The organism is Burkholderia sp. HI4860, from assembly GCF_002223045.2.
Classification (GTDB): domain Bacteria; phylum Pseudomonadota; class Gammaproteobacteria; order Burkholderiales; family Burkholderiaceae; genus Burkholderia.
Genome location: NZ_NKFO02000003.1, coordinates 3,039,971 through 3,153,594 on the forward strand (window position 1 = coordinate 3,039,971; position 113,624 = coordinate 3,153,594).

At 66.1% G+C, this 113,624-nt stretch carries 106 protein-coding genes and 2 tRNA genes (2 of these 108 running past the window's edge); 69 read left to right on the forward strand and 39 right to left on the reverse strand.

Features of this window, described 5'->3' with window-relative positions:
• Positions 1–420, reverse strand: the beginning of a protein-coding gene (locus tag CFB34_RS29495; protein WP_089440581.1) for a LysR substrate-binding domain-containing protein. Its footprint begins 522 nt before the window's first position; 420 of the gene's 942 nt are visible here — the first part of the coding sequence; its start codon is at positions 418–420; the stop codon falls past the left edge of the window.
• Between the two features lie 186 nt (positions 421–606).
• Between CFB34_RS29495 and CFB34_RS29500 the strand changes: the two genes are divergently transcribed.
• Both CFB34_RS29500 and CFB34_RS29505 read left to right on the forward strand, forming a co-directional pair.
• Positions 607–1,647 carry an alpha/beta fold hydrolase gene (locus CFB34_RS29500; protein ID WP_089440580.1) on the forward strand — a complete coding sequence of 347 codons (1,041 nt, stop codon included), beginning with the start codon at positions 607–609 and terminating at the stop codon, positions 1,645–1,647.
• 140 nt (positions 1,648–1,787) lie between these two features.
• Complete coding sequence (locus CFB34_RS29505; protein WP_089440579.1) at positions 1,788–2,543, forward strand: 4'-phosphopantetheinyl transferase superfamily protein; 756 nt, start codon at positions 1,788–1,790, stop codon at positions 2,541–2,543.
• A 21-nt stretch (positions 2,544–2,564) separates the two neighbouring features.
• Here the strand turns inward: CFB34_RS29505 and CFB34_RS29510 are convergent, their stop codons facing one another.
• A complete protein-coding gene (locus tag CFB34_RS29510) occupies positions 2,565–3,485 on the reverse strand; it encodes a glutamate/aspartate ABC transporter substrate-binding protein (RefSeq protein ID WP_089440578.1) in 921 nt (306 codons plus the stop codon).
• 213 nt (positions 3,486–3,698) lie between these two features.
• Between CFB34_RS29510 and hutH the strand changes: the two genes are divergently transcribed.
• The 10 genes from hutH to CFB34_RS29560 all read left to right on the forward strand — a co-directional run bounded on the left by hutH (position 3,699) and on the right by CFB34_RS29560 (position 16,069).
• Complete coding sequence (hutH, locus tag CFB34_RS29515) at positions 3,699–5,222, forward strand: histidine ammonia-lyase (protein ID WP_089440577.1); 1,524 nt, start codon at positions 3,699–3,701, stop codon at positions 5,220–5,222.
• 4 nt (positions 5,223–5,226) lie between these two features.
• Entirely contained in the window at positions 5,227–5,922 is a 696-nt protein-coding gene (gene hutC, locus CFB34_RS29520; RefSeq protein ID WP_039369341.1) for a histidine utilization repressor, read from the forward strand.
• A 39-nt stretch (positions 5,923–5,961) separates the two neighbouring features.
• Positions 5,962–7,650, forward strand: coding sequence for a urocanate hydratase (gene hutU / locus CFB34_RS29525; protein WP_089425798.1), 1,689 nt, complete (start codon positions 5,962–5,964; stop codon positions 7,648–7,650).
• A 2-nt stretch (positions 7,651–7,652) separates the two neighbouring features.
• Entirely contained in the window at positions 7,653–8,264 is a 612-nt protein-coding gene (locus tag CFB34_RS29530; protein ID WP_089440576.1) for a HutD family protein, read from the forward strand.
• A 4-nt stretch (positions 8,265–8,268) separates the two neighbouring features.
• Positions 8,269–9,492, forward strand: coding sequence for an imidazolonepropionase (gene hutI / locus CFB34_RS29535; RefSeq protein WP_011352606.1), 1,224 nt, complete (start codon positions 8,269–8,271; stop codon positions 9,490–9,492).
• 4 nt (positions 9,493–9,496) lie between these two features.
• Entirely contained in the window at positions 9,497–10,873 is a 1,377-nt protein-coding gene (locus CFB34_RS29540) for a formimidoylglutamate deiminase (protein ID WP_089440575.1), read from the forward strand.
• A gap of 59 nt (positions 10,874–10,932) precedes the next feature.
• Positions 10,933–11,730 carry an N-formylglutamate deformylase gene (gene hutG, locus CFB34_RS29545; RefSeq protein ID WP_089440574.1) on the forward strand — a complete coding sequence of 266 codons (798 nt, stop codon included), beginning with the start codon at positions 10,933–10,935 and terminating at the stop codon, positions 11,728–11,730.
• A 759-nt stretch (positions 11,731–12,489) separates the two neighbouring features.
• Complete coding sequence (locus CFB34_RS29550; RefSeq protein WP_089440573.1) at positions 12,490–13,296, forward strand: gamma-glutamyl-gamma-aminobutyrate hydrolase family protein; 807 nt, start codon at positions 12,490–12,492, stop codon at positions 13,294–13,296.
• 12 nt (positions 13,297–13,308) lie between these two features.
• Positions 13,309–14,646 (forward strand): glutamine synthetase family protein, encoded by a 1,338-nt coding sequence (locus CFB34_RS29555; protein ID WP_089440572.1) that lies wholly within the window; start codon positions 13,309–13,311, stop codon positions 14,644–14,646.
• A gap of 28 nt (positions 14,647–14,674) precedes the next feature.
• Positions 14,675–16,069: an aspartate aminotransferase family protein gene (locus CFB34_RS29560; protein ID WP_089440571.1), complete on the forward strand. Its 1,395-nt coding sequence runs from the start codon at positions 14,675–14,677 to the stop codon at positions 16,067–16,069.
• Positions 16,070–16,091: 22 nt separating this feature from the next.
• On the opposite strand, the gene cysC is transcribed toward CFB34_RS29560, so the two are convergent.
• The 3 genes from cysC to CFB34_RS29575 all read right to left on the reverse strand — a co-directional run bounded on the left by cysC (position 16,092) and on the right by CFB34_RS29575 (position 18,032).
• Positions 16,092–16,661 carry an adenylyl-sulfate kinase gene (gene cysC, locus CFB34_RS29565; protein ID WP_256979860.1) on the reverse strand — a complete coding sequence of 190 codons (570 nt, stop codon included), beginning with the start codon at positions 16,659–16,661 and terminating at the stop codon, positions 16,092–16,094.
• Between the two features lie 295 nt (positions 16,662–16,956).
• Positions 16,957–17,031 (reverse strand) — tRNA-Val (locus CFB34_RS29570).
• Between the two features lie 98 nt (positions 17,032–17,129).
• Positions 17,130–18,032, reverse strand: coding sequence for a LysR family transcriptional regulator (locus CFB34_RS29575; RefSeq protein ID WP_089440569.1), 903 nt, complete (start codon positions 18,030–18,032; stop codon positions 17,130–17,132).
• Between the two features lie 173 nt (positions 18,033–18,205).
• Here CFB34_RS29575 and CFB34_RS29580 point away from each other — a divergent pair, with 173 nt between their 5' ends.
• From CFB34_RS29580 to CFB34_RS29590, 3 genes are all read left to right on the forward strand, one after another.
• A complete protein-coding gene (locus CFB34_RS29580) occupies positions 18,206–19,957 on the forward strand; it encodes an acyl-CoA dehydrogenase family protein (protein WP_089440568.1) in 1,752 nt (583 codons plus the stop codon).
• Positions 19,954–21,156 (forward strand): CaiB/BaiF CoA-transferase family protein, encoded by a 1,203-nt coding sequence (locus CFB34_RS29585; protein WP_089440567.1) that lies wholly within the window; start codon positions 19,954–19,956, stop codon positions 21,154–21,156. The genes CFB34_RS29580 and CFB34_RS29585 overlap by 4 nt, the downstream gene beginning before the upstream one ends.
• Before the next feature lie 156 nt (positions 21,157–21,312).
• The gene (locus tag CFB34_RS29590; protein WP_089440566.1) at positions 21,313–22,728 is read left to right on the forward strand and encodes an MFS transporter; all 1,416 of its coding nucleotides are present in this window, start codon (positions 21,313–21,315) and stop codon (positions 22,726–22,728) included.
• A gap of 165 nt (positions 22,729–22,893) precedes the next feature.
• Here CFB34_RS29590 and CFB34_RS29595 read toward each other — a convergent pair whose 3' ends face one another.
• Both CFB34_RS29595 and argA read right to left on the reverse strand, forming a co-directional pair.
• Complete coding sequence (locus CFB34_RS29595) at positions 22,894–23,169, reverse strand: oxidative damage protection protein (protein ID WP_006478357.1); 276 nt, start codon at positions 23,167–23,169, stop codon at positions 22,894–22,896.
• 49 nt (positions 23,170–23,218) lie between these two features.
• Complete coding sequence (gene argA / locus CFB34_RS29600) at positions 23,219–24,598, reverse strand: amino-acid N-acetyltransferase (RefSeq protein WP_089440565.1); 1,380 nt, start codon at positions 24,596–24,598, stop codon at positions 23,219–23,221.
• Positions 24,599–24,621: 23 nt separating this feature from the next.
• On the opposite strand from argA, the gene hrpA reads away from it, so the two are divergent.
• From hrpA to CFB34_RS29625, 5 genes are all read left to right on the forward strand, one after another.
• On the forward strand, positions 24,622–28,827 hold the full coding sequence (gene hrpA, locus CFB34_RS29605) for an ATP-dependent RNA helicase HrpA (RefSeq protein ID WP_089440564.1): 4,206 nt from the start codon (positions 24,622–24,624) through the stop codon (positions 28,825–28,827).
• 180 nt (positions 28,828–29,007) lie between these two features.
• Entirely contained in the window at positions 29,008–29,997 is a 990-nt protein-coding gene (locus CFB34_RS29610) for a beta-propeller fold lactonase family protein (protein ID WP_089440563.1), read from the forward strand.
• 16 nt (positions 29,998–30,013) lie between these two features.
• Positions 30,014–30,988 (forward strand): sterol desaturase family protein, encoded by a 975-nt coding sequence (locus CFB34_RS29615; RefSeq protein WP_047852133.1) that lies wholly within the window; start codon positions 30,014–30,016, stop codon positions 30,986–30,988.
• Between the two features lie 111 nt (positions 30,989–31,099).
• Positions 31,100–31,927: an EI24 domain-containing protein gene (locus CFB34_RS29620; RefSeq protein WP_089440562.1), complete on the forward strand. Its 828-nt coding sequence runs from the start codon at positions 31,100–31,102 to the stop codon at positions 31,925–31,927.
• Positions 31,924–32,739, forward strand: a complete 816-nt coding sequence (locus tag CFB34_RS29625; protein ID WP_089440561.1) for a molybdopterin-binding protein — start codon at positions 31,924–31,926, stop codon at positions 32,737–32,739. The genes CFB34_RS29620 and CFB34_RS29625 overlap by 4 nt, the downstream gene beginning before the upstream one ends.
• A 115-nt stretch (positions 32,740–32,854) precedes the next feature.
• On the opposite strand, the gene CFB34_RS29630 is transcribed toward CFB34_RS29625, so the two are convergent.
• Entirely contained in the window at positions 32,855–33,319 is a 465-nt protein-coding gene (locus CFB34_RS29630; RefSeq protein ID WP_089440560.1) for a rhodanese-like domain-containing protein, read from the reverse strand.
• 404 nt (positions 33,320–33,723) lie between these two features.
• Between CFB34_RS29630 and glnA the strand changes: the two genes are divergently transcribed.
• The 4 genes from glnA (at position 33,724) to CFB34_RS29650 (ending at position 40,211) form a co-directional block, all read left to right on the forward strand.
• On the forward strand, positions 33,724–35,139 hold the full coding sequence (glnA, locus tag CFB34_RS29635; protein ID WP_039364811.1) for a type I glutamate--ammonia ligase: 1,416 nt from the start codon (positions 33,724–33,726) through the stop codon (positions 35,137–35,139).
• A gap of 161 nt (positions 35,140–35,300) precedes the next feature.
• Positions 35,301–36,443 carry a nitrogen regulation protein NR(II) gene (glnL, locus tag CFB34_RS29640; RefSeq protein ID WP_039364809.1) on the forward strand — a complete coding sequence of 381 codons (1,143 nt, stop codon included), beginning with the start codon at positions 35,301–35,303 and terminating at the stop codon, positions 36,441–36,443.
• Positions 36,444–36,489: 46 nt separating this feature from the next.
• Positions 36,490–38,007, forward strand: coding sequence for a nitrogen regulation protein NR(I) (gene ntrC / locus CFB34_RS29645; protein ID WP_089440559.1), 1,518 nt, complete (start codon positions 36,490–36,492; stop codon positions 38,005–38,007).
• An 89-nt stretch (positions 38,008–38,096) separates the two neighbouring features.
• Entirely contained in the window at positions 38,097–40,211 is a 2,115-nt protein-coding gene (locus CFB34_RS29650; RefSeq protein WP_089440558.1) for a prolyl oligopeptidase family serine peptidase, read from the forward strand.
• A 23-nt stretch (positions 40,212–40,234) separates the two neighbouring features.
• On the opposite strand, the gene xth is transcribed toward CFB34_RS29650, so the two are convergent.
• From xth to CFB34_RS29745, 19 genes are all read right to left on the reverse strand, one after another.
• The gene (xth, locus tag CFB34_RS29655; protein WP_089440557.1) at positions 40,235–41,011 is read right to left on the reverse strand and encodes an exodeoxyribonuclease III; all 777 of its coding nucleotides are present in this window, start codon (positions 41,009–41,011) and stop codon (positions 40,235–40,237) included.
• Between the two features lie 85 nt (positions 41,012–41,096).
• Positions 41,097–41,312 (reverse strand): helix-turn-helix domain-containing protein, encoded by a 216-nt coding sequence (locus CFB34_RS29660; RefSeq protein WP_089440556.1) that lies wholly within the window; start codon positions 41,310–41,312, stop codon positions 41,097–41,099.
• Between the two features lie 24 nt (positions 41,313–41,336).
• A complete protein-coding gene (locus CFB34_RS29665; RefSeq protein ID WP_089440555.1) occupies positions 41,337–42,797 on the reverse strand; it encodes a DEAD/DEAH box helicase in 1,461 nt (486 codons plus the stop codon).
• The gene (locus tag CFB34_RS29670; protein WP_218829647.1) at positions 42,794–42,952 is read right to left on the reverse strand and encodes a hypothetical protein; all 159 of its coding nucleotides are present in this window, start codon (positions 42,950–42,952) and stop codon (positions 42,794–42,796) included. Before CFB34_RS29670 ends, CFB34_RS29665 begins: the two co-directional genes overlap by 4 nt.
• Positions 42,949–43,092: a hypothetical protein gene (locus CFB34_RS29675; protein ID WP_179243644.1), complete on the reverse strand. Its 144-nt coding sequence runs from the start codon at positions 43,090–43,092 to the stop codon at positions 42,949–42,951. The genes CFB34_RS29670 and CFB34_RS29675 overlap by 4 nt, the downstream gene beginning before the upstream one ends.
• On the reverse strand, positions 43,089–43,880 hold the full coding sequence (locus tag CFB34_RS29680) for a VRR-NUC domain-containing protein (protein WP_218828633.1): 792 nt from the start codon (positions 43,878–43,880) through the stop codon (positions 43,089–43,091). The genes CFB34_RS29675 and CFB34_RS29680 overlap by 4 nt, the downstream gene beginning before the upstream one ends.
• 8 nt (positions 43,881–43,888) lie before the next feature.
• Positions 43,889–44,203, reverse strand: a complete 315-nt coding sequence (locus tag CFB34_RS29685) for a hypothetical protein (protein WP_089440553.1) — start codon at positions 44,201–44,203, stop codon at positions 43,889–43,891.
• Between the two features lie 63 nt (positions 44,204–44,266).
• Positions 44,267–44,545 (reverse strand): hypothetical protein, encoded by a 279-nt coding sequence (locus CFB34_RS29690; RefSeq protein ID WP_089440552.1) that lies wholly within the window; start codon positions 44,543–44,545, stop codon positions 44,267–44,269.
• Positions 44,546–44,547: 2 nt separating this feature from the next.
• Positions 44,548–46,677, reverse strand: a complete 2,130-nt coding sequence (locus tag CFB34_RS29695) for a DNA polymerase I (protein ID WP_179243643.1) — start codon at positions 46,675–46,677, stop codon at positions 44,548–44,550.
• Positions 46,674–47,540 carry a phosphoadenosine phosphosulfate reductase family protein gene (locus tag CFB34_RS29700; protein ID WP_089440551.1) on the reverse strand — a complete coding sequence of 289 codons (867 nt, stop codon included), beginning with the start codon at positions 47,538–47,540 and terminating at the stop codon, positions 46,674–46,676. Before CFB34_RS29700 ends, CFB34_RS29695 begins: the two co-directional genes overlap by 4 nt.
• Before the next feature lie 43 nt (positions 47,541–47,583).
• A complete protein-coding gene (locus CFB34_RS29705) occupies positions 47,584–47,964 on the reverse strand; it encodes a hypothetical protein (RefSeq protein WP_089440550.1) in 381 nt (126 codons plus the stop codon).
• Positions 47,961–48,137 carry a hypothetical protein gene (locus tag CFB34_RS29710; RefSeq protein ID WP_179243642.1) on the reverse strand — a complete coding sequence of 59 codons (177 nt, stop codon included), beginning with the start codon at positions 48,135–48,137 and terminating at the stop codon, positions 47,961–47,963. The genes CFB34_RS29705 and CFB34_RS29710 overlap by 4 nt, the downstream gene beginning before the upstream one ends.
• Positions 48,134–48,481, reverse strand: coding sequence for a hypothetical protein (locus tag CFB34_RS29715; RefSeq protein WP_089440549.1), 348 nt, complete (start codon positions 48,479–48,481; stop codon positions 48,134–48,136). Before CFB34_RS29715 ends, CFB34_RS29710 begins: the two co-directional genes overlap by 4 nt.
• Positions 48,478–49,035 carry an ead/Ea22-like family protein gene (locus tag CFB34_RS29720; protein ID WP_179243641.1) on the reverse strand — a complete coding sequence of 186 codons (558 nt, stop codon included), beginning with the start codon at positions 49,033–49,035 and terminating at the stop codon, positions 48,478–48,480. Before CFB34_RS29720 ends, CFB34_RS29715 begins: the two co-directional genes overlap by 4 nt.
• Before the next feature lie 213 nt (positions 49,036–49,248).
• The gene (locus CFB34_RS29725) at positions 49,249–49,854 is read right to left on the reverse strand and encodes an ssDNA-binding protein (protein WP_089440548.1); all 606 of its coding nucleotides are present in this window, start codon (positions 49,852–49,854) and stop codon (positions 49,249–49,251) included.
• A 27-nt stretch (positions 49,855–49,881) separates the two neighbouring features.
• Positions 49,882–51,261, reverse strand: a complete 1,380-nt coding sequence (locus CFB34_RS29730; protein WP_089440547.1) for a DUF2800 domain-containing protein — start codon at positions 51,259–51,261, stop codon at positions 49,882–49,884.
• On the reverse strand, positions 51,258–51,872 hold the full coding sequence (locus tag CFB34_RS29735; RefSeq protein WP_089440546.1) for a hypothetical protein: 615 nt from the start codon (positions 51,870–51,872) through the stop codon (positions 51,258–51,260). The genes CFB34_RS29730 and CFB34_RS29735 overlap by 4 nt, the downstream gene beginning before the upstream one ends.
• A gap of 162 nt (positions 51,873–52,034) precedes the next feature.
• Positions 52,035–52,226 carry a hypothetical protein gene (locus tag CFB34_RS29740; RefSeq protein WP_089440545.1) on the reverse strand — a complete coding sequence of 64 codons (192 nt, stop codon included), beginning with the start codon at positions 52,224–52,226 and terminating at the stop codon, positions 52,035–52,037.
• A gap of 148 nt (positions 52,227–52,374) precedes the next feature.
• A complete protein-coding gene (locus CFB34_RS29745; RefSeq protein ID WP_218828632.1) occupies positions 52,375–53,232 on the reverse strand; it encodes an XRE family transcriptional regulator in 858 nt (285 codons plus the stop codon).
• Positions 53,233–53,317: 85 nt separating this feature from the next.
• Between CFB34_RS29745 and CFB34_RS29750 the strand changes: the two genes are divergently transcribed.
• The 26 genes from CFB34_RS29750 (at position 53,318) to CFB34_RS29875 (ending at position 79,351) form a co-directional block, all read left to right on the forward strand.
• The gene (locus CFB34_RS29750; protein ID WP_089440544.1) at positions 53,318–53,536 is read left to right on the forward strand and encodes a YdaS family helix-turn-helix protein; all 219 of its coding nucleotides are present in this window, start codon (positions 53,318–53,320) and stop codon (positions 53,534–53,536) included.
• 178 nt (positions 53,537–53,714) lie between these two features.
• A complete protein-coding gene (locus CFB34_RS29755) occupies positions 53,715–56,270 on the forward strand; it encodes a phage/plasmid primase, P4 family (protein ID WP_218828631.1) in 2,556 nt (851 codons plus the stop codon).
• 260 nt (positions 56,271–56,530) lie between these two features.
• Positions 56,531–56,800, forward strand: a complete 270-nt coding sequence (locus CFB34_RS29760) for a hypothetical protein (RefSeq protein ID WP_107313991.1) — start codon at positions 56,531–56,533, stop codon at positions 56,798–56,800.
• Positions 56,797–57,507, forward strand: a complete 711-nt coding sequence (locus CFB34_RS29765; protein WP_089440542.1) for a terminase small subunit — start codon at positions 56,797–56,799, stop codon at positions 57,505–57,507. The genes CFB34_RS29760 and CFB34_RS29765 overlap by 4 nt, the downstream gene beginning before the upstream one ends.
• A 132-nt stretch (positions 57,508–57,639) precedes the next feature.
• Positions 57,640–59,061 (forward strand): TerL, encoded by a 1,422-nt coding sequence (locus tag CFB34_RS29770; RefSeq protein WP_089440541.1) that lies wholly within the window; start codon positions 57,640–57,642, stop codon positions 59,059–59,061.
• A 96-nt stretch (positions 59,062–59,157) separates the two neighbouring features.
• Positions 59,158–59,385, forward strand: a complete 228-nt coding sequence (locus tag CFB34_RS29775) for a hypothetical protein (RefSeq protein WP_089440540.1) — start codon at positions 59,158–59,160, stop codon at positions 59,383–59,385.
• Positions 59,382–61,031, forward strand: coding sequence for a portal protein (locus CFB34_RS29780; RefSeq protein WP_089440539.1), 1,650 nt, complete (start codon positions 59,382–59,384; stop codon positions 61,029–61,031). Before CFB34_RS29775 ends, CFB34_RS29780 begins: the two co-directional genes overlap by 4 nt.
• Positions 61,031–61,327, forward strand: a complete 297-nt coding sequence (locus CFB34_RS29785) for a hypothetical protein (protein WP_089440538.1) — start codon at positions 61,031–61,033, stop codon at positions 61,325–61,327. Before CFB34_RS29780 ends, CFB34_RS29785 begins: the two co-directional genes overlap by 1 nt.
• The gene (gene gp10, locus CFB34_RS29790; RefSeq protein ID WP_089440537.1) at positions 61,324–61,668 is read left to right on the forward strand and encodes a capsid staple protein; all 345 of its coding nucleotides are present in this window, start codon (positions 61,324–61,326) and stop codon (positions 61,666–61,668) included. The genes CFB34_RS29785 and gp10 overlap by 4 nt, the downstream gene beginning before the upstream one ends.
• A gap of 12 nt (positions 61,669–61,680) precedes the next feature.
• Positions 61,681–62,040, forward strand: a complete 360-nt coding sequence (locus CFB34_RS29795; protein WP_089440536.1) for a Gp49 family protein — start codon at positions 61,681–61,683, stop codon at positions 62,038–62,040.
• A 39-nt stretch (positions 62,041–62,079) separates the two neighbouring features.
• Positions 62,080–62,844 (forward strand): hypothetical protein, encoded by a 765-nt coding sequence (locus tag CFB34_RS29800; RefSeq protein WP_242808710.1) that lies wholly within the window; start codon positions 62,080–62,082, stop codon positions 62,842–62,844.
• Between the two features lie 9 nt (positions 62,845–62,853).
• On the forward strand, positions 62,854–63,846 hold the full coding sequence (locus CFB34_RS29805) for a major capsid protein (RefSeq protein ID WP_089440535.1): 993 nt from the start codon (positions 62,854–62,856) through the stop codon (positions 63,844–63,846).
• Between the two features lie 62 nt (positions 63,847–63,908).
• The gene (locus CFB34_RS29810; protein ID WP_089440534.1) at positions 63,909–64,319 is read left to right on the forward strand and encodes a Bbp16 family capsid cement protein; all 411 of its coding nucleotides are present in this window, start codon (positions 63,909–63,911) and stop codon (positions 64,317–64,319) included.
• 63 nt (positions 64,320–64,382) lie between these two features.
• Complete coding sequence (locus tag CFB34_RS29815; protein ID WP_089440533.1) at positions 64,383–64,607, forward strand: hypothetical protein; 225 nt, start codon at positions 64,383–64,385, stop codon at positions 64,605–64,607.
• Positions 64,608–64,618: 11 nt separating this feature from the next.
• On the forward strand, positions 64,619–65,242 hold the full coding sequence (locus tag CFB34_RS29820) for a hypothetical protein (protein ID WP_089440532.1): 624 nt from the start codon (positions 64,619–64,621) through the stop codon (positions 65,240–65,242).
• Positions 65,243–65,250: 8 nt separating this feature from the next.
• Positions 65,251–67,563 (forward strand): hypothetical protein, encoded by a 2,313-nt coding sequence (locus CFB34_RS29825; protein ID WP_089440531.1) that lies wholly within the window; start codon positions 65,251–65,253, stop codon positions 67,561–67,563.
• Positions 67,553–67,978 (forward strand): GNAT family acetyltransferase, encoded by a 426-nt coding sequence (locus CFB34_RS29830; RefSeq protein ID WP_089440530.1) that lies wholly within the window; start codon positions 67,553–67,555, stop codon positions 67,976–67,978. Before CFB34_RS29825 ends, CFB34_RS29830 begins: the two co-directional genes overlap by 11 nt.
• On the forward strand, positions 67,978–68,598 hold the full coding sequence (locus tag CFB34_RS29835) for a hypothetical protein (protein WP_242808711.1): 621 nt from the start codon (positions 67,978–67,980) through the stop codon (positions 68,596–68,598). Before CFB34_RS29830 ends, CFB34_RS29835 begins: the two co-directional genes overlap by 1 nt.
• Complete coding sequence (locus tag CFB34_RS29840) at positions 68,598–70,709, forward strand: hypothetical protein (RefSeq protein WP_089440529.1); 2,112 nt, start codon at positions 68,598–68,600, stop codon at positions 70,707–70,709. The genes CFB34_RS29835 and CFB34_RS29840 overlap by 1 nt, the downstream gene beginning before the upstream one ends.
• Positions 70,709–72,976 (forward strand): lytic transglycosylase domain-containing protein, encoded by a 2,268-nt coding sequence (locus tag CFB34_RS29845; protein ID WP_089440528.1) that lies wholly within the window; start codon positions 70,709–70,711, stop codon positions 72,974–72,976. The genes CFB34_RS29840 and CFB34_RS29845 overlap by 1 nt, the downstream gene beginning before the upstream one ends.
• Entirely contained in the window at positions 72,977–75,571 is a 2,595-nt protein-coding gene (locus tag CFB34_RS29850; RefSeq protein WP_089440527.1) for a hypothetical protein, read from the forward strand.
• Between the two features lie 58 nt (positions 75,572–75,629).
• Positions 75,630–77,771 (forward strand): hypothetical protein, encoded by a 2,142-nt coding sequence (locus tag CFB34_RS29855; protein ID WP_143329450.1) that lies wholly within the window; start codon positions 75,630–75,632, stop codon positions 77,769–77,771.
• A 12-nt stretch (positions 77,772–77,783) separates the two neighbouring features.
• Positions 77,784–78,119, forward strand: coding sequence for a holin (locus CFB34_RS29860; protein WP_089440525.1), 336 nt, complete (start codon positions 77,784–77,786; stop codon positions 78,117–78,119).
• Positions 78,119–78,397, forward strand: a complete 279-nt coding sequence (locus CFB34_RS29865) for a holin (protein ID WP_242808713.1) — start codon at positions 78,119–78,121, stop codon at positions 78,395–78,397. Before CFB34_RS29860 ends, CFB34_RS29865 begins: the two co-directional genes overlap by 1 nt.
• Positions 78,384–78,878, forward strand: coding sequence for a glycoside hydrolase family 104 protein (locus tag CFB34_RS29870; protein ID WP_089440523.1), 495 nt, complete (start codon positions 78,384–78,386; stop codon positions 78,876–78,878). Before CFB34_RS29865 ends, CFB34_RS29870 begins: the two co-directional genes overlap by 14 nt.
• A complete protein-coding gene (locus CFB34_RS29875; protein WP_089440522.1) occupies positions 78,875–79,351 on the forward strand; it encodes a DUF2514 family protein in 477 nt (158 codons plus the stop codon). The genes CFB34_RS29870 and CFB34_RS29875 overlap by 4 nt, the downstream gene beginning before the upstream one ends.
• Here the strand turns inward: CFB34_RS29875 and CFB34_RS29880 are convergent.
• The 3 genes from CFB34_RS29880 to CFB34_RS29890 form a co-directional block, all read right to left on the reverse strand.
• Positions 79,324–80,022, reverse strand: a complete 699-nt coding sequence (locus CFB34_RS29880; protein ID WP_089440521.1) for a DUF1796 family putative cysteine peptidase — start codon at positions 80,020–80,022, stop codon at positions 79,324–79,326. The two genes, CFB34_RS29875 and CFB34_RS29880, sit on opposite strands and share 28 nt — an antisense overlap.
• 111 nt (positions 80,023–80,133) lie before the next feature.
• The gene (locus CFB34_RS29885; protein ID WP_143329449.1) at positions 80,134–80,334 is read right to left on the reverse strand and encodes a hypothetical protein; all 201 of its coding nucleotides are present in this window, start codon (positions 80,332–80,334) and stop codon (positions 80,134–80,136) included.
• A gap of 366 nt (positions 80,335–80,700) precedes the next feature.
• Positions 80,701–81,984, reverse strand: a complete 1,284-nt coding sequence (locus CFB34_RS29890) for a site-specific integrase (protein ID WP_089440520.1) — start codon at positions 81,982–81,984, stop codon at positions 80,701–80,703.
• A 382-nt stretch (positions 81,985–82,366) separates the two neighbouring features.
• On the opposite strand from CFB34_RS29890, the gene CFB34_RS29895 reads away from it, so the two are divergent.
• A tRNA-Met gene (locus CFB34_RS29895) sits at positions 82,367–82,443 on the forward strand.
• 97 nt (positions 82,444–82,540) lie between these two features.
• Here CFB34_RS29895 and CFB34_RS29900 read toward each other — a convergent pair.
• Positions 82,541–83,233: an aspartate/glutamate racemase family protein gene (locus CFB34_RS29900; protein WP_089440519.1), complete on the reverse strand. Its 693-nt coding sequence runs from the start codon at positions 83,231–83,233 to the stop codon at positions 82,541–82,543.
• A 119-nt stretch (positions 83,234–83,352) separates the two neighbouring features.
• On the opposite strand from CFB34_RS29900, the gene CFB34_RS29905 reads away from it, so the two are divergent.
• Together CFB34_RS29905 and dinB are read left to right on the forward strand one after the other, a co-directional pair.
• On the forward strand, positions 83,353–84,405 hold the full coding sequence (locus tag CFB34_RS29905; RefSeq protein ID WP_089440518.1) for an RNA-guided endonuclease TnpB family protein: 1,053 nt from the start codon (positions 83,353–83,355) through the stop codon (positions 84,403–84,405).
• A gap of 182 nt (positions 84,406–84,587) precedes the next feature.
• Positions 84,588–85,751 (forward strand): DNA polymerase IV, encoded by a 1,164-nt coding sequence (dinB, locus tag CFB34_RS29910; RefSeq protein ID WP_089440517.1) that lies wholly within the window; start codon positions 84,588–84,590, stop codon positions 85,749–85,751.
• A gap of 61 nt (positions 85,752–85,812) precedes the next feature.
• Here dinB and CFB34_RS29915 read toward each other — a convergent pair whose 3' ends face one another.
• The 4 genes from CFB34_RS29915 to fixL form a co-directional block, all read right to left on the reverse strand.
• Complete coding sequence (locus tag CFB34_RS29915) at positions 85,813–87,900, reverse strand: M3 family metallopeptidase (protein ID WP_089440516.1); 2,088 nt, start codon at positions 87,898–87,900, stop codon at positions 85,813–85,815.
• 239 nt (positions 87,901–88,139) lie between these two features.
• A complete protein-coding gene (folD, locus tag CFB34_RS29920; protein WP_089440515.1) occupies positions 88,140–89,000 on the reverse strand; it encodes a bifunctional methylenetetrahydrofolate dehydrogenase/methenyltetrahydrofolate cyclohydrolase FolD in 861 nt (286 codons plus the stop codon).
• A 235-nt stretch (positions 89,001–89,235) separates the two neighbouring features.
• Positions 89,236–89,874 carry an oxygen response regulator transcription factor FixJ gene (gene fixJ / locus CFB34_RS29925; protein ID WP_006493245.1) on the reverse strand — a complete coding sequence of 213 codons (639 nt, stop codon included), beginning with the start codon at positions 89,872–89,874 and terminating at the stop codon, positions 89,236–89,238.
• On the reverse strand, positions 89,871–92,387 hold the full coding sequence (gene fixL, locus CFB34_RS29930; protein WP_089440514.1) for an oxygen sensor histidine kinase FixL: 2,517 nt from the start codon (positions 92,385–92,387) through the stop codon (positions 89,871–89,873). Before fixL ends, fixJ begins: the two co-directional genes overlap by 4 nt.
• A 273-nt stretch (positions 92,388–92,660) precedes the next feature.
• Here fixL and aceE point away from each other — a divergent pair, with 273 nt between their 5' ends.
• The 3 genes from aceE (at position 92,661) to lpdA (ending at position 99,114) form a co-directional block, all read left to right on the forward strand.
• Entirely contained in the window at positions 92,661–95,357 is a 2,697-nt protein-coding gene (gene aceE, locus CFB34_RS29935) for a pyruvate dehydrogenase (acetyl-transferring), homodimeric type (protein ID WP_089440513.1), read from the forward strand.
• Between the two features lie 68 nt (positions 95,358–95,425).
• Entirely contained in the window at positions 95,426–97,069 is a 1,644-nt protein-coding gene (aceF, locus tag CFB34_RS29940) for a dihydrolipoyllysine-residue acetyltransferase (protein ID WP_089440512.1), read from the forward strand.
• A 278-nt stretch (positions 97,070–97,347) separates the two neighbouring features.
• Positions 97,348–99,114, forward strand: a complete 1,767-nt coding sequence (gene lpdA / locus CFB34_RS29945; protein WP_089440511.1) for a dihydrolipoyl dehydrogenase — start codon at positions 97,348–97,350, stop codon at positions 99,112–99,114.
• A gap of 205 nt (positions 99,115–99,319) precedes the next feature.
• Here the strand turns inward: lpdA and CFB34_RS29950 are convergent, their stop codons facing one another.
• Entirely contained in the window at positions 99,320–99,886 is a 567-nt protein-coding gene (locus CFB34_RS29950) for a phasin family protein (RefSeq protein ID WP_039364780.1), read from the reverse strand.
• Between the two features lie 653 nt (positions 99,887–100,539).
• Between CFB34_RS29950 and pbpG the strand changes: the two genes are divergently transcribed.
• Positions 100,540–101,706, forward strand: coding sequence for a D-alanyl-D-alanine endopeptidase (gene pbpG, locus CFB34_RS29955; RefSeq protein WP_089440510.1), 1,167 nt, complete (start codon positions 100,540–100,542; stop codon positions 101,704–101,706).
• 72 nt (positions 101,707–101,778) lie between these two features.
• Here the strand turns inward: pbpG and CFB34_RS29960 are convergent, their stop codons facing one another.
• Together CFB34_RS29960 and CFB34_RS29965 are read right to left on the reverse strand one after the other, a co-directional pair.
• Complete coding sequence (locus CFB34_RS29960; RefSeq protein ID WP_242808714.1) at positions 101,779–103,101, reverse strand: IS4 family transposase; 1,323 nt, start codon at positions 103,099–103,101, stop codon at positions 101,779–101,781.
• 130 nt (positions 103,102–103,231) lie between these two features.
• Positions 103,232–104,041: an IclR family transcriptional regulator gene (locus tag CFB34_RS29965; RefSeq protein ID WP_034183553.1), complete on the reverse strand. Its 810-nt coding sequence runs from the start codon at positions 104,039–104,041 to the stop codon at positions 103,232–103,234.
• A gap of 187 nt (positions 104,042–104,228) precedes the next feature.
• Here CFB34_RS29965 and CFB34_RS29970 point away from each other — a divergent pair, with 187 nt between their 5' ends.
• The 12 genes from CFB34_RS29970 to iscX all read left to right on the forward strand — a co-directional run bounded on the left by CFB34_RS29970 (position 104,229) and on the right by iscX (position 113,352).
• A complete protein-coding gene (locus CFB34_RS29970) occupies positions 104,229–104,951 on the forward strand; it encodes a (Fe-S)-binding protein (RefSeq protein WP_069248359.1) in 723 nt (240 codons plus the stop codon).
• A gap of 34 nt (positions 104,952–104,985) precedes the next feature.
• Positions 104,986–106,398 (forward strand): lactate utilization protein B, encoded by a 1,413-nt coding sequence (locus CFB34_RS29975; RefSeq protein WP_089440509.1) that lies wholly within the window; start codon positions 104,986–104,988, stop codon positions 106,396–106,398.
• A 129-nt stretch (positions 106,399–106,527) separates the two neighbouring features.
• Positions 106,528–106,755, forward strand: a complete 228-nt coding sequence (locus CFB34_RS29980; protein ID WP_089440508.1) for a hypothetical protein — start codon at positions 106,528–106,530, stop codon at positions 106,753–106,755.
• A gap of 101 nt (positions 106,756–106,856) precedes the next feature.
• On the forward strand, positions 106,857–107,339 hold the full coding sequence (locus tag CFB34_RS29985) for a low molecular weight protein-tyrosine-phosphatase (RefSeq protein ID WP_089440507.1): 483 nt from the start codon (positions 106,857–106,859) through the stop codon (positions 107,337–107,339).
• Between the two features lie 114 nt (positions 107,340–107,453).
• Complete coding sequence (gene iscR, locus CFB34_RS29990) at positions 107,454–107,993, forward strand: Fe-S cluster assembly transcriptional regulator IscR (protein ID WP_031399470.1); 540 nt, start codon at positions 107,454–107,456, stop codon at positions 107,991–107,993.
• A 64-nt stretch (positions 107,994–108,057) separates the two neighbouring features.
• The gene (locus tag CFB34_RS29995; RefSeq protein WP_046546057.1) at positions 108,058–109,281 is read left to right on the forward strand and encodes an IscS subfamily cysteine desulfurase; all 1,224 of its coding nucleotides are present in this window, start codon (positions 108,058–108,060) and stop codon (positions 109,279–109,281) included.
• A gap of 68 nt (positions 109,282–109,349) precedes the next feature.
• Positions 109,350–109,757, forward strand: a complete 408-nt coding sequence (gene iscU / locus CFB34_RS30000) for a Fe-S cluster assembly scaffold IscU (protein ID WP_006754131.1) — start codon at positions 109,350–109,352, stop codon at positions 109,755–109,757.
• A 64-nt stretch (positions 109,758–109,821) separates the two neighbouring features.
• Positions 109,822–110,145 (forward strand): iron-sulfur cluster assembly protein IscA, encoded by a 324-nt coding sequence (gene iscA / locus CFB34_RS30005; RefSeq protein WP_012492710.1) that lies wholly within the window; start codon positions 109,822–109,824, stop codon positions 110,143–110,145.
• A 97-nt stretch (positions 110,146–110,242) separates the two neighbouring features.
• A complete protein-coding gene (gene hscB / locus CFB34_RS30010) occupies positions 110,243–110,770 on the forward strand; it encodes a Fe-S protein assembly co-chaperone HscB (RefSeq protein WP_089440643.1) in 528 nt (175 codons plus the stop codon).
• A 54-nt stretch (positions 110,771–110,824) separates the two neighbouring features.
• A complete protein-coding gene (gene hscA / locus CFB34_RS30015) occupies positions 110,825–112,693 on the forward strand; it encodes a Fe-S protein assembly chaperone HscA (protein ID WP_089440506.1) in 1,869 nt (622 codons plus the stop codon).
• An 88-nt stretch (positions 112,694–112,781) separates the two neighbouring features.
• Positions 112,782–113,123 (forward strand): ISC system 2Fe-2S type ferredoxin, encoded by a 342-nt coding sequence (gene fdx / locus CFB34_RS30020; protein ID WP_011352558.1) that lies wholly within the window; start codon positions 112,782–112,784, stop codon positions 113,121–113,123.
• A 19-nt stretch (positions 113,124–113,142) separates the two neighbouring features.
• On the forward strand, positions 113,143–113,352 hold the full coding sequence (gene iscX, locus CFB34_RS30025) for a Fe-S cluster assembly protein IscX (RefSeq protein ID WP_069621826.1): 210 nt from the start codon (positions 113,143–113,145) through the stop codon (positions 113,350–113,352).
• A 139-nt stretch (positions 113,353–113,491) separates the two neighbouring features.
• On the opposite strand, the gene CFB34_RS30030 is transcribed toward iscX, so the two are convergent.
• A protein-coding gene (locus CFB34_RS30030; protein WP_089440505.1) for a glycine zipper 2TM domain-containing protein crosses the window boundary here: on the reverse strand, positions 113,492–113,624 show its end. Its footprint extends 611 nt past the window's final position; the window shows 133 of its 744 coding nt (coding positions 612–744); its start codon lies beyond the right edge, outside the window; the stop codon is at positions 113,492–113,494.

A 113,624-nucleotide genomic window follows, 5' to 3' on the forward strand; every position in this document is an offset into this window, starting at 1 on the left:
GCGCAAATCGAGTACCTTGTCGTTCGCGGCCACGCGCAGGTCGATCTCCGGCAGGCGCGCCTGCAGCCGCCCGAGCCGCGGCAGCAGCCACAGCGCGGTGACGCCGATGCTGGCGGTGATCGTGACGGGCTGGCGCTCGCGCGTGGCCGCGAGCGACGCGACGGTGTCCTGCAGCCCGTGCAGTGCCGCATCCGCGACGCGAAACAGCCGCTCGCCTTCCGGCGTGAACGCGATCTTCCGGTAGCCGCGCTGCAGCAATGCGACGCCGAGATGCGCTTCGAGTGCGTGTACCTGGCGGCTGACCGCCGATTGCGTGACGCACAGGTCCTGCGCGGCGAGCGTGATGCTCATGCGGCGGCCGACGGCGACGAAACCGCGGACGAGGTCGAGCGACGGGAGGCGGACGAGCGGCGTTGACATGCGCGTGACTCATGCGAACGGAGCAGCAAGATTGGTTGAGAACGCGGGGCGCGTCAAGTTCAATGGAGGCTGGTGCGGGCGGTGAAGGAGGGGTGGGCGACGCCCCGGCCGGCTGCGAAGCATGGGCGTGGGCAGGCACTGACGCGCTCACCCGGACGGACCGCGAAGCATGGGACCGGAGACACGATGACGATTTCGAACGAAGGCAGCGAAATGACGCAGGGCACCCGCGCGGCGGACGCATTGCCGCCCGAGCCGGTGACGCTGCGCGCGGCCGACGGTTATGCATTGCGCGGCCATGTATGGCGCCATCGCGGCGGCAGTGTCGTGCGGCCGGTGACGGTCATCAATTGCGCGACGTCGGTGCGTTGCGACTACTACTTCCGTTTCGCGGCCTGGCTGTTCGCCCAGGGGCGCGACGTGCTCGTCTACGACTATCGCGGCATCGGCGGGTCGCGCCCGGCGCAGCTCGCGAAGCTGCGCGCGAACTGGCTCGACTGGGGGCGGCTCGATTGCGAAGCCGCGCTGCACTACGCACGCGACGCGTTTCCGGGCCAGCCGATCGACGTCGTCGCGCACAGCATCGGCGGGTTCGCGCTTGGGCTCGCCGCATCGAACGTTCATGTGCGGCATGCGGTGACGGTCGGCGCGCAGTATGCGTACTGGCGCGATTACCGGCCGGCCGAACGGCGCCGCATGTGGTGGAAGTGGCACGTCGCGATGCCGGTGCTCGCGGCCGTGTTCGGCTACGTGCCCGCGAAGCGGCTCGGCTGGATGGAGGACACGCCGCGCGGCGTCGCGTTGTCGTGGGTGCGTTCGCAGGCACGCTTCGAGGACGGCTATACGAGCGGCCCGCTCGCCGAACCCGCCGCGAGCCGCGCCGCGTTGCCCGCCCGCTTCGCGGGGCTGTCGGCGCCGATGCTCGCGATTGGCCTCGACGACGACGGGTTCGGCACGGTCGCGGCGATCGAGCGGCTGGTCGGCTACTACACGGGCAGCGACGTCACGCATCTGCGGATCGCGCCGGCCGACATCGGTGTCGACGCGATCGGCCATTTCGCGTTTTTCCACAGCCGCTTCACCGAAACACTGTGGCCGCTCGCGCTCTACTGGCTGCAGCACGGCGCGCTGCCGGCCGATGCGCCGGGCAACGTGCATGCGATTCACCCGGCATCGCGCGGGCGTGGGCCCGGCAGCGGCGTGCCGGGCGTGGCCGCGAACGGTTGATTGGGCGGCCTCGTCATGCATCGCGCATGCCGAAGGACAAGCGCCGGCGCTCGGCATCGACGCCGGCGGCCCGTAACGGTTTGCCATACCGCCTGATCGATTAACATCGGACGTTTCGTTCCACAGGCCGCCGCACGTCGATGCTCGTCCCGCCCGATTCCGTTTCTCCGTCTGACAGCCCCCGCGCCTGGCGCATGCAGCGGCTCGACGCGCCGCCCGCCGCGACCCGCGCCGGCGTGCAGATCGCGCGCGTCGATTTCGACTGGAACGTGCCGCTTGTGTCGCCCGCGTATGCGGCACTGAGCGACGGCGAGCGCGCGCGAGCCGCCCGCTTCATGCGGCATGAGGATGCGGTGCGCAGCGCCGCGACGCGCGCCGCGCTGCGCGACGTGCTCGGCACGGCCCTCGGCATCGCGCCGCACGCGGTGGCCATCGTCGTCGACGCATCGGGGCGGCCGTCGCTGGACGACGCGCATCGTGCGTCGCTCGACTTCAACGTGTCGCATGCGGGCGACCATGCGTTGATTGCGTGGGCTCCCGCGGGGCGCGTCGGCGTCGATATCGAGTCCTGCAATCGCACGGCCGACTGGCGGGCGCTGACGCGCGAGGTGTGCGCGCCCGCCGAAGCCGCCTATCTCGACAGCCTGCCGCTGGTCGAACGGGCCGGCGCATTCATGCGCGTCTGGAGTGCGAAGGAGGCGTTGCTCAAGGCGCTCGGCACCGGCATCGTCGGCGGGCTGGGCGCGTTCGCGGTCGTGCCGCCGCGCGATGGCGCGACCCCGGCGACGACGATCGTCGAGCCGGCCGCGCCCGCCGCCGGCGTCGCGGCGTTCGATGCGGCGTGGCTCGACGCGGCGCCCGGCTATGCGGCATGCGTCGCGTGGACGCGTGCGTGAGCCGCGCTCAGCGCGCGGCGCTCATTCGAGCGGCGCGTCGTTCGGCGCCGCATAGCGCGCCTTGATCACGTCGCTCATCGCGAAGTCGAACGACAGCCCCTTCGGCGGCACCGGCTTCATGAACCACTTGTCGTACAGCGCGTCGATCTCGCCGCGCTTCATCAATTGCACGAGCACGCCGTCGACGAGCGCCTTGAACGGCGGATCGTCCTTGCGCAGCATGAACCCGTAGGCTTCCGACGATTGCGGCGTGCCGACGATCTGCCAGTCGGCCGGCTTCGCGGCGAGCTGGCGCACGCCCGCGAGCAGCACGTCGTCCATCATGTACGCGGCCGCGCGGCCCGATTCGAGCGTGAGGCGCCCTTCGCCGTAATCCTTCGCGCTGATGATCCGCATGTTCATCTTCTTGTCCTCGTTCATCTTGCGCAGCAGGCGCTCGGACGTCGTGCCCTGGTTCGTCACGACCGTCTTGCCGGCGAGGTCGGGGAAGTCGCGGATGCCCGACGTCGTGCGCGTGAGCAGGCGCGTCGTCGCGACGAAGAAGGTGGTCGAGAACGCGACCTGCGCATGGCGCGCGGCGAGGTTGGTCGTCACGCCGCATTCGAGATCGACAGTGCCGTTCTGCACGAGCGGAATGCGGTTCTGCGACGTGACGGGGATGAAGCGCACCTGCAGGTCGGGCTTGCCGGTGCGCGCCTTCACCGTGGCGATCACGCGGTCGCACAGATCCTGCGAGAAGCCGATGACCTTGCCGTTCGCGTCGACGTAGGAAAACGGCACCGACGTTTCGCGGTGGCCGATCGAGATCAGGTTGCTCTGCCGGATCTTCTCGAGCGTGCCCGACAGCGGCTGCGCGGCGAGCGACGCGCCGCACGCGAGTGCGCACACGGCGAACAGCAGGGGGCGGCCGAACCGGATGGCGAGTCGTGACGGGAAGGGCATGGCGGTCTCCGTGGCGAGGTGCGATCCATATGTTGCCAAAGACAAAATAATTGCAACAACCGTTAATAGGCGGATCACCGGGGCTGAAGGGACGGGCCGCACCGGGCATCAGGGAAACTCCCGAGTCGAAATCGGTGAAAAACGGGTTGTCTAGACAAGTTGGCGTGGCTACACTTCAATCCATTCCGAACTTGTCTAGACAGGATTGCTCACATGATTACGTTGACCCCCGGCCATCTGACCCTCCCGCAACTGCGCCAGATCGCACGCGAATCCGTGCAGCTCGCGCTCGACCCGACCAGCTTCGCGAAGATCGACGCCGGCGCGAAGGCCGTCGCCGACATCGCCGCGAAGGGCGAGCCGGCCTACGGCATCAACACGGGCTTCGGCCGCCTGGCCAGCACGCACATCCCGCACGACCAGCTCGAACTGCTGCAGAAGAACCTCGTGCTGTCGCACGCAGTCGGCGTGGGCGAGCCGATGGCACGCTCGTCGGTGCGCCTGCTGATGGCGCTGAAGCTGTCGAGCCTCGGCCGCGGCCACTCGGGCATCCGTCGCGAAGTGATGGACGCGCTGATCAAGCTGTTCAACGCGGACGTGCTGCCGCTGATCCCGGTGAAGGGCTCGGTCGGCGCATCGGGCGACCTCGCGCCGCTCGCGCACATGTCGGCCGTGCTGCTGGGTGTTGGCGAAGTGTTCATCCGCGGCGAGCGTGCGAGCGCGATCGACGGTCTGCGCGTCGCGGGCCTCGCGCCGCTGACGCTGCAGGCGAAGGAAGGCCTGGCGCTGCTGAACGGCACGCAGGCATCGACCGCGCTGGCGCTCGACAACATGTTCGCGATCGAAGACCTGTACCGCACCGCGCTCGTCGCGGGTGCGCTGTCGGTCGACGCGGCTGCCGGCTCGGTGAAGCCGTTCGACGCACGCATTCATGAGCTGCGCGGCCATCAAGGCCAGATCGATGCGGCCGCGTCGTACCGCGACCTGCTCGAAGGTTCGCCGATCAACCAGTCGCACCGCGACTGCGACAAGGTGCAGGACCCGTACAGCCTGCGCTGCCAGCCGCAGGTGATGGGCGCGTGCCTGGACCAGATGCGCCATGCGGCCGACGTGCTGCTGGTCGAAGCGAACGCCGTGTCGGACAACCCGCTGATCTTCCCGGATACCGGCGAAGTGCTGTCGGGCGGCAACTTCCACGCGGAGCCCGTCGCGTTCGCGGCCGACAACCTCGCGCTCGCCGCAGCGGAAATCGGCGCGCTGGCCGAACGCCGGATCGCGCTGCTGATCGACGCGACGCTGTCGGGCCTGCCCCCGTTCCTCGTGCGGGACGGCGGCGTGAACTCGGGCTTCATGATCGCGCACGTGACGGCGGCCGCCCTCGCGTCGGAAAACAAGACGCTCGCGCACCCGGCGTCGGTCGACTCGCTGCCGACTTCGGCGAACCAGGAAGACCACGTGTCGATGGCGACGTTCGCCGCGCGCAAGCTCGCCGACATCGCGGACAACACGAAGCACATCCTCGCGATCGAACTGCTGGCCGCCGCACAAGGCGTCGACCTGCGCGCGCCGTACCACACGAGCCCGAAGCTGGCGCCGGTGATGGAAACGATCCGCAGCAAGGTCGCGCACTACGAGCTCGACCACTACTTCGCACCGGACATCGCCGTGATCGCGAAGCTGGTCGGCGAGCGCGCGTTCGCGAAGGTCGCGCCGTTCTCGTTCGCGTCGGAACAGTAAGCCCATGAGCGCGCCGGTCTACCAGGAGATCAAGGATTTCATCCTGGCCCGCATCCACGCAGGCGAGTGGGAGGAGGGCGATCAGGTGCCGTCCGAGAACGAGCTGGCGCGCGAATTCAAGGTGGCGCGCATGACCGTCAACCGCGCGCTGCGCGAGTTGACGGCCGAGCAGGTGCTCACGCGCATGAAGGGGGCGGGCACCTACGTCGCGCGGCCGAAGTACGAGTCGACGCTGGTGGCGATCCGCAGCATCTCGGAGGAAGTCGGTGCGCGCGGGCATGCGTATCACGCGAGCGTGCTCGGCCTCGACACGATCCGCGCCGACGAGGCGCTCGCCGACGAGATGCAGGTCGCCGTGCGCACGAAGCTGTTTCATTCGCAGGTGCTGCACTTCGAGAATGACGAGCCCGTGCAGCTCGAAGAACGATGGGTGAATCCGGCGGTCGCGCCGGATTACGCCGAGCAGGATTTCACGAACACGACGCCGAACCTGTACCTGATGCGCGCGGCTCCGCTGCAGCGCGTCGAGTACCGGATCGAAGCGGCGGCCCCGGCGCCGGAGCGGCGCGAGCAGCTGCGGATGGACGACGTCGAGCCGTGTCTGGTTTTACATCGACGCACCTGGTCGCAGGGCGTCGTCGCCTCGGTGGCGAATCTGTGGCATCCCGGCAGCCGTTATCGCTTCACCGGGCATTTCTGATTCCTATTTGATAGTCATTTTCCTTCGGGAGCAGTCGTCATGAACCATCCGAAACACATCGATCCCCGTCTCGATCCGACGCGCACGATCCGCGCGCCGCGCGGCAGCGAGAAAGTCTGCAAGACCTGGCTGGCCGAAGCGGCCTACCGGATGATCCAGAACAACCTCGACCCGGAAGTCGCCGAGCATCCGCATGCGCTCGTCGTGTACGGCGGCATCGGCCGCGCGGCACGCAACTGGGAATGCTACGACCAGATCCTCGCATCGCTGAAGGATCTCGAAGAGAACGAGACGCTGCTGATCCAGTCGGGCAAGCCGGTCGGTGTGTTCCGCACGCACAAGGATGCGCCGCGCGTGCTGCTCGCGAACTCGAACCTCGTGCCGCACTGGGCGAACTGGGATCACTTCCACGAGCTCGACCGCAAGGGCCTGATGATGTACGGCCAGATGACGGCCGGCAGCTGGATCTACATCGGCAGCCAGGGCATCGTTCAGGGCACCTATGAAACGTTCTTCTCGGTCGCGAACCAGCACTTCAACGGCGATCCGTCGGGCCGCTGGATCCTGACGGGCGGCCTGGGCGGCATGGGCGGCGCGCAGCCGCTGGCCGCGACGATGGCCGGCTTCTCGATGATCGCGGTCGAATGCGACGAGACCCGCATCGACTTCCGCCTGAAGACGCGCTACGTCGACAAGAAGGCGACGACGCTCGACGAGGCGCTCGGCATGATCGAGGAAGCGAAGCGCACCGGCAAGCCGGTGTCGATCGGCCTGCTCGGCAACGCGGCCGACGTGTTCGCCGAACTCGTCACGCGCGGCATCACGCCGGACTGCGTGACCGACCAGACGAGCGCGCACGACCCGATCAACGGCTACCTGCCGCAAGGCTGGACCGTCGCGCAATGGCGCGAAGCGCAGAAGGTCGATCCGCAGAGCATCGTGAAGGTCGCGAAGCAGTCGATGGCCGTCCAGGTGCGCGCGATGCTCGCGCTGCAGGAACGCGGCGCGGCGACGCTCGACTACGGCAACAACATCCGCCAGATGGCGCTGGAAATGGGCGTCGAGAACGCATTCGACTTCCCGGGCTTCGTGCCGGCCTACATCCGCCCGCTATTCTGCGAAGGCAAGGGCCCGTTCCGCTGGGTCGCGCTGTCGGGCGATCCGGAAGACATCTACAAGACCGACCAGAAGGTGAAGGAGCTGATCCCCGACGATCCGCACCTGCACAACTGGCTCGACATGGCGCGTGAGCGCATTGCGTTCCAGGGCCTGCCGGCACGGATCTGCTGGGTCGGCGTGAAGGATCGCTATCGCCTCGGCCAGGCGTTCAACGAGATGGTCAAGAACGGCGAACTGAAGGCCCCGATCGTGATCGGTCGCGACCACCTCGATACGGGTTCGGTCGCGAGCCCGAACCGCGAGACGGAATCGATGAAGGACGGTTCGGACGCCGTGAGCGACTGGCCGCTGCTGAACGCCCTGCTGAACACCGCAGGCGGCGCATCGTGGGTGTCGCTGCACCATGGCGGCGGCGTGGGCATGGGCTTCTCGCAGCACTCGGGCGTCGTGATCGTCGCCGACGGTACCGCCGAAGCGCACGAGCGTCTCGGCCGCGTGCTGCTGAACGACCCGGCGACGGGCGTGATGCGCCATGCGGATGCCGGCTACGAACTCGCGCAGCAGACGGCCCGCGAAGCCGGCCTGAAGCTGCCGATGCTCGGCCGCTGAGCATGACGGCGCTCCACCCGGCGCCGGTGAACGCGACGATGATCCGCGCCGCGGATCTCGTCGCGTCGCCATGGAAGAACGGCGGTGGCGTGACGCGCGAGATCGGTGCGTTCCCGCCGGGCGCCGCGCTCGACGCGTTCGCGTGGCGCGTGAGCGTCGCCGACGTCGGCACGGCCGGGCCGTTCTCGCGTTTCGACGGGATCGACCGCACGCTGGTGCTGCTGTCCGGCGCGGGCATGACGCTCGCCGAGGCAGGCGGCGCCCGCCACGTGCTCGACGCACCGCTGGCCCGCGCGGATTTCGCGGGGGAAGCGGCGATCGACGCGACGCTGCACGACGGCGCGACGCGCGACTTCAACCTGATGACGCGCCGTTCGGCCGCGCGCGGCGCGCTCGACGTATGGCGCGCAGGCGCGCACCGCATCGAGCATGCCGATACCGTGCTGCTGTATTGCGCGGCCGGCGACGCCGCGGTCGAAATCGACGGCACACGCTACACACTGGAAGAAATGGACACGCTGCGGCTCGACGGGCCGCGGCGTGCGTTTGACGTCGTCGTGAGCGGTAGCGGCGCGTTGCTCGCCGTGTCGCTCGCCATCGGCGAACGAGACTGAACGCATGAAACCGACTGTCTGGCATCACCTGAGGCTGTGTCCACACGGCCATCCTGACGAGACGATCGACGACGCGGCGATCGCCGTCGACGAAACCGGCACGATCGTCTGGCTCGGCGCGATGTCCGCGCTGCCGCACGGTTACGCCCACTGGCAGCGCGAGGATCTGCATGGCGCGTGGGTGACGCCGGGCCTCGTCGACTGCCATACGCACCTCGTGTACGGCGGCACGCGTGCCGACGAATTCGCGCAGCGCCTCGCGGGCGTGAGCTACGAGGAAATCGCGCGGCAGGGCGGCGGGATCGTGTCGACGGTGCGCGCGACGCGCGCGGCCGACGAGACGACGCTGTTCGTGCAGGCTGCAGCCCGCCTGCAGCCGCTGCTCGCCGAAGGCGTGACCGCGATCGAGATCAAGTCGGGCTACGGGCTCGACCTCGCGAGCGAACGCAAGATGCTGCGCGTTGCACGCCAGCTCGGCGAACGCTTTCCGGTCACCGTCTACACGACCTTCCTCGGCGCGCACGCGCTGCCGCCCGAATATGCGGGCCGTGCGGATGCGTACATCGACGAAGTGTGCGACCGGATGCTGCCGGCGCTGGCCGACGAAGGGCTCGTCGACGCGGTCGACGTGTTCTGCGAACGCATCGGCTTTTCGCTCGCGCAGACCGAGCGCGTGTTCGAGGCCGCGACGCGGCGCGGGCTGCCCGTGAAGCTGCATGCGGAGCAACTGTCGAATGCGGGCGGCACGGCGCTTGCCGCGCGTTATCGCGCGCTGTCCGCCGATCACCTCGAATTTCTCGACGAAGCCGGCATCGAGGCGATGAAGGCAGCCGGCACGGTTGCCGTGCTGCTGCCCGGTGCGTACTACTTCATCCGCGAGACGCAACTGCCGCCGATCGAGCTGCTGCGCAAGCACGGCGTGCCGATCGCGCTCGCGACCGATCACAACCCCGGCACGTCGCCGCTCGAATCGCTGCTGCTGACGTTGAACATGGGCTGCACGCTGTTCCGCATGACGGTGCCCGAAGTGCTGCAGGGCGTCACGCGCCATGCGGCCGCGGCGCTCGGCCGCGCGGATCGCCACGGCGCGCTCGAGGTCGGGCGCCAGGCCGACTTCGCCGCGTGGTCGGTCGGCTCGCTGGCGGAGCTCGCCTACTGGATCGGCCGGCCGCTGTGCGAGCAGGTCGTACGCGGCGGCACGACCGTGTTTCGCCGGATGAATGGATAGCCTCATGACCGACACCACGTTGTTCGCAGACCATGCGTACCTGCCCGATGGCTGGCGCCGTAACGTCCTGCTGCGCTGGGACGCGGCCGGCACGCTGACCGGCGTGACGCCCGACACCGACGCACCCGCGGGCGTCGCACGCGCGGCCGGGCCGGTGCTGCCCGGCATGCCGAACCTGCACTCGCACGCGTTCCAGCGCGCGATGGCGGGGCTCACCGAATATCGCGCGAATCCGTCCGACAGCTTCTGGAGCTGGCGCGACCTGATGTACCGCTTCGCGCTGAAGATCACGCCCGACGCGCTCGCCGCGATCGCGCGCTGGCTGTATGTCGAGATGCTCAAGTGCGGCTACACGTCGGTGTGCGAATTCCACTACGTGCATCACACGCAGGACGGCTCGCGCTATCCGCAGATCGCCGAGCTCGGCACGCGCGTGATCGACGCCGCGCGCGCCGCCGGCATCGGCATCACGATGCTGCCGGTGTCGTACCAGTTCGCCGGTTTCGGCGACAAGCCGCCGCGTGACGACCAGCGCCGTTTCATCAACACGCCCGACGGCCTGCTCGAGCTGCTCGACGCGATGCGCCGCGTCGCGCCGGAGCACGGCGGGCTGCGCTACGGCGTTGCACCGCACTCGCTGCGGGCGGTATCCGAAAACGGCTTGCGCGTGCTGCTCGCAGGGCTGCCAGACGATGCGCCCGTGCATATCCACATCGCCGAGCAGACGGCCGAAGTCGACGACTGCGTGCGTGCGTACGGCGCGCGCCCCGTGCAATGGCTGCTCGATCGCTTCGACGTCGATGCGCGCTGGTGTCTCGTGCACGCGACGCACGTCGACGCGGCCGAAACGGCGGCGCTCGCGAAGCGTCGCGCGGTTGCCGGCCTGTGCCTGACGACCGAAGCGAACCTCGGCGACGGCGTGTTCCTGGCCGTCGACTATCTCGCGCAGGGCGGCGTGATCGGCGTCGGCTCCGACAGCCACGCGTCGGTCGACTGGCGCTCCGAGCTGCGCCTGCTCGAATACGGCCAACGGCTCGTGCACCGTGCACGCAACGTGCTGGCGAGCGGCACGCAGGCGCATGTCGCCGATCGCCTGTTCGACGCGTCGCTCGCGGGGGGCGCGCAGGCCAGCGGGCGGCGCGTCGGTGCGCTGCGCGAAGGATGTCGCGCCGACTGGCTCGTGCTCGATCCCGATCATCCGGCAATCGCCGAACACGACAGCACATCGTGGTTGTCGGGTATCGTGTTCGCGGAGCACGGCGACACGCCGGTGCTCGACGTCTACACAGGCGGCGAGCGCGTCGTGAGCGGCCGCCGTCATCGCGACGAAGCCGTCGCGTATGCCGACTACCGCGCCGCGCTGGCGCAACTGCTGCGCTGACGCGCGCAACCGGCGCACGCCGCAAGCGTGCGCTGGCAGACCTCCAACGGTGATGCGACATGACTGAACAACCGGCTGTATTCACGCTGAAGCAGGGCACGCTGCCGCTGCTGATCTCGATTCCGCACGCAGGCACGCACATTCCCGACGACATCGCCGCGACGATGACGGCCGACGCGCGTTTCGTCGACGATTGCGACTGGCATCTCGAACGGCTGTATGGATTCGCGGCCGACCTCGGCGCATCGATCCTCGTACCGTCGCATGCGCGTTACGTCGTCGACCTGAACCGGCCGCCCGACAACGAGAACCTGTACCCGGGGCAGGACACGACGGGGCTCGTACCGGTCGATACGTTCGACAAGGCGCCGCTGTATCCGGCGAACGCGCTGCCGGGCAATGACGAGATCATGCGTCGCCGCGACCGCTACTGGCTGCCGTATCACGAGGCGCTGCAAGGCGAGGTCGCGCGCCTGAAGCGCGAGCACGGCCGCGTGCTCGTGTGGGAAGCGCATTCGATCCGCTCGCACGTGCCGCGCTTCTTCGATGGCCGCCTGCCTGACTTCAATTTCGGCACGTCGGGCGGCGCGAGTGCCGCGCCGGGCCTGGCCGAGGCGCTGGCCGCGCGCGTGCTCGAACATGGCGGCTATACGGCCGTCGCGAACGGGCGCTTCAAGGGCGGCTACATCACGCGTCACTACGGCGTGCCCGCTACCGGCGTCGAGGCCGTGCAGCTCGAGCTCTCGCAGATCACCTACATGGAAGAGACGCGTCCTTACGCGTATGACGAGGCGCGTGCGGCGCGGATCGTGCCGCTATTGCAGACGCTCGTCGAAACCGCGCTCGCGCATCGTTGAACGCGGGCCGCACCGATGCGGCAGCGCGGCGGAGCAGGCACGTCACGGCCCGCCCGCACGCAGCATGCCGCACCGATGCAGTGCACAACACGGCATCGATCCACGGGATCGATGCCGTTTTTTTTCGTAGGGCTTTCGTCTGTTCGATGTCGTCATCGGCACCTGAAAATTTGACGCAATTTTTAGGTGATATAAGCTGAATGTCAGGAAGTCGTCACGCGCGCACCGGCGGCGCGGCCATCGATCGTGGCCGCACCGCGCCGGAATGCGCGGCGAGACACCTTGCCGACGTGTCGCCGCGCGGCATTGCCGCATGCGCTTGATCGCGACACGTGTCCTGCCTTCATCAGTCAGTCGAGTACGATCGTGAAAGCCGCCAGCCCTTCGATACGCCGGACGCGAAGTCCGTCGGCGGGCGCGCCGCCTCAGGCCGGGCCGTCCCGGCATGCTGATCGCGGCACGCGTGCCGCCTTTTTACGCGAGCCTCGTTTCTTCGCCGTTTCCCATCGCGGCCTGCGCCGCTTCAATCTCGTGTCCGCGCACGTGTTCAGCGCGGTGCAGTGCGACGGCAGCGCGTCGTTGTTGCCCTAGCGTCGTTTTCCGCTTCCGTTCCGGGTCGCCCCGCCTGTTGCCGCATCGTCCGCGCGGCAGGAGCGCGCATGGGCATGCGCCGCGTCGTGGTGCGCACGTGCGGCGCCGGCGCGAACCTTCAACATCCCGCGTGCAGACGCATCGCGCGCGGTTACCGGAGAGCCGCCCATGCGTGCGCGCCCGATCGTAGCTGTCACCGCCGACCGCATCCTGCGCGGTGCGCATCCGAACCATACGGCGGGGGAGAAGTACCTGGCCGCGCTCGTCGACGGCGCCGGTGCGCTTGCGTTCGTGCTGCCCGCGCTCGGCGCGCGCCAGCCGGCCGATGCGATCGTCGCGGCAGTCGACGGGTTGCTGTTCACCGGCAGCTATTCGAACGTCGAGCCGCATCATTACGGCGGCGCCGCGAGCGCGCCCGACACGCTGCATGACCCCGCGCGCGATGCGACCGCGCTGCCGCTGATCCGCGCGGCGATCGACGCGGGCGTGCCCGTGCTGGCGATCTGTCGCGGCATGCAGGAGCTGAACGTCGCTTACGGCGGCACGCTGCATCAGCGGCTGCACGCGACGACCGGCTTCGACGATCACCGCGAGCGGGCCGCCGATCCGCTCGAACGGCAGTACGGTCCCGCGCACGTCGTGCAGTTCGCGCCGGGCGGCTTGCTGCAGCGGGTCACGCGCGGCGCGCAGGAAGCGACGGTCAATTCGCTGCACGACCAGGGCATCGCGCAGCTCGGCGCCGGGCTCGTCGTCGAAGCCAGTGCGCCCGACGGCCTGGTCGAGGCCGTCAGCGTGCGCGACGCGCGCGCGTTCGCGCTCGGCGTGCAGTGGCATCCCGAATGGCGCTACGCGGAACAGCCGCTGTCGCGCGATATCTTCGCGGCGTTCGGCGCGGCGTGCCGCGCGCGCATGACGCATCGCATTCAGGCGGCCGGCGGCGCGATGCCGTCGCCGGCCGCATCCGACGTCGACTGATAGAGGCCGATCATGCAACCCGAACTGAGCGAATTCCTGCGACAGCACCGCATCACCGAGGTCGAGGCGATCATTCCCGACATGGCCGGCATTGCGCGCGGCAAGATCATTCCGCGCAACAAGTTCGAATCCGGCGAATCGATGCGCCTGCCGCAGGCCGTGATGGTGCAGACCGTCACCGGCGACTATCCGGAGGACGGCACGCTGACCGGCGTGACCGACCCCGACATGGTGTGCGTGCCCGATCCGTCGACGATCTGCCTGATTCCGTGGGCCGTCGACCCGACCGCGCAGGTGATCCACGACTGCGTGCATTTCGACGGCTCGCCGGTCGAGATCTCGCCGCGCTATGTGCTGCGACGCGTGCTCGACCTGTACAGGGCGAAGGGCTGGCAGCCGGTCGTGGCACCCGAGCTCGAGTTCTATCTCGTCGACATGAACGCCGATCCCGACTTGCCGCTGCGTCCGCCCGTCGGCCGCACCGGGCGCGCGGAGACCGGCCGGCAGTCGTATTCGATCGAAGCCGTGAACGAGTTCGATTCGCTGTTCGAGGATATCTACGAATACTGCGAGATGCAGGGGCTCGATATCGAGACGCTGATCCATGAGGTCGGCGCCGCGCAGATGGAGATCAACTTCGTGCATGGCGATGCGCTGTCGCTGGCCGACCAGGTGTTCCTGTTCAAGCGCACCGTGCGCGAGGCGGCGCTGCGCCACAACATGTACGCGACCTTCATGGCGAAGCCGATGCAGGACGAGCCGGGCTCGGCGATGCACATCCACCAGAGCCTGGCCGACGCGCGCACGGGGCGCAACCTGTTCTCCAACGAGGACGGTACGGTGTCGCCGATGTTCCACAGCTATCTCGCGGGGCTGCAGAAGTACACGCCGGCGCTCATGCCGATCTTCGCGCCGTACATCAACTCGTATCGCCGCCTGTCGCGCTTCATGGCCGCGCCGATCAACGTGCAGTGGGGCTACGACAACCGCACGGTCGGTTTCCGCATTCCGCAGTCAGGCGCGTCGGCGCGCCGTATCGAGAACCGGATCCCGGGCGTCGACTGCAATCCGTACCTCGCGTTCGCCGCGACGCTCGCCGCCGGCTATCTCGGCCTGATCCAGCAGCTCGCACCGACCGAGCCGATCGCGTCGGACGGCTACAACCTGCCATACCAGCTGCCGCGCAATCTCGAGGAGGGCATCTCGCTGATGGCGGCCTGCACGCCGCTGGCCGGCATTCTCGGCGACAAGTTCGTGAAGGCCTATCTGGCGCTGAAGGACACCGAATACGAAGCGTTCTTCCGCGTGATCAGCTCGTGGGAGCGCAGGCATTTGCTGCTGCACGTCTGAGCGTGCGGCAAGGTTATCCGGAGGAAACATGACCGATCGAAATGACGCTGTATCGCCGCAATCGACCGCCGAATACCGCGCGCTCGACGCCGCGCACCACATCCACCCGTTCTCGGACATGGGCGCGCTGAACCGCGCCGGCAGCCGCGTGATCGTGAAAGCCGACGGCGTCTACCTGTGGGACTCGGACGGCAACAAGGTGATCGACGGGATGGCCGGCCTCTGGTGCGTGAACGTCGGCTACGGCCGCAAGGAACTCGCCGACGCCGCGTATCGCCAGATCCAGGAACTGCCGTTCTACAACACGTTCTTCAAGACCACGCACCCGCCGGTGATCGAGCTTTCCGCGATGCTCGCGGAAGTCACGCCTGCCGGCTTCAATCACTTCTTCTATTGCAACAGCGGCTCGGAAGGCAACGACACCGTGCTGCGCCTCGTGCACCAGTACTGGCGCGTGCAGGGCCAGCCGCAGAAGAAATACGTGATCTCGCGCAAGAACGGCTATCACGGCTCGACGATCGCGGGCGGCACGCTCGGCGGGATGGGCTACATGCACGAGCAGATGCCGTCGAAGGTCGAGCACATCGTGCACATCGACCAGCCGTATTTCTTCGGCGAGGCAGCGGCCGGCGAAACGCCGGAAGCGTTCGGCCTGGCGCGCGCGCAGCAGCTCGAAGCGAAGATCCTCGAGCTCGGCGCGGAGAACGTCGCCGCGTTCATCGGCGAGCCGTTCCAGGGCGCGGGCGGCGTGATCTTCCCGCCGTCGACGTACTGGCCGGAAATCCAGCGGATCTGCCGCAAGTACGACATCCTGCTGGTGGCCGACGAAGTGATCGGCGGCTTCGGCCGCACCGGCGAATGGTTCGCACACCAACACTTCGGTTTCGAACCCGATCTCATCACGATGGCCAAGGGCCTCACGTCGGGCTATGTGCCGATGGGTGCCGTCGGCATTCACGAACGCGTGGCGCGGCCGATCATCGACAACGGCGAATTCAACCACGGCCTCACGTACTCGGGCCACCCGGTCGCGGCGGCCGTCGCGGTCGCGAACCTGAAGCTGCTGCGCGACGAAGGGATCGTCGAGCGCGTGAGGAACGATATCGGGCCGTATTTCCAGCGCCGGCTGCGCGATGCGCTGGGCGACCATCCGATCGTCGGGGAGATTGCGGGAGCGGGGTTGGTCGCGGGTGTTCAGCTTGCGCGCGACCGGGAGCGGCGCGAGCGGTTCGGTGCGAACGTCGATATCGGCACGATCTGCCGTGACTTCTGCTTCAACGGCAACCTGATCATGCGTGCGACCGGTGACCGGATGCTGCTGTCGCCGCCGCTCGTGATTCGCGAGGCGGAGGTCGACGAGATCGTCGACAAGGCGAAGCGCGCGTTCGATGCGACGGCGGAGCGGGTGGGGCAATCCGCATGAGCCGTCATGGCACGTGCCGCGATTACACGTGGTCGTAGCGCTGCAGATCGAATTCGACGATGCGCTCGACGCAATCCGCGATGGATGTCGTTCCGGTCTCGAGGACGAGATCGGCGCAGACGGGTGCTTCGTATGGATCGGAGATGCCGGTGAACTGGCGTGTCTGGCCGGTCATCGCCTTTGCGTAGAGGCGCTTCGGATCCCGCGCGGCGCACGTCTCGATGTCGGTCTGCAGGTAGATTTCCACGAATCGCTCGCTGCCGATGATGTCACGTGCGAGTTGCCGGTCCGCCGCGTAGGGAGAGATCAGCGCAACGATCGCCGTGATGCCCTGGGTGTTCAGCAGCTTCGCTATTTCGGCCGTGCGTCGACAGTTTTCCGCGCGGTCTTCGCGTTTGAAGCCGAGATCGGGTGACACTCCTGCACGAAGTTCGTCGCCGTCGAGAACGCAGACGGGGATCTGGTGTTCGCGAAAGTGGGCAGCGACCTCGCGCGAAAGGGTGGATTTGCCGGCGCCACTCAGGCCGGTTAGCCACAAGGTATGTGATGTGGACAGTGTCATGGCTTCGTCGGAACGGTGCGCACGGGTCACGCCATGCGTGATCCTGACTGGAATGGGGGCCGCGCTGCCTCGGCCGGCCGTTGTTGTGGGTTGATTCTATTCAGCCAATAGCAAGCAGATGTGACGAATTAGTTACCGCGCATTACGAATATCCGGTCGCCATGGGGCGGGGCGTGCGTTACGGTGTCGAGTGCTTGAGATGTCGGGGGAAGTATGCGGGGGCGATGCATGCCGCCCGGCGCGGAGTCGGGCGAATCGGCAACGGGATGATGCATCACCAAAACGAAAAGGCCCTGCGTCGTGAGACGCAGGGCCTTGAATTCTTTGGTGGGCGGTACTGGGATCGAACCAGTGACCCCTGCCGTGTGAAGGCAGTGCTCTACCGCTGAGCTAACCGCCCAAAGAAGCTGAAATTATGTCAGGGCTTTGAGGGTCTGTAAAGTACTTTCTGCAAATATTTTTCAGATACCCGCTCATACCTGCCAACCGGCCGTTCGCTCAGCCCGCGAGCGCGGGCAGTGCGTCGATCGACGCGCGCACGTAATCCGCGAAGCGCAGCGCAACCGGCTCGGTGGTGCCGCAACGTTTCAGCGCGAGCGTGCGCGATTCGAGCGACGCATCCTTCAGCGGCCGGAACGCGAGCCGCTCGCTCTTTACCTGCTGCAGCACGCGCGGCACGAGCGCGATCCCCATCCCGAACTCGATCATCGACAGGATCGTCTGCCACAGCCGTGCCTCATGGCGGATCAGCGGGCTGAAGCCGGCATTCACGCACTGCGCGATGATCAGGTCGTGATAGTGCGGCGCCGCTTCGCGCGGGAACAGGATGAACGGTTCCGCGGCCAGCGCGGCGAGCGCGACCTGCCTGCGCTGCGCGAGCGGATGCGCGGCCGGCAGGCAGCACACGAACGGTTCCGCATAGACGGGCGTCGATTCGACCTCGGGCGGGAAGTGGCCCCAGTGCGCGTAGCCGAGATCGATCTGGCCGCGCTGGATCGCCTGCACCTGCGCCTGCGTGTTCATTTCGCTCAGCACGATCTCGACGCCAGGATAGTCGGCTTCGAAGCGCCGCACCGCATCGGGCAGCCCGCGATACAGCATCGAATGGACGAAGCCGATCCGCAGCCGGCCCGCGAGCCCCGACGCGGAGCGCACCGTCAGGCGTTCGGCCTCGGCCGCCTGCAGCAGCAGCCGGCGTGCTTCGCCGAGCAGTACCTCGCCCGCGTTGGTCAGCACGACGGTCTTGTTGGTGCGCGAGAACAACTGTACGCCGAGCGCGTCCTCGAACTTGCGGATGTCGAAGCTCAGCGCCGGCTGCGAGATGAACAGGCGCTTCGCCGCGCGTCCGAAATGCAGCTCCTCGGCGACCGCCACGAAGTAGCGCAACTGCCTCAGTTCCATCGTGTCTCCTCGCGGCGTCGGCATCGATAAGCGATATCTATCGTACCGGATAAATCCTGTATTGGACGCTTATCGATCGCACGCCTACGCTCTGCGGAAGGCTTTGCACGGGACTGGGCGGGCGCCGCGGCGCCCCGTACAGCCGACGTGCAGGCATTCCAGGAGACGCACGCATGAACGACACAGCTCGCACGCCGGACACCGGCGCAGCCAATATCCCCGACAGCCGGGGCATCAATTTCTTCACCGTCGATCCCGATCTTGGCGCGTTGCTGAAGCTGCATCTCGGCGATGCCCGCTATGCCGAGCTCGAGCCGCAACTGCGCGCGCTCGGCGCACGCGTGTCGGGCGAACTCGACGAATGGGCGTCGCGCGCGGACAAGCACCCGCCCGTGCTCGAGCATCGCAACCGGCGCGGTGAGGCCGTGCAGCGGATCGACAAGGATCCTGCGTATGTCGCGCTCGAACGCGTCGCGTATGCCGAGCTCGGGCTCGCGTCGCTGAGCCACGGGGCCGAATCGGTGCCGCCGCTCGTCAAGTACGCGCTGACGTTCCTGTTCGTGCAGGCGGAATTCGGGCTGTGCTGCCCGGTCAGCATGACCGATTCGCTGACGCGCACGCTGCGTCGTTTCGGCGATCCGGCGCTCGTCGCGCGTTACCTGCCGATGCTTGCGTCACGCGATTTCGACACGCTGTACCAGGGCGCGATGTTCATGACCGAGCAGGCGGCGGGTTCCGACGTCGGCCGGATCACGACGCGGGCGACGCGCGAGTCCGGCGCGCACGGCGAGACCATCTGGCGCCTGACCGGCGACAAGTGGTTCTGCTCGAACGCGGATGCCGAGCTCGCGATGGTGCTCGCGCGGCCCGACGGCGCGCCGGACGGCATCAAGGGCCTTGCGCTGTTCCTGCTGCCGAAGACGCTGCCGGACGGCACGCGCAACCGCTACCGGATCGTGCGCCTGAAGGACAAGCTCGGCAGCCGTTCGATGGCGAGCGGCGAGATCGCGCTCGAAGGCGCGCAGGCGTACCTGATCGGCGAGATCGGCCGCGGCTTTCACCAGATGGCCGACATGATCAACATGTCGCGGCTGTCGAACGGCGTGCGCGCGGCGGGGCTGATGCGGCGCGCGCTGAACGAGGCGCTGCACGTTGCCGCGCACCGCGAGGCCTTCGGCCGCAAGCTGATCGAGATGCCGCTGATGCAGCGCCAGTTGCTGAAGATGCTGCTGCCGGCCGAGGCCGCGCGCGCGATGTTCATGCAGATCGCGCTGCTGCTGCCGCAGGCCGATGCGGGCGACGAGCAGGCCGCGCGCTGCGTGCGGATCCTGACGCCGCTGATCAAGTTCCGCGCGTGCCGCGATGCGCGGCGCGTGACGGGCGACGCGATGGAAGTGCGCGGCGGCACCGGCTACATCGAGGAGTGGAGCGATGCGCGCATCGTGCGCGATGCGCATCTCGGCTCGATCTGGGAAGGCACGAGCAACATCGTCGCGCTCGACGTCGCGCGGGCCGCGCAGCGCGAGCACGCGCTCGATGCGCTGCGCGCGTTCCTCGGCGACCGCCTCGGCGCGGCGCCGCTGCCCGATGCGAGCCGCGCGGCGCTGCGGCGCGTTCTCGCGCGCGCCTGCGACGCGCTCGCGCGGGTCGCTGACGAAGGTGACGACGCGCGCGTGCGGCAGGCCGCGTCCGCGCTGTACTACGCGAGCGCGGCCGTGCTGATGGCGTGCGAGGGCGTGCGGCTCGCGCCGGATTTCCGGCGGCTCGCGCTCGCGCATCTGGTCGTGCGCCACAAGCTGCTGCCGGTCGATCCGCTCGCGCCGTCGTCGCGCGACGACGAATCGTCCGCGTACGACGCACTGCTGCGCGGCACGCCGATCGCGCTCGATACCGCGCTCGACCTGCTGCCGGAGGTCGAACGATGAGCACGACACGTGGTGCACTGGACGGCCTGAAGGTCGTCGACCTGAGCCGCGTGCTCGGCGGCCCGTACTGCACGCAGGCGCTCGCCGACCACGGGGCGACGGTGGTCAAGATCGAGCCGCCGGACGGCGACGAGACGCGCGGCTGGGGGCCGCCGTTCCTCGGCGATACCGCGTGGTATTTCATGGGCGTGAACCGCAACAAGGAAGGGCTCGCGCTCGACCTGTCGCGTGACGAGGGGCGTGCGATCCTGTGGCGGCTGCTTGAAGAGGCCGACGTGCTCGTCGAGAACTTCAAGCCCGGCACGCTCGCGCGCTGGGGGATGGACTACGCGCGCGACCTGCAGCCGCGCTTCCCGCGCCTGATCCACTGCGCGGTGACGGGTTTCGGCGAAGGCGGCCCGCTCGGCGGGCTGCCCGGCTACGACGCGGTGATCCAGGCGATGGCGGGGCTGATGAGCGTCAACGGTGAGCGCGACGGCGATGCGACACGCATCGGTCTGCCGATCGTCGACATGGTCACGGGCCTCAACGCGTTGGCCGGCGTCCTGCTGGCGCTCGCCGAACGCGAGAAGAGCGGGCAGGGGCAGTCGATCGACATCGCGCTGTACGACTGCGGCGTGTCGCTGCTGCATCCGCACCTGCCGAACTTCTTCGGTTCCGGGCGCGTGCCGGCGCGCAGCGGCAACGCACATCCGAACATCGCGCCGTACGACAGCTATCGCACCGCGACCGTGCCGATCTTCCTCGCGATCGGCAACGACCGGCAATTCGCGCGGCTCGTCGCGCATCTCGGCGTGCCGGCGCTCGCGGGCGATCCGCGTTTCGTCGACAACCGCAGCCGCTGCGCACACCGTCCCGAGCTGAAGGCCGAACTGGAAGCACGGCTCGCCGCGCACGCCTGCGAGCCGCTCGCGCGCGACCTGATGGCCACTGGCGTGCCGTGCGGGCCGGTGCGAACGGTCGCCGACGTCGCGCACGATCCGCATGCGCTGCACCGGAACCTGTTCGTCGAAATCGGCGCGTATCGCGGCACGGCGTCGCCGGTGAAGCTGTCGCGCACGCCGGCCACCTATCGTTCGCCGCCGCCCGCACTCGGCGGCGATACGCGCGCGGTGCTCGAGCGCCTCGGCGTCGATCCCGCACTCCAGCAGCAACTGCTCGACGCCGGCGTGCTGAAGATCGCACCCGACCAGACGTGACCGACCGACGCGCGCGCTGGTGAGCATGGCCGGCCGACGAAACGGAACGTCAAGCAACGCAACGTCAAGCAACGCCGCCGGCCGGCGGCGCGATGCCGGCCACCCGGGAAAGGCGCGCGACAGTCGCGCCCCCGACACACCAACATGGAGACATCGATGAGCCGTCAGCCATCCCCGACCGCCGCGCCGCAACTGCGGCCCGGCCGCGCCGCCTTCGCGGCATTCGTCGGCACCACGATCGAGTGGTACGACTTCTACATCTACGGCACGGCCGCTGCGCTCGTGTTCGGCAAGGTGTTCTTTGCGAGCACGATGGATCCCGGCGTCGCGACGCTGCTGGCGTTCGTCACGTTCTGGGCCGGCTTCGCCGCGCGGCCGCTCGGCGGCATCGTGTTCGGGCATCTCGGCGACCGCGTCGGCCGCAAGACCGCGCTCGTGATCACGCTGGTGATGATGGGGCTGGCGACGACCGGCATCGGCCTGTTGCCCGGCTATGCGCAGATCGGCGTCTGGGCGCCGGCCGGCCTCGTCGTGCTGCGCGTGCTGCAGGGGATCGCGGTCGGCGGCGAGTGGGGCGGCGCGGTGCTGATCGCGAGCGAGAACGCGCCGAAGCATCGCAGCATCCTGTATGCGGCGTTCGCGCAGCAGGGCTCGCCCACCGGCAACCTGCTGGCCACGGCCGCGTTCTTCACGCTGAGCGCGCTGCCCACCCCGTCGTTCCTGATGTGGGGCTGGCGCATTCCGTTCCTGCTGTCGGCCGTGCTCGTGATCATCGGCATGGTGATCCGGCTGAAGCTCGAGGAGTCGGCCGACATGCAGCGCGTGCTCGCGCGCAAGCGCACCGTGAAGCTGCCGCTGCGCGACGTCGTGCGCGATCACTGGGTCGTCGTGCTGCTCGCGGCCGGCACGCTGCCGGTGATCAACGTCACGTACTTCCGCAGCACGTTCGCGCTGTCGTGGGCGACCAAGGAGCTCGGTTACGCGCAGGGCGCGTTCCTCGGCATCCTGTCGATCTCGCTCGTCGTGCAATTCCTGATGCAGCCGGTCGGCGCGTGGTTCGTGTCGAAGGTCGACATGCGCCGCGCGATGTGCTGGATCCTGATTCCGGAAATCGTGCTGATGCCCGTGATGTTCCATGCGCTCGCGACGCGCTCGTACTGGGTGGCCGTCGCGGGCATGTGCATCTCGACGATTCCGTCGGCGATGTTTTATGGCGCGGTCGGCGGCGTGCTCGCGCGCGTGTTTCCGGCGAACATCCGCTACACGGGCCTGTCGCTCGCGTACCAATTGAGCGCGCTCGTCGTCGGCGGCGGCACGCCGGTGCTCGCGCAGGCGATCCTCAATGCGACCGGCAGCATCGTCGGCGTCGCGGTGGCATCGGGGCTTTACGCGCTCGTGTCGCTCGTGTGCATGCTGGCGCTGCTGAATCGCACCGGGTATCGCGCGGACGAACTGTCGACGGCCGAACGCAGCGACGCGGCCGAATGGGGTTCGGAAGGTGCCGCCGCCGACACCCCGGCCGGTGCGGTTCCGCCGCCGGACGATCGCGGCACGCTGAAGCCGGTGGGTTGAATCGGGCGGTGCGACCGGGCGGCCCGGCAGTATCGAGTGCACCGGCCGTGTCGCATCGCATCGGTTCGGATGCGCCAAAAGCAAACGGCACCGTGCGATGACACGGTGCCGTTTGTCGTTTTCCGCGAGGCGACCGGCGCGGCCGGCCGTCGCGAATGATGCCGGTCAGCCTTCCGTCGGCGGCACGTAGCCGGACGCCTGGTCCGCGCCGTCGCCGAAGAAGTACTTTTCGGTCTGCTTCATCAGGTACTGGCGCGCACGCGGGTCGGCCATGTTCAGGCGGTTTTCATTGATCAGCATCGTCTGCTGCTTGAGCCAGCCTTGCCACGCTTCCTTCGAGACGCTCTCGTAAATGCGCTTGCCGAGTTCGCCCGGCAGCGGCGGGAAATCGAGGCCTTCGGCTTCCTTGCCGAGCTTCGCGCATTGGATCATTCGAGCCATCGTGTACTTCTCCTGTAATCGGACTGGGGGAGGGCAGTCGTGCCTGCGCTCAGAGCTGTTTCATCAGCACGAGCGACTTGCGCTGCCAGTTATAGAGTTTGCGGCGGTCTTCCGGCAGGTCGTCGACGCTGACCTTGACGAAGCCGCGCTTGAGGAACCAGTGCTCGGTGCGCGTCGTGAGCACGAAGATATGCGTGAGGCCGCGTGCGCGGGCACGCTGCTCGATGCGCTTGAGCAGGCGTTCGCCGTCGCCCGAGCCCTGCGCTTCCGGCGCGACCGTCAGGCACGCCATCTCGCCGATCTTCTCCTGCTGGTACGGATACAGCGCCGCGCAGCCGAACAGCACGCCATCGTGCTCGATCACCGAGAAGTGGTCGATGTCGCGTTCGATCTGGTGGCGGCCGCGCCGCACCAGCGTGCCGTCCGACTCGAGCGGTTCGATCAGCGACAGGATGCCGCCGACGTCGTCCGGCGTCGCTTCGCGCAGGCTTTCGAGGTTCTCGTACGAGATCATCGTGCCGACGCCGTCGTGCAGGAACAGCTCGAGCAGCATGCTGCCGTCGAGCGATTGCGGAATCAGGTGGGCCCGGGTCACGCCGCCGCGGCACGCACGGATCGAGTGCTTCAGGAAGAACGCGTCGTCGCCCTGGACGTTGCCGGAATCGAGCAGCTCGGCCGCCGCGTCGAGCGACATTTCACGCACCAGCTCGCCTTCGTCGTCGACGATGCCGGGCGCTTCGGTCAGGAAGATGATCTTGTCGGCGCGCAGCGCGATCGCGGCGGCCGACGCGACATCTTCCATCGACAGGTTGAACGCTTCGCCGGTCGGCGAGAAGCCGAGCGGCGACAGCAGCACGAGCTTGCGGCTCGCGAGCGAATGACGGATCGATTCGGCGTCGATCTTGCGCACGATGCCCGTATGCGCGAAATCGACCCCGTCGAGAATCCCCACCGGCCGCGCGGTCACGAAGTTGCCCGACACGACGCTGATGTGCGCGTGCGCCATCGGCGAGTTCGGCAGACCCTGGCTGATCGCGGCCTCGATGTCGAGACGCACTTCCCCGGCCGCTTCCTTCGCGGATTCGAGCGCGCGCGCATCGGTGATGCGCAGCCCGTGCGAAAACTCGGATTCGACACCGTGCAGGCTCAGCTGCTCCTCGACCTGCGGGCGCGAGCCGTGCACCAGCACGATCTGGATACCCATCGCCTGCAGCAGCGCGATGTCGGACACGAGCGCGTTCAGCAGCCCCTGCTGCACCACCTCGCCGCCGAACCCCACGACGAACGTGCTGTTGCGGAACTTGTGGATATAGGGCGCGACGGAGCGCATCCAGTCGACGAACTGCGCGTGACTGGCGGCCGAGTCGTCGGCAACCGGCGGCGTCGTGGCGCCGGTCTGGGCGGGAGGGAGGTCGGTTTGGGAATTCATGGGCGGGATTATAATGCGCCCCCATGTCGAATGTACCTAAAAGTCCCGCGCCGACGCGGGCCAAAGCGCCGTCGGCCCGGCACCCGGATGGTGCGGCCGACGCACGCCAGCAGCAGGGCCAGCCGCCGCGCCGGCCGCAGGAACAGCAGGCGGGCAAACCGGCACACGCGCCGCGCGGGCCGCGTGGCGACGCATCGCGCGACGCGCGCCAGCCGGCCGCGAAGGATGCGTCCGCTGTGACGGGCGAGCGCACGCCGCGCCGCGAGCGTCCGCCGCGCGCGGTCGTCGCACCGAATCCCGTCCCGCCGATCACGTATCCCGAAAGCCTGCCCGTGTCGGGCAAGCGCGACGAAATCGCGCGCGCGATCGCCGGTCATCAGGTTGTCATCGTCTGCGGCGAAACCGGCTCGGGCAAGACCACGCAGTTGCCGAAGATCTGTCTCGATCTCGGCCGCGGCCTCGGCGCCGGCGGCACGGGCCTGATCGGCCATACGCAGCCGCGCCGCCTCGCCGCGTCGTCCACCGGCCGCCGGATCGCCGAGGAACTCGGCACGCCGTTCGGCGAAGTGGTCGGCTACAAGGTGCGCTTTACCGACAATCTCGCGCCGGGCGCGTCCGTGAAGCTGATGACGGACGGGATCCTGCTCGCCGAGACGCAGACCGATCCGTTGCTGAAGGCGTACGACACGCTGATCATCGACGAGGCGCACGAGCGCAGCCTGAACATCGACTTCCTGCTCGGCTACCTGAAGGAAATCCTGCCGAGGCGGCCGGACCTGAAGCTGATCGTCACGTCCGCGACGATCGATGCCGATCGCTTCGCGCGCCATTTCGGCACCGACGCGCATCCCGCGCCCGTGATCGAGGTGAGCGGGCGGCTGTATCCGGTCGAGATGCGCTACCGGCCGGTGGCCGAGGATCGCCCGGCCGTGAAGCACGCCGAAGGCACGGCCGGCCGCGACCGCGTGAAGACCGCGCGCGAAGCCGAGCGCGATCTGATGGACGCGATCGTCGACGCGGTCGACGAGCTGTGCCGCGAAGGCCCCGGCGACGTGCTGGTGTTCCTGCCCGGCGAGCGCGAGATCCGCGAAGCGGCCGAGGCGCTGCGCAAGCACCATCCGCCGCACACCGAGATCCTGCCGCTGTTCGCGCGGCTCTCGGCGGCCGACCAGGACAAGGTGTTCAAGGCGTCGAACGCGCGCCGGATCGTGCTCGCGACCAACGTGGCTGAAACCTCGCTGACGGTGCCGGGCATCCGCTACGTCGTCGATACGGGCCTCGCACGCGTGAAGCGCTATTCGTACCGGAACAAGGTCGAGCAGTTGCAGGTCGAGTCGATCTCGCAAGCGGCCGCGAACCAGCGCGCGGGCCGTTGCGGCCGCGTGGCCGACGGTGTCTGCATCCGCTTGTACGAGGAAAGCGATTACCACGCGCGCGCGCGCTTCACCGACCCGGAAATCCTGCGCTCGTCGCTCGCGTCGGTGATCCTGCGGATGAAGTCGCTGCATCTCACCGCGATCGAATCGTTCCCGTTCCTCGAGCCGCCGCCCGGCCGCGCGATCGCGGACGGCTACCAGTTGCTCAACGAACTCGGCGCGGTCGACGACGACAACGCGCTGACGCCGCTCGGCCGCGAACTCGCGCGGCTGCCGCTCGACCCGCGCGTCGGCCGGATGATTCTTGCCGCGCGCGACCAGCAGTCGCTGCGCGAAGTGCTGATCATCGCGAGCGCGCTGTCCGTGCAGGATCCGCGCGACCGTCCGATCGAAGCGCAGGAGCAGGCCGACCAGGCGCACCGCCGGTTCGCCGACGAGCGTTCCGAGTTCCTGCAGTGGCTGAAGATGTGGGCGTGGTTCGAGGAGGCCGTCGCGCACAAGAAGTCGAACCGCCAACTGGTCGACGCGTGCCGGCAGAACTTCCTGTCGCACCTGCGGCTGCGCGAGTGGCGCGACGTCCATTCGCAGCTGCTGACCGTCGTGCGCGAGCACGGCTGGCGACTGAACGAAGTCGAGGCGACCTACGAGCAGGTCCATCTGGCCCTGTTGACGGGCCTGCTCGGCAACCTCGGCCTGAAGGCCGACGACGATCCGCACTATCTCGGCGCGCGCGGGATCAAGTTCTACCTGTGGCCGGGCTCCGCGCTCGCGAAGAAGGCCGGCCGCTGGGTGATGGCCGCCGAGCTCGTCGAGACGAGCCGGCTGTACGCACGCTGCCTTGCGAAGATCGAGCCCGAATGGGTCGAGAAGATCGGCGCGCATTTGCTGAAGAAATCGCTGTCGGAGCCGCACTGGGAAAAGCGCCCGGCGCAGGTCAGCGCGTATGAGCGCGCGACGCTGTACGGGCTGCCGATCTACCACCGCCGGCGCGTCGCGTTCGGCAAGCAGGATCCGTCGCGCGCACGCGAGTTGTTCATCCGCGGCGCGCTGGTCGAGGGCGAATTCGACACGAAGCTCGCGTTCTTCGCGCACAACCGCAAGCTGCTCGCCGACATCGAGCAGCTCGAGCACAAGTCGCGCCGGCAGGACGTGCTGGTCGACGACGAGCTGATCTACGCGTACTACGACCAGGCGATTCCGGAAGGGATTCACACGGGCGCCGCGTTCGAGCGCTGGTATCGCGACGAGGTGAAGAAGAGCGGCCAGCCCGAGGACAAGCTGCGGCTGCTGTACCTGTCGCGCGACGACCTGATGCGCCACGAGGCGGCCGGCGTGACGACCGAGCTGTTCCCGAAGCGCGCGACGATGGCCGGCGTCGAGATGGCCCTCACGTATCACTTCGAGCCCGGCACGCCGCGCGACGGCGTGACGCTCGCGGTGCCGCTGTATGCGCTGAACCAGGTCGACGCGCGCCGCTGCGAGTGGCTCGTGCCCGGGATGCTGAAGGAAAAGGTGCAGTTGCTGCTGAAGTCGCTACCGCAGAAGCTGCGCCGGCATTGCGTGCCGCTGCCCGAGTACGCGGCCGGTTTCGTCGAACGGATGGGCCGCGAGCGCTTCGGCGCGGGCGGGCTCGTCGAGGCGCTGATCGCCGACGTGCGGGGTGAAACGCAAATCGCGATGAAGGCGGCCGACTTCAAGCTGGAAACGCTGCCCGCGCACCTGTTCATGAACTTCAAGGTGATCGACGAGCACGGCCGCCAGCTCGCGATGGGGCGCAATCTCGCGCAGCTGCGCCAGGAGCTGGGCGCGCAGGCGCAGCAGCAGTTCCAGAAGATCGCGGCGGCGTCGACGATCGCCGCGGGCGGCGATGCCGACGGCGGCGAGCCGATCGGCCAGGCGCCGGCCACGGCAGCGACGACGGGTGCCGCCGGTCGCCACGCGAAGGCCGGCAAGGGTGCGGCGCCGCAGACGGCCGCGCCGGCGGAGGCCGGTGCGACCGCGCTGTACGTGAACCTGACGACGTGGAATTTCGGCAAGTTGCCCGAACTGCTGGAGATCCGCCGGCGAGGCCAGACGCTGTACGGCTACCCGGCGCTGGTCGATCGCGGCACGCATTGCGACGTCGAGGTGTTCGATTCGCCGGAGGAGGCCGCGCGCATCCACCGGGCCGGCCTGCGACGGCTGTTCGCGCTGCAGCTGAAGGAGCCGATCAAGTTCCTCGAGAAGAACCTGCCGGGCCTGCGCGAGATGGCGATGCAGTACATGTCGCTCGGCACGCAGGACGAGCTGCGCGACCAGCTGATCGACACGGCGCTCGACCGCGCGTGCCTGCAGGATCCGCTGCCCGACGACGACGCGAGCTTCCACGCACGCCGCGACGAGGGCCGGAGCCGCCTGAACCTGCTCGCGCAGGAAATCGCGCGGCTGGTCGGGCAGATCCTGGCCGAATACGCGGGGCTCGTGAAGAAGCTCGCGCAGGCGAAGCCGTTCGCGCAGGCGCATGCGGACCTGCAGCAGCAGCTCGGCGCGCTGGTCGGCAAGCGTTTCGTGATCGATACGCCGTACGCCCAACTGGCGCACTTCCCGCGCTACCTGAAGGGCATCGCGCTGCGGATCGACAAGCTGAAAGCCGATCCGGCGCGCGACGCAAAGCAGTCGGCCGACCTGTTGCCGCTCGCGCAGCAGTACCAGCGCGCGGTGTCGCAGCGCGGCGGCGTCGCCGATGCGCGGCTCGCGGAATTCCGCTGGCTGCTCGAGGAACTGCGGATTTCGCTGTTCGCGCAGGAACTGCGCACGCCGATGCCTGTCTCTGTCAAGCGTCTGCACAAGGTCTGGGAGTCGATGCAGCGCTAGCGCAACATCGGTTTCCCGGGCCGGCACCGGCGGCCGGCCCCGGCCGGCCGCGCGGCGCCTGCCGCGCGGGCCGACCGGGCCGCCGCCGCGTGCGTCGAAGTGGCGCAATGCCGGCTTCGGTCAACCGGCCGGCCCGGTTGAACGTTTTACAATGACGGTTGTTCCTCGACGTGAGTCTTCATGCGCACTTTCCTTTCCCTCGGCCGCACACTCGCGCTGGCCGCCGCCGTGCTGGCGCCCGCCGCCCACGCGAATAACGTGATCATCCTCAATTCGGCCGAAGCGACGCTGTCCCTGATTGACCAGCAGACCCGCCAGGTCGTCGCCACGATGCCGACCGGCAAGGAACCGCACCACTTGATGGCGACGCCCGACAATTCGTCGCTGATCGTTGCAAATTCGGTCTCGAACAGCCTGATGTTCCTCGATCCGAAGACGGGCAAGCTGCAGCGCACCGTCGAAGGGATCGACGATCCTTACCAGCTCGGCTTCTCGCCCGACCGCAAGTGGTTCGCGGCCGCCGGCCTGCGCCTCGACCGCGTCGACATCTACGGCTACGACGGCCGCGACCTGAAGCTCGTGAAGCGCGTGCCGCTCGAGGTGATGCCGAGCCACCTCGCGTTCACGAAGGACAGCAAGACGCTGCTCGTGTCGCTGCAGGTTTCCGGCGAGATCGCGGCGATCGACCTGCCGACGCAGACGGTCAAGTGGAAGATGAAGGTCGGCAAGGTGCCGGCCGGCCTGTGGCTCACGCCGGACGACAAGTACCTGCTCGTCGGGATGACCGGCGCGGATTACGTCGCGGTGGTCGACTGGCGCAACCAGAAGGTCGTCAAGCAGATCTACACCGGCAAGGGCGCGCACAACTTCCGCTCGCTCGCCGACGGCACGCACGTCGCGGTCACGAACCGGGTCGCGAACACGATCAGCATCATCGACGAGAACACGCTCACCAACGTCGGCGACATCACCGGCCTGCTGCCGGGCCCGGACGACATGGAGCTGTCCGCCGACAAGAAGACGCTGTGGGTGACGTTCCGCTTCGCGAAGAAGGTCGGGATCATCGACCTGGCGTCGCGCAAGCTGGTGCAGACGATCGCCGTCGGCCGCTCGCCGCACGGCATCTATTTCTACGATCGCGCGCCGTGGCGCGCCGCGAACGGCGCGTGACGGGCAGGGGAGAACGATGCTGCACCTGATCGATGCATTCGTCTCGGACATCCAGACCTGGCTGTACGTCGACGTCGTGCAGCCGCTCCTCTTCAAGTTCAACCTGATGGACTATGACGAGGACACCTACGACGCGCTGTACTGGGTGATCGTCGGGGCGCTGCAGATGGTGCTGATGTTCGTGCTGCTGCGCCCGCTCGAGGCGCTGCTGCCCGTCGAGCGCTGGACGAACCGCCGGGCCGTGCGGGTCGACGTGATCTACACGGCGATCGCGAAGCTCGGCATCTACTCGCTGTTCTTCTTCTTCGCGCTGCAGCCGCTGTTCGACAACTTCCAGGCGTGGCTGCGCCTGCATGGCGTGGCGAACCTGAACCTCGACTACCTGTGGCCGGGCGTGACCTCGAAGCCGATCGTCACGTTCGCGATCTATCTCGTCGTGCTCGATTTCGCCGGCTACTGGTATCACCGCTGGCAGCACAAGTTCGGCATCTGGTGGGAGCTGCACGCCGTGCATCACAGCCAGCGCCAGATGTCGCTGTGGTGCGACGACCGCAACCACGTGCTCGACGACGTGATCCAGTCGTGCTTCTTCGCGGCGATCGCGCTCGTGATCGGCGTGACGCCGTCGCAGTTCGTCGTGCTGACCGCGTTCACGAACTTCATGCAGAGCATTCAGCACACGAATGCGCGGCTGTCGTTCGGCTGGCTCGGCGAGCGCCTGTTCGTGAGCCCGATCTTCCATCGCCGCCACCACGCGGTCGGCTATGGCCACGAAGGCACGAAGTACGGCTGCAACTTCGGCGTGCTGTTCCCGTGGTGGGACATGATGTTCGGCACCGCGTCGTGGAACCGCACGGTCGAGCCGACCGGCATCCGCGACCAGGTCGAGGGCGTGTCCTACGGCGAAGGCTTCTGGGCGCAGCACGGCCTCGCGTTCGTGCGGATCTTCCGGCGCCTGTTCCCCGCCAAGCGCGGCGCGGCATCGGCCTGACCCGGCCATTCCCACGTTGAGCGGCTCTCCCACGCGGCCCGCATGTGCTTTGGCGCATGCGGGCCGCGTGGTTTATCCTTTCCCCGTTTTTCTCCGTCGATACAGGCTCGCATGAACGACTTGCTGCGTTCCTTCGTCCGCGCATTGGCGAGCGCACTGCATCCGCGCATGCTGTGGCTCACCCTGATGCCGTTTCTCGTCTCGGCCGTCCTGTGGGGCGTCGTGCTGTGGTTCTCGTGGCAGTCGCTGCTGGACCTCGCACGCGGCGCGCTCGACGGCTTCGTGCTGACGGCCATGCTGTACCGTGCGTTCGACGCGATCGGCATGTCGCAGCTGCATGCGGTCGTCGCGCCGTTCGTGGTCGTGTCGCTCGCGATTCCGCTGATCGTGCTGACCGTGCTGCTGCTGATCGCGACGATTTCGATGCCGGTCGTGATCAAGCACCTCGCGAACCGGCAGTTCGCGGCGCTCGAGGCGAAGCGGGGCGGCACCTTCCTCGGCAGCGTGTTCAATTCGCTGGGGGCGGCACTGGCCGGCGTCGTCGTGCTGGTCGTCACGATCCCGCTGTGGCTGATTCCGCCGTTCTTCGCGCTGCTGCCGCCGGTGATCTGGGGCTGGCTCACCTACCGCGTGATGACCTACGACGCGCTCGCGCTGCACGCGAGCCGCGACGAGCGCCGGGCGCTCGTGCGGCGGCACCGCTGGCCGCTGATCGGCATCGGCGTCGCGACCGGGCTGCTCGGCACCGTGCCGACCTTCGTATGGGTATCGTCGGTCTGGATGATGGTGCTGTTCCCGTTCGTCGCGGCGGCCATGATCTGGGTTTACGCTTTCATCCTCGTCTTCTCGGCGCTGTGGTTCGGGCACTATTGCCTGCGCGCGCTGGAGGACTTGCGTGCGAGTTCGCGCGCCACCGCAATCGACATGGGGCAGGCATGAGCATCGGCATCATCATCATCGGCGACGAAATCCTTTCGGGCCGCCGGCAGGACAAGCATCTGGCGAAGGTCATCGAGCTGCTCGGCGCGCGCGGCCTCACGCTCGACTGGGCCGAATACGTCGGCGACGATCCGGCGCGCATCACGGCGACCCTCGCCCGCGCGATCGCGTCGGGCGACATCGTGTTCTCGACGGGCGGCATCGGCGCGACGCCGGACGACCACACGCGCCAGTGCGCGGCCGCCGCGCTCGGCGCGCCGCTCGAGCTGCATCCGGAAGCGAAGGTGCTGATTTCCGAGCGGATCCGCGAAACGCACACCGATCCGGCCAAGCCGGTCGATTTCGAGTCGCCGGAGAACCAGCACCGTTTCAACATGGGCGTGTTCCCGGTGGGCGCGACGATCATCCCGAACGGCTACAACCGGATTCCCGGCTTCTCGGTCGGCGACCTGCACTTCGTGCCGGGCTTTCCGGTGATGGCGTGGCCGATGATCGAATGGGTGCTCGACACGAAGTACGCGCACCTGCATCACGCGACGCCGCACGCGGAGCGCTCGCTGTACGTGTTCGAACTGCCGGAATCGACACTCACGCCGCTGATGGAGCGCATCGAGCGCGATTTCCCGGGCGTGCGCGTGTTCAGCCTGCCGAGCGTCGGCGATGCGGAGCGCGGCGGGATCTACGCGCGCCGTCACATCGACCTCGGCGTGAAGGGCGAGCCGGAAGCGGTCGCGGCCGCGTACGTGAAGCTGCGTGAAGGCGTGCACCTGCTCGGCGGCGACGTCGTCGAACCCGATACGCCGCGCGCCTGAGCGGCCTCTCGACCCGGCACGCAAAAACCACGGGCCGCGCAACGCGGCCCGTCATCGGCATGTCATCGCCCGGCTCGACGATGGGGTCGTCGCAACCGGCGGGAGCGGCGTGCCGTCAGGCGCCGATCCACGGCAGTTTCCGGAAGCACCAGCCTTCGACCGTCTTGCGGTGGCCTTCGGCGTCCTTCGCGCCCTCGAAGCCTTCGAGCAGGTCGAAGGCCTTCGTGAAGCCGGCCTGCGTGGAGGCGATCGCGGCGAGCTTCGAGCGCGCGGCGCTGCGGCACAGGAACAGGATGGGCGTATCGGCCGGGAGGGCCGCCTTCAGCTCGTTGATGAATTCGGCGTTCGGCACGCCGCCCGGGTAGCGCGTCCATTCGAGGTGCAGGTACTGGCCGTCGCCGACGAGCGGGCGGCCGATCCAGTCGAGTTCGGCGCGGGTGCGCACGTCGACGAGGCGCGCCGACGGATCGAGTTGCAGCAGTTCGAAGGCCTCGGCCGGCAGCAGCGCCCCGGCGTAGTTGAGCGCGGCTTGTGCGCGGCGTTCGTCGGCCTTCGCGTAAAGCTGGTCGAGCGTACTCATGGCAGGGAGTCTCCTATCGGTCAAACGAACATTCTAGCGCGGCGTCGCGGCACGGATGTCCGCGTAGGGGGCAGTGCGCGCCCCCACACGCGCTCACCAAAAGAGTGCAGAATGGCGCGCATGCACCAAGTTGATTCGGCGACTAGGGCGCACTGCGATGATTGCACCATGTAGGTGCTTCCGGTTTGAGGGCGGTGCGCGGCGGAGCCCCGGAATTGCGCAGCACAGCCCCGTCGCGACGAGCGCCGGCGCGATTCGCGCCCAGCTCGCGCATAGGTGGCACGGAAGCTGCTTTATAGAATTCGGTCAAATCGGGGCGCGCTGCGCCAAAGCAAGACCCCGGTCAGCTCGATAAACGAGGCGGTTCCCAGTCCGCCGGAATTGTTCAATCAGGAGAAGAGGTTATGAGTAAAACCGTCGCCGACGTCATGCAGCTCGTGAAGGACGAGGACGTCAAGTTTGTCGATTTCCGCTTCACGGATACGCGCGGCAAGGAACAGCACGTGTCGGTGCCGGTTTCGGCGTTTGACGAAGACAAGTTCGAAAGCGGCCATGCATTCGACGGCTCGTCGATCGCGGGCTGGAAGGGCATCGAGGCGTCGGACATGCTGCTCATGCCGGACCCGACCGCTGCCTTCATCGACCCGTTCTATGAAGAGTCGACCCTGGTGCTGACCTGCGACGTGGTCGAGCCGGCCGACGGCAAGGGCTACGAGCGCGATCCGCGTTCGCTCGCGAAGCGCGCGGAAGCGTACCTGAAGAGCACGGGCATCGGCGACACGGCCTACTTCGGTCCGGAACCGGAATTCTTCATTTTCGACTCGGTCCAGTGGAACACGGACATGTCGGGCTGCTTCGTGAAGATCAACTCGGAAGAAGCACCGTGGTCGGCCGGCAAGGAATTCGAAGGCGGCAACACGGGTCACCGTCCGGGCACGAAGGGCGGCTACTTCCCGGTCGCGCCGGTCGACACGTTCCAGGACATGCGTTCGGAAATGTGCCTGCTGCTCGAACAGCTCGGCATCCCGGTCGAAGTGCACCACCACGAAGTGGCGGGCCAGGGCCAGAACGAAATCGGCACGAAGTTCTCGACGCTGGTTCAGCGCGCCGACTGGACGCAATGGTCGAAGTACATCATCCATAACGTCGCGCACTCGTACGGCAAGACGGCAACCTTCATGCCGAAGCCGGTCGTCGGCGACAACGGTTCGGGCATGCACGTTCACCAGTCGATCTGGAAGGACGGCCAGAACCTGTTCGCGGGCAACGGCTACGCCGGCCTGTCGGAACTGGCGCTGTTCTACATCGGCGGCATCATCAAGCACGCCCGTGCCCTGAACGCGATCACGAACCCGACGACGAACTCGTACAAGCGTCTGGTCCCGCACTTCGAAGCACCGGTCAAGCTCGCCTACTCGGCACGCAACCGTTCGGCATCGATCCGCATTCCGCACGTGTCGAACCCGAAGGGCCGCCGTATCGAAACGCGCTTCCCGGATCCGATGGCGAACCCGTACCTGCTGTTCTCGGCACTGATGATGGCCGGCCTCGACGGGATCCAGAACAAGATCCATCCGGGCGAGGCCGCGGACAAGAACCTGTACGACCTGCCGCCGGAAGAGGATGCAAAGATCCCGACCGTCTGCGCGGGCCTCGACCAGGCAATCGAAGCGCTCGACAAGGATCGCGAGTTCCTGACCCGTGGCGGCGTGTTCACGGACGGCATGCTCGACGCGTACCTCGCGCTGAAGGAGCAGGAGCTGGCGAAGTTCCGCATGACGACGCACCCGATCGAGTTCGAGATGTACTACTCGCTCTAATCGGCGATGGCGCTTCGATTCAGCGCCGTCATGCCGGTTCGTTCCCGTCGCGCGGCCTGCGGCGGGAACGGCGGAGTCTGAAAGGGGCGGCGTCGAGCCGTCCCTTTTTTGTTCCGGTGATTTTTCCTTTTCTGGCCCGTTGAGGCGCGACAAGCACGCAGATGGTTCTGAAGAATCTGATCAAGGCGAAAACGGGGCAGCCCGAGCGACTGACGGACGACGAGCGGCTCGCCCGCTCGGGCCTGCTGGCGGGGCTGGAAGCGCTGCCGACGGTCGTGATCGTGCTCGACCGCAAGACGCTGCGGATCGCGTTCGCGAATCCGTCTGCCGAGGCGATGCTCGACATCTCGCGCCGGCAGCTCGCGCAGCGGCCGTGGGGCGAGATTTTTCCGAATGCGAACGAGCTGGCATCGACGATCACCGCGATCGGCGAGGAACGCTTTCACGCGACGCACCTCGATACCGTGCTCGACCGGCCCGGCCGCGAACCGCTGCATGTGCATGCGATCGTCGGCTTTCTCGAGACCGCGCCCGATTTCGTGCTCGTCGAGCTGTTCGAGAACGAGCGGCAGTCGCGCACCGATCGCGAGGAACGGATCCACGACCTGACCGCGGTCAACAAGCAACTGATCCGCAACCTCGCGCACGAGATCAAGAACCCGCTCGGCGGCATTCGCGGCGCAGCCCAGCTGCTCGAATTCGAGCTCGGCGAGCGCGAGCGCGGCGAGTTGCGCGAATACACGCAGGTGATCATCAAGGAGTCCGACCGCCTGCAGACGCTCGTCGACCGGTTGCTGGAGCCGCATCGGCACCCGCACATCGTCGGCGACGTGAACATTCATGAAGTATGCGAACGCGTGCGCGCGGTGATGCTCGCGGAATTCCCGCGCGGGCTCACGATCGAGCGCGACTACGACGTGAGCGTGCCGGACCTGCGCGGCGACAAGGAGCAACTGATCCAGGCGCTGCTCAACATCGTGCGCAACGCCGCGCAGGCGCTGCGCGAACGCATCGCGCAGGGCGACGCGAAGATCGAGCTGCGCACGCGCATCGCGCGCAAGGTGACGATCGCGAAGCGCCTGTACCGGCTGGCACTGGACTTGCACGTGATCGACAACGGGCCCGGCATTCCGGAGGAAATCCGCGACCGGATCTTCTACCCGCTCGTGTCCGGGCGCGACGACGGCAGCGGCCTCGGCCTCACGCTCGCGCAGACGTTCGTGCAGCAGCATGACGGGATGATCGAGGTCGAAAGCCGGCCCGGACGTACCGAATTTCAGATCCTGCTGCCGCTCGACCATTGAGCGGCGGCATGGCGATTCACCGGATTTACCCATATCTGACCGACCTATGAAGCCGATCTGGATAGTAGACGACGACCAATCGATCCGCTGGGTGCTCGAAAAGGCGCTCGCCCGGGACAGCTTCGCGACGAAGAGTTTCGCGAACGTGCGTGACGCGCTGGCCGCGCTCGACCACGAGACCCCGCAGGTGCTCGTATCCGACATCCGGATGCCGGGCGGCTCGGGCCTCGAGTTGCTGCAGGCGATGCACGAGCGCCTGCCGGGCCTGCCCGTCATCATCATGACGGCGTTCTCCGATCTCGACAGCGCCGTCGCGGCGTTCCAGGGCGGCGCGTTCGAATATCTCGCGAAGCCGTTCGACGTCGACAAGGCGGTCGAACTGATTCGCCGCGCGGTGGAAGAAAGCCTGCGCGGCGGCGCGCCGCAGGACGAGCGCGTGGCCGAGGCGCCCGAGATGCTCGGCCAGGCGCCCGCGATGCAGGACATGTTTCGCGCGATCGGCCGCCTGTCGCACTCGGCCGCGACCGTGCTGATCACTGGCGAATCGGGCACCGGCAAGGAGCTCGTCGCGCGTGCGCTGCACCGTCACAGCCCGCGTGCGAACGGGCCGTTCATCGCGCTGAACACCGCGGCGATTCCGAAGGACCTGCTCGAATCCGAGCTGTTCGGCCACGAGCGCGGCGCGTTCACCGGCGCGCAGACGACGCGGCAGGGCCGCTTCGAGCAGGCCGAGAACGGCACGCTGTTCCTCGACGAAATCGGCGACATGCCGTTCGACCTGCAGACGCGCCTGTTGCGCGTGCTGTCGGACGGGCAGTTCTATCGGGTCGGTGGCCACAACCCGCTGCGCGCGAACGTGCGCGTGATCGCCGCGACGCACCAGAATCTCGAATCGCGCGTGCGGCAGGGGCTGTTCCGCGAGGACCTTTACCACCGGCTCAACGTGATCCGGCTGCGCCTGCCGCCGCTGCGCGAGCGCAGCGAGGACATCGCGCTGCTTACGCGCCACTTCCTGCAGAAGAGCGCGCGCGATCTCGGCGTCGAGCCGAAGCGCGTGTCCGACGAAGCGCTGGCTTACCTGACGTCGCTGGCGTTTCCCGGCAACGTGCGCCAGCTCGAGAACCTCGCGAACTGGCTGACCGTGATGGCACCCGCGCAGACGGTCGAGATCAAGGACCTGCCGCCCGACCTCGTGCCGGCCGGTGCGCCGGTCGCTGCGGCGGGCGACGGTGCGGATGCGCACGGCAACGGTGGCGAGGCTGCGCTCGCGCAACCGGCGACCGGTGCGCTGCCGGCGGTGTCCGCGCCCGTCGCGGCCGCACCGAATGGCGGCGCGCCGGCTGGCTATCCGGTCTGGGAGCACGGCCTGCGTACCGAAGTAGCACGGCTGTTGCGCGAGAACTCGGCCGACGTGATGGACGAACTCGCGCGCCGCTTCGAGGCGGCCGTGATCCGCGAGGCGCTCGACTTCACGCGCGGCCGCAAGGTCGAGGCCGCGGAGCGGCTCGGCATCGGCCGCAACACGATCACGCGCAAGATCCAGGAACTCCATCTGGAGCCCTGAGCACGATTCGCGGCATGCGCGGGCATCGCGCATGCCGCGATCGGACATAATCGCGGTTTGCATGCCGTTTGCCATTCCGCCCATTCTCAATGTCCGATTCCTTCCGCTGGCCCGCCGGGGCCGACCCGTTCCGTTTCCTCGAAGCGCTCGACAGCAAGCGCGCCCGCACGTGGGTCGACGAGCAGAATGCGCGCACGCGCGCCGCGCTGCGTGACGACGACGCGTATCGCGCGCTGACGGCGCGCCTCGCCAAAGCGTACCTGCCGCGCGAGCGCCCGGTGATTCCGACCCGCTGGCGCGACTGGGCCTACGACCTGTGGCAGGACGATCTTCATCCGAAGGGGCTGTGGCGCCGCACGCGCTGGGACGACTGGCGCGCGGGAAAGCCGGCGTGGGAAACGCTGCTCGACGTCGACGCGCTCGGCGCGGAGGAGGGCGAGTCGTGGGTGTTCGAGCAGGACGCGATCCTGTACCCGGACGGCGATCGCGCGCTGCTGTCGCTGTCACCGGGCGGCGCCGATGCGGTCGTCGTGCGCGAATTCGATCTCGTCGAACGCCGTTTCGTCGACGTCGGTTTCACGATCGACGAGCCGGGACATCACACGATCGGCTGGATCGATCGCGATAGCGTCTACGTGAGCTGGGATCGCGGCGAAGCGCATGCGACCGCGGCCGGCTATCCGTATGAAGCGCGGCGCTGGGTGCGCGGCACGGCGCTGGCCGATGCGCCCGTCGTCTTCCGCGGCGAACCCGACGACATCAGCGCGGGTGCGGGGTTCGATCCGATCGACAACCGTCACGTCGCGTGGCGCAGCGTCGATTTTTTCGACGCACATGCGTACCGCTTGACGGAGGTGGGCGAGTGGGCGCGCTACGACGTGCCGACCCATGTCGAGGTCGGGTTCTGGGAAGGCTGGCTCATGCTGGAGCCGCGCCTCGACTGGGAGTGTGACGGCGTGCGCCATGCGGGCGGTTCGCTGCTCGCGATCCGCGAGCAGGCGTTCCTCGCCGGGTCGCGCGAATTCACGACGCTGTTCGCGCCGCAACCGTCGACATCAGCGTGCACGTGGACGCACACGCGCACGACGCTGATCGCGAGCTGGCTCGACGACGTGCACAACCGCACGATGCTGTGGCAGCCGAGCCAGGCCGACGACGGTACGTGGACGTGGGATGCGCGGCCGTTCGAGTGGCCAGGGCCGGGCGATGCACAGATCGACGTCGAGCCGGTCGAGTCGACGCTGAACGACGAGATTTACGTGGATGTCGACACCTGTCTCGATCCGCCCGAATGCTGGCTGGCCGACCTTGCGGATCGCGCGGACGATGCGCCGTCGCGCCGCGTGCTGCTCGACCGGCCGCCGGTGCAGTTCGACGCGGCCGGGCTCGTCGTACGCCGCGCGAGCGCGCGCTCGCAAGACGGCACGACGGTGCCGTACACGCTGATCGGGCCGCGCGATGCACTCGACGTGGCCGACGGCGCCGCACGTGTCGCGCGGCCGTGCCTGCTGTCGGGCTATGGCGGCTTCGCGATTCCGAACCTGCCGGGCTACAGCGATGCGTTCGGTATCGGGTGGCTCGAGCGCGGCGGCGTGATGGCGTTCGCGCACATCCGCGGCGGCGGCGAGTTCGGGCCGCGCTGGCACGTCGATGCGCAGCGCGAACACCGCCAGCGTTCGTTCGACGATTTCATCGCGGTGGCCGAGGATCTGGCCGCCACCGGCGTGACGACCGCCGCGCAGCTCGGCATCGAAGGCGGCAGCAACGGCGGGCTGCTGGTCGCCGCGTGCATGGTGCAGCGGCCGGAGTTGTTCGGCGCGGTGCTCTGCCGTGTGCCGCTGCTCGACATGCGGCGCTATCCGAAGCTGCACGCAGGTGCCGCATGGCTCGACGAATACGGCGACCCGGACGATCCGCACGAAGGTGCGGCGCTGGCCGCGTACTCGCCGTATCACCGCGTGCGCGAAGGCGTCGCGTATCCGCCGCTGCTGCTGACGACGTCGACGCGCGACGACCGCGTGCATCCCGCGCATGCACGCAAGATGGCTGCGCGCATGCATGCGCTCGGTCATGAACGGGTGTGGTACTGGGAGAACACCGACGGCGGCCACGGCAGCGCCGACGATCTGGAACGCGCGGAGGCCGATGCGGCCGAATTCGGGTTCCTGTGGGCCCATCTCGGGCCGGCGCCCGCGCGGCGTTGAACGCGCGCGGGCTGCGCGGGAGATCAGCCGACGACCGCGACGACGGGCGTGTGGTCGGACGGCTGCTCCCACGTGCGCGGCGTGCGATCGACTTCGCACGACGTGCAGGTCTCGGCCAGCGTCGGCGACAGCAGCACGTGGTCGATGCGCAGCCCCGCGTTGCGGCGGAACGCCATCATCCGGTAGTCCCACCACGTGAAGGTCTTCTCCGGCTGTTCGAAGCGGCGGAACGCGTCGACGAAGCCGAGCTCGATCAGTTGCGCGAAGTGGGCGCGCTCCTGCGGCGACACGAGGTTCTGGCCTTCCCATTTCGCCGGGTCGTGCACGTCGCGGTCTTCCGGCGCGATGTTGTAGTCGCCGAGCAGCGCGAGCTTCGGGTAGCGCTGCAGCTCGGTGCGCAGCCATGCCTGCAGCGCGTCGAGCCATTGCATCTTGTAGACGAACTTGTCGGAGTCGGGCGCCTGGCCGTTCGGGAAATACGCGGACACGATGCGGATGCCGTCGACCGTCGCGGCGACCACGCGCTGCTGCGGGTCGTCGAAGCCCGGAATGTTGCGCACGATGTCCGATTCGTCGACGGCGAGCGTGTCGCGCGCGAGGATCGCGACGCCGTTGTAGGTCTTCTGGCCGGTGAACCAGCTGCGGTAGCCGACCGCCTCGAGATCGGCGCGCGGGAATTTCTCGTCCGGCAGCTTCAGTTCCTGCAGGCACAGCACGTCGGTTCCGCTTTGCGCGAGCCAGTCGAGCACGTGCTGCTTGCGGACGTTGAGCGAGTTGACGTTCCAGGTGGCAATCTTCATTAAATCCTCTTCGCCTTATCTGGCGTGGGTTTGCTGGCGATGGGTAGCTGAAAAGCGGTTTTGACTACCCATCTAGCTACCCGATTCATTTTGTGTTGTTCGGGCGCGACACAAGCGCAGCCAAACTGTCGGACGTGATGCCGCTCGAACGCTTGCCGATCTTCACGAGCGTGAGCTTGCCGTCGCGCACCAGATTGTAGACGGTGGCCCGGCAGACGCCGAGCATCTTCGAAACCTCGGCGACGCGGTACAGCTTCACGGGCGGCGTCGGGGCCGGTGGGGATTGGAAGGGCGTGTGCATGGCGGTGCTCCTTGTCTGCGCGCGTCAGCGAGCCGCGCGGCGTTTCATGGCGTCGAGCAGGATGTCCTGCACGGCACGCTTCGTTTCGCGGCGCTCGACGACGTCCTCGTCGATCGTGTCGCGCGCGATGATCGGGTAGATGAAAACGGGGCGGCGGTGCCCGGCCTGCAGCTGGCGTACGGGCCCGATCCGCTCGACGATCTGCATGTACTCTTCAAGGTTCCACCAGTGGCCGAAGATCGCGAGGATGTTGCCGCCGTCCTGCAGGTTCAGGCCGTGGCCGGCGCTGGCCGGGTGCGCGAACATCACCGGGATCTTTCCGGCGTTCCAGTCGCGGATCGTCTGCGGGTTATGGTCGAGTTGGCGGCCGCGCGGGAAAGCGCGCTGCAGCCGCGCGAGATCCGACTTGAAGTGGTACGCGACGAGCACCGGCATGCCGGCGGCTTCCTCGACGATTTCCTCGAGCGCCTGCAGTTTCAGGTCGTGCACCTCGTGCCACGGCGCAGTGTCGCGGCCGTCGTCCTCTTGCTTGTAGACGGCGCCGTTCGCGAGCTGCAGGCACTTCATCGTCTTGCTCGCTGCGTTCATGGCCTCGATCGGGCTGTCGTCGATCTCCATGAACATCTGCCGTTCCATGTCGCGGTACAGCCGCCGCGCGGCCGCCGGCAACTCGACGTAGACCGGGCGCACGATCGGGTCGTCAAGGTCGAACCAGTCGGCAGGGTCGAGCGAGATCGTGCAGTCGGCGAGCGCTTCCTGAATCTGCGGCTGCGCGTGCGGCAGCGGGCGCGTCTGGTGGTAGCCGCTACCGTTCGGTACCGATTGGAACCAGCGTTCCTCGAACGCCGAGTAGCTGCGCCCGAGCCGCTGGCCGCCGTCGACGAACCACTGCTGGCCCCAGAGATCCTGCAGCCCGTTCGGCGACGGCGTGCCGGTCAGGTTCACCCACCGGTGCACTTTCGTGTGCGCGACTTCGGCGAGCGCGCGGCCGCGCACGCTGCCGCCGGACTTCTTCACGAATTCCTTGCCCTTGGTGCTGCGCTGGTTCGACACGCGCGTCGATTTCAGCTTCGTCGACTCGTCGGCCACGACCGTGCCGAATGGCCACGGTCGCGGGTTGTGCTTGAACCAGTCGATCAGCCACGGCAGGTTTTCGTAGTTGATCGAGAACACGGGCGCGTCGCGGCGCAGCTGCATTGCGCGACGGCCGGCATCGCCGAGGATCGGCACAACTTCCATGCCGGACAGGTGCTCCCACTTCTCGCACTCGTCCGGCCAGGTCGACTGAGCCACTCGCAGCGGCGCGCAGACGAGCGTCGGCATCGTCTCGATCCCGAAGTGGTAGAGCGATTCCAGCGCCGTGAGCGTGCTGCCGGTCTTGCCGAGGCCCATGCCGGCCCACACGTTCGAACGCTCGATCTCCTGTTCGTGCTCGATGATGAGGCTCTGGTACTTCCAAGGCGTGAATACGCGGCGGGTGGTCATCGGCGCGGCTCCGTCGTGACGTGCAGCACGCAGCGGAAGTACAGCGCGAGCGCACCGTCGAGCGTCGTGTCGAAAGCGGTAATGCCGCGGCGGTCGGTCACGTACCAGAAGCCCGTGCCGAGCGGCCGCGCGCGCGGCTTGATCGTCTGCATCACGCGCCGTACCCCGCCGCGTAGCACTCGACGGCGGTCAGGCCGTAGTAGAGACGGAAGTTGCCGATGCCGACCGCGCCGGCGAGCGCCAGCACCATGACGATCGCGCCGACGCAGGCGAGGGAATAGATCGCGGCTTTCATGGCTTCACCCAATTTGCGCAACCTTCCCGGACGCGCGGCAGGTTGCCGCCACAGACGCAGTCATCACCTTCGCTGCAATGGCCCGCTGCATTGAGCGATGGAGCACGGGCCTTCGCCGCGTCGACGAGATCGAGCAGCTGCTGCGCTACCCACGTTCGATTGCGGTGCACCCCATCGACCGGGACGTACGTGACGGTGTGGTTGCTGACTAGGAACAGCGCGGCACCTTGCATCGCCTCGAACGCCGCCCGCTCGCCCACCACACGCGGTTCACGCTGCGCTGCGCGGGGGCATTTCCGCCAGGTGGCAGCATCATCACGCGCGCAACGTCCTTCTCGCGTGCATACGATTCTGTCGCAAAGCGCTGGCGTCGCTGCAGGCTGCGGCTTTGTGTACAGCGGCACGGTGCGCGCCGGACGTACACCGTTCACGGTTACCGGTTCGAACTCTCGGTGCGTGCCGCCAAACGGTGACGGGTATTCGTAGACGTGCAGGTATGGCGCGGGCGTCGCGTCGACGGCCTCGCGCACGAACGCGTCGACGGCTTCGCGGCTGTCGATCACGCGCACGTCGCAGCCGAGCGCGCGCAGGCGCTCGTGCTCGCGTACCTGGCCCTTCGTCGGCTTGCCGCCGGGCCGCTTGAGTTCGACGAAATAGACGCGCGCCGGCGGGAAGATGACGATGCGGTCGGGCACGCTCACGCGCGCCGGGCTGCTGAATTTGTAGGCGTCGCCGCCCGCTGCGCGGACGCGGTCGACGAGGTAGGTTTCGACGGTCTTTTCGAGCATGACCGGCCTCACGCTTCCGCTGAACGGAGTGACGACGCAAGCCGCGCTTCGCCGACGTGTTCGATAACGCGCTTCAGTTCGCTGACCGCTGCGGCCTTGTAGTCGCCGCGCGCTGCTTGAATCGCCGTCAGGGAAATTTTCATCACGCGCAGGCCGCTAGCGCGATGTGTGAGCGAAGGCGTTGCTTCGTTCGGCAATTGCGTGACGACGAACCGGAACTGCTGCTGGTTGATGTAGTGGGCGAAGGTCGCCAGTTGCTGCGCTTCGATGGATAGTGAGCCGTTCGTACCTGAAACCTTGAACGTCTTCGGGGCGGGCGTCATGTGGTGCTCCGTTCATGTTAGGTAATGCTGTACATTACACCTAACACGAACGTACAGCAATGCCTAACAGTGATTATTTTCGGCGGGGTCGATCACGTCGAAATCGTCTTCCGACGGCGGATTGCATTCGTGCCGCACGAGGCGGTTGTGCTCGCCGCGCTCGCGCTCGTACAGACGCCAGCCCGTGTCGTCCTCGCGCCACTTCAACCCGGCCTTGCCGCACCGCTCGCACGTGCGGTCGAAGCCCGGCCGGTAGGGCGCCCGCCGCGTGAAAAAGCTGTCCTCGTCGTCGAACATGCGATCGAACATCCGGTCGAGGTGGTCGTCTGCAATCTCGCCCATGGTCAATCCTTCTTGTAGCGGTATGCGGAAAAGCCTGCCGCCGCGAGCGGCATACCCTCGGCCCATGCCGGCGGGGTCGCGATCAGGCTCGACAGCTCGTCGGCCGAGTAGTCGTCGGTGTCAGGCGCTTCTGTAATCAGCTCGTCGTGGATGGACAGCACAATGTCGTAGCCGGCCGCCTCGACTGCGGGGGCGTTGTAGAACAGCACGTCGCGCGCGACGGCCTGGCACAGGTTCTCGAAGATCTTGCCGCCGTACGTTTTCGTGCGCTGCCACTTCCGCGTGTACTGGTTCACGCCCATGTAACTGATCTCGCCGTCGTCGCTCACGCGCGGCGCGAGGTAGCAGAGCTGGCGCTTGCTCGGCAGCTGCACGCGCAGCCACTCGCCGTCGCGCCGCATGATCACGCGCCGCGCGTGCACGGTCTTGCCCGGTGAGCTGATCGCGAGGATCGCCGCGTCGCGCAACTCGCCCCAATAGCTCGAGATCTGCGGGTGCGCAGCACGCCACGCGCGCTTCAGGATGTCGCAGGCGATGAACACGTCTTGCGGCAGGCCGAGCGTGCGGCGCTTCTTCACGGCCCAATCCCACATGCCGCGCGCGCCGCGCACGATCTCGGGGTCAACAGTGTCGAGCGCCGCGAACACGGCCGCGCGGATGTCGTCGAGATCCATTTTGTAGGTCATGGTGAACGTGACGAACGCGCCGACGCCACCCTCGTACGCGAGCGCCAGCTCCTGCACCTTGCCGAGCTGGCGGCGTTCCTTCGTCACCTCCGCGATGTCGACGCCGAACGAGCGCGCGTATGCGAGCTTGTACAGGTCGGGCCCGGTGCCTGCGTCGTAGTCGCGGAACGCCTGCAGCTTCCACTTTTCTCCGGCGAGCCACGCCGCGTCGCGGCCTTCGATGTTCGACAGGTCGGACACGTACAGGCGCTTGCCGTTCGGCGCGATGATCGTGCCGCGCACGACGTTTGCGGTCAGACCGATCACGTTCTCGAACACGAGATCCGCGCAGCCGGATTTCAGCGCTTCGATCCCGAGCTCGGTGTAACGCTCGGCGTCGCCGTCTGAGAACCTCGCGGCGCCGAGCTCGCGCGCCATCAGGCCGACGTCGGGGCGGGGCATGTTGCCGGGCTGGAACAGCCGGTGCGCGACGCGGCCCGTGCGCTGCGCGCCACAAAACTGCATCAGGCCGCGCAGGCGGCCGTCGGCCGACACGCCGCGCAGCAGCGTTTTGTATTTCGACGAGCTCGTCATCGTCGCTTCGAGCCGAATCGCGAGCAGTTCGCGCAGCGCGTCCGGCAGATCCGGATCGTTGATGCGGCGCTCGAGCGTCGACTTCTTCATGTCGGGCAGGTCGACGCCGTACTCGGCGAGCAGGTGCGCGAGCAGCTTGTCGCGCTGCGTGGCCTTCGCGACTTCGCCGTCGGTCAGCTCGACCGTGCGCGCGGCGAGATCCTTCTGTGCGCGATCGATGGTGCGCACCGCGGCCTCGGCCAGCTCGACGTCCATCTGCATGCCGCGCATGTTGATGCGCTGATCCTGATGCCAGAGCGCGAGCTCGGTCGCGTTGTTTGGGTAGTTCCAGCGCGGCATCGCATTGTGCACAGCGCGCTCGGCGGTGATGTCGGCGCCCGCGTACGTGAGGAACTTCGCCCACTGCTCGGGGTGCGTCTCGCGCGTGGCGCGGCGCAGTTCGCTGTACGCGGGCCGCGGCTTGCAGAACAGCTGGATCAGCGCCGCGCCTTCCTTGTCCTTCGCCTGGTCGGTCGGGATGTTGAAGATCTCGCAGAGCAGGGCGAGCTTGCCGGGCAGGCCGTGCGCGTACGCCTGCACCATCGTGTCGCGCCACTTGTGCTCGGGCATGCGCGCGTAGATCTCGGGCGCCGCGTGCTTCAGCACGACGCGATCGAACATGCCGCCGTTCTGCCACCAGTATTCGTCGGCCGCGTCGATCGCCGCGTCGAGCTCGGCCGGCATCGGCGCGCCGGTGGTCACGTCCCACGTGCCAACCGGTCCGTCGTCGACAGCCCATGTCCAGATCATGATCTCGACGCGCTCGGCGTATCGGTGCGTGCCGTGGTTCAGCGGGGTAGGGCTGAAAGTTTCAGTGTCGAGCCAGAGCTTCATGCGAGGTCTGCTCCTTCCAGTTCTTCCGTCTCGTACACCTCGCACGATTCCGAGCAGCCTCCGTCCTCGACCGCCGACATCGGGATGCGACCGGCTGCCTGGAATTCCGCAATGAGCTCGGTTGCCGAGGTGTAGCCGCGAAATTGCTTGCGCGGGCCCGGCACGTTGTTCGGGCCGACGTGGCTGTAGTTGCGCTCGATGAAGATCGGGAATTCGAACGCCTCGGGCGTCTCCTGATAGACGAGCTGCAGCTTCCGCTTCGACTTCTTGTGGCACGTCTTGCAGTTGCCCTGGTGCTCAGGGATCGCTAAATCCCATTCGAACGGTTCGAAATAGTCGAGCACCATCGGCTTGTCGGTCGGCCAAATGTCGACGAGCGGGTAGATCAACTTCTGCGCAGCAGCGCGCGCAGAGACGCGGCGCGTTTCATCCGCCCGAATACCGATGGCAGTGTAGTAGCTGCCGGCTTTCCATCCGATGGATTCAGACCACCACTCCATCGGGTTGGTCTTCAGTTCGCGGGTGCAGAGTTTGAACGTCTGGTTCGGGATGCCGTACTTGGCGACCACTTCCTTAAATGCTTCGTTGTTCGTGCGCAGCGTGTCCCACGTGACGACACGGTGCGTGCATGATTTGCGGGTGCCTGGGTGCACGACGGCTTCGAGCAGCGTTAGGTTCAGGCCGAAATGCTCGTCCACCGCGCGCAGGAATCGGTATGTGTCCGGGTGTTCACTGGTCGTGTTCGCGAACACGTACCGAATATCCCACTCGTCGGGAGAAAAATTTTCCTTGATGAGCCCCGCCATCAAAGCAGACGTGCGGCCGCCGGACACCGACACGCGAAGACGTTTCTTTTGCACCATTACAAGCTCCGGGCTGTTTTTGTCGAATACAACCGATAGGTTGTTAGAAGAGGGTGATCTGTTCGAAAGGCATATCCGGCCACGTGTGCCAGGCTTTCACCGCGTTCTCGCGCCAGTGCGTGACGCGCATGTTCCAGTGCACGTGTAGCCCGCACACCAGCTTCCCGTCGAGCGGCACGATGTGATCGACGACGTACTGCTCGCCGGTAACGCGCGTTGCCGTGGCCGCGAGCAGGTAGAGCGAGTTGATCGCGAGACGCTGCAGCGACGACAGCCACGGCGGGGTCGCGCGACGCTCGCGTGCGCGCCGGCGTTTGCCTGCCATCAGGCCCGAGGTGATCAGCGGCGCGCGGCGCTTCACGGGCACGAACAGCGGGCCGGCGTGATGGCCGCCGCGCAGATCGAGCGATTGCTGCGTGTTCATTGGTTCGCCTCGAGCGTGACGTAGGTAAGTGCGAGCAAACCGGGCAAGCCGTACGCTTCAACGGTCGTGCGGATCAGTTCGCACGCGGTACGGAACGCGGTTTGTTCCTCGTCGGACATGCGCGACACGCTGCCGTCGATGATCAGCATCGTCACTTCACCTTCGGTGCTCATGCGCTCACCTCGTCGGGTTGGTAGTTCGGATCCAGATAGTCGGGATCGCCTGGCCGGCGTTCCTCCCCGTTGCGCCGGAAAAAGCAGCCGACCGTGCCGCGGCGGTGCTTCGTGCATTCGTAGCGACCGGTCGAGCCCGTCCAGATGAACGCGCCGCACTGGCACTCGGTCGCGCCGTGTTCCTTCGGGAAATTCTTGATCTCACGAAACTTCGTCCCACCGCAGCCGGCGCACCTCCATCCGCGTGCGTACTCGTCGGGGTGCTTCGGCAGCGTGTAGCGCCGCTTGCACTTCTCCCGACTGCAGCGGATGTGCACGCGCCGGCGCGGCAGGATCAGGCTCATTTCGCGGCGCGGCGGTCGATCTGTTCGATCGCGGCGAGGATCAGCGCGCCGGCCTTCACGAGCATCTGGCGCGGCGGGGCGGGCTTCCACCAGGCGCGCTGCCACGGCCACCACGCAGGCGTGAGCGCGATGCGTCGGTCGAACGCATGCAGCGCGTACGAGCCGCCGGCCACCGCGAGTTCGCCATCGAGGTATTCGTCGTCGTGCGCAGGCGTGAAGCCTTCGACGTCGACCTGACGGCGGCGCTCAGCGAGCACATCGCGTGCGGCTTGCGATGTCGTGCCGGTCGCTTCGAGCGCGCGAGACAACCAGCGGATACGCTCCTTCGCCGCCGTGAGCAACGCAATCGACGACGGCTCGCCGCGGAGGATCGCCTCAACATTGAGGCTCCGGTGATCGTGCAGAAAGACTGCGTTAGCGAGCTCGTCGTCGGTGAGCCGACCGAGCGTCAGCTTCGAGCGCTCGCAGTCGTATTGCGACCCGTGCGGGTCGGACTCGCCGGCGGCTCGCCACTTTGCGGCCGGCGTGGGCGCTTGATCCGGTTGCTGTTGCATTGCAATCTCCTGATAAGTAGTCCGAAGGTCCGGCGTCCCGATCTTTCCGCTGTCTGATTTCAGCGCTCGCGGTTTGCGCATGCCGTCGCCGTGCGGCTGACCTGCGGGCGGCGACGGGTAGCGAGAAAGGGTGGTGTGCCATGGCGCCGGCCACGGCTGGAGACGAGCGCCCCGCTTATCAGAGGCACCCGGGCGCGAGGCCCGGGGCTGCAATTAGCCGAGCTCGTCCTCGGTTTCTTCCGGCGCGGCGGCGTCGAAGTCGTCTTCGTTGCCGCGGCTCGCGCCCGAGAAGCTGTCGCCGGCGGCATGGAACTGCACGCCCTGCAGGCCGCAGCGGATGCCCGGGTTCGTCTTCGTCTGCGCGTAGATGTCGATCGTCGCGTTCACGTAGCAGCCAGCGTAAATGCGGCCTTCCTTGCCCGGCAGCCATTCGCCATTCGAGTCGACGAGCCGTGCGATCTTCTGCGTTTCGGGATCCAGCACGTTGTCGAGCAGCAGCGGGCGGCCGTCGTCGCGCTTGCGGTGCGCGGCGATGTACATGTGGTCTTCGAAGCCGTCGAAGTCCTTCAGGTCACCGTTCTGGTAGCAGAACTTGTTCGCGTTGCCGCGAATGCTTTCGAGCATCGCGTCGGCCTTCTTGGCCCATCCTTCGATAGCAACCGCCTTGATCGCGTCCTCGATCGCCTTGTCGTGCGCGCTGCCCTTCGGGATGAGGAACGTCGCGCTGTAGCGGTACTTTCCGTCACCGGCCTCGAACTCGCCCGCCGTGCGAAGGTTGTTGATGAAGGCGATTCGGACGTTGTTGAGCTTGACTTTCATGGGTAATGCTCCTTCGGTGGAATGGGGTTACGCGAGGTCGCTGCCGTCGTCGACGGTCGCGACTTCGAAGTCGTCTTCGGGCGGTTGGATTTCGAGGGCGGGGCGCGGGTCGGAGTCCGGCGCCACGGACGGGCGGCCGTCGCGCTGCACGATCAGGGCCTCGACCTTCTTCCAGCGTCGCGGCGATTCGTTGCGCAGCAGCTTGTCGGCTTGCGTGGGGCTGATGAGCTTGAAGTTGTACATCTGGTCTTGCTTCAGGCGCATCGACTTCAGCAGCGTCTCGGCGGCTTCGGGCTCGTTCCACTGGCGCGCGCCGCGGCGGCCGGCCACGAGCTTGACGCCCGGTACCGCGCGGGCCTGCAGCAGCTCGTGCTCGATGCGGCCGCGCACGGCCTTGCCCCACGAGTCGATCAGGTCGAGCGACGCGTAGATCAGGCCGAGGCGTTCATTTGTGAGCAATTGCGGGTCGGCCGGGTTAGGTGCGTTGCTCACCTGTCCGAGCGTCGCGAAATCCGCCAGTACCTCGAAGTCGGCGCCGATCGTCGCCTCGACGTGCGCGGCGAGCGCCGGGCACACGGCCTTGGCCTTGCAGAACTGGCACTGCTTTTCGCCCGGGTTGAAGTCGCTCGGGCTGAGCGGTGCGAGCTCGACGCTGTCGACGTACAGCAGCGCGCGGCCGGCCGCTGGCTTCGCGGTTTCGGAGATCCACGCGTGCAGCTCGGCCGGCGTGATCGCCCACTCGCTCGGCTTCTCGCTCACGCGTGGCTGGTGGATCACGATGTTGATGCGGTCGAAGTCGTAGAACGCGCTGTGTTCCTCGTGCGCTGCGTCGGCGTAGATCATGGCCTGGTAGTTACGCTCGGCCTGCACCGCGACGCCGCGCCCGTACTTCAGGTCACGCACCTCGATCTCGGCGCGGCCGTCCGGCCATACGGCGATGATCACGCAATCGCTCGTGCCCTTCGCGCCGCGCTCGCCCGTGATGTGCTCGATCGACAGCCGTTGTTCGACGAGCAGCGTCACCTCGGCGCCGGCGAGGCGCAGGGCCTCGACACGCTCGCGCACGCCGTCGACGTACAACTGCACGAAGCCGGCCATTTCCTCGTCGACTTCAAATGTGCGGCGCGGCTCGGTGATCGCTTCGCCCGATTCCTCGTCGCGGCGCATCACCGTGCCGACCGGGATCACCGTGCCGATGTGCTGCTCGGCGTCCTCGTCAGCGTTGAGGCACCACTTCGCGAGCTCGTGCGCGGCGGTGCCTTCGTCCGCGTACTCGCTCGATTCGTCCGGCTGGCCGATCTGCGCAGCGGTCGACGCCGCGCACTCGATCCAGGTATAGGCCGACGACGGGGACAGGAGCGCGTGCTCCTGATCCTCGACGACGGCCGCAATCGCGGTCTTGTTCATGCGTCCGCCTGTTCCGACTCGCGCGGGTCGAGCTCGCCGGCGAGCACGCGCAGGCCGTACGCGAACACGTCCGCATACTGGTCTTCGCTCAGCCCCTTCTTGCCGGGCTTCTCGCTGACAGCGTTCGCGCCGAAGCGAGCGAGCACGGCCTCGGCGATCGCGCGGCCGTCGCCCGGGATCTTCTGGTTGATACCGAACACGATCAGGCGCTTCACGTTCTCCAGCGTCGGCTCGGCGTCCTTCAGCTCGGCGTAAATCTCGGCCGTCTTGTCAGCCCACGGCTTGAGCTCGCCGCTCGGCGGCACGTCGTTGGATTTCGCGGGAGTCGGTGCAGACGTCGCGCCAGACGGCTTCGATTCGGTCGCGGTCTGCGCGGAGCCCGAGGCATCGGCGGCAGGTGCATCCGCTGCCGTGCCCGACGTCTGCTTTTTTGCTGCGTCGGCTTCCTTCTCCTTCAGCTGGCGCTGTGCAGTCGCGACTGCCTGCACGCCGGGCGAGGAATGAAGCGCGGCGCTTGCCTGCGCGGTTTGCAGGGCGCCGGATGCGATCAGTGCGGCAGTGAGTTCCTTGATCGCCGCGGTGTTTTCGGCGATGGCCTGTTCGAGAGACATGTAAAGCACTCCTTAACGGTTGTGCGGCTCAAGGGCCGCGGCGGGTAATGCGAAGTCGGTCAGTGCCGGTGGTGTTCGTCGGCGTTAATGTGGCGGATACCGTCGACCAGCAGGACAGCCGCCGCAGCGGCTACCGCGAGGCCGAACCAGACGATTGCCATTTCAGTAGCCGAGCCAGTCGCGGGAGGCGCTGCGCGTGGCCGGGATCGTCGAGCGCTCGATCGACACGCTGTTGTCGGCGGCGACCACTTCGCACGCCACGGTCAGCGTGCCGTCGCCGTTGTCGATCACGCGTTCGGGCAGATGATGGGTTTCAATCCAGCGGATCAGATCCGCTGTCGTTTCGTCGCACATTGCAATCTCCGATTCGGCAGGTGGTGTGTCAGGTTACACTGTACACGAATCGTAGGCGACGCTGTACTTGAATGTCAAGTGACGCTGTACACAACGCGCGAAAAAATACCCGCTCGCGGCGGGTATTGGTTTGGCAGGGTGGGGCGGCTTACACGAGCGGGCGCCACTGGCCGGTGACGACGCCGATAATTTCGGTCGTCTTGTCGAACGGGATATAGCGCGTCGGCCAGTTCGGATTGAGCGCGTGCAGCATCGGGCCGTCGCTTTCGTCGAGCAGCAGCTGCTTGAACGTCGCCTTTTCGCGGTCGCGGCGCGCAATGACCAGGCTACGATGCCGCGCATCGTGCTCGGGGTTCACGCTGATGAAATCACCGTCGCGGAACGAAAGGTCGCCGGCGGGGTTGAACATGCTGTCGCCGACGACGCGCAGCACAAAGCCGTGCCGGCCGCTCGGGAACGGACACGCGATCCAGTCCTCGGCGTCCCCCGGTTGAAAGTTATCCACTATCTCGCTCCAGTCTCCAGCTTGCACCCACGAAATGAGGGGCAGCTTTCCGACTGGCCATTCTGTAATGTTGCTTTCAGGTTCGTCAATCTTGTTTTTCACCCATTTCCAAGCGCTAGATGCACCGGACGCGCCCGCGCCGAGTAGGCCGCCAACAACCACGCCCACCGGGCCGCCGCCAAGAGCTCCGAGCGCTGCGCCGCTCGCTGCGCCTCCGAGCACGCCGCCGCGTGGACGCGCATGGACGGTTGCGGAGTCAACAAACGACGGGCCGGTGCTCGTCGGCACAGAAGTGTCCCCTTCGAGCAGGTAGATCACCGACGTTTCGAGCAGCTCGGCGAGTTTCGCCAGCTTGTTGGCGTCCGGCTTCGAGCGCCCACTTTCCCATTCGGACACGGATGCGCGCGAGATCCCGAAGGTGTCGGCGACCTGCTGCAGCGTCAGCTTCTTCGCAGTGCGCAGCGCGCGGATGCGGGTGCCAATGTGTTCAGCTTCGGTCATCACGACAATCTCCTATCTTTCAGTTGACTGTACAGCGGCGCATAACTACCATGTACAGCATTACCTGACATCGAACGGGGGCAACGTGTCACTCATCAAGGACGCAGTAACCGAGGCCGGCGGTGCGACCGCGGTCGCGACCGCGTTCGGCATCTCGCGAATCTCGATCTACGAGTGGATCGAGAAAGGCCGCGTGCCCGAACCGCGCGTCTTGCGCCTGGCCGAGCTGACGAAATGGAAGTTCACGCCGCACCAAATCGCACCGGCGCTGTACCCCAATCCCCGCGACGGACTGCCCGTCTAAGTGTCAGGTAAGACCTAACACGGGCCGAACATTAACCGAAAAATCAGGCACATACGGGAATACCCGTGTTGCCTGTGTGGGTATTCGTCCATGCAAAACGCATCCGAATCAGCTAATTGGGTCGGTATCGCGAGCACCCGCCGACATACCATCTTCGCGCGGATCTGCGCATATTCATATGAACAATGAGACTCTGGTCGCGGCGCTCGCGCCGATCGTTTCGCGCGTCGTCACTTCGCACTGCTGGGTAAAGCGTGATGGGCCGCCGTCGCACATTCGCAAGCCGCTGACTGCCGAGCGCCTTGCGCATCACGTGAACGGTGGGCCGGCCTACGGTGCGGCGCAGATAGAGCCCGGCGCGTCGACGACGCGCGTCGCGTGCCTCGACCTGGATTCGCACAAGGGCGAGACGTCGTGGTACGACATGCAGGCTGCGGCGCTGCGCGTGATGGCCGCGCTCGAGGCTCGGGGCATGCGGCCGATCCCGTTCCGGTCGTCCGGCGGAGCAGGGCTGCACATCTACTTGCTGTGGGACGAGCCGCAGGACGCGTACAGCGTGCGGTGCCTGCTGCGCGACGCGCTCGCCGCGTGCGAGCTGCGCGACGGCGTCAAGGGCGTGGCCGCAGGCCAGGTCGAGATCTTCCCGAAACAGAACAGCGTGCCGACCGATGGTTTCGGCAACATGTTCGTGCTGCCGCTGGCTGGCAAGTCGGTGCCGCTCGATTCGTTCGAGCTCGACGACATGCCGAAGGCGTTCGCGGCTGAGATGGATTGGCCGACGAGCGCCGACGTGCCGCGCGTCGAGCGCGAAGAGATCGTGATGCCCGGCGCGGTCGACGTGCCGGTCGAGCTCGAAACGTTGAAGTCGGCGCTCGACATGATTCCGAACGCTGGTGACGCCGAGCTCGACTATGAGGAGTGGCGCAACGTCGTGTTCGCGATCCACCACGCGGCGCGCGGCAGCGACGACGGCCTCGCGCTTGCGCACGCGTTCTCGGCGCGGTCGAGCAAGTACAACCCGCAGTTCCTCGACGAGCGCGTGTGGCCACACATCGGCAAGACGTCGAGCGACGAGCGCGCGCCGATCACCGGCCGCACGGTGCTGCACCTGGCGCGCGCGCACGGCTGGCAGGAACCGATCGAAGATGACTTCGAGGTCGCCGCCCGCGTCGAGGCGATCGCTGTCGGCGCGCCGCGCGCGGCCGAGCCGGTGGTCGAGTTCCGCGACGATGCGCCGCTCGATGACGACGAGGTGATCCTCGTTCAGTCGGATCCGCCGGCGAAGCCGCCGCTCGCCGGGAAAAAGAAGCAGAACGACGAGCCGCCGAAGGGCTATCGTGCGCGCACCGAGTTCGGTAACGCCGAGCGCATGCTCGATCGCTTCGGTGCGGGCCTGATGTACGTGCCCGAGCTCGAAGCCTGGTACGCGTGGACGGGCGTCTACTGGCGCCGCGCCGTGCAGGTCGAGCTCGAGAACATGGCGAAGGAAACGATCCGCGCGCTGGTGGACGAGGCCGAGGAGCTGCAGACGGCCGAGGAACGGATCGAGTTCTTCAAGTTCTGCGCCGCGTGCCAGAAAGCCGCGATGGTGTCGAACATGATCCGCCTGGCCGCGTCCGACCCGCGCGTCGTCGTGCCCGTCACCGAGCTCGACAAGCACACGCACCTGCTCGGCGTCGGGAATGGCGCCGTCGACCTGCGCACCGGCGAGCTGCTGGCACCGGACAAGGAACACCGCATCACCGTCGTGACGCCGGTCGAATACGACCCGCGCGCCGCGGGCCCGCTGTTCGAGCAGACGGTGCGCGACGTATTTTTCGATGACGACGAGCAGGTCGAGTTCTTCCAGCGCCTCATCGGCTATTCGTTGCTCGGCACGCCGCGCGAGGATCTGCTCGTGATCCCGCACGGCGTCGGCTCGAACGGGAAGTCGACCGTGCTCGGCAAGATCCGCGACGCGCTCGGCGCGCACGCGAAGTCGGCGAGCGCCGAGACGTTCCTGTCGGCCAGCGGCGGGCAGGGTGCGGCGGCCGGCGCCGCCCGCGAGGATCTTCTGCGCCTGCGTGGCGCGCGCTTCGTCTATGTTGGCGAGCCGGACGAGGGTAGCGAGCTGCGCGAGGGGCTGATCAAGGCGATGACGGGCGGCGATCCGATCCCGGCGCGCGGCCTCTGGTCGAAGACGACGATCGAGGTCGTGCCGACGTGGGTCGCCTTCATGCCGACCAACCACCGGCCGATTGTGAAGGGTGACGATCACGCGATCTGGCGGCGGCTGATGCTCGTGCCGTTCGAACGAAATTTCGACCGGGACGCCACGATCAAGAAAGACCCGACGCGCGCCGAGCGCCTTGCGGCTGAGCTGCCCGGTGTGCTCGCGTGGTGCGTGCGCGGCGCGCTTGCCTATCAGCAGCACGGCCTGCGGCCGACGTCGAGTGTCGCCGCGGCGCGCGATGCGTACAAGGCGGACATGGATCTGCTCGCCGACTGGATCGACGAGCGCTGTCGCGTGGGCCGCGATGCCGCGTCGACGAACGAGGACTTGTGGCGATCCTGGCGCACGTTCGCCGAGCAGCGGGGCGAACTGCGATTTATTGCCAATTCGCGCGCGCTCGCACGCCGCATTGCTGCGCGCGGTTTTTCGCAGATTAAGAACACGTACGGGATTCGCGGGCGCGGATTTGCAGGAATTTGCGTGAACGATGACGTTGATTTCGAGGGCAGTGACCTCGCGTGAGTGAACGCGCAGAAATTTGCACGTTGTTGGTGGACGCGGGGCCGAAGTTGGGACGATAGGGACGATAGTTTGGCTTTTTTCACTATCTTTTTTATCACTATATAGAGAACAAAAAGATAGGGAAAAATCGGGTTTTATCGTCCCTATCGTCCCAAACCGGAACATGCTGAAAATTACTTGTTAAGTTGTACTTATTTACGAGTTTGACTTTACCGAAGCGATGAACAATGCTCCGGTCAACGATGAAGGAAGGGCAAACCATGACCCAAAGCGGAATTGATTGGCGCGAGGTGCTGTTTGACCTGCGGCGTCTCGACCTCATGCCGAAAGACGTGGCGCGGGAACTGCGTGGCGTGATCAGCGAGGCGGCCGTGCGTGCATACACCGAGGAAGTGCGCGAGCCGTCGCACGTGCGCGGCGAGCTGATCCTCGATCTCTGGTGCGAGAAGACTGGCAAGCGCCGCGAAGACGCGCCGCGCAGGCCGCTGTTGCTGCGTTCGAACCCTCTGGCGCGGGTGGTGCGCGCATGAGCAAGCTGAACGCAAAACAGCGCGTGTTCGTCGCTGAGTACCTGAAGGATTTGAACGCCGCCGCCGCCGCGCGCCGCGCCGGGTACAGCGAGAAGAATGCCGACCGCATCGGCTCGCAGTTGCTAGGGAAAACTTGGGTTGCAGCTGCAATCGCCGAGGCGATGCAGAAGCGCGCTGCGCGCACCGAAATCGACCAGGATCGCATCGTGCGTGAGCTCTGGCACGTGCTGACCGCAGACGCGAACGGGCTCGTCGAGTACCGCCGCACGTGCTGCCGCTACTGCTACGGGCTCGGCCATCGCTACCAGTTCACCGCCGGCGAGATGGAGATCGCGAAGCGTGAGCACGCGGCGTTCGTGTTGAAGGCGCAGCAGGACGAAACCGAGCTGCCCGCCGAGTTGCTGATCTTCAACGAGCGCGGCGGCATCGGCTTCGATCCGCGCAAGCCACCTGTCGACGGCTGCCCGGAATGTTTCGGCCAGGGCGAAGGCGAGGTGTTCGTGAAGGACACGCGCGACCTATCGCCCGAGCTGCGCAGCCTGTACGCGGGCGTAAAGCGAACGAAGGACGGGCTCGAGGTGAAGATGCACGACAAGAAGGCGATGGGCGAACTGCTGATGCGCCACCTCGGCATGCTGAACGACAAGCTCGAACTGACGAAGCCGCGTGTGCGCGTGAAGGATCTGACGGGCCGCAAACCGAATTGAAATACCCATCGGCGATCTAAACGAATCCCGGATTGCCTTGTCTGGCGGGCGTTGCGTAACGCTCAACACGCGAAAACGTCGCGTAGCTACCCGCCTAGCTACCTTTTCGACGGGCGCTACGCCCGGTTTTCCATGAGCGAAATCGAATTCCACTACAAGCCGCAGGGCGCGACGCTCGAGCAATACATCCTGTCCCGCGCGTCGCGCTCGTTCATCATGGGCCCGCTCGGCAGCGGCAAGACGAACGCAAGTTGCTGGAAGGCGTTCCGGATCATGTGCGAGCAGGAGCCCGACGCCGACGGCGTGCGGCGCTCGCGCGGCGCGGCCGTGCGGAACACCTACCCCGACCTGCTGTCGACGACCGCGAAGGACTGGCTCGACATGTTCGGCGATCTCGGCCGGTGGGTGGGCGGTGGCCTCGAACCGCCGACGCACTACCTGTCGTTCGAGCTCGAGGACGGCACGAGCGTCGAAGCCGAAATGGTCTTCATCGCGCTCGATCGCCCCGAGCACGAGCGCAAGCTGCGCGGCATGCAGCTCACGTTCGCCTGGCTGAACGAGGTGAAGGAACTCGCGAAGCCGATCCTCGACATGCTCGACCTGCGTGTCGGCCGCTACCCGAAGGACGTGCACCCGACCTGGTACGGCATCTTTGGCGACACGAACGCGCCGGACTCCGACCACTGGTACTACGTGCTCGCCGAGGAAACGAAGCCCGAGGGCTACGCGTTCTTCCGGCAGCCGGGCGGCGTCGTGCGCGACGGCGATCGGTGGATCGTGAACCCGCTCGCGGAGAACATCGACAACCTGCCGCCGGGCTACTACGAGCGCGGCATGCAGGGCAAGAAATTCGACTGGATCAAGGTGAACCTCGGCAACGACTACGGATTCGTCGTCGACGGTAAGCCGGTGCATCCGGACTATGCCGATTCACTGCACTGCAAACCGTTCGAGCTCGTGAAGTCGCAACCGCTCTGGATCGGGATGGACTTCGGTCTGACGCCGGCCGCGGTGATCGGGCAGCGTAAGCCGATGGGCGGCTGGCGCATCCGGTCGGAGGTCGTGGCCACCAGCATGGGCGCGAAGAAGTTCGGGATCGAGCTGAAACGCCACCTCGCCGAGATCTACCCGGGCTTTGAGGTCGCGGGCATCTACGGTGACCCGGCGGGCGATCAGCGGTCGCAGGCCGACGACGAGGACACACCGTTCCGGATCCTGCGTGCGGCCGGCTTCGAGGCGAAGCCCGCGCCGACGAACGACACGGCGCTGCGCTACGGCGCCGTCGACGAGGCGCTGACGCGGATCATCGACGGCGAGCCGGGGCTGCTCGTGCACCCGGATTGCCGCACGCTGCGCAAGGCGCTGTCGGGCGGCTACTGCTTTCGCCGCATGGCCGTGAGCGGCGAGCGGTACGCGGACAAGGCGGACAAGAACATGTACTCGCACGTGGCCGAGGCGAGCCAGTATCTGCTGGTGGGCGCCGGCGAGCACAAGCACCTGGTGCGCGTGAAGCGTACCGGCGGCAAGCGGCCGAACCGCGCGACGACGGACTGAGCTCCATCGACTACCACCGACGGCCATCTACCGCCAACTACGCACGATTCTGCGCGCGTGACCGCCTAGCCTCTTCGGGAATCTCCGGAGAGGCGCATGAAATTCCTCGGGCTGAGCCCTGATATCCCGGCAGCGGCCCCGCTGCCCGACAACACGCAAGCCACGACCGACACGACAGCGGCCGCCGATGACGCGACCGCGAAGCTGCGCAAGCGCCGCGGTACCGCCGCGACGATCCTCGCAGGCGATTCGGCGTCGGTCAGCTCGTCGTCCGTCAACGCGCCTGCGGCGAGCGCCGCCGGCAAAGTCATGCTTGGCCAATGACGAACGACGACGCGAAGCTGCTGCAGGCACTGAACGCCGACCACGGCCGCATGAAGGAAAAGCGGCAGTCGTACGAGGCGGTGTGGAACGACGTCATCGACTACCTGATGCCGCGCCTCGACAAGTTCGGCCAGCTCCCGCGCCCGGACAGCGAGAAGGGCCGCGAGCGCTCGCAGAAGATGTTCGACTCGACCGCGCCGCTGGCGCTGCGCAACTTCGTCGCCGCGATGGATTCCATGATCACGCCGGCGACGCAGGAATGGCACCGGCTGAAAACGGGCGATGAATCGTTGAACGAGATCGCGTCGGTGAAGGCGTACTTGCAGCAGGTCGTGCGCACGCTGTTCGCCGTTCGCTACCGCTGGCAGGGCGGCTTTGTCACGCAGATGGGCGCGACGTACCAGAGCATCGGCCTGTTCGGGCCTGGCGCGCTGATGATCGAGCACGACGTCGGCAAAGGCATCGTCTATCGCAACGTACCGATGCAGCGCCTCTGGTTCGCCGAGAACAATGCGGGGCTGATCGATAAGACGCATGTGCAGTGGGAACTGACGCTGCGCCAGGCTGCGCAGCGCTTTGGCCGCGAGAACCTGTCGCCGTCGATGCAGTCTGCGCTCGAACGCGACCCCGAGAAATCCGCGATGTTCTACCACGCTGTCGAGCCGCGCGCCGATCGCGATCCGCGCAAGCTCGACGGCCGCAACATGCAGTTCGCGTCGTACTGGCTCGACGAGGGCCGCGACCGCATCGTGCAGAACAGTGGGTTCCGCACATTCCCGTTCGCGATCGGGCGCTTCTACGTCGGCACCGCCGATGTGTACGGCGGCAGCCCCGCATACGACGCCATGCCGGACATCCGCATGGCGAACGACATGGCGAAGACGAACATCCGCGGCGCGCAGAAGCTCGTCGACCCACCGCTACTCGCGAGCGAGGACGGCGTGCTCGAAGGCTTCGATCTGCGTTCCGGCTCGCTCAACTGGGGCGGCCTGGACGAGAAGGGCAACGAGATGGTGAAGCCGCTGCTCACGGGCAAGCAGGCGCAGATCGGCATCGAGTTCGCGCAGGACACTCGGCAGACGATCAACCAGTGGTTCTACGTCACGCTGTTCCAGATCCTCGTCGACAGCGGCGACATGACCGCGACCGAGGTGTTGCAGCGCGCGCAGGAGAAAGGCGTGCTGCTCGCGCCAACGCTTGGCCGCACGCAGTCGGAACTGCTCGGCCCGATGATCGCGCGCGAGGTCGACATCCTCGCCGAGGCCGGCCAGCTGCCGCAGATGCCGCAGGAACTGATCGATGCGGGCGCCGACGTGGACATCGACTACGACAGCCCGCTCAACAAGGCAATGCGCGCCGGCGCGAGCACCGCGACGCTGCAGTGGCTGCAGCAGCTCGGCGTCGTCTCGCAGTTCGACCCGGCTGCCGCGAAGGTGCCGAATGGCGCACGCATCGCGCGCTTGCTCGCCGATTCCGGTGGCGTCCCGGTCGAGGCCATGAACACCGACGAGGAACTGCAGGCGCAGCAGGCCGCCGAGGCGCAGGCCGCGCAGATGCAGCAAATGCTCGCCGCGGCGCCGGTGGCGGCTGGCGCAATCAAGGATCTTACTGACGCGTCGACAGCGGCGCAGACGGCGAGGGTGTGATGCGCGCGCCGATCAGCCGCTTTCTCAGATTCTGGAACCGCCGCGAGCAATACCGACGGTGCTTCTGTGACGAGCGAGGGAAGCTGACGCCGGCCGGCGAGGCCGTGCTCGCGGATCTCGCGCAGTTCTGCCGCGCCAACCAGTCGACCGTGATCACGTCTCCCGTGCAGCGCACGATCGATCCGCTTGCGACGATGGTCGCCGAGGGCCGGCGCGAGGTGTTCGTGCGCCTGATCCAGATCCTCGGGATGGACGACGAACAGCTCAACTCCCTGAAGGACGAGGCCCCCGAATGAATCTCGTATCGATGAAGCTAACGCCCGCCGAGGCGAAGACCGAAGCCAACGAAGGCACGGCAATGGCCGCGCCGGAAGACCAGCCCGCGTACCCGTGCGGGCTGTCGATCTACCTGGACGACGAGGTGCTGGCAAAGCTCGGTATGACCGCGCTGCCCGACGTCGGCGCGCCGCTGACGCTGATGGCTCGCGTCGAGGTGTGCAGCAAGAGCCAGTACGAGAACCAGAAGGGCACCGACACGAGCCTGTCGCTGCAGATCACCGACATGGCGCTCGCACCCGAGACGCAGTCGCCCGAGCAGCGCGCGGCGAAGTTCTACGCCAACACCCCGACAACCTGATAGGAGCTTCCCGTGAACGGCAGCGAAATTGAGCAGGAAATCATCGCCAAGGGCAAGACAGCGCCGCGCGTCACGCCGGACGAAATAGAGGCGGTCATCGCCAGCGAGCACTACTTCACGGCGGGCGAGGGAATTGCCGGACGCTGCTACCGCGAGGTGTCCACCCTCCATTCGCCGTGGGAGCTGGAGCTGCTGACGTTCTGCGTGCTCGTGTTGCGCAACGGCTTCACCGTGACTGGCGAAAGCGCGTGCGCAAGCCCCGAGAACTTCGACGCCGAGATCGGCCGCAAGGTGGCGCGCGCGAACGCCGTGCAGAAGATTTGGCCGCTCGAAGGCTATCTGCTGAAGCAGCGTCTGCACGACGCCGCGTAATCGCGCGCTTTACCGTAACCAACCGATTCAGGAGGTTCCATGTTTTTCCGCATGTTCCGCAAATTCCGATTGCTCGAAGGCGAATCCGGCACGACCGGCGAGCCGACTGGCGGCGCACCGGCTGCCGCAGCAGCGACCGGCACGCCTGCTGCCGAAGGCGGTCAACCCGCGACCGGCGCGGCACCGGCCGATGGTGCCACGCCGCCCGCAGCAGGCACGCACGATTCTGCGCCGACGTGGCTGCAATCTATCGCCGACGCTGACCTGCGCCAGTTCGTCGAAGCCAAGGGCTTCAAGGACGCGGGCGAGGCGGTGAAGGCGATGCGCGAGTTTGAAGCGAAGCATGCGGTGCCGGCGAGTGTCGAGGAATACCAGCTCGGCGATGGCGACTTCGCGAAGACTGCGGCGACGTGGTTCCACGAGGCCGGCATCCCGGCCGAGGCCGCGAAGGCGCTGGCCGCGAAGTGGAACGGTTACGTCGGCGAGCAGAACACGGCAGCCGAGGCCGCACGACTGGCGAAGGGCGAAGCGGAGCTCACGACGTTGAAAAGCGAGTGGGGCACCGACTACGACAAGAACATCGAGCTCGGCCGCCAGGCGATGCGCAAGTTCGGTGTGTCGGGCGAGGTGATCGACAAGCTCGCGGGCGCAGCCGGCGACGCAGCAACGATCAAGGTGTTCTCGCAGATCGGCGCGTCGCTGAGCGAAGGAACTTTGAATCCGGGTGGCGATGGCGGTAGCAGCGGCGCGGCGCTCACCCAAGAACAACGCGCTGCGAAGTTCTACGCCAACACGAAAACGTAAGGAGCATCCATGGTCACTCTTGCAACGAACAACCCGACCCTCGCCGACATCGCGAAGGGCCTCGATCCGGACGGCTCGGTCGCGCAGACGATCGAGATTCTCGACCAGACGAACGAGATCCTCAAGGATGCGACGTTTGTCGAGGGCAACCTTCCGACCGGCAACCGCACGTCGATCCGTTCGGGCTTGCCGACGCCGACGTGGCGCAAGTTGTACGGCGGTGTTCAGCCGACGAAGGCGACGAAGGTGCAGGTCACCGACAACTGCGGCATGCTCGAAGATTACGCCGAGGTCGACAAGGCACTCGCCGATCTGAACGGCAATGCGATGTCGTTCCGTTTGTCGGAGGATCACGCGCACATCGAGGGCATCAACCAGGAAGCCGCGCAAACGCTGATCTACGGCAACGAAGGATCGGCCCCCGCCGAGTTCACCGGCCTTGCGCCGCGCTACAACTCGCTGTCCGCGCAGAACGCCGACAACATCGTCGACGCGGGCGGCACGAGTGCCGACAACACCTCGATCTGGTTGGTCGTGTGGGGGCCGAATACGGCGCACATGATCACGCCGAAGGGTTCGCAGACCGGGCTGAGCGTGACCGACAAGGGTCAGGTTACGGTCGAGAACGCGGACGGTGCCGGTGGGCGCATGGAAGCGTACCGCACCCACTACAAGTGGGATCTCGGTTTCACGCTGCGCGACTGGCGCTACGTGGCGCGCGTCTGCAACATCGACGTGTCCGATCTCGCGACGTCGGCGAATACGCAGGCGCTGATCCGCTACATGATCATGGCGTCGGAACGTATCCCGCAGTTCGGCATGGGCCGCGCGGCGTGGTACGTCAACCGCAATATCCGCGAAAAGCTGCGCCTCGGCATCATCGACAAGATCGCGAACAACCTGACGTGGGACACCGTGTCGGGTCAGCGCGTGATGATGTTCGACGGCATTCCGGTGCGCCGTACCGACGCAATCCTCAACTCGGAATCGCGCGTCGTCTAACGCGGCGGGACGGCGCTTGCGCGTCGCCCACTCTCACCGAACCCATTCGAAAGGACACCGCAATGTACATCGACTCGCTTCTCGAATTCTCGCGTGCGCAGGCGCTGTCGGCGTCGGGCGCATCGACGAACATCATTGATCTCGGCAGTGACCGCGACATCGGGCCCGGCCGACCGCTGTGGATTGTCGTCTCGGTCGCAGCCGCTGCCATCGGCACGGGCACCTACACGATCGATCTGGAAACCGACGACAACTCCGGTTTCGCCTCGCCGACGAAGATCGCATCGGTGACGCCGGCTGCTGCCGCACTGACTGCCGGGCAGCGCCTGGTACTCGGCATGCCGTTCGCAAACGAGCGTTATCTGCGCCTGAACTACACGCTCGGTGGCACGACGCCGGGCGTCACGCTCAACGCGTTCCTGACCGATCAGGATCCGACGGCGTGGCAGGCATACCCGGACGGTATCGCGTAACCCGCGACAGCTGATCGATGGGTGGCTATCGCCGCCCGCTCAACGCACACAACGAGGTAAGACATGCCGAAGGTCAAGGCGATTCAAACGGGCTTCTACAAGGGCACCCGTAAGCGCGTAGGTGCGGTGTTCGAAGTCGCGAAGGGTGAGAAGGCGAAATGGTTCGTTCCGGCTGACGAGGCGGCCGACGGCCCAAAAGCCCGTGGTCGCAGCGACAGCGCATCGAGCACGGATCAGAAGAATGGTTCCGGCTCGTCCGGCGAGCAGGCCGGCGACGATCTGCGGTAACGGACTGACGAATGGCGTCGCAGGTAGGTATCGCGAATCGCGCGCTGACCAAGCTTGGGTCGGCGCGCATCACTTCGCTCGATGAGGACTCGAAGGCAGCGGCCACGCTGAATTCGATGTACGACGATGTGCTTGACGCATGCCTGCGTGAGCACGTCTGGTCGTTCGCGAAGACGCGCGCGCAGCTCGCCGCGCTTGCCGATGCGCCGCTGTTCGGGTTTGGCTACCAGTATCGACTGCCGGCCGACTTCATTCGCCTGATCCAGATCGGGCAATTCCTCGTCTACCCGCGCACTGACACGCGCGGCCTGTTCAGCATCGAATCGGGGAACATTCTGACCGATCTGCAGGCGCCGTTGTACATCCGCTATACGAAGCGCGTCACGGATCCGAACGCGATGGACGCGTTGTTCCGCGAGGTGTTCGCGTGCCGCCTGGCAGCCGAGTCGTGCGAGAGCCTTACGCAGAGCGCGACGAAGCGCCAGGCGGCATGGGCTGAACACGAGCAGGCTGTCGCGAAGGCGATCCGAGTCAATGCGATCGATCGCCCGTCGCAGCCGATCGGCGAGGACACGTGGCTCGAAGCGCGCAACGGCATCCCGTTCCCGGGCGAGACACCGATCATTCGTCGCTAGGAGGACGCATGGCGAAGGCCGCACCGCAGCAAGTTTCGTTCGATGCTGGCGAACTGTCGCCGCTGCTTGGCGCACGTGTCGATCTGGCGAAGTACGGCAACGGCTGCATGCTGCTCGAGAACTTCATCGCGACGGTGCAAGGCCCGGCAGTGCGCCGAGGCGGCAAGCGCTTTGTCGCGGCGGTGAAGGATTCTGGCAAGCAGGCGTGGCTGCTGCCGTTCATCGTGTCGGACGGCATCGCGTACATGCTCGAATTCGGCGATCGCTACATTCGGTTCTACGTGAACCGCGGCCAGCTTATTGACGGCGGTACGCCGGTCGAGATCGCGACGCCGTATTCGCTTGCCGATTTGACGACGGTCGACGGCACGTTCGCGATTCGTGTGACGCAAAGCGCGGACACGATGTACTTGTTCCACGGTTCGTATCCCACGCAGAAGCTGCTGCGCACCACCGCGACCACCTTCGAACTGCAGCCGGTCACGTTCGTCTCCGGCCCGTTCGCGAGCGTGAACATCGACCAGGGCGTCACCGTCAAGGCGTCGGCGCAGTCGGGCGCCGTGACGCTCACGGCGACGGGCGGCAACGTCTTCCGCGCGTCGGATGTCGGCACGCTGTTCTATCTGGAGCAATACGACAACTCGGCCCACCTGCCGTGGATTGTGCATCAGCGCATTCTCGTCGGTGATATCCGACGTGTGAATTCACGCACGTATCTGTGCACCGCAATCGGCGGCGACGTGCCGGGTGAATTCCAGGTCACGGGATCCGAGACGCCGACGCACACCCAAGGCGAGCGCGCCGACGGCGATTTTCAGGATCTGCCGAACGACAACTTCGGCGCGATCGGTGCGATGTGGCGCTACCAGCACTCGGGATATGCGATGGTGAAAATCACCAGCGTGACCGATGCGCAGCACGCAACGGGCGTCGTAACGACGGGCGACTCGTCGGAACAGATCGTGATTCCGTCGCAAATCGTGTCAACGGGCACGTACAAGTGGGCGCGGTCGCTGTTCAACGCGGACGACGGCTATCCGCAGATGGGTACGTTCTGGCGCAACCGGCTATGGATGATGCGCGATCGCTGGCTCGTCGGCAGCGTGTCCGCTGATTTCGAAAACTTTGCATCGAAGGATGCCGACCAGCAGACCGACGACTCGGCGATCGTGCAGCAGCTCAACGCCCGCCAGCTCAACAAGCTGGCGTGGATGGTCGAAGCCGACAGCCTGATGATCGGCATGACCGGCGACGAGTGGGTTGTCGGGCCCGCGAACGCGTCGCAACCAGTCAGCGCAACGAACCTGAACGCCGCGCGTCGGACGTCATACGGTTCGAAACGTCTGCAGCCGGTGCAGGTCGGCGGCACGATCCTGTTCGCGCAAAAGAGCGGTCGCAAGCTGCGCGACTTCAAATACGACTTTTCGTCCGACAACTACGTGTCCACGGACGTCACGAAGATCGCTGACCACGTGACACGTGGTCGCGTCGGCTCGAACAACGGGATCATGTCCCTCTGCTACCAGCAGGAGCCGCACTCCGTCGTGTGGGCCGCTCGCGCCGACGGGCAGCTGATCGGGTGCACGTACGACGAAGAAGCGGGGCGCAGCGACGTCTACGGCTGGCATCGCCATCCGGACGCGAACGGTTTCGTCGAGTGCGTTGCGTCGATGCCCGCGCCGGACGGCGCAGCCGACGACCTGTGGGTGATCGCCCGGCGCCAGATCAACGGGCAGACGGTGCGCTATGTCGAATACCTGAACCCGTCATTGCAGGACGATGAAGCGCAGTCGTCCGCGTTCTACGTCGACGCCGGAATTACGTACAGCGGCGCGCCGACGACCGAGATTTCCGGGCTCACGCACCTTGAAGGCATCACGGTTGCCGTGCTGACCGACGGCGCGGTGCACCCATCGCGTACGGTGGCAGGCGGCGCGATCGCGCTCGATTGGCCCGCGTCGATCGTGCACATCGGAGTTCCGACGAAATGTCGTATCCAAACTATGCAGCTGAACGCCGGCGCCGCAAACGGGACAGCACAAGGAAAGACCAAGCGCGTATCGAACGTCGTGACGCGCTTCTCGCGGAGCCAGGGCGGCGCCGTAGGCCCGTCGTTCAAAGACGCCGATCTCGAACCGCTGAATTTCCGTAAGCCGTCGAACGCGATGGACAACGCGGTGCCGTTGTTCGACGGCGACATGAAGTCGGACTGGCGCGGCGGCTACGAGGGTCAGTCCTGGATCTGCTACCAAAATGACCAACCGTTGCCCGTGACGCTTCTCGGCTTCTTCCCGATCGAGGACACGCAGGATGATCGCTGAACACCTGACGCCCGCGCACATTCTCGCCGTCGACCTGCAGCCAGCGCAGGCCGGCGTTGCGGGCGCGCTGACGCGCGAATACGCCGAGAAGCTGTGCACGCTGACCCGCGTCGGTTGGGCGATCGTCGACGGCGACGCGGTGCTCGGGTGCGGCGGCATTGTCGAAATTTGGGAGAACCGTGCGCAGGCGTGGACGCTGATCTCGTCGGCGTTGCTGCGGCGGTTCCGGCCAGCGCATCGGATGGTGCGCGCAGTGCTCGACGATGCGCCGTGGCGCCGAATCGAAATGGACGTCGATGCGTCGCACGCGGCCGGCATCGCCTGGGCGGAACACCTCGGGTTCGTGAACGAGGGCGTACGTCGGAAATACACCGTCGATGGGCGGGACGTGATTCTTTTTGCGAGGGTGAAATAGTGGATCCGGTATCCGCACTGACCATTGGTAGCGCCGCGATTTCGACGGTCGGCGCGATCTCGGGCGGCATGGCGAAGTCGGCGCAGGCGAACCAGCAGGCTGCCGCGCTTGACCGCAATGCCGCGCTTTCCGACCAACAGGCCTCGCAGGTCTACGCGCAGAACGTGAACCGCGAGACGGCGCAGCGCGCGCAGGCCGGGCAGCAGCTTGGCGAGCAGCGCGCGGCCGTGGCCGAATCTGGCTTCAATCCGAACGCAGGTTCCGCGCTCGACACGCAGGTGCAGAGCGTGCGCAACGCCGAGCTCGACGCACTACAGACGCGTTATCAAGGGATTCTGCAGGGCCAGTCGCTCGAAGACCAGGCACAGCAGGATCGGTACGCCGCGCGCACGGCGCGCGCGAGCGCAAACAACAGCTTGGTCGCCGGCGGGATCTCGGCGGCCGCGTCGCTGCTCGGCGGCGTCGCGTCGTACGCGAAGACCGGCGGCAGCCTGTTCTCGAGCAGCACGGGCGGATCGTTCTCGCCGCTCGGCGGGCTGTCGTCGTTCGGGCGCGCTGGCAACATGACGGCGGGGTTGTATTCGGGCGCGAATAAGTTCGGCTTCACGGGAGGTCTGTAATGGCTGGAATTCGGATCCCCGTCTATAACTCGCAGGTCACGCCCACGCTACAGCCGTCCGGCGCGCGCGCGCCGTTGACCGTTGTCGACGACAGCACGGGCAGCGCAGTGCAGCAGGTCGGCGCGGCCGTCGGCCAGGTGGCGGGCGTGCTCGAAACGCAAAAGCGGCAGGACGAGCAGGCTACCGTCGCGCGCCAGATCGGTGACGATCGCGTTACCTGGCTGCAAAACATGCAGACGGCGAAGGACAACGCCGCGCCCGGCGCGCCGGATTTCACGCCCAATCTGATCCGGGGGTTCGACGACTACGCGCAGCAGCAACTTCAGCAGATGCCGGACGGGCCCGCGAAGCGCTTCTACACGGTGCAGCTCGGCGACCTGCGCACGTCGCTCGCCGGGCAGGCCGTTACGTGGCAGGCCGAGCAGCACCGCGCGTACAACGTCAACCAGTACCAGCAAGGCAACGACACTGCCGCGCGCGCGATTGCGATGGACCCGACCCTGTACGGTTCGACGCGCGCCTCGCAGCTTGCGCTGATCGACACGGCGCAGCTCGACCCGCAGACGAAGGCGAAGCTCGTCGAGAACTTCAAGGACGTGGCGTCAACGGCGGCCGGCATGCGCATGGTGTCGGCCGACCCCGAGGCGGCGCTTGGCGTGATGACGCAAAAGCCCGATCAGCCGCTGCCGGCGGGTTACGAGTGGGTCGGCGATTTGCCGCCGCACAAGCTCGTCACGCTACAGGCGCACGCGCGCACGCTCGTCGCGCAGCAGCAGAACGCGGCCGAGCGCGACGCGCTGCAGCGGGAGAATGCCGCCGTCGACCTGCATAACCAGGCCCTGACGCTCGTGAACGAAGGGAAGCAGCTGAGCCCCGAATTCACGAACCAGTTGCTCACCGGCACGCAGGGCACGACCGTGGCCGGCGCAGTGCGTGAGCTGATCGGCATGGCGAGTCAGCGTGCGGGCTTCGCGAGTGCGTCACTGTCGCAGCAGGCCGCGACGCTGCAGCAGTACCAGACCGAAGCAGCAACGCGCGGCACCGATCCGGATCAGGCGGCGGCCGTGAAGCAGCTCGAACAAATTCATACGGCGAGCGTCGCCGCGTACAAGGCTGACCCGTGGAATGCAGCGCTCGACCGCGGCGTAGTGCAGGGCGTGCCGCAGGTCGACACGTCGAGCGTGCCGGGCCTCGTCGCGTCGCTCGCCGGACGTGCGCAAGCAGCTGGCGCGGTTGAGGCGGCGGCCGGCCGGCGTGTATCGCTAATGACGCCCGCCGAGGCGCAGACCGTGCTGACCGCCGTCGACGCGCTGCCGATCGACACGAAGGCGCAAGCGCTGAACCAGATCGGTCAGGCGTACGGCAACGCCGGCCGCATCGCGGATCTCGCCGCGCAGTGGAAGGAAAAGAGCCCGGCGATGGCGCTCGCACTGAAGGCGGGAGCGGCCGATACGGGCGGCAAGCCGTTGATGACGACGAGCGGCGCGCCGCTCAGCACGTTCATTCTGACCGGCGCGCAGGCACTGAAGGACAAGACCGTGAAGCTCGACGAGGTCGCTGGCACGGGCATGCGCGCCACGATCGCGAACGCGATCGGTGACTCCCTGCCACCCGAGCAGGCCGACGATGCGAAGGAGGCCGCGTACTTCATCGCGGCCGGCAGCGCGGCGCGCGGCGGTCGCACGCAGCCAAGCAGCACCGACGTGCAAAACGCAATCAGCGGCGCGACGGGTGGGATCTCGACGACAGGCGGTCAGCAGATCAACGGCAAGCCGAACGTCGTTGCGATGCCGTACGGCTGGCGCGAGGAAGATTTCCAGACCGCAGTGAAGTCGGTGACGGCCGCGAACATCGAAAACCCGGGCGTCGACAGCGTGCTCGCTAACGGGCACGAGATCCCGGTCACTGACTTCGTGAAGCAGTTCGCGAGCTACCGCCTGGTGCGCGTCGGCGTGCGCGGCACGTACGCGGTGTCGACCGGGTCGAAGTTCGTCACCGACAAGACGGGTGCGCTGGTCACGGTACACCTGACGTTCCCGACGAAGAACGCACAGACCGGCGCGGCACCGGCCGGACAATCTCCGACCATGCCGTTTCCGGGAGGTATGTAATGCCGGTCGATTCGCTGTACGCCGACCAGACCGCCAGCTTTCTGAGCGGGCAGAACCAGATCGACGTGCCCGAGCCGCGCACGTATCCGTCGACGTCGATCACTTCGATCGCGCGCGCGGTGGGGCGCGGGCTCGGGCAGGGCGGCACGGCGTTGTTCGGCGCGGCGTCGGATCTGGCCGCCGGCCTGAGCCAGATCTATGTCGACCCCGACACGCTCACGCTCAATCCGCAGGCGCAGGCCGACGCGGATAAGCAGGTGAACACGGCTATCACGAAGCAGCGCGCCGGGCACCTGTTCGAGTCGCCGCTCGGCACGCGCGCGTATGACCTGTCCGACACGTTCAAGCCCGATCCGACGCGCACGACGGTGATCGACCAGACGGTGCAAGGCGTGATGTCAGGTTTGACGCAGATCGTGCCGGCCGCCGTGCTAGGGGGCCCGCTGGCTGGCGCGGCTGTCGGTGGCACGTCGATCGGTATGTCGCGCGCGGAAGACTTGAAGCGGCAAGGCGTCGACGTCGGTACGCGGACGGCGGTCGGCGCTGTCGAAGGGGCGATCGCGGCGGGGGGCGCGGTGCTGCCCGTGGCGGGTACGACCGCCGCGCGCACGGTGGGGCTCGTTGCGGCGGGTGGCCCAGGCGCTGCCATCGCGCAGGCGACTATCGAGAAGGCGATTCTGCGCAATGCAGACTACGATCACCTCGCCGATCAGATCGACCCGCTCGACCCGGTGAATATCGCGGCGGCGACACTGATGGCCGGCGCGTTCGCAGGTGCGCACACTGCGGCAACAGCGCGCGCCGCGCGGCAGACTGCGGCAGCTGCGGCAGCCGCTGCCGCGCCGCTGCAGTCGCTCGCGATCGACGCGCGCCGCTCGTTGCCGTACAACTCACCGCAGCTTGACGCGTATGCCGTGCAGGCCGCGCAGGCGGCCGGCGTGCCGCCCGAGCTGATGCTCGCGCTGAAGAACGCGGGCGAGAAGTCGAATTCGGGGCAAGTGTCGCCGAAGGGCGCGGCCGGCGTCTCGCAGATGATGCCCGAGAACCTGCGCAAATACGGCGTGACGGATCCGACAGACCCGGTGCAGGCGCTCGACGGTATGGCGAAGTACCTGGCCGACACGCAGAAGCAGTACGGCGGCAACCTGCAGGCGATGATCGCGGACTACAACGGTGGCCCGAAACAGGCGGCGGCCGTCCTGCGCGGTGAACGGCCGCCGGCGAACGAGACGGCGGCATACCTCGACCGGGTGAACGATTACCTCGCGACGCGCGGTATCGACTCGGCAACGTTCCGCGTGTCGCCGGATCAGGTCGACGCCGCACTGATGGCACGCGGGCAGGGGATCATCGACGACGCGTACGTATTCGGGCGGCCAGACGACGTCGCCGCGATGGCCGCGCATCAGGACGCGTTCGAACTGGCCGCCCGCCAGATGGATGCCGGCCAGTTCCCGGACGTCGCGCGGTTCGTGACCGGCGATGATTCGGCGCGCGCGACCGCGCTCGACTCGTTGATCGCGGAAGCCGAGGCGCAGCGCACTGACGTCGCGCAGCAGGCGTCCGGCCTCGCCGATCAGGGCGCCGTATCGCAGATGCGCGCCGAGCTCGACCAACTCACGGCCGCGCGGCCGGACGATTCCGCCGCTGGTGTGAAGGAGCTAACGCGCCAGCTGCAGGACCAAGGCATGAAGTACAAGGCCGCGGCCGCGAAAGCGCAGAAGCAGATCGACGCAGCAGTCGCCGACCATGAGGCGCAGGTCAGCCGCCTGCGCGGCGCGATCGAGGAAAACGCCCGCGCGCAGCAGGCTCACGGGCAGCTCGGCGCGCTCGATGCGCAGCTGGCCGACCTGCGCGCGACGCGCGCCGGGATCGATGCGCCGGCCACGCGCCGCACGCCGCTGTCGCGCTTCATCGAGGACGTCGTGCGCGCGCAGACGCGGCGCGAACCGGTGACGTACCGCGAGCCGCAGGAACCGGTTTTGCAGGCCGCCGATACGCTTTCTGCCGGTGTTGCGCCGCGCACGGCCGGTGGTGTAGCGCTTTCCGGCGGTGCTGCGCCGAGCGCGCGCGCCATCGAGGCGAACCTGCGCGACACCGCCGCGCTGCGACCGGATATGCAGGTGACGATCGATACACCTGCGGGCGAGCGCACGGGCACCGTCGCCGAACTGATGCAGCAGATCGACGACGAGCATGCCATGAACACGCAGGATGCCGGCCTGTTTGACGTTGCCGCGAACTGCTTCATCAGCCTGGGAGGCTAAATGCATCAGAAGTGCGTCAACGCAGTCGAGGCGGCCGCCGGCCGGAAGCTCACGAAAGCCGAGATCGACGGGATCGAAAACCGCGTGCGCGCGGGCATGCGCTCGACAGCACGGCAGGACCCGGCCGCGTGGTCGTCGATGTCGCAGGCCGACCGGGTCGCGGCAGGGGCTGAGTGGGCGCGACAGCAGCTCGTGCACGAGGCCGAGCTCGATCGGGCCCGCAAACAGCTGCAGATCGCGAAGCAGATCGAGACGACCGACCGGATTCAGGAAGCACTGTACGCGGATCCCGAAAACGCTCACCGTAAGCGTGCGCGCGAGTCGGTCGTCGTCCACGACATCGAGCAGACCTATGTGACCGCCGGCGCGATCAAGTCGGATTACATGCGACAGACGATGGATGCGATTGATGCGATGAAAGTCGGGCAGAACTTCCTCGCACGCGCGTTCGATGTGGACAATCCGGCGATGGAGCGCGACATCATCCGCGAGGTGTACCGTGGTGCGGACGGCTCGACGGGCAACGAGGTGGCGAAGGCTGCGGCCGAGCAGATCGGCAAGACGACGAGCGCGATGCGCGAGCGCTTCAACCGCGCCGGCGGCAACGTCGGCGAGCTCGATTACGGGTACGTGCCGATCCGCCACGCGCAGGGCAAGGTGCTCGGTAACGGATCGGATGCGCAGCGGCACGCGTGGGCGGACGCCGTCATGCCGTTGCTCGACCGTTCGCAATACCTCGACGATGCCGGGAACCCCCTGAGCGACGTCGAGCTGCGCAAGGTGCTGGTCGGCGAGGACCGCGAGGCGTGGGAGCGCGCGAACGCGGCCGCGCGCGGCAACATTGCGCCGCGCAAGCAGGGCGTGTGGGACACGATCGCGTACGGCGGTGTCAACAAGATCGTGCCGGGCGAGACGGCCGGCAACGCCGCGCGTGCAAACGCCGGTTCCGCGCACCGCGTGCTGCACTTCCGCGATGCGGATGCGCACATGCAGTACAACCGCCAGTTCGGCGAGGGCTCGCTGTTGAATGCGCTGGTCGACCACGTCGGCGGCATGGCGAAGAACATCGCGCTCGTCGAGCGTTACGGGCCCAACCCGACCCGCAACATGAAAACGCAGATGCAGCTGACGGCCGTGCATGACGGCACGGAAATGCGAACGCTGGAAGGCGGCATGACGTCGATCGGCGCGTACTGGAATTACGTCACCGGCGCGACGAACACGCCCGTCAATCCCGCGCTCGCGCGCAAGATGGAAACGCTGCGCACGACGGTCAGCGCCGTGAAGTTGCAGGGCACGATCCTCGCGGCGCTGGGCGACGTCGGCACGATGTTCGTGACGGCCGGCTACAACAAGGTGCCGTTCTTCAAGTCGCTCGGCACGGCCGCGCGACTGATGGCACCCGGCTCGAAGGACTTCCGGTCGTGGCTGTCGTCGCAAGGGCTGATCGCCGAATCGCTCGAGCACGGGCTGAACCGGTGGGGCACCGACAACCTTGCGACGACGTGGGCCCGCAACCTGTCCGCCGCGACGATGAAGTTCGGCGGCGTCACCGGCTGGACGGACGCGTTGCGCACGGCGTTTCAGTCGCACATGATGCGCGGGCTCGCCGGCATCGGCCGTACCGACTGGAACAGCCTGAGCGAATGGGACCGGCGCGCGCTCACGCGCGCCGGGCTGACGGCCGACGATTGGGCCGTCGTGAACCGCGCGACGCCGGGCCGTTATGGCGATGCCGAATACCTGACGCCTGACGCGCTCTATGCGACCGGCGACGCGCGTGCGGCCGACGTTGTGCCGAAGCTGCTCGGCATGATTCGCGAGGAAGGGGAGTTCGCTGTGCTGAACCCGGATCTGCGCACGAAGGTGATCGCGTCGGCTACACCGGGCACCATCACGGGCGAACTGAAAAAGTCGTTCATGCAGTTCAAGTCGTTCCCGATGGCGATGATCTCGCGGCATTGGGGGCGCATCAGCGATATGCGGCGCTCGGGCGACTTCCGCGTCGACGGCGCGCCGGCACTCGCGAACCCGATGGCCTATGCCGCGGCGCTCGTCGTGAGCACGACGCTGATCGGCGCGATCTCGACGCAAGCGAAGAACCTGCTTGCCGGCAAGGATCCGGAACCGATGTTCGACGACGTGAAGCACGCGGGCGGTTTCTGGACGCGCGCATTCTCGGTCGGGGGTGGGGCGGGCTTCGCTGGCGATATGCTGGTCGCGGCGTTCGAGTCCGCCGACTATGGTTCGCTGCTCGGCAGTGCGGTCGGCGGTCCGTTGCTGTCGACGATGTTCCAACCCCTGCGCGCGATCTCGTCGAACGTGCAGGACGCAGCGCAGGGCAAGGATACGCACGTTGGCGCTGACCTGCTCAAGATCGCGCAATCGAACACGCCGCTCGTGAATCTCTGGTTTTGGAAAACGGTGTGGAACCGCCTGATCTGGGACAACCTCGCCGAGAACCTGTCGCCAGGCGTGACGCAGCGGAACATGAACCGGTCGCGCACACAGTACCACAACGACTATTACTGGTCGCCGGGCACGGGTGAGCCGCAGCGCGCGCCAAATCTCGCAGCGGCGTTTGACGACCAATAACGCACGATTCTGCGGGGGCGATGCGGGAGCATGGCGCAGTCTCTAATAGGGCTGTGTCATGACCGTAACCTCAGATGTCCAGGAAGTCGAGCACGACACCGATGGCGTAACGTCGGTGTTTCCTGTTCCGTTCTATTTCCTGCGAAACACCGACATCCTGATCGATAGGCTTGACCGTGTCGGCGGCATCGTGTCGCTTACCTATGGAACTGATTACACAGTCAACGGTGCAGGCGACCCGAATGGCGGCAGCATCCAAACGACACATGTCGTCGACGCCGGGTACGTGCTGCGCATCTATCGCAGCGTGCCGGCTACGCAAGAAACGCAGTTCCAGCAAAACGACCCCTTCCCCTCGAAGACGATCGAGAAAGCGCTCGACAAGTTGACGATGCTCGTCCAACAGGCGAATCGCGGGGTGGGGCGCGCCCTGAAGTTTCCGAATTCGGACATCGACCCGATTACGGAGTTGCCGAAAGCGCTGAATCGCGCCAATCGCGCATTGGGATTCGACAACCGCGGAGATCCGTTCGCCATCGATCTGACGATTGGGTCGGTCACGACGCCGGTTGTGCAAACCGTCGCAATGCTGCGGCTTGTCGCCAAGACGGCCGCAACCGACGTTTTCGTTGCTCGCTATTGGGCTGATATTCCCGGCGGGGGCGGCCACTACACGCAGCGGTACGCCGTAGCGCCGGGTGGGTGGGAGAACGGCGGAACGCAAATCGTGTCGGCCGATGGCGCAGGGTGGGAACTTGCACATGACGGCCTGGTGTCGCCGCGAGATTTTGGGGCGCGCGGTGAGGGCGTGGCCGGTGGCATTTCTGGTCCGGATGACACGGCAGCCGTACAGGCGTGGCTCGACGTTCTTTCACCGACTGTTGCCGGGTATTCGGACGTTGGTGTTTTCAACGTCAGCGCGACGCTACACAAAGTCGGCAGCTACATTTCGATCAGTGGCCCGGGGGCCGGAAGCAGCGTTTTCAATGTCATCGGTGGCGCCAGTTCGGATGACGTGTTCTGCTTCGGTGACGGCGTGACGACGTGCTCGTACTGGTCCGTGAGCGGATTCGGTATCGAATCTGCCGTCACAAAATCGGGCGACAGCGCCGCGCTGCACTTCAAGAAATTCATGGTCGAGAACTCGGTGGCGAACGTCGCCATCGGTGTGATCGCGCAGAATAAAAAGCTGCAGCATGGATTCTGGTTCGACGTCGTCAACGTGATGTACCTCCACCGCGCGAGCGTATATCGGTTGCTCGGCGACGGCATTCGCGTAAACGGTAGTGCGACCGACGACAGCGGGTCCGATCTGTATATCACGCAAGGCACCGTCACGTACTGCAATGTTGGTCTGCATTGCGGTGGTGGCTTTGGTGGCCTCTACACCGTCGAGTTCAACAGCTTCGTCAACGGCATCAACTATCTGATCGACAACACGATCGCCGCGTTTCGAAATCGCGAAATGTTCTTCTCACAGGACACGGTATCGGACGGCGCGCTGATCGCCGGGATCGTGATCGACGACACGCATACCAGTAACGCCCCGATCGTAATGGGCATGATGATCGGATCGTCAGGGCAGTTTGGCGGCCCGGGCCCGCACCACGGCCTGTGGGTCAAGAACTGGCCGAACGGTCGGATCTCGGTCAACTCAGGTCAGATCATGAACAACTTGGGCGATGGTGTGCATACCGACGATTCGTCGGTTGTGCTGGCGATTGGTTCTACTGCATCGATTTTCAACAACACAGGGTGGGGCGTCGCCGCGTCGGTTCGGTCGTACCTGATCTACTACTTCGGTTGCTACATGGATCGGAACGGCGCCGGCGACCTGCACCCGAACACGGGGTGCGCGAACGGCACGACGTTCGCCCCGTCGATCGGCGCAACGTCGGGAGCGCTCGGGGCTTATTCGGCGACTGGCCGATGGACGACGCACGCCAAGCAGGCTGGATTCACGATCTACGCGACCGTGTCCGACGTCGGGACCGCGGCGGGGGCGCTGCGGATCCCCCTGCCGTTTCAGGTTCGGCAGGCCGTCACCGTACAGGGTAGTGACCAGTCGCTCGGCACGGCGCTAACGGGCTACATCGATGCGAACTCGTCGACCCTCGTGGTTCGTAAAGCTGACGGTTCGTTTCCCGCACACAACGGGGCGACCTTGTCGCTGACCGGTGGCGGCATCGAGTTTGCGTGACCGGGAGAACGCATGGCTGAACCTACAACCAGCATCGCTGCAGCCGCCGGCGCACTGCTCGTAAAGATCGTGCCAGGCGCGATCGGCTCGCTGATCGCGTTGCGCTTCATCGGCGACGGGCTGACCGGCCGGCAGAAGGCCGTGTCGTTCGTCGCGGGTGCAGCGTTCTCGTATTTCGTCGGGCCGTTGATCGTCGTGTGGTGTGGCATCGCGGACAGCGGCGCGCAGCAGGCGATCGGCTTTCTGATCGGGCTGTTCGGCCTAGCGATCACAAAAGAGCTATTCAAAGAAATCAACAACGCTGACTTCATCGGGGCCCTTAAACGCCGCTTCCTTGGGGGGCAATGATGGTCACGATCTTCGTTTTCGCAAACCTCGTCGTGCTCGCGTTCTGCGTGTGGATCGCCGTTACGGATGCAATCGCGACGGGATGGTGGGGCACGGTCGGTTTCTCGATCATCGGCATCGCGGCCGCCGTCAATGTCTTGAAGCCGATCCGCATGCTGCCCGTGATCGACCTGCCCGAGACGCTGATGATGGTGGGCATGGCGATCGTGTGCCTGTGGGTGATGGGTCGCAAAGCTTACTGGTGGACGAAGGAGCACAAGCACAATGGCGCGCATTGACGCAGTAACGGCGGGCGGCAAGAACCGTGTCGCTTTCCTCGACATGATCGCGGCGAGCGAGATCACGCCCGCGCTGCTCGCGAAATCGGACGACGGGTACAACGTTCTTGTTGGCGCGACGCCCGCGCGGCCGCTGCTGTTCTCCAGCTATGCGGCGCACCCGAATGTGCTCAACCGGCAGATCCCGGTGCCGTCGACAGCGGCCGGCCGCTATCAGATCCTCTATCGGTGGTGGCGCATCTACCAGGCGCAGATGAAGCTGCCCGACTTCGGGCCCGTGTCGCAGGACCGCTACGCACTGCAGCAACTGCGCGAGCACGGCGCGCTTCCACTGATCGACGTCGGTCGCTTCCGCGAGGCGGTCGCGAAGGTATCGAATGTTTGGGCCAGCCTGCCGGGCGCCGGCTACGGGCAGCATGAGAACGACATCGAGCGGCTGCAGGCGGCATACCAGGTTGCCGGTGGGGAGGTCGCAGCATGACGATCCTCGATCCGCGCCTCTGGCTGGCCTTTATCGTCTCCCTCGCGATCACGGCCGGCAGTTGCTACTTCAAGGGGCACACTGACGGCGTGCGCACGACGAACATCGCTGCGCAGAAGAGGCAACTTGCTGCCGTCAGCGCAGCGCGCACCGAAGAGCAACGCCGCACTGCGGCACAATCGGAGAACGCCAAAAATGCGAATCAACAACGCACTGCCGCGCTCGCGGATGCTTTTGCTGCTCGCGCTGCCGCTGGCAGCCTGCAACAGCGCGTCGATCAGCTCGTCGCAGCTGCCCGCCATCCCGCCACTTCCGCCGGAAGCCCGGCAACCGGCGACACCCTCGGTCTGCTTGCCGACGTGCTCGGCCGCGCTGACCAGCGCGCGGGCGAACTGGCAGAGTACGCTGACCGCGCCCGCATCGCCGGCCAGCAGTGCGAGCGCGACTACGACGCGTTGACGGCTACGAGGTGAGGTATCCGTGCACGGCTGCGCACGCGGATGCGGTGATAGTCGAACAACTCGTCCCAGCCTCGATCGCTACCTGACCATCCGTTCTCGTCATAGTTGTTGACGACCGACGTGTAGACGCCGGGGAACGGATCGCCGTCGAGGCCGGCATGGTTGTTGTAATCGTTCAGCAGCAGGAGATTCACATTCGCGCGGGGGAGCGCGGCGCGCAGCGCGGTCATGAAGCGTTGCAACAGCTCCTCGTCGAACATGCGCGTGTCCGGATAGAACTGCGCCCATCCATGTGCGAAGCGCACGAATAGCACGTCGCCTTCGAGCGTTAGCAGTCGGCGCACCAAATGCGCGAACTTCTCAAGATTCTGAGCGCATTTCGCTCGGACCAGAAACGGCGCGTATTCACCATTGAGCTTCGCTTCGTCGAAGTCGTGATAGTGCATCGTGCCGTAGCGGCCGCACATGATCGCCGGCCCCGTATCCTCGCGCACGACCTGCATGTTCTCTTCACGGAAGATATCGACGAAGCCAGATTCGAACAGCTCGACGAGGGCGACGGTCGGCGTCACCCACCAGTCGAGCGGGTAGGCTTCGTCAATGCCGAAGTAACGCCGGACCTGGTACACCGTCTGGCAATGGCCCCCAAGGCTGACGATGTGGTCGAATTCGCGATCGATCATTTGTTTTCTCGTAGTGAGGGATCGAGGCTGCACCGATGTATTGCTATAAAATATTACATAAGCCTGTCTAAATTGAAAGGGCCTTTGAGCTCGCAGCAGCACATGCGCGCTCTATTCATTAGCGAATCCAGGCGCTGGCAAGCCTTGCAATGCCAGCAGTGTGCCGACCGTACCGAAGATCAGCACACCAGCGATAACTCCAAGCCAGCTGCGGCCCGTCGCTTTGCTGATCTTCGTGCCTAGATATACGGCGCCAGCCAACACCGCGGCGTAGAGCAAAAAGGCACCTAACTGGAAAGCAAACGCGCTCATTCGGGCCGACCGTGACGGTGTGAAGTTGCCATATTACTGCGGCGGGATCACCCCATCATGGTGTAACGGGTCGGTCGCGCGAATTGATGCGCGAGCCTATCGCAAGTTTCGTCGTCTAGTTCGTCCAGGCCGGTCGCGCGCTGCCAGAAAGCGCAGCCAAGGCGCGGTCGCGCCGCAACAGCATTGAGGTGCCCGGGGTGCGCGCAGATCGCGTGCGCGCCATCACAGAACGCCACACCGGACCAATGCTCACAGGTCCAGCATGGGCGGTTGATATTTTCGATGAAAAGGCCGGAGCCCAAACCGTCGTTAGCCACAGGGCAAATACTGTATAAAAACACAGTATTTGCCCTGTGATTCCGTGCGTCAAGCGGCCGCGATCAGAGGTTGCCGGATCGGGATGATCTCGGCCCCGCGACCGTCCGCGCACGCGCCGACAAACTCGGCCCACTTTTCGAGGGCCACTCGGCGCTCCGGGATTTCCTGCCGCACGTCGTAGATGCCTTCCATCCCTCTGAGCTTGTGGTTCAGCGCGATCTCGGTGATCTCTTTCGGGATGCCCATGTTCATCATGTGGCCCTTGGCCGTGCTGCGCGTGTCGTGCGGTGTGAAGCGTCGGGCCTCGAGATCGCCGCGCAGAAACGCCCGGTCGATGGCCGCCCACAGCGTTGTGTTGCCGACGTGCGTATCGCCGAGCCGGTTGATGCGTTGCTGACCGCGCGCAGGCAGCAGCCACGGAGAATCGCCGGATAACGCGAGCAGTTCCTCGAACCATGCGGCGACGAGCGGCACGAGCGGCACGAGGAAACCGTTTCGCGTCTTGACCGTCTCGTCGGCGACGAACCACGTGCCGCGCTGCAGGTCGATGAATTCCTTTCGTGCCTTGACGAGCTCGTTCGTGCGCACGCACGTCGCGAGCAGGATGCGCAGCATTAGCCCATTCTCGCGACCGATCGTGTCGTCGATGTCGGGCAGGATCTTCGCCAGCTCGTCGACGGCCAGCATCACGCGCGGCCTGACCTTCGGCCGGGCACCCATGATCGCGGTCAGCTTGACGCCGGCGCACGGGTTTGCGGCGATGATCTTGCGGCCGCACGCGTGGTCGAACACCTGCGTCATGGTGGTGAGGATCCGCTTCGACATCGTCCAGCCGCGGCCGGCGTCCTCGATCGCCTGCACAACGTCAGCCGGCGTCACGCGGCGCACTTCCAGCGAACCGAGCTTCGGCCCGACAACGTTGTCGAGATCCCACGTGCGGTAGTAGATCGTGCTGGCCGAAAGCGGCTTCTCGATGTCCTGCGCGAATCGCTTCGCGCAGAAGTCGGTGACCAGGTCGTTGACCGTCCATGCGGCGGCCGACGCCGCGCGCTCGGTCTTCTTCGCGGCGGCCGGGTCAGCGCCGTTGTCGATCGCGACGCGGTGTGCGCGGGCTGCTTTGCGCGCGGCCGCGAGCGACAGGTCGGGGTAGTTGCCGAGCGTCAGCTCGCGGCGCCGGCCGCCAGCCAACCGGTAACGCAGAATCCACGCGGCCGTGCCGCCGGCGGAAAGAGTGAAGGTGAGCCCGTCGCCGTCGGACTTTGCGATCGGCGTGCCGGCCGCGATCCATCGCCGCAGCTGCAGGTCGTCGAGCACATTCGTTTGCCTGGCCATATCGTTCCTCGTGGGTAGTCAGGCGATAGTGCCAGCGAAATAGCTACCCGCCTAGCTACCCAAATTTCCTTAGCCACTCTTAGACTTTGCTGGTCGTCGTTTGGCTAAAACCCTTGATGGGCTTGGGGTTTAGGGCGATCGGATAGTCGTTTCTGGTCGCACTTAGATGTTAATGAAAATAGCAGGTGGCGATTTTCATGAACGGGAGTGTGCGTGCGGGGTGAATACGAAGGCCGCCATCTTACCGCGAGCACGCGGCGCGAACGCGCGCTTCGTGCGGGGCGGGGAAGGCGCCGCGCGCAGCCGTTTCGATGAACCGGGAAGAAATTGTGACAAAAGTATTGACGTGAGTACTTCCTCACCCTATAATTTACTTCTCTGACGCGGGGTGGAGCAGTCTGGCAGCTCGTCGGGCTCATAACCCGAAGGTCGTAGGTTCAAATCCTACCCCCGCAACCAAGCACACCAGACGATGTGCAGCGCAAGTGACCGATGCGCGCTTCGTCGACAGGAACCCGGCCTCGTGCCGGGTTTTTTGTTTTCCGCGCGGCAGCGATCAGCGCGCCGCCCACTCGACCGCCGCCTTCGCATGCAGCGCGGTCGTATCGAACACCGGCAGCGGCGAATCGTCCGCGCCGATCAGCAGCGTGATTTCCGTGCAGCCGAGGATCACGGCCTGCGCACCGCGCCGGGCCAGTTCCTCGATGATCGCCACGTACGTCGCACGCGATTCCGGCGAGACGATGCCGTGGCACAGCTCGTCGTAGATGATCCGGTGCACGTCGCCGCGCCCGCGTTCGTCCGGCACGAGCACCTCCATCCCGAACTTCCCGCGCAGCCGCTCCGCGTAGAACGGCAGCTCCATCGTGTAGCGCGTGCCGAGCAGCGCGACGCGCTCGACGCCGGCATCGCGCAGCGCGGTGCCGGTCGGATCGGCGATGTGCAGGAACGGCAACTTCACCGCGGCTTCGATCGCATCGCAGACGCGATGCATCGTATTGGTGGTCAGCACGACCAGATCGGCGCCGGCCGCTTCGAGCTGTCGTGCGGCGCCGGCCATCGGTTCGCCGAGCGCGGCCCAGTCGTGCGTGCGCTGCAGCGCTTCGATCTCCGCGAAATCGACCGTGACCAGCACGCTCTTCGCGTTGTGGTGCCCGCCGTGCAACGCCTTCGAATGGCGATTGATCATCCGGTAGTACTCGGCCGACGATTCCCAGCTCATCCCGCCGATCAGTCCGATTGTCTTCATCAGAATTTGCTCCGAGAAACCCCGCCATTTCCCCCAAGGGGACTTCCTTCGGGGCGGATGGCGGGAAGGAAAGGCGTGCTGTTGACAGGTAGCTTCTTCCACGGGTTAGGATCACCTGCATGATTCTTGTCTACCGCTACCGCGTGAAGTCGCTCAACGGACTGCTTAACAAGCAGAGCCGTGCGGTGAACTTCGTCTGGAACTTCTGCAATGACACGCAGAAGCACGCGCTCCAGTGGAGCAGGAAGTGGCCGACGGGATTCGATCTGAACGTGCTGACGACGGGGAGCAGCAAGGCGCTCGGCATCCACTCCGGCACGATCAACGCGACGTGCGAGCAATATGCGAAGTCGCGCAGCCAACACCGTCGGCCATACCTGCGCTATCGTGGCAGGAAATCGCTGGGCTGGGTGCCGTTGAAGGGGCGTGACCTGAAGCGCGAAGGCGAAGCGTTCCGCTTTGCCGGCAACACGTTTCGCGTGTTCAACAGCCGCACGCTTCCCGAAGGCAAGATCAAGGACGGGACCAACTTCGCGCAGGATGCGCGTGGCAATTGGTTCTTGAACATCGTGATCGAGGTGCCCGATGTTCAAGCTCGCCCGATCCGTTCCGGTGTCGGCATCGATCTCGGCCTGAAAGACTTCGCCACACTTTCGACCGGCGAGAAACTGCCTAACGATCGGTTCGGTCGACAAGCGGCGGAAAAGCTGGCGAAAGCGCAACGGGCGCGAAAGCATAAACGGCATATCGCGAAGCTGCACGCCAAGATTGCGAATGCCCGTGCCGATTTCCAGCACAAGCTCGCACTCGATCTGGTGCGGCGGTTCGATTACATCGCGGTCGGCAACGTGTCGGCCGCGAAACTCGCCAGAACCAGGATGGCGAAGAGCGTCTACGACGCGTCCTGGTCGTCCTTCCGAGACAAGCTCCGCTACAAGGCGATCGCGCACGGAGCCACGTTCGAGGAAGTCGACGAAAGCGGTTCGACCCAGTCCTGTTCGGCGTGCGGGTCGAAAGACAGCACGACGCGGCCGAAAGGTATCGCAGGACTGAGAATAAGAGAATGGGCCTGCAGTGACTGTGGTGTCGAGCATGATCGTGATATCAACGCTGCGCTGAACATTCTCCGATGCGGACGTGCATCGCCAGATGTGGGAATCCTCCGCCTTTAGGCGGACGAGGACGTCAACCGTCACCTTTGCGTTTCGTGTCTCGCGGCAGACGAGTATAGGCGCCGCTGTCTGTACCCGGCCGGTACGATCCGCACAAACCGGGCCGGTACGGCGCAGCCAGTTATGAGTGGCCGGCCACGGGCGGCCGGCTATGGCCGCACGCGACAGTTGAAACCGGCACTGTGTTTTTGTACAGTATCGGCACCGTGAACCCGACCATCATTCCGCCTGCCGATCCGCCCGCGCCGCCGCCGGGCGATGCGCCGCCGCGCATGCGCAAGATCATTCACTGCGACTGCGACTGCTTCTACGCGTCGGTCGAGATGCGCGACGACCCGTCGCTGCGCAACCGGCCGCTCGCGGTCGGCGGCCGGCCCGACCAGCGTGGCGTGATCGCGACCTGCAACTACGAGGCGCGGCGCTATGGCGTGCATTCGGCGATGTCGTCGGCGCTGGCGATGCGCAAGTGCCCGGACCTGCTGATCCTGCCGACCGCGATGGACAAGTACCGCGCGGCGTCGCGGCAGATCATGGCGATCTATCGCGACTACACGCCCGACGTCGAGCCGCTGTCGCTCGACGAGGCGTACCTCGACGTCAGCGGGTCGGAGCGCTGCCAGGGGAGTGCCACGCTGATTGCGCGGGAGATCCGCCAGCGCGTGTTCGACACGGTCGGCGTGACCGTATCGGCCGGCGTCGCGCCGAACAAGTTCATCGCGAAGATCGCGTCCGACTGGAACAAGCCCGACGGGCTGTTCGTCGTGCGGCCGCACGAGATCGACGCGTTCGTCGCGGCGCTGCCGGTGCGCAAGCTGCACGGCGTCGGCAAGGTGACGGCCACGCGGCTCGACCGGCTCGGCATCCAGACCTGCGCGCAGTTGCGCGACTGGCCGCTGATCGACCTGCACCGCGAATTCGGCGCGTTCGGGCGGCGCTTGTACGAACTGTCGCGCGGGATCGACGAGCGGCGCGTGCAGGCCGACCAGGAGCGCAAGTCGGTCAGCGTCGAGACGACCTACGTGACCGACCTGACGACGCTCGAGCAGTGCGCGGAGGAAATCCGCCGCCTCGTCGTGCAACTCGACGCGCGGATCGAACGGGCGGGCGCCGCGCGCTCGATCCGCAAGCTGTACGTGAAGATCCGCTTCGCCGATTTCCAGCGCACGACGGTCGAGTGCGTGGCCGATGCGACGAATGCGGACACGGCCGTCACGCTGCTCGCGAAGGGGCTGCAACGGCGGGCGCAGGCGGTGCGGCTGCTCGGCGTCGGCGTGCGCATCGACGAAGATACCGCCGAGCGCCACGGGCAGTTCTCGCTGTTCGACGACGAGTCGCCCGCGCCATGAAAAAAGGCACCGCCGAAGCCGGTGCCTTTGCTACATGCAACCGAATGCGCTGGCGGGCCGCTCAGTGCGCGGGTGCCGCCATCCCGTTGTGACGCAGCAGTGCATCGATCTGCGGCTCGCGGCCGCGGAACGCCTTGAACGAATCCATCGCCGGGCGGCTGCCGCCGACCTCGAGGATTTCGCGGCGATAGCGCGTGCCGGTCGCCGCATCGAGCACGCTGCCGCTTGCGGCGGCCGCTTCCTCGAACGCCGCGTACGCATCGGCCGACAGCACCTCGGCCCACTTGTAGCTGTAGTAGCCGGCCGCGTAGCCGCCCGCGAAGATATGGCTGAACGTGTTCGGCCAGCGCGAGAACGCGGCTTGCGGGATCACGTGATAGCGCTCGTTGATCTCGCGCGCGAATGCGGTCACGCCGGTGGCGCCCGCCGGGTCGAAGTCGACGTGCAGCAGCATGTCGAACATCGAGAACACGATCTGGCGCAGCGTGCCGAGCCCGCTCTGGAAGTTCTTCGCCGCGATCATCTTGTCGAACAGCTCGCGCGGCAGCGCGGCGCCCGTGTCGACGTGCGACGACATCGACGACAGCACGTCCCATTCCCAGCAGAAGTTTTCCATGAACTGCGACGGCAGCTCGACGGCATCCCATTCGACCCCGTTGATGCCCGACACGCCGAGTTCGTCGACGCGCGTGAGCATGTGGTGCAGCCCGTGGCCGAATTCATGGAACAGCGTGATGACTTCGTCGTGCGTGAAGCACGCGGGCTTGCCGCCGACCGGCGCCGAGAAGTTGCAGGTGAGATAGGCGACCGGCGTCTGCACGCTGCTGCCGCGCTTCGCGCGCGAACGCGCGTCGTCCATCCATGCGCCGCCGCGCTTGCCTTCGCGCGCGTACAGGTCGAGATAGAACTGCGCGACGAGCGAGCCGTCGCGGTTCTCGACGCGGAAGAAACGCACGTCCTTGTGCCACACCGGCGCGTCGTCCGGCTTGATCCGCACGCCGAACAGCGTCTCGGTGACGGTGAACAGGCCCTTCAGCGCGGCCGGTTCCGGGAAGTACTGCTTGACCTCGTTTTCCGAGAACGCGTAGCGTTGCTGGCGCAGCTTTTCGGCCGCGAACGCGACGTCCCACGGCGCGAGTTCGGCGAGGCCGAGTTCCTTCGCGGCGAACGTGCGCAGCTCGTCCCAGTCCTTCTCCGCGTGCGGTCGCGCGCGCGTGGCGAGATCCTCGAGGAACGCGATCACCTGCTGCGGCGATTCGGCCATCTTCGGCGCGAGCGACACTTCGGCGAAGTTGCGGAAGCCGAGCATCAGCGCCTCTTCGCGGCGCAGCTTCAGCGCATCGGCGACGATCGCCGTGTTGTCCCATTCGGCCTTGCCGTCACCGTACTGCGGCCCGAGTTCCGACGCGCGCGTCGCATAGGCACGGTAGAGCGTCTCGCGCAGTGCGCGGTTGTCCGCGTATTGCAGCACCGGGAAGTACGACGGGAAGTGCAGCGTGAATTTCCAGCCTTCCTTGGCATCCTTTTGCGCGGCTTCGCGGGCGGCCTCGATCGCGTCGCCGGGCAGGCCGGCGAGGTCGGCCTCGTCCTGCACGAAATACGCGTACGCGTTGGTCGCGTCGAGCACGTGATCGGAGAAGGCCTTCGACAGCGCGGCCTGCTGTTCCTGCAGTTCGGCGAAGCGCGGCTTCTGGTCCTCGGGCAGCTCGGCGCCCGACAGGCGGAAATCGCGCAGCGCGTTGTCGAGGATCTTCTTGCGTTCGGTGGACAGCGTCGCGTATTCGGCGCTTGCGGCGATCGCCTTGTACTTCTCGTACAGCGCGAGGTTCTGGCCGACGCTCGACCAGAATTCGGTCACGCGCGGCAGGTTCTCGCCATAGGCGGCCCGCAGTTCGGGCGTATCGGCCACCGCGTTCAGGTGGCCGACGATGCCCCACGCGCGACCGAGCGGCTCCGTCGCGTGCTCGACCGTCTCGACGACTGCTGCCCAGGTTGCCGGCGTCGCGGCCGCGCTGGCCGTCTCGACCGCGCGATTGGCGTCATCGAGCAGCGTGTCGAGCGCGGGCGTCACGTGTTCCGGGCGGATCTCGCCGAAGCGGGGCAGGCCCGAGAAATCGAGCAGCGGGTTGGTGTTGGCGCTGGCGGACATAAGACTCCCTGTCTGTTGCCGGATGAACCGGAGTGAAAAAGGGTAGGCGCGCAAGGCAATGCGGCGCCCGATATCGACATTATTGGGGCGCATCGTGCGCTTTCCAATCGTTAGTTTCTAACGATGCGATTGACGCGGGGTCGAATGCAGGGTGGAGGCGTTTGACGGCGCGGCGGACGCGGTGCGGCCGGCGAGGCGCCGGCGCGCGGAACCGCACGCCGGCTGAACGGGGCAGGGGCTCAGGCGGCCGCGTCGGCGGCGCGCTCGGCGGCTTCGATCGTGTTGATCAGCAGCATCGTGATGGTCATCGGGCCGACGCCGCCCGGCACCGGCGTGATGTGGCCGGCCACTTCCTTCACGCCCGCGAAGTCGACGTCGCCGCACAGCTTGCCCGCGTCGTCGCGGTTCATGCCGACGTCGATCACCGTCGCGCCGGGCTTCACCATGTCGGCGGTCAGGATGTTGCGCTTGCCGACCGCGGCGACCACGATGTCGGCCTGCCGCGTGTGCGCGGCGAGGTCGCGCGTCTTGCTGTGGCAGATCGTCACGGTCGCGCCGGCGTCGAGCAGCATCATCGCCATCGGCTTGCCGACGATGTTCGAGCGGCCGATCACGACCGCGTTCGCGCCCTGCAGCGGGATGTCGTGCGCCTCGAACATCTTCATCACGCCGTACGGCGTGCACGGGCGGAACAGCGGCTTGCCGGTCATCAGCGCGCCGGCGTTCGCGATGTGGAAGCCGTCGACGTCCTTCTCCGGTGCGATCGCCTCGATCACCTTGTGACTGTCGATGTGCTTGGGCAGCGGCAGCTGGACGAGGATGCCGTGGATCTTCGGATCGCGGTTCAGCGCGTCGATGTGCGCGAGCAGGTCGGCTTCCGACAGCGTGTCCGGGTACGCGTTCTTCAGCGAGAAGAAACCGTTGTCCTCGCACGCCTTGATCTTGTTGCGCACGTAGACTTCGCTGGCCGGGTTGGCGCCGACGAGGATCACCGCGAGACCGGGCTGGTGGCCGCGTGCGGTCAGGGCGGCGGCGCGTTCGGCGGCCTGTGCGCGCAGGGTCTTCGAAAGGGCGTTGCCGTCGATGAGGAGGGCTGTCATGGTGGTGGTCCTGCCGGGAAGTTGGAATGCGGGCGTGCGGCGCCCGAGGGGCACCGCAGCAAAGCACGGAATTATACCGTCCGCCTGCCGCCGTCCGACATCGAATGCACGGGAAGCGTCATGGCTGCGGCGCTTGCGCGCCGGGAAGAACGCCGCCGCGCGAGTGGGCCGCATCGCGCGACGGCGGTGGCGCGGCCCGCCGGGCAGGGCTGCCCGGGCCGCGCGGCAACCCCGTTCAGGCCTGCTTTTTCGACAGCGCGAGGCGCAGCAGGTCGGCCACCGTGTTGACGTTGAGCTTTTCCATGATGTTCGCGCGGTGCGCTTCGACCGTCTTGATGCTGATGCCGAGATCGTCGGCGATCTGCTTGTTCAGGCGGCCCGCGATGATCCGTTCGAGCACCTGCTGCTCGCGCGCGGTCAGCTTCGACAGGCGTTCGCTCGCGGCGCGCTGTTCCTGGACGCTCTTGCTTTCGCTTCGGGCCTTGTCGAGCATCCGCTCGACGAGCTTGCGCAGCTCGGCTTCGTCGAACGGTTTCTCGATAAAGTCCATCGCACCCTTTTTCATCGTCGAGACGGCCATCGGCACGTCGCCGTGACCCGTGACGAAGATGATCGGCAGCGCGGCATTGTCGGCAATCAGGCGCTCCTGCAGTTCGAGGCCGCTCATGCCCGACATCCGGACGTCGAGGATCAGGCACGCGATCTGGCCGGCCTGCTGCGCAGGCTGGTAGGCATCGAGGAACTGCTCGGCGCTCGAGAAGCATTGCACGCGATAGCCGTTCGCCTCCAGCAGCCAGCGCAGCGAGTCCCGTACGGCCTCGTCGTCGTCAACGACAAAGACGGTTTCCTGAGTGGTGGTGACAGGGCTATTCATAGTTCTCCCGTAACGGTATGTGATGCCGATGCCTCGCGCCCCCCTTGGCCGAGATCAGCGGGTTCCCCAATGGGCAGGCTGCAGTGGAACGTTGCGCCGGAAATGCGGCCATCCGGCTCGACGTTGTTGACCACCCACAGACGCCCCCGATGCGATTCGATGATCGAACGGCAGATATTCAGCCCCATGCCCATGCCATCGGACTTGGTGCTGTAAAACGGTTCAAACAGGCGCTCGGCGGTCGCTTCGTCGACGCCCGGGCCCTGGTCGATCACGCGGATGTCGACGAAGCCCGCCTCGATGTCGGCGACGACGCGGATCACGCCGTCCGCCGACGCCGGCTTCACGTCGGCCATTGCCTCGGCCGCGTTCTTCATCAGGTTCACGAGCACCTGCTCGATCAGCACGGGGTCGACATAAATAATAGGCATTCTTGCGAGGATTTCCGTGACGATCCGGATCCTGCGCTTCCTGGCCTCGATTTCGGCGAGCCCGACCGCGTCGGCGACGATGTCCGCGACCCGAGCCGGCTGGCGCTTCGGCTCGCTGCGCTTCACGAATTCGCGGATCCGCTTGACGATCATCCCCGCGCGCAGCGCCTGCTGCGCGGTCTTTTCCAGCGCGGGCTGCAGCGTCTCCGGCGTGCCGCGGCCGCTCTTCACGAGCGCGAGCGTGCCCGAGCAATAGTTGTTGATCGCGGCGAGCGGCTGGTTCAATTCGTGAGCAATCGACGACGCCATTTCACCCATCGTCATCAATCGGCTCGTGAACTGCAGCTTCTCTTCCTGCTGGTGCGCGAGTTCCTGCGCCTTCTTGCGGGTCGTGATGTCGGTCGCGATCTGCATCTGCGCGAGGTGGCCGTCCACCCACTGGATGTACTGGCGGCGCACCTCGAACCACTTCTGGATGCTCTCGACGTACACCTCCTGCGCGTCCGCCGTGCTGCTCGTCAGCGCGGCGGCCGGCAGGCCCGCGAACGCGTCGACCATGTCGATCGAGTCGGATGAGGCCTGCGCGCGGTCGAAGCCGCCGCCCGACAGCTCGAGATGGCCGTCCGGGCGAATGCCGAACAGATGGCGGTAGTAGCGGTTCGCGAACAGCAGCTCGGCTTCGTCGGCGGCCAGCACCGACACCGCGGCGTCGAGGCTTTCGAGCACCGTCGTGAAGCGCTCGTGCGCGGCCGCGAGTTCCTCGCGCGCGCGCTTCGGCTCGGTGATGTCGGTCATCGACGACATCCAGCCGGTCTGGCGGCCCGAGCTGTCGATCAGCGGCGACACGTACAGGCGCGCATGGAACAGCGTGCCGTTCTTGCGCCGCACGCGCAGCTCGAAGCCCGAGCTCGGCGCCTTGCCGCGCAGCGTCATGTCGAGCTGGCGCTGCATTTCCGGGTACGCGTCGCGCGGCCAGTACGGGAATGGCGCGACCTTGCCGACGAGGTCGGTTTCGTCCCAGCCCGTCATCCGGCAGAACGCGGGGTTCACGTGCGTGATGCGGCCGTGCATGTCGAGCACGCGCATGCCGATCAGCACCGAGTTTTCCATCGCGCGGCGGAAGAACGCTTCCGCGTACAGCGCCTGCTGCGCCTCGAAGCGCTGGCGCGTGTGCTTCCACAGGCTCCAGAGGCTCCACAGCACGAAGCACGACAGGCCTGCGACGAGCCACACGAGCGTGTTGTTGGTCAGGTTCGTGAGCTGCGGGAATGCGTACACGCGCACGGTCAGCCCCTGGCCGGGCGGATCGAGCGGCAGGTCGTAGTGCGAGTCGCGCGGCAGGCGTGGGCGCGTCGACGTGGACGACAGCTCGCGGTTGTTCGCGTCGGTGATCGAGATCTTGTACTTCGACGACAACTCTTGCGGGATGTCGTGCTTCAGGATGCCTTCGACCGAGAACACCGCGGCGATCGAGCCGAGGTACTCGCGGTCGCCGCGCATCACGGGGGTCTGCAGCGTGATGAAGCCGTTGCCGAAGTCGTCGTAGATCAGCGGCGAATAGGCCTGGCGGCGCGTGCTGCGCGCTTCGTCGTACGCGCCGCGCACGGCGTCCTGCATCTGCGCGTCGCCGGGCTTCGCGAGCCGCTGGCCGAGCAGCGGCGGATGCACGGTCGGCCAGCGCTGCACGCCGGGCGACGTGTACCAGTTCAGATAGAGGATTTCCGGATGCGTTTGCATCACGTCCGCGACCGCCATCTGGAACGCGTTCTGGTCGAGGCGGCCGGAGGCGAGATCGCGCGATAGTGCCTGGAGCTGTTCCTGCGCGCCCGTCATCGACAGGCGGATCTGCTGCTGCGCCCAGGCGACGTTACGGAAGAGGGTGTCTTCCTGCTGCTGCTGTTCGCGGCGGTTGAGGCTCCACAGGATGAGGCTCATCACCACCAGGAACACCAGGATCGACAGCAGGGGCGTCAGCAAATAGGAATTGGACCACCACGGTCCGTGGTGCCAACGGGACGGCTGCGACTCCGCCGGCGGGCCCGACGGTCGCGCCGAGCGTGCGAAAAGCCGATCGGTCAACATGGCAGGATTGTAGCGCAGCGCAATACATGGAAAACCGATACCGGATATGTTGAACGGAAACGGATTTGTTCAGCCGCGGCGCGCCCGAGAGCCCCGAAATATGGGTGCAGCGCAGCAATATTTCGTATTGCGAGAAAAGATCTCACAATTCGAAAATTTTGTTGCGCATGCCCGCGCACGCTCATTACAATCCGTCGGAGCTTGCCCGCAGCCGGTCGCGTCGCGTCGTCTGCATGAGAGCGATCCTCACATTCCAGGACCCAGGAGACGAGAATGTCCGCTGTACCGAACGAAGTGATGAAATATGTCGCCGCTGAACATGACGACGACCCGCAGGAAACCGTCGAATGGCTCGAGTCGCTCGACGGCGTAATCTCCTCCGTGGGCACTGGCCGCGCGCACTACCTGATCGAAAAGCAGATCGAATTCGCCCGCATGCACGGCGAACACCTGCCGTTTTCCGCGAATACCCCGTACATCAACACGATCCCGGTCTCCGCGCAGGCGAAGATCCCGGGTGACCAGGACATCGAGCACCGCATCCGTTCGTACACGCGCTGGAACGCGCTGGCGATGGTGCTGCGCGCAGGCAAGGACACGAACGTCGGCGGCCACATCGCATCGTTCGCATCGGCCGCGACGCTCTATGACGTCGGCTACAACCACTTCTGGCACGCAGCGTCCGAGCAGCACGGCGGCGATCTCGTGTTCGTGCAGGGCCACTCGTCGCCGGGCGTCTACTCGCGCGCGTTCCTGCTCGGCCGCCTGAAGGAAGAGCAGCTCGACAACTTCCGCCAGGAAGTCGACGGCAACGGCATTTCGTCGTACCCGCACCCGTGGCTGATGCCGGACTTCTGGCAGTTCCCGACCGTGTCGATGGGCCTCGGCCCGATCATGGCGATCTACCAGGCCCGCTTCATGAAGTACCTGGAAGCGCGCGGCATCACGAAGACGGAAGGCCGCAAGGTGTGGGCATTCCTCGGCGACGGCGAGACGGACGAACCGGAATCGCTCGGCGCGATCGGGATGGCGAGCCGCGAGAAGCTCGACAACCTCGTGTTCGTGATCAACTGCAACCTGCAGCGCCTCGACGGCCCGGTGCGCGGCAACGGCAAGATCATCCAGGAACTCGAATCGGAATTCCGCGGTGCCGGCTGGAACGTGATCAAGGTCATCTGGGGCAGCCGCTGGGATGCGCTGTTCGCACGCGACAAGTCCGGCGCGCTGATGCGCCGCATGATGGAAGTCGTCGACGGCGAGTACCAGACGTACAAGTCGGAATCCGGCGCGTTCGTGCGCGAGCACTTCTTCAACTCGCCTGAACTGAAGGCGCTCGTCGCCGACTGGTCGGACGACGACATCTGGGCGCTGAACCGCGGCGGCCACGATCCGCACAAGATCTACGCGGCTTTCCACGAAGCCACGCACACGAAGGGCGCGCCGACCGTCATCCTCGCGAAGACCATCAAGGGCTACGGGATGGGCGAGTCGGGCCAGGCAATGAACATCACGCACCAGCAGAAGAAGCTGCCGGTCGAGCAACTGAAGAAGTTCCGTGACCAGTTCCGCCTGCCGATCACCGACGAGCAGATCGCCGACGTGCCGTACCTGAAGTTCGAGGAAGGCTCGAAGGAACTCGAATACATGCGCAAGCAGCGCATGGACCTCGGCGGCTACCTGCCGCATCGCCGCGAGAAGGCGACGTCGCTGCCGGTGCCGACGCTCGACGCGTTCGAGCCGCTGCTGAAGGGCACGGGCGAAGGCCGCGAGATCTCGACGACGATGGCGTTCGTGCGGATCCTGAACATCCTGCTGAAGGACAAGGCGCTCGGCAAGCGCGTCGTGCCGATCGTCCCGGACGAATCGCGTACGTTCGGCATGGAAGGCCTGTTCCGCCAGATCGGCATCTGGAACCAGCAGGGCCAGAAGTACGTGCCGGAAGATTCCGACCAGCTGATGTTCTACAAGGAATCGGAAACCGGCCAGATCCTGCAGGAAGGCATCAACGAAGCGGGCGGCATGTGCGACTGGATCGCGGCGGCGACGTCGTACTCGACGCACGGCGAGATCATGGTGCCGTTCTACATCTTCTACTCGATGTTCGGCTTCCAGCGGATCGGCGACTTGGCATGGGCCGCGGGCGACATGCGTTCGCGCGGCTTCCTGCTCGGCGGTACCGCGGGCCGCACGACGCTGAACGGCGAAGGCCTGCAGCACGAAGACGGCCACTCGCTCCTGTGGGCGGCATCGGTGCCGAACTGCGTGAGCTACGACCCGACCTTTGGCTATGAGCTCGCCGTGATCGTCCAGGACGGCCTGCGCCGCATGGTGGCGGACCAGGAAGACGTGTACTACTACATCACGGTGATGAACGAGAACTACGAGCACCCGGCGATTCCGCAGGGCGAGCACGTGGCGGCCGACATCATCAAGGGCATGTACGCGTTCAAGAAGGCCGACGCCGACGCGAAGGCGCCGCGCGTCCAGCTGCTCGGCGCGGGCACGATCTTCAACGAAGTGATCGCTGCCGCCGACCTGCTGAAGAACGACTGGGGCGTCGCCGCCGACCTGTGGAGCGTGCCGAGCTTCACGGAGCTGGCGCGTGAAGGCCACCAGGTCGAACGCTGGAACCTGCTCCATCCGACCGAAGAGCGTCGTCTGTCGCACGTGCAGAAGTGCCTGAAGGACACGCAGGGCCCGGTCATCGCATCGACCGACTACGTCCGTGCGCTGGTCGACCAGATCCGCGGCCAGATCGATCGCCGCTTCGTCGTGCTGGGCACGGACGGCTTCGGCCGCTCGGATACCCGCGAGAAGCTGCGTCACTTCTTCGAAGTCGACCGTCACTGGGTCACCGTCGCCGCGCTCAACGCGCTGGCCGACGAGGGCACGATCGAGCGCAAGGTGGTCGCGGATGCGATCGCCAAGTACAACCTCGATCCGTCGAAGCCCAACCCGATGACCGTTTAACGCACACGCCGTGTGATGCCGCGCGCCGCCTCCGCGAGGGGCGCGCGCGGCCATGGAGACAGAAACAGATGAGTCAAGCGATCGAAGTGAAGGTGCCGGATATCGGCGATTACAAGGATGTGCCGGTGATCGAGATCGGCGTGAAGGTCGGCGATACCGTCGAACCGGAGCAGTCGCTCGTCACGCTCGAGTCGGACAAGGCGACGATGGACGTGCCGAGCCCGGTCGGCGGCGTCGTGAAGGAAATCAAGGTCAAGGTGGGCGATTCCGTGTCGGAAGGCTCGCTGATCATCCTGCTCGAAGGCGGCGCCGCGGCGCAGGCGAACGGCGCGGCCGCGCCCGCGGCTGCTCCGGCTCCGGCGGCAGCACCGGCACCGGCCGCTGCAGCACCGGCGGCCGCACCGGCAGCAGCCGGCGGCACGCTCGAAGTGAAGGTTCCCGACATCGGCGACTACAAGGATGTGCCGGTGATCGAGATCGGCGTGAAGGTCGGCGACACGGTCGAGAAGGAGCAGTCGCTCGTCACGCTCGAGTCGGACAAGGCGACGATGGACGTGCCGAGCCCGGCCGCCGGCGTCGTGAAAGAGATCAAGGTGAAGGTGGGCGATTCGGTGTCGGAAGGCACGTTGATCGTGCTGCTCGAAGCCGCAGGCGCCGCTGCTGCCGCACCGCAGGCGAGCGCGCCGGCCGCTGCCGCTCCGGCGCCCGCACCTGCCGCCGCACCCGCGAAGGCCGCCCCGGCACCGGCTGCTGCCGCTCCGGCGCCGGCTGCTGCACCGTCGGGCGAATACCGCGCGAGCCACGCATCGCCATCGGTGCGCAAGTTCGCACGTGAGCTCGGCGTCGAAGTCGCACGCGTGCAGGGTTCGGGTCCGAAGGGCCGTATTACGAAGGAAGACGTCACGAGCTTCGTGAAGGGCGTGATGACCGGCCAGCGCGCGGCACCGAGCGCGGCAGCCGCGCCGGCAGGCGGCGGCGAGCTGAACCTGCTGCCGTGGCCGAAGGTCGACTTCTCGAAGTTCGGCCCGTTCGAAGCGAAGCCGCTGTCGCGCATCAAGAAGATCTCGGGCGCGAACCTGCATCGCAACTGGGTGATGATCCCGCACGTCACGAACAACGACGAAGCGGACATCACCGAGCTCGAAGCGCTGCGCGTGCAGCTGAACAAGGAACACGAGAAGGCAGGCGTGAAGTTCACGATGCTCGCGTTCGTGATCAAGGCGGTCGTCGCTGCGCTGAAGAAATTCCCGACGTTCAACGCGAGCCTCGACGGCGACAACCTGGTGTTCAAGCAGTACTACCACATCGGTTTTGCCGCGGACACGCCGAATGGTCTCGTCGTGCCGGTGATCCGCGATGCGGACAAGAAGGGTCTCGTCGACATCGCGAAGGAAATGGCCGAGCTGTCGAAGGCCGCACGCGACGGCAAGCTGAAGCCGGACCAGATGCAGGGCGGTTGCTTCTCGATCTCGTCGCTCGGCGGGATCGGCGGCACGAACTTCACGCCGATCATCAACGCGCCGGAAGTGGCGATCCTCGGGTTGTCGCGCGGGCAGATGAAGCCGGTGTGGGACGGCAAGCAATTCGTGCCGCGGCTCACGCTGCCGCTGTCGCTGTCGTATGACCATCGTGTGATCGATGGCGCCGAAGCCGCGCGGTTCAATGCGTATCTCGGTGCGTTGCTCGCCGATTTCCGTCGCATCATTCTTTGATGAGCGGGGGGGCTCGCGGGGGCGTGGGGTTTTTGTTCGTTATCCACGCTCTGTCGTTGAACCTGTTTTGCTAACGGTCTATTAGCGTCGCCCCTGCGCGGGGCGGCGGTCACTTTTCTTTGTCTTCCAAAGAAAAGTAACCAAAAGAAAGGCGCGTCCTTGGGCGGACGGCAAAGGTGGTCCTGCCCAGGTTCGCGTTTTCTTGTCAGGCCGTAGTCTTGGGTTCTTGCGCGGGTTTCTCCCCCCTCTGTCTGCAGCTAATCAAGAAGGGGACAGTAATGAGTCTCATCGAAGTCAAGGTTCCGGATATCGGCGATTTCAGCGGCGTCGATGTCATCGAAGTCAACGTCAAACCCGGCGACGTGATCGAAAAAGAGCAAACGCTCATCACGCTCGAATCCGATAAAGCCTCCATGGAAGTGCCCAGCGACGTCGCCGGCACCGTCAAGGAAATCAAGGTCAAGGCCGGCGAGAAAGTCTCGCAAGGCACCGTCATCGCCATCGTCGAAGCATCGGCTGGCGCCGCCGCACCCGCAAAAGCACCCGAAGCGGCCAAGCCCGCAGCAGCTGCGCCGGCACCGGCCGCCGCCGCTCCGGCACCCGCGCCGCAAGCCGGCAGCTACGCAGGTGCCGCCGACATCGAGTGCGACATGCTCGTGCTCGGCGCCGGCCCCGGCGGCTACTCGGCCGCGTTCCGCGCCGCCGACCTCGGCATGAAGACAGTGCTCGTCGAACGCTATTCGACACTCGGCGGCGTGTGCCTGAACGTGGGCTGCATCCCGTCGAAGGCGCTGCTGCATACGTCGCTCGTCGTCGAGGAAGCCGCGGCGCTCGCATCGCACGGCATCACGTTCGGCAAGCCGGAAGTCGATCTCGACAAGCTGCGCGACTTCAAGGGCGGCGTCGTCAAGAAGCTGACGACGGGCCTCGCCGGCATGGCAAAGGCGCGCAAGGTCGAAGTGGTCACGGGCGTCGGCGCTTTCGTCGATCCGTTCCACATGGAAGTGCAGGGCGAAAACGGCAAGAAGGTCGTCAAGTTCAAGCAGGCGATCATCGCCGCGGGCTCGCAGGCCGTGAAGCTGCCGTTCATGCCGGAAGACCCGCGCGTCGTCGATTCGACCGGCGCACTCGAACTGCGCCAGCTGCCGAAGCGCATGCTCGTGATCGGCGGCGGCATCATCGGCCTCGAAATGGCCACGGTGTACTCGACGCTCGGCGCCGAGATCGACGTCGTCGAAATGATGGACGGCCTGATGATGGGCGCGGACCGCGATCTGGTGAAGGTCTGGGAAAAGTACAACGCGAAGCGCTTCGGCAACGTGATGCTGAAGACCAAGACGGTCGGCGCGGAAGCGAAGGAAGACGGCATCTACGTGAAGTTCGAGGGCGAGAAGGCCCCGGCGGAAGCGCAGCGCTACGACCTCGTGCTCGTCGCGGTGGGCCGCAGCCCGAACGGCAAGAAAATCGGCGCCGACAAGGCGGGTGTCGCGGTCACGGATCGCGGCTTCATCGACGTCGACAAGCAGATGCGCACGAACGTCCCGCACATCTTCGCGATCGGCGATATCGTCGGCCAGCCGATGCTCGCGCACAAGGCCGTGCATGAAGGCCACGTCGCAGCGGAAGCCGCACACGGCGAAAAGGCGTACTTCGACGCCCTGCAGATCCCGTCGGTGGCGTACACCGATCCGGAAGTGGCGTGGGCCGGCAAGACGGAAGACCAGTGCAAGGCCGAAGGCATCAAGTACGGCAAGGCCGTGTTCCCGTGGGCCGCATCGGGCCGCGCGATCGCGAACGGCCGTGACGAAGGCTTCACGAAGCTGATCTTCGACGAGGAAACCCATCGCGTGATCGGTGGTGCCATCGTCGGCCTGAACGCGGGCGACCTGATCAGCGAAGTGTGCCTCGCCGTCGAGATGGGCGCGGACGCGGACGACATCGGCAAGACGATCCATCCGCACCCGACGCTCGGCGAATCGGTCGGCATGGCCGCCGAGCTGTACGAAGGCGTCTGTACCGACCTGCCGCCGCAACGCAAGAAGTAACGCGATCGGCTCTTCGGTCGGCAATTTGCCGGCCACGAAAAAACGCCGCCGCCCGGGCCATCCGGGCGGCGGCGTTTTCTTTTATGCGCGGCCGATGCTCAAACGACCGTTCGAGCATGGTCGGCGGCCTGCCGGTTCCGGCATGTTCCGGCGCCAGAAACGAAAAAGCCGCGCTGGGCGCGGCTCTTTCAGGAGCAGGGGACGCTTACGCGGCCGGCTTGCTCGTACGACGTGCAGCAGCGGCGGTAGCAGCCTTCGTGGCGACGGCAGCAGCAGCGTTGAAGTTCGTTTCAGCGATTTCGACGGCTTGCTTCGTGGCCTTCTGAACCGTTTCGTACGTGGTGTTCGCAGCGTTCAGTGCCGACTTCAGTGCAGCGACAGCCGTTTCCGAACCGGCCGGGGCGTTCTTCGCGACGTTGTCGACGAGTGCCTGGACCTTCTTGTTCTGCTCTTCGAATTGCGCTTCGGCGACCTTCGCGAACTCGGCTTGCGTCGACGATGCGATTTCATACAGGTGACGGCCGTACGACAGGACCTTTTCCGCGACCGGCTGCGACAGGCTGGCTTGCAGCGCGATCAGTTCCTGTGCGTCCTTCACCGACAGCAGACGCTGTGCGTTTTCCTGGCCTTCGGCCAGCGTCGACTTCACGACCTGCAGGTTGAGTTCGATCAGCTTTTCGACGCCTTCGAATGCCTTGGTCGTCAGACCGAACAGGCTTTCGAGGTTGGCTTTCTGGGCGGCGGCGATTTGCTCGGGGGTCAGCAAGGACATGTCAAGCTCCTGAAAAGCGATCGCGTCGATCGCAGGGGAAAGGGCACTACGCTGGGGAACCTCGGATGCGCGCGCTTTGTGCAACGCAGCAATGAGGCTTATTTTAGGGCAGAGAAATCCAATGTCAAGTATTTTTTGTGCGTTGCACAATCGCGACAAATTATCGATAAAACAACGAGTTATCGTGCCTGTTCGGAATCGGTTTCATGCCGCGATCCCAGATGGTGCGCACGGCTGAGGGGCAGGCGCGGCGCACCATGATCATGCACAGGTAAACCTGACAGGCCTGTGGAACGTTATCCTTCTGTTCCTGTCGAAAACGCGCCGTTTCGATGCGCGTCCCGTGGCGACGTGCCGCCGCCACGGCCGAGACCGGCGCCCCTGGCACCCCGAGCGCCGGATACGTAGTTTCCCCGCTTTAAATCGCCTCCGAAGTGACGTTATCTCAATTAACCGTGTGTAATCGGGAGACGGGTACTGTCGGGCAGCGCATCCCATCGATTTTTTCGATGGGAGCGGGAGGGTTCATTGGTCAGAGGTTGGCCGACCCTTACATTCCGGTTTAACGACGATCGGTAAGTGCCTAATATTGCTCTTTTTTTCAGCTTTAACTACACTTGCGGAAACCTCCCGCCCGCTTTGTCCAGACCCCAATGAAAGCCGAATCGTTTTCACCGCGCAGATTGTTGCAGAGCATGACGCTCGGCACGGCTGTGTCGGTCGCAGTCGCCTTGCTGGCGACCACCGCGTCCGTCGCGCCGGCTGACGCCTTTGCCGCCACTGCGAAGACTCAACAAGCCGCCAAGAAAAAGGCTGTCGCTCCTGCTTCGTCCGCGAAGAAGAAGTCGGCCAAGGCCAGCTCCGACAAATCCGCGAAGGTGGCGGCCGCCGACGCGCCGCGCGCGAAGGCGTCGCGCAAGCGCGTGACGCTCGCATCGAACGTGCATGGCGGCCATCACGGCGCAGTCCGCAAGGTCGCGTTCCAGCCGCGCCGGCCGACCGTCGGCCAGGCGTTCGGCCTGCACGACACGCCGGACGCGCTCGCGCTGCGTTCGAGCGTCGCGTACGTCGTCGACCAGAATTCGGGCGAGCCGCTGTTCGACAAGAATTCGCACGCCGTCGTGCCGATCGCGTCGATCTCGAAGCTGATGACGGCGATGGTCGTGCTCGACTCGAAGACGCCGATGACCGACCAGCTCGAAGTCACGGACGAAGACCGCGACTACGAGAAGGGCACGGGCTCGCGCCTGTCGGTCGGATCGGTGCTGTCGCGTGAAGACATGCTGCACATCGCGCTGATGGCGTCGGAAAACCGCGCGGCCGCCGCGCTGTCGCGTTACTACCCGGGTGGTCGCCCGGCGTTCATCGCCGCGATGAACGCGAAGGCGAAGTCGCTCGGCATGACCGACACGCACTTCGAGAATTCGACGGGTCTGTCGAGCTCGAACGTGTCGAGCGCACGCGACCTCGTGAAGATGGTCAATGCGGCGTACCAGTACCCGATGATTCGTCAGTTCTCGACCGATCGCACCTACGAGGTGTACACGGGCAAGCGCAACCTGGTCTACAACAGCACGAACGCGCTGATCCGCGGCAATGGCTCGTGGGACATCGGTCTGCAGAAGACGGGTTTCATCAACGAAGCGGGCGAGTGCCTCGTGATGCAGGCGACGATCCACGGCAAGCCGATGGTGATGGTGCTGCTCGATTCGTTCGGCAAGTATTCGCGCTTCGCCGATGCGGCGCGCCTGCGCAACTGGCTCGATGCCGGCGGCGGCGAGCGCCTGACGGCGGCCAACACGCCGAGCGGCGGGACCTGATCGCACGATGGCGTGGCGGTTTGCCGCCGCGCCGATGGCTGAAAAAAAGCCCCGCAATCGCGGTAATGCCGTTCAGTTAAGGTCTTTCCGAAGATATCGAACGGCATAACGAGCCGGAAGGGATTTGACGGCCCGATCGCATTTACGATCGGGCCGTTTTACGTTGATGAGCAGTTTGAGGTGCTCACGTAGTCGTTTCAGAACGGCGGGGAGCTTTGCCAATGCTGGCGTACGCGCGGCCCACATCATCTCGTGCTGGATAAGGTGGAAGGAGCGCACGAAACTGAGTTCGGTTGGCTCGCACTTGGCCTCGAAGGCAGCGCAGGCCATTTCGCGACGGATCAGGTTGTAGGCGATCAAAGCGCCCCAGATTTCCTGATAAAGGCCTTCGACAGTCCGGCTGCGTAGCGTCAGTGCGCTGCCAAGCATGGATTGCTTGAGCTCGCGATAGCTGGTTTCAACCTGCCAGCGACGTTCGTAGCAGGCATTCAAATCCGCCACCTTGAATCGACGTCGATCGGTCAGCGAAGTCAGCAGCACCCGCTCACGGCCCGCCGCATCAAGCACGCGAATCGCGCGAGCCATCCACCATTCAGGCAACTCCGGGCACTTCTGCCGCGCCTGCGGTGAAACACGCATTCGCACCAAGGCATCCTCGGATTTGCCAGACACGACTTCCCAGCGCGTATTGGATTTGGCGGGAATCAGGAAGTGGCGATTACGTTCGCCTGCGCTCAGGCCGCACAGGATCTCGGCGGATAGAAAGCCCTTGTCGAAGACCGTCAGCGAATGATCCGGAATCTGTTCCAGCAATTGCTTGACATACAGCATCTCATTCGTGTCGTAGCGACCAAACGCAATGTTTGCAACGAGGTGAGTCGGAAGCGAGCTCAGGGTCACGGCTCGCACCTGCGGATAGCTCGCCACCTTGCCGCTGGCATAGCCCTGAGCGCCGAAGTGTTCGCGATTGGCCGGACTGTCTGGCGTGCGTAACGTGGTGCCATCCATGGCCCACAAGCTCAACCCCTTGAAGGCGTGGCGTGCCGCGTCTTGCTGGCACCAGGCTTGCGCGGTTCGCTCGAACAACCACGCCATGGGCGCATCACCCAATCGCTGCCGAGCCTGAGCGATGGCGCTCTTGCTGACGAACGTCGCTTCGTTGGGCAACACCAGATCCAGGCTATCGACCACCTCACTGATGGACCAGTGGCGGTAGATCGCCAGCGCGATGACCAACCACACGACTTGTTCGGCCGGTAAGCGCCGGCGACGAATGCTGGCCGTGCCCGTGGCATCAATGGCTTGCTCGATCCACTCCTGCGGCAGATGCTCGCCCAGCCGACTTAGGTCGGCGGGCGCTGCATCCAACAGGAAGGTCAGGTGGTCGCTTAGCATCGCGACCAAAGTTAACAGCTTGCCGCCCCGTTTACAACTCCAAACCCCGAAAACAAAAATGCCGTTCAGGTCTTAACTGAACGGCATTAGCGCAATCGCGGGGCTTTTTCATTGGGCGAGCGGGAGCGGCTTATGCCTGCCGCTGCAGCCCGTCCGCATCCTTCGCGGGCGCCGGCCGGTAGCCGAGCGATTCCGAAATGGTGAGGGCCGTGCGGCTCAACTGGCCGAGCCACGCATCCTGGAGGCGATCGGCCGGTGCCGACAGCGACAGGCCCGCGACGAGCTTGCCCGAATCGTCGTAGATGCCGGCCGCGATACAGCGCACGCCGAGCTCCAGTTCCTCGTTGTCGCGCGCGCACGATTGCTGGCGCACGATCGTCAGCTCGCGCTCGAGCTTCGCGATGTCGGTGATGCTGTTCTGCGTATGGCCGGACAGCCCCGTACGCGTCGCATACGCGCGCACGCGTGACGTTTCGTCGGCCGCGAGGAACAGCTTGCCGACCGACGTGAGGTGCAGCGGCGCGCGGCCACCGATTGCGCGGACCACCTGCATCCCCGAGCGTTCCGAATACGCACGCTCGATGTAGACGATCTCGTCGCCCTGGCGCACCGACAGGTTCACGGTCTGCCCGGTGAGGCGGTGCAGTTCGCGCATCGGCATCAGCGCCGCGTCGCGTACCGACAGGCGCGCCTTCACGAGGTTGCCGAGCTCCAGCAGCCGCATGCCGAGGCGGTACGTGCCGGGATCGGAGCGGTCGACGAGACGGCAGGTCACCATATCGTTGAGGATGCGGTGCGCGGTCGACGGGTGCAGCTCGGTCCGCTGCGCAAGCTCCTTCAGGCTGACAGGGTCGCTGTGCGCGGCGAGCGCGTCCAGCAACCGCATCATGCGTTCGATCACCTGGATCGACGTTTTTGAATCCGGGGTGGGTTGGCTCATGTCGGGGGGGGGAGAAATCGGTTGACGCGTCAAGCGGTGTTGGGACGATTGTATCTCGTATTGTGAAAAAAGCGAACGCCGTTCGAGGAAGTCCTCGTTTCGCGCCGTGCGGGCTTGCATGAGCGCCGGCGTTGGTCTTGCTGGCCAAACGGCGGATAATGAGAGCCGTTTTCTCGAAGGAGCACGTATGCGAGTCGGTTTGTTCGTGACCTGCCTGGTCGATCTGATGCGCCCCGAAATCGGTTTTTCGGCGCTCAAGCTGATTCGCGACGCCGGCTACGAGGTGATCGTGCCGCCCGCGCAGACTTGCTGCGGCCAGCCGGCCTACAACTCGGGCGACCGTGCGCTCGCGCGCGATCTCGCGGAAAAGACGCTGCGCGAGTTCGAGCAGTTCGATTACGTCGTCGCGCCGTCAGGTTCGTGCGGCGGGATGATTCGCGCGCACTACGGCGACCTGTTTCGCGACGACCCCGAACTGATGGGGCGCTACACGCGGTTCCAGCAGAAAGTCTACGAACTGACCGATTTCCTGGCGAACGTCGCGAAGGTGTCGCTCGCGCCGGGCGAATTCACGGGGCCCGTCACCTACCACGATTCGTGCTCGGGCCTGCGCGAGCTCGGCGTGAAGGCGCAGCCGCGCGCGCTGCTCGCGCAGCGCGGCATCGCCGTCACCGAAATGAAGGACTGCGAGCACTGCTGCGGCTTCGGCGGCACGTTCGCGGTCAAGTACGGCGACATTTCGGCCGCCATCGCGGACGAGAAATGCGCGAACGTGCGCGCGTCCGGCACGGGCGCCGTCGTGCTCGGCGATCTCGGCTGCATGCTGAACATCGAAGGGCGGTTGCGCCGCACCGGCGACCGCGACACGCGCGTGCTGCACGTCGCGCAGGTGCTGGCGGGCGACGTCTGACGCCCGGTTCCGCTCACTTTTCCCCGATACCGCGATGCAAGTCCAATCGATGCATTTCAAGGCGCGCGCCGGTCAGAAGCTGGCCGACCAGCGCCTGCAGCAGAACCTGAAGAAGCTGTCGACGAAATTCGTGTCCGCGCGCGCCGACGCGATGACCGCGATCGACTTCCCGGCCACGCGCGCCGCGCTGAAAGCCCGCCGCAACCGCGCGCTGGAGAACCTCGACGTGTGGCTCGAGGCGTTCGAGCGCGAGGCGACGCGGCGCGGCACGACGGTGCTGTTCGCCGAAACGACCGAGGATGCCGCGCGGCTCGTGGCCGACATCGCGCGCCGTCACGACGTGAAGAAGGTCATCAAGACCAAGTCGATGGTGTCGGAGGAAATGCGCCTGAACGCGGTGCTCGCGGAAATGGGCGTGCAGTCGATCGAGACGGATCTCGGCGAATACATCCTGCAGATCAACGACAACGAGCCGCCGAGCCACATCATCGCGCCCGTCGTGCACAAGGACAAGGACGAGATCGCCGACCTGTTCGCGCGCACGCACCATCGCGAGCGGCTCACCGAGATTCCGGACATGACACGCGAGGCGCGCGAGGTGCTGCGCCCGCATTTCATGTCGGCCGACATGGGCGTGACGGGCGGCAACTTCGTGATCGCCGAGACCGGTTCGGTCGCGATCGTGACGAACGAAGGGAACGAGGGGATGTGCACGGTGATGCCGCGCGTGCACGTGGCGGTGACGGGCATCGAGAAGGTGCTGCCGACGCTCGAGGATCTCGCGACCGCGATGCGCCTGCTGCCGCGCTCCGCGACCGGACAGAAGACGTCGAACTATTTCTCGCTGCTGACCGGGCCGCGCGGGCCGGGCGACGAGGATGGCCCCGAGCACAACTATGTCGTGCTCGTCGACGGCGGCCGCACGGGGCTGATCGGCGGCGAATTCCAGGAGATGCTGCGCTGTATCCGTTGCGGCGCCTGCATGAACCATTGCCCGGTGTACCAGAAGGTCGGCGGCCACGCGTACGGCTGGGTGTACCCGGGGCCGATGGGATCCGTACTGACGCCGAGCTACGTCGGGCTCGACCGCTCACTCGACCTGCCGCAGGCCGCAACACTTTGCGGGGAATGCGACAGCGTGTGCCCGGCCGGGATCCCGTTGTCGCACCTGTTGCGCACGCTGCGCGAGAAGCAGGTCGAGCGACACCTGCGGCCGTGGCGCGAGCGGGCGGCGCTCGCCGCATGGGGTTTCTTCGCGCGCCGGCCGATGCTGTACGCGCTCACGACCAAGCTCGCGGTGCGCATCCTCGAGCGGCTGGGCGGCAGCGGCGGCACGCTGCGGCGCCTGCCGATGATGGGCGGCTGGATGGATACGCGCGACATGCCGACGCCGACCGGACGCACGTTCCGCGAGCTGTACGCGGCGTCGCAAAGCCACCTCGGCTGACGACTGTTCATTCGGTGACAACAGTGCGTTCGCTATTTGCATATTTATCTCGATAGATGCGGTCTATAGAATCCTGTCTGTAGTCCCCGGAATTGGGTTTCGGGGTACGAGGTCAAGGAGGTCCGCATCATGAAAAAGACAATATCGATGTACTGGCCGCTGGCAATCGTCGTTCCGCTGGCCGCGGCTGCCTATCTGCATGCGATGGCCGACGCGCCGTCGCGCGGCCCGCTTGCCGTTCATCAGGCGTCCGCCGAGCTGGCGCGTGCGGTGTCGTTCGGGCTGGTCGACGATACGGCGAAGCCGCTGCCGGCGGCGTCCGGCGACGTCGTGCTCGCCGTACCGAAGGCGCTGTAAGGCAGGGCGCCGTCGCTTTGCGCGGCGGCGCGATTTCGGCCGCCTTTGTATAATGGCGTGTTGTTCTCCCACGCGGCTCGCCGCGGCTTTCCAAGAGTGCGATGACCCGCGTTTCGATCTGTTTCGTCTGTCTCGGCAACATCTGCCGTTCGCCCACCGCGGAAGGCGTGATGCGTCATCAGGTCGACGCGGCCGCGCTGGCGGACCGGATCGCGATCGATTCGGCCGGCACCGGCGACTGGCATGTCGGCGAGCCGCCCGATACGCGTGCGCAGGCGGCCGCTCGCAGCCGCGGCTACGACCTGTCGGCGCTGCGCGCACGACAGGTGAGCGCGGCCGATTTCGAGCGCTTCGACCTGTTGCTCGCGATGGACGAGGCGAATCTCGCGGAGCTGCGCCGCCGCTGCCCGCCGCAGCATCGCGACAAGGTGCGCCTGCTGATGGAATTCGCGCCGGATTCGGCCGAAACCGAGGTAGCCGACCCCTATTTCGGCGGTACGCAGGGCTTCGAGCAAGTGCTCGATCAGGTCGAACGCGCGTGCGCGGGCCTGCTGGAGGCGCTCCGGGCCCGTACGGAGCGCTGATCGCGCGGTATTCAGCGATCTGCGAATACCCTTTCAAAGACATGGATACTTGACTAAAAACGTCAAATATTTATACTTGACCAAAATCGTCAAGATTGCAGTCCCCTAGACACCATGAGACTCACCACCAAAGGCCGTTTCGCCGTCACGGCGATGATTGACTTGGCACTGCGCCAGGAGCAGGGCCCGGTGACGCTTGCAGGCATCAGCCAGCGCCAGCGGATTTCGCTCTCGTATCTCGAACAGCTGTTCGGCAAGCTGCGCAGGCATGAAATCGTCGAATCCGTGCGCGGCCCGGGCGGCGGCTACAACCTCGCGCGTCGCGCGCAGGACGTCACCGTTGCCGACATCATCATCGCGGTCGATGAACCGCTCGACGCCACGCAGTGCGGCGGCAAAGGCACGTGCGACGGCTCGAAGCAGCCCGACGGCCATTGCATGACGCACGAGCTGTGGTCGACGCTGAACCAGAAGATGGTCGAATACCTCGATTCGGTGTCGCTGCAGGATCTCGTCGATCAGCAGCGCGCTCGCGAGGGCGCACCCGCGGTGCTGCGCGATCGACGCACGCCGGAGCCCGTTGCGGCGCAGGCCGAGCCGGTTCGCACGATGCCGCTCGGCCCCAATTCGGTGTTCAACATCGCGAGTTCGTGAGCGCGAAGGCGCCGCCATACCCCATAACGCACATAGTCCCTGCACAGAATTCCCGGAGCGACAGATGACCCAAGACACTCTCCACCTGCCCATCTATATGGATTACAGCGCGACTACGCCGGTCGACCCGCGCGTGGTCGACAAGATGGTGCCGTACCTGCGCGAGCAGTTCGGCAACCCGGCGTCGCGCAGCCACGCGTATGGCTGGGACGCGGAGCGTGCGGTCGAGGAAGCGCGCGAGAACGTGGCCGCGCTCGTGAACGCGGATCCGCGCGAGATCATCTGGACGTCCGGCGCAACGGAATCGGACAACCTCGCGATCAAGGGTGCCGCGAACTTCTACAAGGGCAAGGGCAAGCACATCATCACGGTGAAGACCGAGCACAAGGCCGTGCTCGACACCTGCCGCGAGCTCGAGCGCGACGGTTTCGAAGTCACCTACCTCGACGTGAAGGATGACGGCCTGATCGACCTCGACGTGTTCAAGGCCGCACTGCGCCCGGACACGATCCTCGTGTCGGTGATGCACGTGAACAACGAGATCGGCGTGATCCAGGACATCGAGACGATCGGTGAAATCTGCCGCGAGAAGGGCATCGTGTTCCACGTCGACGCCGCACAGTCGACCGGCAAGGTCGCGATCGACCTCGCGAAGCTGAAGGTCGACCTGATGTCGTTCTCGGCGCACAAGACCTACGGCCCGAAGGGCATCGGCGCGCTGTACGTGCGTCGCAAGCCGCGTGTGCGCATCGAAGCGCAGATGCACGGTGGCGGCCACGAGCGCGGCATGCGTTCGGGCACGCTGGCGACGCACCAGATCGTCGGCATGGGCGAAGCGTTCCGAATCGCACGTGAAGAAATGGCGACGGAAAACGAGCGCATCCGCATGCTGCGCGACAAGCTGCTGCGCGGCCTGTCGCAAATCGAGGAAACGTACGTGAACGGCGACATGGAGCGCCGTGTCCCGCACAACCTCAACATCAGTTTCAACTTCGTCGAAGGCGAGTCGCTGATCATGGCGATCAAGGACGTCGCGGTGTCGTCGGGCTCCGCATGCACGTCCGCGTCGCTGGAGCCGTCGTACGTGCTGCGTGCGCTCGGCCGCAACGACGAGCTGGCCCACAGCTCGATCCGCTTCACGGTCGGCCGCTTCACGACGGAGCAGGAAGTCGACTTCGTGATCAACCTGCTGAACAGCAAGATCGCGAAGCTGCGCGAACTCTCGCCGCTCTGGGAAATGCACCAGGAAGGCATCGATCTGTCGACGATCGAATGGGCCGCACACTGAGCGCCGGATTGAACATACCCGCGGGCGGATTCGCGCACGCAGACGTAACGAGTCAAGGAGTCTGAGTCATGTCTTACAGCAACAAGGTTCTGGATCACTACGAAAACCCGCGCAACGTCGGTTCGTTCGCGAAGGACGACGACGCAGTCGGCACGGGCATGGTCGGCGCGCCGGCCTGCGGCGACGTGATGAAGCTGCAGATCCGCGTCGGCGCGGACGGCGTGATCGAAGACGCGAAGTTCAAGACCTACGGTTGCGGTTCGGCGATCGCATCGAGCTCGCTCGTCACCGAGTGGGTGAAGGGCAAGACGCTCGACGAAGCACTGTCGATCAAGAACACGCAGATCGCAGAAGAACTCGCGCTGCCGCCGGTGAAGATTCACTGCTCGATCCTCGCGGAAGACGCGATCAAGGCAGCCGTGGCCGACTACAAGAAGCGTCACGACACCACGGAAGGCGATCAGGCAGCAGCCTGAGCGGCATCGAGCGGCTTCAGAAGGAACGCGGCGGGCCCCGGTGGCGCGCCGCGGCAAGGACATCATGGCAATTACACTGACCGAAAAAGCAGCACAGCACGTGCAGAAATACCTCGTCCGTCGCGGCAAGGGTATGGGCCTGCGGCTTGGCGTTCGTACGACCGGGTGCTCGGGGCTCGCGTACAAGCTCGAGTATGTCGACGAGCTGGCTCCCGAGGATCAGGTGTTCGAGAGCCATGGCGTGAAGGTGATCGTCGATCCGAAGAGCCTGGCCTACATCGACGGCACCGAGCTCGACTTCGCACGCGAAGGCCTGAACGAAGGGTTCAAGTTCAACAACCCGAACGTGAAGGACGAATGCGGCTGCGGCGAATCGTTCCGCGTGTGACCACGCGGATCTCCGCGCGATGCGGGCAAGAGGCGGCACGGGCCGCCTTTTTAATGGGCGGCGTTTGCCGCGCGACGAAACGGAATTGAACGCGACGATGGTCTCGCTGAAAGACAGCCATTTCGACCTGTTTCACCTGCCGGCGCAATTCGCGCTCGACGAGACGGCGCTCGACGCCGCGTATCGGACGGTGCAGACGCAGGTGCACCCGGATCGCTTCGCGGCGGCCGGTGACGCGCAGAAGCGCATCGCGATGCAATGGGCAACCCGCGCGAACGAGGCGTACCGCACGTTGCGCGATCCGCTGAAGCGCGCGTCGTATCTGTTGTCGCTGCGCGGTGTCGACATCGGCGCGGAAAACAACACCGCGATGGAGCCTGCGTTCCTGATGCAGCAGATGGAGTGGCGCGAGGGCATCGAGGATGCCGCGACCGCCCGCAACGTCGACGCGCTCGATGCGCTGCTCGCCGAGTTGCGCGAAGAGCGGCGCGTGCGGGTGGAGCGCCTCGGCACGTTGCTCGACAGCGGCGCCGATCAGGCGGCCGCCGAGGCGGTGCGCCAGCTGATGTTCATCGAACGGGTCGCGTCGGAAGTGGGCGCGCAGATCGAGCGCCTCGAAACTTAACCGCGTGCCTTGCGGCACGCGCAGCAAACGGGCCGAGCGCCCGAACGAACCAAGATGGCTTTACTGCAAATTTCCGAACCGGGCATGGCGCCGGCGCCGCATCAGCGGCGACTCGCCGTCGGGATCGATCTCGGCACGACGAATTCGCTCGTCGCGGCCGTGCGCAACAGCGTGCCCGAAGTCCTGCCGGACGAAACGGGCCGCGTGCTGCTGCCGTCGGTGGTCCGCTACCTCGAGAAGGGTGGCCGCCGCATCGGCCACGAGGCGAAGGAGCAGGCCGCCACCGATCCGCGCAACACGATCGTGTCGGTCAAGCGCTTCATGGGCCGCGGCAAGGCCGAGGTCGAAGGCGCGGCGAACGCGCCGTACGAATTCGTCGATGCGCCGGGCATGGTGCAGATTCGTACCATCGACGGCGTGAAGAGCCCGGTCGAAGTGTCGGCCGAGATTCTCGCGACGCTGCGTTATCGCGCGGAAGATTCGCTTGGCGACGACCTGGTGGGCGCGGTGATCACGGTGCCTGCGTATTTCGACGAAGCGCAACGCCAGGCGACCAAGGATGCAGCGCGCCTCGCGGGCCTCAACGTGCTGCGCCTGCTGAACGAACCGACCGCCGCGGCGATCGCCTACGGTCTCGACAACGGGGCCGAAGGCCTCTACGCGGTGTATGACCTTGGCGGCGGCACGTTCGACCTGTCGATCCTGAAGCTGACGAAGGGCGTGTTCGAAGTGCTGGCCGCGGGCGGCGATTCCGCGCTCGGCGGCGACGATTTCGACCATGCGCTGTTCGATCACGTGCTCGCGCAGGCCGGCATCGACGCGAAGACGCTCGCGCCCGAGGACGTGCGCCTGCTGCTCGACCGTGTGCGCGTGCTGAAGGAAGCGCTGTCGTCCGCACCGGAGGCGTCGCTCGACGTCACGCTGTCGGGTGGCGCGCACCTCGTGCAGACGATCTCGCACGACACGTTCGCGTCGCTCGTCGAGCCGCTCGTGCAGCGCACGCTCGCGCCGACCCGCAAGGCGCTGCGCGATGCGCAGGTCACGCCGGCCGACATCAAGGGTGTCGTGCTCGTCGGCGGCGCGACGCGCATGCCGGTGATTCGCGACGCGGTCGCGAAGTATTTCGGCCAGCCGCCGCTCGTGAACCTCGATCCGGATCAGGTCGTCGCGCTCGGCGCGGCGATCCAGGCCGACCTGCTTGCAGGCAATCGCGGCACCGGCGACGACTGGCTGCTGCTCGACGTGATTCCGCTGTCGCTCGGCGTCGAGACGATGGGCGGCCTCGTCGAGAAGATCATCCCGCGCAACTCGACGATTCCGATCGCGCGCGCGCAAGAATTCACGACCTTCAAGGACGGCCAGACCGCGATGGCGATCCACGTCGTGCAGGGCGAGCGCGAGCTCGTCGCCGACTGCCGGTCGCTCGCGCGCTTCGAGCTGCGCGGCATTCCGCCGATGACGGCTGGCGCCGCGCGCATTCGCGTGACCTACCAGGTCGACGCGGACGGCCTGCTGTCGGTGTTTGCCCGCGAGCAGTTGTCGGGCGTCGAGGCGTCGGTCGTCGTGAAGCCGTCGTACGGTCTTGCCGACGACGACATCGCGAAGATGCTCGAGGACAGCTTCAAGACCGCCGAGATCGACATGCGCGCCCGCGCGCTGCGCGAAGCGCAGGTCGAGGCCGAGCGGATGCTCGAGGCGACGCAGGCCGCGCTGGCGGCCGACGGCGAACTGCTCGACGCGAGCGAGCGCGCACAAGTCGACACGCTTGCCGCGGCGCTGCGTGCGGTCGCGCAAGGCGACGATACGGACGCGATCGAAGCGGCGACCAAGGCGCTGGCCGACGGCACCGACGAATTCGCGGCGCGCCGGATGGACAAGAGCATCAAGCGCGCGCTGTCGGGCCGCCGGCTCGACGAGATCTGAACGCAAGAACTGCGCATCGGCCGGCAACGGCCCGCGCGACAATGAACCGTGCGGCGCCTGGCGCCGCACCCTGACTGACGGAACGGACATGCCTCAACTGGTAGTGCTGCCTCACGTCGAACTGTGCCCGGATGGCGCGGTGATCGACGCGACGCCCGGCAAGAGTATCTGCGACAACCTGCTCGAACACGGGATCGAGATCGAGCATGCATGCGAGAAGTCGTGCGCGTGCACGACGTGCCACGTGGTGATCCGCGAAGGCTTCAACGATCTGACGCCGTCCGAGGAGGACGAGGACGATCTGCTGGACAAGGCGTGGGGCCTCGAGCCGACGTCGCGCCTGTCGTGCCAGGCGATCGTGAAGGAAGATTCGGACCTGGTGGTCGAGATTCCGAAGTACTCGATCAACCACGCGAAGGAAAACCACTGACCGGAACCGGAGGCAGGCGATGAAATGGACCGATTCGCGTGAAATAGCCATTGCGCTGGCGGACAAGCACCCGGACATCGACCCGCAGCGGATCAACTTCGTCGACTTGCGCCAATGGGTGCTCGAGCTCGACGGCTTCAACGACGATCCGGCGCACTCCGGCGAGAAGATCCTCGAAGCGATCCAGGCCCACTGGATCGACGAATCGGACTTCGACGACGAAGACTGAACCTGGCGGGCGCTCTGACGGCGCAGACGGCCGGCAACAAAAAAACGGCTCGTGAGCAATTGCTCGCGAGCCGTTTTCGTTTTCAGGCCGCCTGCCCACGGACGACATGCGGGCAGGGCGAGCCGATGCGGTCAGCCAATCACGCGCCGACCAGCGTGCCGTTCTCGATCCGTACGCGCTGGCCCTGGCCGAACGGCGGCGGATTGTGGTACGTGAACGTGCGCGTCGCGCCGTTCTCCATCTGCACTTGCACCTGATAGTCGGTTTCCGCG

What these genes read in the sequence shown, in the direction of transcription:
- CFB34_RS29775 (WP_089440540.1), top strand. Translation starts at nt 59,158, where the DNA reads ATGAAATTCCTCGGGCTGAGCCCTGATATCCCGGCAGCGGCCCCGCTG.
- CFB34_RS29875 (WP_089440522.1), top strand. Translation starts at nt 78,875, where the DNA reads ATGACGATCCTCGATCCGCGCCTCTGGCTGGCCTTTATCGTCTCCCTC.
- CFB34_RS29540 (WP_089440575.1), top strand. Translation starts at nt 9,497, where the DNA reads ATGACCGACACCACGTTGTTCGCAGACCATGCGTACCTGCCCGATGGC.
- lpdA (WP_089440511.1), top strand. Translation starts at nt 97,348, where the DNA reads ATGAGTCTCATCGAAGTCAAGGTTCCGGATATCGGCGATTTCAGCGGC.
- iscA (WP_012492710.1), top strand. Translation starts at nt 109,822, where the DNA reads ATGGCAATTACACTGACCGAAAAAGCAGCACAGCACGTGCAGAAATAC.
- CFB34_RS29765 (WP_089440542.1), top strand. Translation starts at nt 56,797, where the DNA reads ATGAGCAAGCTGAACGCAAAACAGCGCGTGTTCGTCGCTGAGTACCTG.
- iscU (WP_006754131.1), top strand. Translation starts at nt 109,350, where the DNA reads ATGTCTTACAGCAACAAGGTTCTGGATCACTACGAAAACCCGCGCAAC.
- CFB34_RS29965 (WP_034183553.1), bottom strand. Translation starts at nt 104,041, where the DNA reads ATGAGCCAACCCACCCCGGATTCAAAAACGTCGATCCAGGTGATCGAA.
- CFB34_RS29975 (WP_089440509.1), top strand. Translation starts at nt 104,986, where the DNA reads ATGCAAGTCCAATCGATGCATTTCAAGGCGCGCGCCGGTCAGAAGCTG.
- CFB34_RS29650 (WP_089440558.1), top strand. Translation starts at nt 38,097, where the DNA reads ATGTCCGATTCCTTCCGCTGGCCCGCCGGGGCCGACCCGTTCCGTTTC.
- glnA (WP_039364811.1), top strand. Translation starts at nt 33,724, where the DNA reads ATGAGTAAAACCGTCGCCGACGTCATGCAGCTCGTGAAGGACGAGGAC.
- CFB34_RS29550 (WP_089440573.1), top strand. Translation starts at nt 12,490, where the DNA reads ATGCGTGCGCGCCCGATCGTAGCTGTCACCGCCGACCGCATCCTGCGC.
- hutC (WP_039369341.1), top strand. Translation starts at nt 5,227, where the DNA reads ATGAGCGCGCCGGTCTACCAGGAGATCAAGGATTTCATCCTGGCCCGC.
- CFB34_RS29595 (WP_006478357.1), bottom strand. Translation starts at nt 23,169, where the DNA reads ATGGCTCGAATGATCCAATGCGCGAAGCTCGGCAAGGAAGCCGAAGGC.
- CFB34_RS29755 (WP_218828631.1), top strand. Translation starts at nt 53,715, where the DNA reads ATGAACAATGAGACTCTGGTCGCGGCGCTCGCGCCGATCGTTTCGCGC.
- CFB34_RS29585 (WP_089440567.1), top strand. Translation starts at nt 19,954, where the DNA reads ATGAGCACGACACGTGGTGCACTGGACGGCCTGAAGGTCGTCGACCTG.
- CFB34_RS29780 (WP_089440539.1), top strand. Translation starts at nt 59,382, where the DNA reads ATGACGAACGACGACGCGAAGCTGCTGCAGGCACTGAACGCCGACCAC.
- CFB34_RS29580 (WP_089440568.1), top strand. Translation starts at nt 18,206, where the DNA reads ATGAACGACACAGCTCGCACGCCGGACACCGGCGCAGCCAATATCCCC.
- CFB34_RS29660 (WP_089440556.1), bottom strand. Translation starts at nt 41,312, where the DNA reads ATGCACACGCCCTTCCAATCCCCACCGGCCCCGACGCCGCCCGTGAAG.
- CFB34_RS29505 (WP_089440579.1), top strand. Translation starts at nt 1,788, where the DNA reads ATGCTCGTCCCGCCCGATTCCGTTTCTCCGTCTGACAGCCCCCGCGCC.
- CFB34_RS29825 (WP_089440531.1), top strand. Translation starts at nt 65,251, where the DNA reads ATGGCGAAGGCCGCACCGCAGCAAGTTTCGTTCGATGCTGGCGAACTG.
- CFB34_RS29685 (WP_089440553.1), bottom strand. Translation starts at nt 44,203, where the DNA reads ATGACGCCCGCCCCGAAGACGTTCAAGGTTTCAGGTACGAACGGCTCA.
- CFB34_RS29785 (WP_089440538.1), top strand. Translation starts at nt 61,031, where the DNA reads ATGCGCGCGCCGATCAGCCGCTTTCTCAGATTCTGGAACCGCCGCGAG.
- CFB34_RS29710 (WP_179243642.1), bottom strand. Translation starts at nt 48,137, where the DNA reads ATGAGCACCGAAGGTGAAGTGACGATGCTGATCATCGACGGCAGCGTG.
- CFB34_RS29985 (WP_089440507.1), top strand. Translation starts at nt 106,857, where the DNA reads ATGACCCGCGTTTCGATCTGTTTCGTCTGTCTCGGCAACATCTGCCGT.
- xth (WP_089440557.1), bottom strand. Translation starts at nt 41,011, where the DNA reads ATGAAGATTGCCACCTGGAACGTCAACTCGCTCAACGTCCGCAAGCAG.
- CFB34_RS29725 (WP_089440548.1), bottom strand. Translation starts at nt 49,854, where the DNA reads ATGAAAGTCAAGCTCAACAACGTCCGAATCGCCTTCATCAACAACCTT.
- hutG (WP_089440574.1), top strand. Translation starts at nt 10,933, where the DNA reads ATGACTGAACAACCGGCTGTATTCACGCTGAAGCAGGGCACGCTGCCG.
- CFB34_RS29960 (WP_242808714.1), bottom strand. Translation starts at nt 103,101, where the DNA reads ATGCTAAGCGACCACCTGACCTTCCTGTTGGATGCAGCGCCCGCCGAC.
- CFB34_RS29870 (WP_089440523.1), top strand. Translation starts at nt 78,384, where the DNA reads ATGGCGCGCATTGACGCAGTAACGGCGGGCGGCAAGAACCGTGTCGCT.
- aceE (WP_089440513.1), top strand. Translation starts at nt 92,661, where the DNA reads ATGTCCGCTGTACCGAACGAAGTGATGAAATATGTCGCCGCTGAACAT.
- CFB34_RS29510 (WP_089440578.1), bottom strand. Translation starts at nt 3,485, where the DNA reads ATGCCCTTCCCGTCACGACTCGCCATCCGGTTCGGCCGCCCCCTGCTG.
- pbpG (WP_089440510.1), top strand. Translation starts at nt 100,540, where the DNA reads ATGAAAGCCGAATCGTTTTCACCGCGCAGATTGTTGCAGAGCATGACG.
- CFB34_RS29815 (WP_089440533.1), top strand. Translation starts at nt 64,383, where the DNA reads ATGCCGAAGGTCAAGGCGATTCAAACGGGCTTCTACAAGGGCACCCGT.
- CFB34_RS29850 (WP_089440527.1), top strand. Translation starts at nt 72,977, where the DNA reads ATGCATCAGAAGTGCGTCAACGCAGTCGAGGCGGCCGCCGGCCGGAAG.
- hutU (WP_089425798.1), top strand. Translation starts at nt 5,962, where the DNA reads ATGAACCATCCGAAACACATCGATCCCCGTCTCGATCCGACGCGCACG.
- CFB34_RS29805 (WP_089440535.1), top strand. Translation starts at nt 62,854, where the DNA reads ATGGTCACTCTTGCAACGAACAACCCGACCCTCGCCGACATCGCGAAG.
- CFB34_RS29770 (WP_089440541.1), top strand. Translation starts at nt 57,640, where the DNA reads ATGAGCGAAATCGAATTCCACTACAAGCCGCAGGGCGCGACGCTCGAG.
- CFB34_RS29950 (WP_039364780.1), bottom strand. Translation starts at nt 99,886, where the DNA reads ATGTCCTTGCTGACCCCCGAGCAAATCGCCGCCGCCCAGAAAGCCAAC.
- CFB34_RS29810 (WP_089440534.1), top strand. Translation starts at nt 63,909, where the DNA reads ATGTACATCGACTCGCTTCTCGAATTCTCGCGTGCGCAGGCGCTGTCG.
- fdx (WP_011352558.1), top strand. Translation starts at nt 112,782, where the DNA reads ATGCCTCAACTGGTAGTGCTGCCTCACGTCGAACTGTGCCCGGATGGC.
- CFB34_RS29980 (WP_089440508.1), top strand. Translation starts at nt 106,528, where the DNA reads ATGAAAAAGACAATATCGATGTACTGGCCGCTGGCAATCGTCGTTCCG.
- glnL (WP_039364809.1), top strand. Translation starts at nt 35,301, where the DNA reads ATGGTTCTGAAGAATCTGATCAAGGCGAAAACGGGGCAGCCCGAGCGA.
- CFB34_RS29680 (WP_218828633.1), bottom strand. Translation starts at nt 43,880, where the DNA reads ATGCTCGAAAAGACCGTCGAAACCTACCTCGTCGACCGCGTCCGCGCA.
- CFB34_RS29880 (WP_089440521.1), bottom strand. Translation starts at nt 80,022, where the DNA reads ATGATCGATCGCGAATTCGACCACATCGTCAGCCTTGGGGGCCATTGC.
- CFB34_RS29705 (WP_089440550.1), bottom strand. Translation starts at nt 47,964, where the DNA reads ATGAACACGCAGCAATCGCTCGATCTGCGCGGCGGCCATCACGCCGGC.
- CFB34_RS29630 (WP_089440560.1), bottom strand. Translation starts at nt 33,319, where the DNA reads ATGAGTACGCTCGACCAGCTTTACGCGAAGGCCGACGAACGCCGCGCA.
- CFB34_RS29555 (WP_089440572.1), top strand. Translation starts at nt 13,309, where the DNA reads ATGCAACCCGAACTGAGCGAATTCCTGCGACAGCACCGCATCACCGAG.
- hscA (WP_089440506.1), top strand. Translation starts at nt 110,825, where the DNA reads ATGGCTTTACTGCAAATTTCCGAACCGGGCATGGCGCCGGCGCCGCAT.
- CFB34_RS29820 (WP_089440532.1), top strand. Translation starts at nt 64,619, where the DNA reads ATGGCGTCGCAGGTAGGTATCGCGAATCGCGCGCTGACCAAGCTTGGG.
- CFB34_RS29845 (WP_089440528.1), top strand. Translation starts at nt 70,709, where the DNA reads ATGCCGGTCGATTCGCTGTACGCCGACCAGACCGCCAGCTTTCTGAGC.
- CFB34_RS29695 (WP_179243643.1), bottom strand. Translation starts at nt 46,677, where the DNA reads ATGAAGCTCTGGCTCGACACTGAAACTTTCAGCCCTACCCCGCTGAAC.
- hutI (WP_011352606.1), top strand. Translation starts at nt 8,269, where the DNA reads ATGAAACCGACTGTCTGGCATCACCTGAGGCTGTGTCCACACGGCCAT.
- CFB34_RS29575 (WP_089440569.1), bottom strand. Translation starts at nt 18,032, where the DNA reads ATGGAACTGAGGCAGTTGCGCTACTTCGTGGCGGTCGCCGAGGAGCTG.
- ntrC (WP_089440559.1), top strand. Translation starts at nt 36,490, where the DNA reads ATGAAGCCGATCTGGATAGTAGACGACGACCAATCGATCCGCTGGGTG.
- argA (WP_089440565.1), bottom strand. Translation starts at nt 24,598, where the DNA reads ATGAATTCCCAAACCGACCTCCCTCCCGCCCAGACCGGCGCCACGACG.
- CFB34_RS29590 (WP_089440566.1), top strand. Translation starts at nt 21,313, where the DNA reads ATGAGCCGTCAGCCATCCCCGACCGCCGCGCCGCAACTGCGGCCCGGC.
- fixL (WP_089440514.1), bottom strand. Translation starts at nt 92,387, where the DNA reads ATGTTGACCGATCGGCTTTTCGCACGCTCGGCGCGACCGTCGGGCCCG.
- CFB34_RS29735 (WP_089440546.1), bottom strand. Translation starts at nt 51,872, where the DNA reads ATGTCTCTCGAACAGGCCATCGCCGAAAACACCGCGGCGATCAAGGAA.
- CFB34_RS29970 (WP_069248359.1), top strand. Translation starts at nt 104,229, where the DNA reads ATGCGAGTCGGTTTGTTCGTGACCTGCCTGGTCGATCTGATGCGCCCC.
- CFB34_RS29690 (WP_089440552.1), bottom strand. Translation starts at nt 44,545, where the DNA reads ATGGGCGAGATTGCAGACGACCACCTCGACCGGATGTTCGATCGCATG.
- CFB34_RS29700 (WP_089440551.1), bottom strand. Translation starts at nt 47,540, where the DNA reads ATGGTGCAAAAGAAACGTCTTCGCGTGTCGGTGTCCGGCGGCCGCACG.
- CFB34_RS29885 (WP_143329449.1), bottom strand. Translation starts at nt 80,334, where the DNA reads ATGAGCGCGTTTGCTTTCCAGTTAGGTGCCTTTTTGCTCTACGCCGCG.
- folD (WP_089440515.1), bottom strand. Translation starts at nt 89,000, where the DNA reads ATGACAGCCCTCCTCATCGACGGCAACGCCCTTTCGAAGACCCTGCGC.
- CFB34_RS29530 (WP_089440576.1), top strand. Translation starts at nt 7,653, where the DNA reads ATGACGGCGCTCCACCCGGCGCCGGTGAACGCGACGATGATCCGCGCC.
- CFB34_RS29740 (WP_089440545.1), bottom strand. Translation starts at nt 52,226, where the DNA reads ATGTGCGACGAAACGACAGCGGATCTGATCCGCTGGATTGAAACCCAT.
- aceF (WP_089440512.1), top strand. Translation starts at nt 95,426, where the DNA reads ATGAGTCAAGCGATCGAAGTGAAGGTGCCGGATATCGGCGATTACAAG.
- CFB34_RS29995 (WP_046546057.1), top strand. Translation starts at nt 108,058, where the DNA reads ATGACCCAAGACACTCTCCACCTGCCCATCTATATGGATTACAGCGCG.
- CFB34_RS29760 (WP_107313991.1), top strand. Translation starts at nt 56,531, where the DNA reads ATGACCCAAAGCGGAATTGATTGGCGCGAGGTGCTGTTTGACCTGCGG.
- CFB34_RS29840 (WP_089440529.1), top strand. Translation starts at nt 68,598, where the DNA reads ATGGCTGGAATTCGGATCCCCGTCTATAACTCGCAGGTCACGCCCACG.
- CFB34_RS29665 (WP_089440555.1), bottom strand. Translation starts at nt 42,797, where the DNA reads ATGACCACCCGCCGCGTATTCACGCCTTGGAAGTACCAGAGCCTCATC.
- iscX (WP_069621826.1), top strand. Translation starts at nt 113,143, where the DNA reads ATGAAATGGACCGATTCGCGTGAAATAGCCATTGCGCTGGCGGACAAG.
- hrpA (WP_089440564.1), top strand. Translation starts at nt 24,622, where the DNA reads ATGTCGAATGTACCTAAAAGTCCCGCGCCGACGCGGGCCAAAGCGCCG.
- CFB34_RS29615 (WP_047852133.1), top strand. Translation starts at nt 30,014, where the DNA reads ATGCTGCACCTGATCGATGCATTCGTCTCGGACATCCAGACCTGGCTG.
- hscB (WP_089440643.1), top strand. Translation starts at nt 110,243, where the DNA reads ATGGTCTCGCTGAAAGACAGCCATTTCGACCTGTTTCACCTGCCGGCG.
- CFB34_RS29905 (WP_089440518.1), top strand. Translation starts at nt 83,353, where the DNA reads ATGATTCTTGTCTACCGCTACCGCGTGAAGTCGCTCAACGGACTGCTT.
- CFB34_RS29745 (WP_218828632.1), bottom strand. Translation starts at nt 53,232, where the DNA reads ATGACCGAAGCTGAACACATTGGCACCCGCATCCGCGCGCTGCGCACT.
- CFB34_RS29715 (WP_089440549.1), bottom strand. Translation starts at nt 48,481, where the DNA reads ATGAGCCTGATCCTGCCGCGCCGGCGCGTGCACATCCGCTGCAGTCGG.
- CFB34_RS29800 (WP_242808710.1), top strand. Translation starts at nt 62,080, where the DNA reads ATGTTTTTCCGCATGTTCCGCAAATTCCGATTGCTCGAAGGCGAATCC.
- CFB34_RS29625 (WP_089440561.1), top strand. Translation starts at nt 31,924, where the DNA reads ATGAGCATCGGCATCATCATCATCGGCGACGAAATCCTTTCGGGCCGC.
- CFB34_RS29865 (WP_242808713.1), top strand. Translation starts at nt 78,119, where the DNA reads ATGGTCACGATCTTCGTTTTCGCAAACCTCGTCGTGCTCGCGTTCTGC.
- CFB34_RS29890 (WP_089440520.1), bottom strand. Translation starts at nt 81,984, where the DNA reads ATGGCCAGGCAAACGAATGTGCTCGACGACCTGCAGCTGCGGCGATGG.
- hutH (WP_089440577.1), top strand. Translation starts at nt 3,699, where the DNA reads ATGATTACGTTGACCCCCGGCCATCTGACCCTCCCGCAACTGCGCCAG.
- CFB34_RS29830 (WP_089440530.1), top strand. Translation starts at nt 67,553, where the DNA reads ATGATCGCTGAACACCTGACGCCCGCGCACATTCTCGCCGTCGACCTG.
- CFB34_RS29675 (WP_179243644.1), bottom strand. Translation starts at nt 43,092, where the DNA reads ATGAAAGCCGCGATCTATTCCCTCGCCTGCGTCGGCGCGATCGTCATG.
- CFB34_RS29900 (WP_089440519.1), bottom strand. Translation starts at nt 83,233, where the DNA reads ATGAAGACAATCGGACTGATCGGCGGGATGAGCTGGGAATCGTCGGCC.
- fixJ (WP_006493245.1), bottom strand. Translation starts at nt 89,874, where the DNA reads ATGAATAGCCCTGTCACCACCACTCAGGAAACCGTCTTTGTCGTTGAC.
- CFB34_RS29500 (WP_089440580.1), top strand. Translation starts at nt 607, where the DNA reads ATGACGATTTCGAACGAAGGCAGCGAAATGACGCAGGGCACCCGCGCG.
- CFB34_RS29860 (WP_089440525.1), top strand. Translation starts at nt 77,784, where the DNA reads ATGGCTGAACCTACAACCAGCATCGCTGCAGCCGCCGGCGCACTGCTC.
- CFB34_RS29915 (WP_089440516.1), bottom strand. Translation starts at nt 87,900, where the DNA reads ATGTCCGCCAGCGCCAACACCAACCCGCTGCTCGATTTCTCGGGCCTG.
- gp10 (WP_089440537.1), top strand. Translation starts at nt 61,324, where the DNA reads ATGAATCTCGTATCGATGAAGCTAACGCCCGCCGAGGCGAAGACCGAA.
- CFB34_RS29610 (WP_089440563.1), top strand. Translation starts at nt 29,008, where the DNA reads ATGCGCACTTTCCTTTCCCTCGGCCGCACACTCGCGCTGGCCGCCGCC.
- CFB34_RS29620 (WP_089440562.1), top strand. Translation starts at nt 31,100, where the DNA reads ATGAACGACTTGCTGCGTTCCTTCGTCCGCGCATTGGCGAGCGCACTG.
- CFB34_RS29560 (WP_089440571.1), top strand. Translation starts at nt 14,675, where the DNA reads ATGACCGATCGAAATGACGCTGTATCGCCGCAATCGACCGCCGAATAC.
- iscR (WP_031399470.1), top strand. Translation starts at nt 107,454, where the DNA reads ATGAGACTCACCACCAAAGGCCGTTTCGCCGTCACGGCGATGATTGAC.
- CFB34_RS29730 (WP_089440547.1), bottom strand. Translation starts at nt 51,261, where the DNA reads ATGAACAAGACCGCGATTGCGGCCGTCGTCGAGGATCAGGAGCACGCG.
- CFB34_RS29720 (WP_179243641.1), bottom strand. Translation starts at nt 49,035, where the DNA reads ATGCAACAGCAACCGGATCAAGCGCCCACGCCGGCCGCAAAGTGGCGA.
- CFB34_RS29855 (WP_143329450.1), top strand. Translation starts at nt 75,630, where the DNA reads ATGACCGTAACCTCAGATGTCCAGGAAGTCGAGCACGACACCGATGGC.